Raw genomic sequence first — 111,773 nt, forward strand, 5'->3', positions numbered from 1 at the left:
ACCTGTTCCAAGTTGTAGTCTACACTGCGCAGTCGCAGAAGGTCTCGACCTGTGCAAAATTCTAAGTCAGAACGAGCGACGGACGACTACGCCACACTTAATTTCTTTGTTCGACACCGTGGGCGCAACTGCCTACAAATTTCGCGCACGCAGCGAACGGTGGGTTCGACGGGCCGCTTTGCAGCATCAGTTGGCGACGCTCAAAGACGGCTTTGGGCCGTTAGACGTATCGTGGAAAACGGGGCAGGGGCCAGTGCTGCGTCTGCACGAGGTCCGCAGCAGAGCCCGAAGCAGACACCAGTTCGTGACATCAGACGACCTCAGGTTCAGAGAATTGTTCGCGTGCCGAGATGGTCTGCAAGCTGATCGAATGCCAACCTGATCCTTCGCGCTGTTTGTAACTCAGAGTGTGTGGCCAACCAGATAGGAAACTTGAATGGCTCGTGTTCGGGCAGAACACGCTCCACACCAGGTGTCAGGGCTGCCACATCGTCTGACATAACACTAATGCCGAAACCTTGGCGCACAAGCTCCCATGACACTACCCCGCTCTGCGACCCGATCCGAAAACTCTTGCGGGTTACTTCGATGCCAGCCGGATTGAGAAATCCAATCATCGTGTCGATGTCTCCAAAACCGACGAAATCCAACTTGGCAATTTCTTCTTCATTTCTTGGTCGTCCAACCTGTTCGAGGTACGAACGGGCAGCGTAAAAATGTGCCGTCGCTTCTGCCACGAGCTTTGCAATCAGGTCCGGCTGTGTTGGGCGAACATGCCGAATTGCAATATCTGCCTCGCGCCGCTGATGTCTCGTATGTCATTTGCTGCGACAACGTCGATCTCAAGCCGCGGTGCCGCGAGCCCGATCTGTTTGAGAATAGGATGTCGCTTTTTGCTGGCCTATTTCGGATGGCATTTCCAGACGGTCCGCAGGCTGAGCAGAGTATTAGCACTTTTGTACTTATTGGCATTTTGTTCTTGGCTGTCTCATTCATCACTTGGAAGGCGTATACTGCACCAAGCCAGCCTTAGCAAAATGGCGGCCTTTCCCACCAAGCAGTTCCAGTACCGTGGCCAAGGTCAATTTTGCGTCCTGCGGACGCAGCAGTTTTGCACCTTGCCAATTGGCAGGAATTGGCCGTGTTCGACAGCTCAGTTCTGTACCTTTTCTTCCGTGCTGCGCCGAAGACCAACCTTCCCGCTGTTTTGAAGGGCCTCCATTTCCGCTGGAAGCCACGCATATCTATGGAATGTTAAAGTCGTGTCCCTCCAGACTCTGTTTGAAATCAACCCGAGCCCGCACCTGGAACTTTGAATGTGTTATTCTCGCTGACCGAATTCGATCGCATCGAAAAGTGCGCGGTTGGTCCTTGTCCTGATCCCAAGCGAGCACATACCACACCGGATAGCTGAGCAGCAGATAATGCGGCTCAATTTCCCTTGTCGTTCTTTCTCCTTCTACATCAACGTATTCGATCTCGATCGAGTGGCATGTCAGGAAAGCCTGGTGCAATCTCTCGACACCCGAAGACTCCTGTTGAGCTATGCTGGCCTGCACAAAGAGTGAAGCTGTCTCGCCAATGAGTATACGTGATTTCAATCGGTTGATCTCATGAGATGATTTCGGGGAAAACGACGCCATCAATTTCCTGCGGATCGGTGTTAGGTTTGCCAAGAGGATTGGCGACTGCAAACGCTCTATGACCGCAAGGCTTACTAAGAGATCAACGGCCTCTTGGTAGCTGAGGTTGATCCGCCCGATGCCCCAGCTCCAATGCAGCCGAACACCGCCGCCTCGCCCACGATCCGCTTCAATTGGAAGACCGCGGTCTCTGAGGAGTTCGATGTCGCGCCCAAGAGTTCTTCCACTCACCCCGAGTTCAGCCGCCAATTCACGCACAATTAAGGCGTCGTCTGTTTTTAACCTTGCTGCGAGTAAATCCAGGCGCTGGAGGCGGGAAAATGTGGTCGACTTTTTCACATTATAAAATACGACATATAATGTCATATTTGTCCATAAGACTGTTTTGCGACCTCAAACACAAGGAGAGATTCATGAGTGAGCAAGTGATTGAAATGGCCGAGATCAAACTCGTGGTGGGCAAAACAGAAGCAGACTTGATAGCGGGCGCTGAAAAGATGCGTGAAGAATTTCTTGCTCTGCAGCCTGGCTACGTATCCCACGATCTCGTCCGAACGGGGGGCGGCAAGTACGCGGACATCGTGCGTTGGGAAACCGATCAACATGCACGTGAAGCCATGGGTAAGGCAGAGCAGTCGGCGGTATGCGGAGCGTACTTCACCCTCATGGAGTTCGACCCTGAGAACCCTCATGACGGCGTCTCACATCTCAGCGTTCTATCGGCAGGAAGCAAGTAGCGTAAAACCGAGAAAACTTCATGCCATTCAACCAATAAGGAAACAGAGCTTCCAGAGACTTATCAGCCCACGGCCCGGTCAATGCCGAGCCGTGGATTGCGCTTCTAACCTTTCGTTATGGAGTTGCCACCGTCAGCAGTCATGGCGCTGCCCGTAACGAAAGAGGACTGATCTGAGATCAGGAACATGGCGGCCTTCGCGATTTCCTCTGCTTCCGCCATACGTTTAAGAGCATGAATGCTGGCGACCCACTCGTGCGCCTCGGGATCGTCGCCCGCCATTTCGGTTTTTGTTCCGCCCGGCAAGAGAGCGTTTACACGAATGTTCTCTGCACCATGTTCTACGGCTAGAACCTGTGTCAGCCCAATAAGACCCGCTTTCGAAGCGGCATAAGCCGCCATGCCTGGCAGACCGATTGTGTGCCCAACAAATGTTGAAGTGAGCACGATTGAGCCACCACCCCGCTTGTTCAGTGCCGGAATCTGATGCTTTGCCGCATGAAACGCACTGGTCAGGTTGGTTTCGATGACATTGTCCCAATTGGCGTTTGTCATTTCTGAAATCGGTCCCATGTCTCCTATGACACCGGCGTTATTGAAGGCTGCATCAAGCCCGCCGAATTCAGCTTCCGCCAATTCAACTAACTCTTCCGCGTAGGTATCATCAGCGACATCTCCCGCCAGATAAGCCGCTCTTCCGCCGCTGTCGCGAATCTGGTTGCTGAGGCCAGCCAAACGGTTTTCTCTCCGGGCGCCAAGCACGACATTGGCGCCGTTTGCGGCAAAAAGCGTAGCCGCCGCCTCGCCAATTCCACTGCTCGCACCTGTGATGATCACGGTTTTGTTCTCAAGTAGCATAGTATCTCCAGTTCTGAACTTTCGAGCGAGAGATAACTGTGTGCCAATGTCGGAACGACCCGTTTCATGCGCTTCCGATCCACAGGCCTTCGGGAAGCGCAAGAAACGGGTCGTGAGGCTCGAAGAGCAAACATATCCCTAAGGCAGACGAGGCGAGTTTGACCTGAGACGGAAGCTGGGTCCCAAACACCGCCCCAATCAGAAACTAATGGAGATTTGTCCGATGACGATGCACACATCAGATTTTCCGCAGTCACTTGAATTCGCATTGAGCGATGATGACAGATGGAACGCGGTCAAAGACAACGACGCCACTCTTGACGGTCGTTTTGTCTATGCGGTCCGAACTTCCGGCGTCTATTGCCGCACTTCGTGTCCCTCGAGACTGCCAAAGCGGGAAAACACCACTTTCTTTGATGGGACGGAACAGGCAGAAGCTGCCGGCTTCAGGGCATGCAAGCGCTGCGGTGGTATTCCAGCGCCTCGAAAACCACACGAAGAACTTGTCGGATACGTGATCGAGAAGACCGCAATTGGATACTGCTTGGTTGCAATTGGGCCACGCGCCGTGATGTCGGTTGAGCTCGGAGATAGTCCAGACACCTTGCGCGAAGCGTTCTGTGCCCAGTACATCAATACTGTTGAGTTACAGGCCGACCACGCAGCCATGCGGATCATATCGAACGTGATTGCGATCGTCGAAAACCTGAAATCATCTCATGCAATCCCCTTGGATTTTCAGGGCACGCGTTTCCAGAAGAACGTCTGGAATGCGCTCAGAAGAATTCCTGCTGGCCAGACCGCAACCTATTCCCAGATTGTCAACGCCATAGGGAAGCCGAACGCAGCCCGCGCCGTCGGAGCGGCCTGTGGAGCCAACCGCTTTGCGGTACTGGTGCCGTGCCATCGGGTTGTACGTGCCGACGGTACATCCAAAGGATTCAGGTGGGGATTAGGGCGGAAAGAGCAACTCCTTCAGTTGGAGGCTGCGGCATGAACAAGCACAAAACTCATGAATTGGGCGAACAAATGGTTGGTAGACCGGAACAGCGGGTGGCCCAATACGACTGGGCGGCCATTCACGAGCAGCTTGACCGTGACGGATGCGCCGTACTGACTTCACTGCTCAGTAGAGATGAATGCACGGCGATCGCTAGGCAATACAACGAAGAGGACATCTTTCGCAGCCATATTCACATGAAGCGTCACGGCTTTGGGCAAGGAGAGTACAAGTACTATTCCTACCCGTTGCCTGGTGTCATCAGTCAGCTTCGAAGCAAGCTCTATGCTCGGCTCGCGCCGATCGCCAACACATGGGCTGAGCGAATGGGGACGGGCATTCAGTACCCAGAAATGCACTCCGATTATCTGGATATGTGCCATAGAAGTGGGCAGGAGCGTCCAACCCCCTTGCTACTTCAATATGTGGAAGGCGACTTCAATTGCCTCCATCAAGACCTGTATGGGGACCTGTTCTTTCCTCTTCAAGTCGCTTGCCTGCTTTCGGAGCCCGGGCGTGATTTCAGGGGAGGTGAGTTCGTATTGACAGAACAGCGACCGCGAATGCAGAGCCGCCCGCAGGTTGTCTCACTTGGCCAAGGTGATGCAGTAATTTTTGCGGTGAACACGCGACCAGTCAATGGTGCGCGTGGGGATTATCGCGTCACGATGCGACATGGGGTTTCACGCCTAGAGGAAGGGCATCGCCACACACTTGGCATCATTTTTCACGACGCAAAGTGAACGGAGCATCGTGGTGGGCTGAAGCCATAATCGCGCAGAAAATCGGGCTCTGATTTCAAGGCGGCGATAAATCTCTGATTGCTGGTCAATGTCCGTTTTGGCGAAGCTGCACTGCGGCGTTGCAGGACAAGTCGGATGACCGGTATGGGGCCGGAATGACTATTTTCTAGAATTCCGAATTCGCCGAGGTCATCTAGACCTACAGACAGAGTTTTCAGTGTGTTTGTCAACTCATCCTATACCCAACATTTCTGAGCGTTACGATCCGTTGACCTTCTGCTCCGATTTTGCGCCTTAGGCGGCCAACGTAAACGTCGACGACGTTGGTTAATGGATCTTCGCTCATGCCCCATACGGAGTTGAGGATGCGCTCTCGGGACAGAACCCTACCCACATTGGTCAGAAATAGCAGAAGAAGATCGCGTTCTTTTTTGGACAGTTGCACCTCTTCGCCAGCTACGGATACGTGAAGGGAGCGCCGGTCGAAGCTTAGGGTTCCACATGTTATGACGGACCCCCCAAGATCGCTGGCATAATTGTTGGCACGCCGGTGCAGGGCCTCAACGCGCGCGATGAGTTCGTCGAAATCAAAGGGTTTCGAAAGATAGTCGTCAGCGCCGATTTTCAGCCCTTCGATCCGTTCTTCGGGGCTGTCAAGCGCTGTCAGCATCAGGATTGGGATTTTCGATTTACGGGCACGCAGTTTACGGCAGACATCCTGCCCTTGAATTCCCGGCAGCATCAGATCCAAAAGGATGACATCGTATTCTCCGGTAGCCGCGTATTCCAGTGCATCTTCCCCGCTTGAGGCATGATCGACAGTCCAGCCTTCTGCAGACAAACCACGACGGATGAAATCGGCAACGCGTACCTCGTCTTCCACAAGTAGAATATTCATGTCACCCTCAATTCACTTGGTGCTTCTATCCATCACAATGACAAAAGGAGTATGGCCGCATCGGTTCTGGAAACAGAAATTCAGATATACAAAACAACATCAGCCCGTCTCTCGCCACGTATCAGGTTGCACAACTTTCATCCGTGGGCCTTTGGGCAGTGTTAAGACAATTTTCAAACCACCCTCTCGACGGTCTTGCAGATCAACGGTTCCACCATGGGCTTCGACGATTGACTTAACGACCGGAAGGCCAAGACCGCTGCCCTCGATCCCCTGGCCCGACGCGTTCGAACCTCGGTAGAAACGATTGAATGCCTGGGACTTTTCTGCGGCGCTCAACCCTGGCCCATCATCTTCGACCGTAATCGAGCAGAAGGCGAGGCCTTCATCCAGCTTGGCCTCAATCGCAGGGCCGCCATAGCGTCGGGCGTTCTGCAGCAGCGCAAGCAAGGACTGGCGCAGGCGGACTTCGTCAACGGAGGCGAGAACTTTGTCCGCGGGTGTTACGACCTGAACCGGATCAGGGAACATGGCGACCGCATCGTGCAATATCTTTCGCAGGTCGGTCTTCCTGCGATCAAGGCGAAGCTGGCCCGCCTCGAACCGGGCGACGGTCAGCATATCGTCGACAATCTGATTGGTGTGTTTTGCAGAATCCCGGATACGGGCGAGGGAATCCGAGACCTCTACTGACAGTTTGTCAGATGTCCTTAATGTTACATCGGCCTCTCCAAGTATGATCGCCAACGGTGTGCGCAATTCGTGACTTATATCGGCCATCAGTTGCTTTCGGTTCTCTTCCCCAGTCTCGAGTTTATCAATGAGCTGCTGAAGCTCGGACGTTCTTGCCGCGACAGTTTGCTCGAGCTGTCTTTTTTGTTCCGCGCGGCTGGCTTCGCGCGCAGCCAATCCTTCGGCCATGCCGTTCAGAACCACGCCAAGCTCCCTGAACTCACGGCTGCCACCCAGGTTCACAGGCTCGGAATAATCGGCCCTGCGAAGGTGGCCAATGGCTTCAGCAAGTCGGATCAATGGCTTTCTGATCTGGCGATTAAACGACATAAGGGCGACCAGAAGCACTCCGATTGCAGCCGCGACAATCATGTAGACCAATCGCTTGTTCCATTCCCGGAAAGCTGTGGCCTCGGTCAGAACGTCTTCAACTTCCTCGATTTCCTCGTCGAGCGCGGACTTGATTTTTCGGTCCAGTTCGTCGTCGATATCTCCGTCCAGAAGGGCTGCCAGACGTTCGATGCGAACAAATGTTTCAATCGGGCTGCCTTCTGCTGTGAGACTGGCAATGGCTGCGTTCACAGATTCGATATCGTCCTCAATTTGATCTAGCAGTTCCAGTTCTTCGATTTCCTCGTCACCAACCATTTGGATTTCACGAGCAATGACATCGCGAATGTCTTCAAGAGTTTGCGCGATTTTGACCTGTAGTTCCGCTTCCCGGGCGCCGTCATCCCGATCCCCGATCAGAAGCGCGTCCCCATGCTGTTTGAACAGACGATAAAGGTCTGCTTCTAGCCGGAGATGGAGCCCATAGGACTCCTGGGCCAACAGTATCCGGGCATCCCACCAGCGGGTTTTTTCCAGACTGTAAAGGGTCAACCACGCAAGCCCGCCCAGAAACCCGACAAGTACAGCGGCGTATATTCCGAACAGGGTGGATGAGCGCATATCAATTGACCTTTGAAATCTCATCCATTTTAGAGGGGGCGGAGCCGTCGGCCAATATGATCGTTGCCGAGGAAAGTTTTTGAAACGTTGCAAGCAGTTCAGCCACCTGATGTCGGCAGGCAATCCATCTGATCGAGGCAATCACTACGACTTCGGCCTTGCCCAGTACGGCGCGGGCAAGATCCAGACGCAAAGTCTGATCAGATGTCAACCCGTGACCGTTTTCCGCGACGCGCTGGTCGAGCCCTTCGGTGGCCATAAGCAGGTCGGATAGACCCAATTGCCGCAGTACCTTCGCGATCCTGCGGTCACTGGGGCGTTTCCTGCACATCAAGGTTGCGGATCGGCGCAAACTGCCCTGAAGCCCGATATGAGTGTCTCCGATAAAAGCGAGTTTTGGCGGGACTTGCTGATCACCATAGCGAACTGCGATGCCCTCATGAGTGTCAAATCCCGCGATACATCGCGCGAGCCTGCTGGCATTTGGCCCCCTCATCTCCGAGACGCTGTTCGGTCGGGCGACAAATGTAACAGGCGTTCCGTCAAGCTCTCCGGTGACGTCAATTCCCATGGTATTGGTCTGATTTGCGATTCTTCTTTTTACCGTTGGCTCTGAAAGAAGCCGTTGAGATTTCTCACGCGCGACTTGCCAGGCGCAGTGATAATCCCATGCGCTGGCGAGGTGTTGTAGAGGCAGCGCGATCAACGCCATCACTGCAAGACAAGCTGCAACGGTTGCAGGTGCGATGCCTGTTCCGCCGGCCCGCCAAAGCATCAACAGACCTGCGAACGCCACACCCAATTGCAGGATTATTTGAAGGCCCGCTACAATGCCACGGCGCGCAAGCGCATCGTTGCGAAGCGATACACCCTGCGCGTCGAGCTTTTGCAATTCACGGTTTGTCCGGCCCATAAGATCGAGCTCGGGGGCAATCGCAATCCGCTCGGTCATGGAGATCGCAATGTTGGCCCGGCGGCGGCGCAGTATTCGGTGGCGATACTCAAGATGCCAGGCTATCGCTGCCACTAGCAGCAGCGTCAGACCAAGTACTGTCATTCCACTGACCGCAAGAGCGGGGTGAAGGTAGTACAAAATGGCTGCCGCGCCCGGGATAACGACTGCTGCCGCGCAGACGCTCGGCAAACCGCGCCCAAACCACAGGCGGGCCGCCGAAAGATCACCAACAAACCGTAAAGATAACGCGCCAACCCGGCGTCTCTCGTGGCGTGATTTGGGAAGTTGTGCGATTTGCTGATAGAGCGCGCGCCGCAATGATATTGCATAGCTCTGGCCAAGCGCTTCCGCACGATATCGTGAAAGGAATAGACACACGGCAGCGATCACACCGGAGGCGGCCAATTGCCATAGGATCTCGTGGGCGGGCGCACGACCCGCGTGGATCGCTTCAAACGCGCCCCGTGTTGCGAGGGCGGCCATTGCCAGGGCTATCGCCTGAACGACGCCGCTTGATACCACGAGGACCGCATCGATGATGCGGTCCCGTGTGGCCAACCTGGGGAAGGGGGTCATGCGGCCACGTTCTCTGGTTCATGCCGCATCAGAGGGGCAACATGTTGTGCGATCATTGCAGGCGACCAAAGATCTTCACGCGACAGGATCGGGCACCCGGTGGCTTCAAACGCTTCGGCTGAAGCGAGGGGTGAGCAACTTACCCGCCCGGAAATCGCAAATGGGCTTAGCCCAACCCGTCTCAGCACAGTAATACCGCCCAATGCGCTCAGCGCGTCTGGCGCTGCAAACAGGATGCCATCCAGACGATCCCGAATGCGCGAGGATTTAAGGATTGCGCGTGTTTCCTGTTGGAACACGCCGTCTGCGATTTCTACAACCACCACTTCGGCCCCTCGCGATGCGGCTGTAGCTATAAGCGTGTCAAAGCCCGTTTCGATCTTCTCCAAAGACATCCGATAGGTTGTCGCCATTCCTACATCCGTAAAATCAAGCGCAACCGCGCCTGCATCCTCAAAACTGTTGAAATCGCCGAAGGCGCCGGTGCCTGTGGCTTTTACACCTGCCACAGAATACCCCGCGCGCATCAAGCCATGGCCCAGGCTTGAAGCAGCGGTTGTCTTGCCGGAGTTCATCGATGCCCCAAATACGCCGATTACGGTTACCCGGTCATTGGCGGGCAATTGTGGCAGAGCATAATCCACGATATTGATCACTTGATCTTTGGCGTTGGTCAGAAGCCCGAGGGGCTTCAGCCGCGTTGGTTCTTCCATGCGGATATGCGCGACATCCACCCGGCCCGCTACACCACCACCCGCAACCAGATCAATGAGATCATCGTCGACAACAGCACTGGCAAGGAATTGATCCGGCGCATAGCGATCACCCAGGCACAGTACCACAAAATCGCCTGGATAGCTGGTCGAAACTCGCCGCTCGGCGAGCTGTATTTTCTTGTGGTGCCCGATCTCGACGATCTCGCAGAGGATCAGATCGCCTGCTTTTGCACTGCTCGTCTGAGTGTTGAGGCCGTAAACATCCGACCGAACAACGCGGCGGGTTGTGAATGCCCATTTTGCGATTTCGCAAGCACTTATGGGGATTGGGGAAAACTGTGTCATGCTTTGCTCCGTGGCTGACGTGTCCATGGTTTCATCTTGTCAGCACCGTGTGAGAAAGGTTGCAAAGGTGCATGAAGGGATGTGGTGCGATTGAATGAACAGCAGATGAACGCGTTGTCTGGGCGGGAACTTAGATTCGTAGCGGCCTCAATATTCTGAGCAGGCAGAGATGCTGGGATTGAGCTTAGCACCCAACGACGGCTGGTCGATGATCAGTCGTCATCGCCGTCATCATCCCCATCGTCGTTCCCGTTGTCATCTCCACCGTCATCATCACGGTCGTCACCGCCACCCTTTCCGCCAGAGCCGCCATTGTCGTCGTTTCGCTCCCCTCCTTTCCGATTTCCCCGATCTTCACGTCCGTCTCGATCTTCATTCTTCCTGTCCGAGCTTTGCCGCAATTCCCTGATCGTAATGCGGCTGTCACCATTTCGGTCGATATCGTCAATCAACCTGCGCGCGCCTGCTTCCCCGAAGGCAGCCACAAGTTCATTGAAACTAAGAACGCCGTCAGAGTTTGTATCGATAGATCGAAAGCTCGCTGTCTGTGCAGTGGCCATGTCCGATAGACCAATGCTGACCATCAGGGTAATGGCGAAAATGAACGAACAGAACCTATGGCGGAATGTTCTTTTTCTGCACTTCACCGCCTCGCGTCGATCCAACAACAAAGATATCCCTTTAACCGACGATTGTTCTTTAAGAACCAACGCGTTTCTAACCCAGTAGGACAAGGTAGCGCGCTCAGATGAAGCGCTATTATTTTGCGGATGAACGTCAGATGACAACCTCTAGTATTTTTGCCAGTTGACGTTTGGAGCGAGGTCATGTGTTGGCAATCGACGACATAGAGGGAGTGAGCGTCGTCTAGCTCGAGCTGTTTTCGAGCAGGTTTGGTCTCAATTTGGGTATTGCGATACCAGTAAAGAGTGATGTCTCGCACAAATTTTCGCTTTTAGGGTGCCGTTGCGGCAACCGAAAGACGTTTTCAAGGTCGGCTTTTGGGCTAGTTGAATAGGTAGAGTGAATTGGGGCAGGGGTGTATGCTGTGTCAGGTCCTGGGTCTGCAACGAGCTCAACTTGACCCTGAGCTCCAACGTTTTCCGCTGATGAAACGTCCAATAATATCCATCTCAATATCCACCTGCGTCCTATGTTCCTAGTGGTTTGGAGAAAAATCGAATGGCGACGCGTGGGTATTGTCTGTGTAAAAAAACAAGCTGGGTCTATCGGGGTGATCAAACATGGGCGTGCTATTGCCACTGCGATGACTGCCGTCGGAATTGTGCCGCACCGGTGGTCGCATGGTTCGGTGTGCCGATAGAAAAATTTCAGTGGACCGGTGATAAACCCCGCACTTACGAAATCTCCAAAGGCGTTTTAGGCACTTTTGCGGGACGTGCGGGTCACCCGTTGGATTTGAAGCCGATCACTATCCGGGTGGTATGCACCTTTTTGCTGCGTCGCTCGAAAACCCGGAAGATTTCAAACCGACTTTTCACGTCAACAACCAAAGGAAGTTGCAGTGGCTGCAAATGACTGATGACCTCGACGCGTGTGAAGGCACATTGCTTCTCATCCCTAATGACCCAGACGGATACCAGTAGTTGGGGAAACCATCTGATTTTCCAAATGGCAACTAAGTCCGCTCTTGAGACCATGGCCATCACCAAAGTTTAGCAGGCGAAGTGAACGACAGCTATGTGGGCTGCGGCCGCAGAAACTTGATAGGAGGCCAACGACCTCTGTGGGTGGCTCCCGCATTGCAAGAGTTTTTTGGTGATGTTTGCGGGTATTTTGTCAGTACCTTCGTCTGTCCGGCCTGTTTGCGTGGCGGCATTGTCGCCACTGGCCTTGATGAATTCCGCGAGCGAGGTTCCAATCGGCTTATCGACCTCTGAGGGTCGCTGCCGTTCCCGGAGTGTCCTTGCTCTTGGTTGACTTAATTCCGCATCATCACTTCAACGTCTTGCATCTCCTGGGCAGTCGGCGCGGTTAGAACGCAGGCTGCTGGTATTCCTGTTTCTTCGTGAGCATCGCCCAGATGGCTCGAGCGGCCTTGTTGGCCATGGCGGTTGTTGCCAATCGGAATGGTTTGTCTGCGATAATTCTCGCTGTCCACAGATCGACCTTCTCTGGCGAACGTTTCGCCATCACGGCACGCGATGTCATGCCTACGACCAACAGCTTGCGAATGTAGCGATCACCTTGCTTGGTGATCTTGCCCAGACGTTCCTTGCCACCGCTGGATTTGTTGAGCGGGGTCAGTCCCAACCACGCCGCCAGATCGCGTCCGGTCCGGAACTGTTTTGCATCACCGATCGTTGCGATGATCGCTGACGCCGTGATCGGCCCGATGCCAGGCATGCGCGTTAATCGGCGTGCGTCAGCATTCAGCAGGACTGTTGTTCGATCATCTTCGAATAGCCGTCAATGCGCTCGTTCAGGCCAATGAACTGATAGCACTGTATGCCAAGCATCCCGTTGGCGATCTCCGGCATTTCTGGATGGTCGCCATCATGGTGACGCTTTGCAAAAGCCGTCACTGCTTCGATCCCAATGGGCAAGATATGCCCAAACTCGCGCAGCAAGCTGCGGATCATGTTGGCCAGTTGGGTGCGCTGCCGGACGGCCAGATCTCGAGGCCGGTGGATTGAGAGAATGGCTTGCTGCTCTTCCGTCTTGATCTCGACAAATCGCATGGTTGGTCGACGGACCGCTTCACAGATTGCCTCAGCATCAACGGCGTCGTTCTTGCCGCGCTTCACGTAGGGTTTGACGTATCCGGCCGGCATGAGCTTCACATCGTGCCCCAATTTTCGCAGCTGGCGGCCCCAGTGATGGGACGAACCGCATGCCTCCATGCCGACGACACAGGGCGGAAGCGTCTCAAAGAAGCGGAGCAGCTTCGCTCGCTTGATGGCTTTGTTGAAAATCACGCGGCCGTTCTCTGAAATGCCGTGAATTTGAAAAACATCCTTGGCCAGATCCAGGCCGACGGTCTTTACTGTCATTGGGTGGCTCCTTTCCTAGCAGTCAATCACAACTGCACTTTGGCACATTCGATGCCGGTGGAGCAGGAGCCACCCACCTCATCCGCTTGGGGCCGTCCAAGCCAGGGAGAATGGTGCTAAGGAATGGGCTTTCACCGTGGATCGGGACGTATTAGACCACGCACGGAGCGGCCACCGGATCGAGAACCAGTGTTCTGATGGCGCGACATGCTTCACGCCTGCCCTGAGCGGCGCTAGACTCCGGGCCAAGCAACGCAGAAAGGAGCCGCCCAATGTCCCTCTTCTCTAAACTCTTTGGTCGCGGAGAAAATTCGGAGCCAGAGCTGGTCACTTATAAAGGGTTCGAAATCTTCCCCGACCTGATGCCCGAAGGTGGCAAATACCGCCTTTTGGCCCGCATCGAAAAGACCATCGACGGAGATCGCAAGACCCATACGGTGATCCGGGCAGATGTCTTTGAAACCCGGGATCAGGGCGAAAGCTTCAGTATCGCCAAGGCGAAGCAAGTGATTGACGAGCAGGGCGAGCGCATTTTCGATTAAGTAAACAGGTAGCCTAACGTAAGCGTTGCACCGATACCCCGCTCCCCCATGATTTCCTCAGGTCGCGATATGTAACGCCGCATCGAACGTAGAAAAAAACTGCGTACAGGATCACATCTTTCGGATAATGCGCACCTTTGAAAGGAACCAAAAATCAACCGTCGGCTGGAAAAGAGCCCACGCAGCACAAGTGCTGAAGCTACGAGGGTCAATGGTCAAAAGATTACAACATTTGTAGACGCCCAAAACGCAAGAGGTAACTTGGTCGGTCTTTAGCATCGGTTCGGGTACTGACATGTGTTCGGCCTGTTGCGCGGCCGTTGCACATGCCGCTGGCCCCTATGGTGTTAGCGGATCCGGTCCAATTCAAAACCACGTGCTCGAAGCACTCTGTTGCAAGCTGGTTTTCCCGATCCGGTCTCACGATCCTGATGCCATACCGTCCATTGTCCTCTTCCGTTTTCGCCGCCTCGCGGCCGCAAACGCTTTACGCCTTAGCAGCCGGAGCCCGGTAGACTTCTCCTGTGCTCATCAAAGCCCAAACGATCCTCGCCATCTTGTTCGCAAGGGCCACGCGAACCAGCATTGGCGGCTTGCGTTCGATCATGCGGGCTAGCCAGGGATCCGTTCCCATTCTGGTTCGAGCACGCCACATGACAACGCTGTTGGCGCCGATGATCAATAATCGCCTGAGCGAACGTTCTCCCATTTTTGTTGTCGCCCCGAGGCGCTGTTTTCCCCCTGTCGAATGCTGTCTTGGAACCAGCCCGAGCCAGGTGGCGAAATCCCGACCACGGCGGAATGTTTCCGGCGGCGGGGCCAGGGCAACCAGCGCAGTTGCGACGAGCGGGCCAATTCCAGGCACCGTCATCAAGCGGCGTGCCATCTCGTTTGACCGCGCGCGGCGGGCAATCTCGGCATCCAGTGCTTTGATCTGACCGTCTAGCTGGCCCAGCATGCTGATCAGCCTTTCAAGGCACTCCCGGGCCACATTCGGGATTGCGCTATCGCCAGCGTCCACCAACGCAACCAGCTTGCGAATATTGACCGCGCCTTGCGGGGCCACCTGACTGAGCTCTCCAAGGTGACCTCGCACAGCATTGATCAATTGCGTGCGCTGCCGGACCAACAGCTCGCGAGCCCGAAGAACCATCGCGGACGCCTGGGTCTCTTCGCTCTTCACGGCAACAAAGCGCATCGTTGGTCGGCTTGCAGCTTCACAGATCGCTTCTGCATCGGCCATATCGTTCTTCTGACGTTTGACGAATGGTTTCACGTAGGCCGGATGGATCAACCTGACTTCGTGACCCAAACGACCGATCTCTCGCCCCCAGTAATGCGCACTGGCACAGGCCTCCATTGCAACCACGCAACGCGGCAATTTGGCAAAGGACTCGAGGACCTGGCCTCTGCGCAGTTTCTTACGAACAACAGGGTGACCTGTTCTATCCGCTCCGTGCACCTGGAACACATTCTTCGCCAAATCCAGACCAATCATGCTAATCTCTTCCATAGACGCCTCCATTCAGGTTGTTTGCAAACCCACAATGGCACATTGAGGCCAGCGGGGGCGTCTACACCTTCAGAACCAGTGCGACAAGCTTAGATACAAGCGGCGAATCCGTATCCAGATAATGTTTGGCAGGCTTACGGATTGGAGATGCGTGGCTTAACGCCATTAACGTTGCCCCAAGACCTTCGTGTCTGGCATTCGCCCATCGCCCTCGCAGCAACAGTAATTTTCTGGTTGTGAATCCTGACTCTAATGCCGGCAGAGACTTGTAAAACCCTTGCAGTGTATCCAAAAATTGCCAGAGACTTCGCCGAATTTGTCCATTGCCTCGCGCAGATGGGTTTCCATCGGCAGACGCCGAAGCATTCTGATATTCGACGCACTTATGGAGGTTTGGGATGGCATTAGAATTGCAAGAGATGTGCAGCGGCTTGGGTTTTCCTGAAGGCCCGGTAGCGATGAACGATGGATCGGTTCTGTTCGTCGACATTAAGGAACAGACGCTGGCGCGTCTGTCACCCGATGGTGATGTCAGCGTTGTGGCTGAGATTCCCGGTGGACCCAACGGAGTCGCGATAGGTCCGGACGGAGCAGCCTATGTTTGCAATAATGGCGGCGTCTACAGTTTTGTACCGTTCGGTCCTGACCAAATTACCGTTCCCGCCCCGATCCGGCCCAACTACACAGGCGGGTCTGTGCACCGGGTGGATCTGAAGACCGGGGCTGTGACCCAGTTGTTTGACTCGTATAAAGGCAAGCGGCTGATTGCGCCCGACGATTTGGTGTTCGATAAGTCCGGCGGTTTCTGGTTCACTGACACAGGGATAGAGGACGAGGAGTCTACACGTTATGGTGGTCTCTACTATGCCTCGATAGATGGCGAAACGCTGATCAAAGCCGCCACGATACCCATGCCCAACGGAGTTGGATTGTCGCCGGATGGCGGAACCGTTTACGTCTCCGACACGGTGTTCGGGCGGCTTTGGGCGATGAAAACCACAGGTCCAGGTGAGGTCAAACCCGGCCCTATTCCAGGCATGCCGGGCAATGTTGTTCAAACTTTGCCGGGGTATCAGTGGCTGGACAGCCTTAAGGTTGAACAGGATGGCCGCGTCTGCGTCGGAACTTTGTTCAATGGCGGGATCACAGTGTTCAACCTGAATGGCACGACCGAGCATGTGGAAATACCCGATATGTTTACCACAAATATGTGCTTCGGTGGCAATGACATGCGTGATTTGTGGATCACGGCATCAAGCACCGGAAAAATCTACAAGACCCGATGGCCCCGCCCTGGCCTAAAACTGGAATTCACTGCTTGACGCGCACATGTCTTAGGAAAAGACATACATAGTCTGTGTCCAGTGAGACACTTACACTGCCAATTGAGTGTGCCAAAACACCTTTTCGCCCACAAACTCTGGCGGGGTGGGATCGGGTGTTGTAAACCCTTGCCCACATGGGGGATATGACGGACATACCATCTCGAACGTCTGCTGATCCGGGGCAGCGGCGCCAAGTGTCGGTCCTTTTTGCCGACATGGTCGGCTACACCGCCATCGTTGCTCGTCTGGATGAAGAAAAAGCGCTTGAATTTGTGCGCAAAGTCTACGACATGCTGACCTGCGCGGTCGAAGAAAACGGCGGCACGGTCCGCGATTTTGCTGGCGACAGCATAATGGCATTGTTCGGTATTCCCGACGCGGTGGAGGACCCGGCCTTACGGGCGTGCCGCGCCGCGTTGTCGATCCACGCAGCCTTCACTTCTGCCGGCCCCGAATTTTACAAGCGCTTTGGTGTGAGTCCGGAAATGCGCGTCGGTGTCAGCTCGGGCAATGTTTTGATGGCGACGGTTCAAGGGGAAGCTGGGCCAACGACGGCGGTGGGCAGCACGGTTAATCTGGCCGCACGTCTTGAAAACCTTGCGCCACCCGGGGGCAGCTTGCTTTGCGACACCACCCGCGACCTAGTCGAATGGATTTCTGATCTCAGCTTTTTCGGTGAACACACGATCAAGGGTCTGTCCGCACCGCAAAAGATCTGGCAACTGAAGGCTGTCACCGAAAGCGCAACGCGCTTTAACGCGTCTGTCGCGCAAGGGTTGAGCAATTATGTCGGTCGGAAGGACGAATTGGACGCAATGTCCGCAGCTCTGGTCAATTCAATATCCGGGCGATCGGTCGTTGATCTGGTGGCAGAACCGGGCTCGGGTAAAACGCGCCTTGTCTACGAATTTATTAATCGGGCGCCGACCGACGAAGTCACCACTTTGACGGGAAATTGCTTTGCCGACGGTCAGTTGGTTCCGTTCCTGCCATTTTTGGAAATCGTTCGGAAGTCCTTTCACATCAGCGACAGGAACAATCCGCTGCGCATTCAGGCGAAGCTGGAAATGGGTCTTGAGAATTACGGGCTGTTTACCCAACAAAACCTGGGCCTGATGATGAACCTTCTGGGGCTTAAACCGCCCGAAGGGTCTTTGGATGGTCTCGACGGCGTTCTGATAGGCTTGCACATTCGCGAATTGCTGAAAGCCTTACTGAAGAAGAAATGCGTTACAGATCGGGTCATTTTAGTGATCGAAGATAGCCATTGGATCGATACCTCCTCGGAAGATCTGATAACGATCGTGCTGGAAGACCCGGATATTTCGAACCTTCTGATCATTCAAACCCGACGGCCGGAGTATAAGCCGAAGTGGCTTGGCAAAAGCGGCGTGATGACCGTCGCATTGAAGCCGTTGCCAGTTGCAGACTTTGCGGATCTGGCCCAGAGCCGTCTTGGTGTGGCCGAGTTACCCAAGGGCTTGGCTGAACAGCTGACCGAACGCGCCGGGGGCAATCCGCTGTTTGGCGAAGAGATTCTGAGCTTTTTGCAGGCTCAGGGCGCATTGCGTGTCGACGACGGTGCCGCCTATTTAAGCGGGGATATCAATGACAGCGGATTGCCCCTTACGATGCGCAGTCTGCTAACAACCAGAATTGAACGTCTCGAGACCGAGGATCGAGAAGTCTTACAGGCCGCCGCCGTTATCGGTCGCCGCTTTGATCCCGGCTTGCTGTCCCAAATTGTTGAGAGTGCCAATGAAATTGGAACAACTCTAGAACGACTGCAGGCGCAGGATGTGTTGTATCGCGAGGCGAACTCAACAGACTACATCTTCAAACACGTTCTGCTGCGGGACTCGGTATACCAGAGCCTTATTCTGTCACGCCGTTCCGAGCTACACTTGGCGATCGCCGACGCACTTGTTTTGCGCAATTCAAACCGGTTGCAGGAGGTGGCCGAAACTCTGGCTTTCCACTACAGACAAACAAATCGCACCGATCAGGCGTTCCGTTACAGTGCGATGGCCGGGGACAAAAGCCTAGGTGTTTATTCGTTGGACGAAGCCAACCGGTTCTTTGTCGCGGCGCTGGACCTGTATCAAAGCGATCCGGACTGCGCTTCGAACGAAGAGTTCGCCGCTTTCATGGCTAGCTTTGCTCTGTGTTCAAATATTTCCTTGCGGGTCAAATCGATTATCGAACTGGCCGGTACCGTGCGTCCAATCCTGCAAAGGGTAGGGGACAGTCAGCACCACGCCTTGTTCCTGCACCATTACGTGTCGTGTCTGGTGTGCAATGGCAAATACCACGAAGCTCATTGGGTGCAGCAGGAACTGACCGAGATGGCACAACGTCTGAGGGAGCCGTTCTCAAGCGCTTATGCCATGGTCAATGAACTGTCGGTCTCGATCTATCATTCTCCGATCCCGAGTAAACTGTTTGAGACCAGAAAAAGGGAAATAGAGACTATTCTGGACAAAATCGATGACGCCTATATTCACAATTTCTTTCTAGCCACGGTTGGCTGGAACGAATTGACCCGCGGTCGCGTGGCCCGGGCTCATGAGGCTGCGGATCGGATGATTGTTCTCGGCAGATCCAAAAACGACCCGCGTGCGGTGGGCTATGGAACCGCGATGAAAGCGCTGATTGCAATGGTCACGGATGATCATGAACTGGCGCTGACAATGGCTGAACAGGCGCGGCAGGATTCGCAGGTCGAGTTTGAGCATGCCATAGCCGAGGCCGCCCGGGTCGCCGCCATGATTCCGCTGGAAAAACCCGGTGCAATCGAAACCGCCCAAAATCATATCAGAGATTGCGACGAGAAAGGGTGGGCATTGTTCACCTTCGGGCCTGCAACAATGCTGGGCGTGGCCTATGCACTGAACGGCCAGGTTACCGCCGGTCTGCGTCAGGTCGAATGGGCCATCCAGAAACGTACGGATGAGGGCACTCAGGTTTCCGCCGACTGGGCGCGGTTGTTTTTGTGCGAAATGTATCTGGCCATTCTCACGGGCGAGGGTGGCGGCTCACTCCGCGTATTGATCAAGAATCTCGGCACGATTATCTGGGTCATGCTATTTGGCAGGAAGCGGTTGATTGCAATGATTGAACAGGTACGCAACAACCCACAGTTCGACAAAAAGGGCCACTACATTGCGCGCTGCGACATGATTATCGGGCTGCTCCACAAGGCAATGAAAAGGAAACCACAAGCTAGAGATTACCTGACCAAAGCGCGAGTGGTCGTCGAAACCGCGGGGCAATCACCGATGTTGGCACGTATCGATGCCGCGCTGGCAGAGCTGGCCTAATCCGTCAGGTCTGACAGGTATCTGATCGCGGTCAGGCTGGGCAGGAAGGTGTAAGCGCCGCCGCGCGTTCGGATCAGGCGCGGGAAGCCGTGCAGGCGGATTGCGTCGCCATCCGGCAATGTCATGTCGAACCAGCTGGTTTCCGGCGTGTTTGCACCTAGCAGCGGGTCATTCGCCCCGGTGATCCGCGGATCCTGGAGACCCAAATTGATCCAGTCACACATAACCGCTTCGAACTGCGCGGCGATATTGGCGCCGATGAAACTGCCAAGCAGGCCGCGCTCTTGGGTATCAGGGTTTTGCGGATCGAAATCGGGGCCATAGGACATGCCCCGCCGCACCAACCGCCGCGTGTAATCGGCGATGCGCTGAACGATTGGGCCCCCCCTCGGATTGCCTCGCCGCAAGTGCGATCCCGCCGGGCAGCGGGACCAGTGCGTGTAGTCGAAATTGGTCAGTGAAACCGGTTCCTCCGGCCATTGCGCATCCGGTGACAATTCGTACGGCACGCCATTGCGCCAGCGCCCGCACATCTGCGCGGCGACCACTTCGCGAAGGGCGCCGTGCAGGTCCAGGCCTTTACCGATACGCTCCAGATTGTCGGGGTCTGCCAAGAGGTCGCGCTTGGGATGCTGCATTAGGGTGGTTGCGGCCTGATCCAGATACGCTTCGAACCCGGCCGCATCCTGCGCCAGAATCCGAAACGCGTTGAACGATCCGTTGAACCCAAGCGCATGGGGCGAAGGAACACGGAACCGAACACCCTCCTGTTTGGTTGGATAGCCCAGCAGCGCAGTACCGAGCGGGTCGATGGGCTCATCCACGCCTTCTTGATCGGGGTCGTAGACCTGTTCGAAACGCGGCTGAGAAATTCCGTCGACATAGCCGAAGAACACCTTGCCCTCGGGCAGGTTTCGCCCGTTCCGCACGCCTAGTACGTTAAAGGCTCTGGCGACCTGTTGTTCGACTGTCTCAAGTTGTTCGGGAACATCCGAATGCACAGATGCAATCAGATGTATTCGACCTGGCTGATCAAATGGGGCGGGCCAGTTCTCGGGCCCGCTGCCCCCGAAATCCCCAAGCTTCATGGCCCGCTGGGTCATACCCTGGATGAATTCGGTCGGGAAGGTCTTCAAATGCTCGGACGGCGTGCCCAAAGCCCGCAGACCCGCATAGGTGATGCCGATGTTGAAGCACAAGGGCGGCTTGGACTCCCACAAGAGGCCGCGGGTAATTTCAGGCACCGTGTCGCTGCCACCGTCGACAGCAGTGGCCAGAAACCGACGCGCGGCTGCGCGGTCGGTGACTTCGAGGATCAGATGACGCACCAGTTCGCGGCGATAGCCCCGCAGAATGTTGCCCTGAATGTCAGCGAGATCAAGTTTTGCAGTCACCAGCCCTGTCCGAATTTTTGGCGCACTTGCGCGGCTGAAACCCCGGGATAGGCGCGATAGCCTCCCCCCAGCGAGATATTGGGATTGGCGTGCAACTGCAGAACGAATTCCCGTGGTAGCGACTCCAGCTTGTGCGGTTCGTTTGGCGGCAGGCCCTTGGCCGCATCCTGCAGACCGAACAGGTCGGTGGGGAAATCGGCGGCCTGAAACAGGTCATGCGCGTGCACCCAGTCGATGAATTCTTCGACATTGCGTTCGGTCGGGATCAGGTGTTCAGCACCGTCAACCAGTGAGATGACATCGTTGAAGACACTGCCGATGGTGGTGATGAAATCGCGGATGTAATTGCTGAAATCGCCATCATAGACCGAGATCATACAGATGTTGTTGTCGATCAGCAGGAACCGCGCAAAGTGCACCGTGCCGACATTGTCGAGCCCGGCAAAAATCTCGTCGACATTCTGGGCGATGGCCAGCGTGGCCCGCGCGCGCCCGGCTGGCGACGAGTCCTTTAGCGGCATGATCAGATTCATCATCCGCTGTACGTTTTCGCTGGGCTGGGGCGAAGGGCGCGGACCGCCGGGAAGCTTCGGCTTTGGATCACGCCAGTGCCAGTACGGCACCACGATGTAACGCGACAGGAACTTGAACCATCCGCGTTCGGGCAGGCTGTTGACGTAGCTGTTGAACCAGCTGTTCTGGCTTGTCATGACCTAACTCTCCGAGAATGGGCAGGGCGACCCGCCGCGCCAGTTGCTTGATATCCTGTAGGAGTCTATGCGCACTTTCAGGACCGGATCGTCCGACGCCTCGATCCCATTGGTCAGCAAACCCGGATTAAAGCTGAGCTTTTCGCAGTCTGCGATCTGGTCCTCGGGCACCGTGTCCAGCGTCAGCGTGCCCATCATGATCCGTTTGCGATGCGGTGGCCAAGGGCGGGACGAATTGTTGAAATCGTCACCCACCTCACCAATCATCATCATTAGCGAAAACCGCGCGGGTTCCTTGGCCAGACGGTCCTGCAACTCGGCCCGCAAATAGTCATCGACCGGTGCTTTGTTTGGGTCTGTCGTGAGAACGCCCGCAATAGGCTGCCACGAAAACCGCACCCAGCGACGTGTGTTGTCGGCACCGGTGACGACGAATGTGTGCACAGCATGATATGCCGCTCTGACATAGCTGGTCGGCGCACCGATCTGGGCGGCTTGCATGATACCCAGTTGGGAATAGGCGTTCTGATCCGCGAACTCGATGGCACCGTCATCCGGGCTAATGGTTTCCCCCGGATAGGGATCGCGCTTGGGCAGGATCAGTTGCAGGTAGTTGCAAATCTTACGCCAGGGCGACTCGGCCTCATACATTCTTGGTTTCGCGGCTTCGGCGAAATCCAGAAAGGTCTCGGGTGTCGGGGCGAAAAACTCGGGCAGGGTCATCGCGATCAGATCGGTATCCGTGCCATCACCAAGATGAAACCGCACCGCCATACCGCGCACATCAGACCAGCCGTCATGCACGGCAGCGCTGCCCGATCCGTTCGAGAACCGCACAATCACATCCGCCTTTTCCGCGCAGAAATGGTCAGCGATGCAATAATTGCGGGCAATTGGAGAGGGTTCGAAACTCCCCGTCGCGCTGATACCGATACTGTGCACCGGGCGCAGAGCCGTATCGCCATCCGGGCGCTGCAACACTTCAACCAGTTTCTCGGCAATGCCGGGATCGCTCATACCTCTCCCCTTTTTCAGTCGTTGAAACCCACTGAAAAATTTCGCGTTAACCATAGGCGCCAAGCTTTCAAAGGCAACAGAAACAACGCAATGGCGGCGGCGAAACTGCTGGGCTTTTTCCAATAGTTAGACAAGTCACCACTTTTGCAGCATCTCGACGGCGTTCGCCCAGTATTTGCTTTGCTTGCTGGCGTGGAAAGCCTCCTCCATCAAACTGTAGGACGCGGGTTTGTGCGTCGCCAGACCAACGACCTTGGGAAGCGGTGGATTGATCCGCACCAGCCGGTTCTTCAAAACCATCCGTGCCATCCAGTACTGGTTTTCTGCTGAGGTGGTTAGAAGCAATTCAATCAAGGCACCTTTAGGCGCCCCCGATGTCACACCAAACCATTTCAACAGGCCCCAGTCATCGGGATTCTTGATCATTTCTTCGGAAATGTCCGTCGGTTGCTGTCCTGTGCCGATTGACAGTGCTTCGATATCCGCAACCCCCTTTGCCCGATCTGCGGCGATGGCAACGTTAATCCCGTTCATCACTGGGTTGTTGGCAAAGGTTCCACCATCGGCGAAATAGCCGAAATCGACACCGTCCGCTATGATAAGATGCGGCGGGAAATAAGACGGGGCGGCGGAACTGGCCATTGCGACGTCCAGTAGTTTGACTGCCGTCATATCCAGCCAGGCCTCATGTTCAAGGTCCTGGTTTGTGATTGTGAAAGGTGACCAACCGATCTTGTCGCTGCGATGCAGGCAAACCGTGTTGACCGCCAGAACCAGATCTGACGACAGCGACCCGATGGTTCGATCCCCGACCAGCGAGAGACCAATGCTTTGAAGCCCCGAAGCATGGTATTGCGACGCCGTAATGCCCGGGCCACCCCCAAGCTTGAGCCGACGCATGACAGCATCGAGCACTTTGTCCAGAAAACCGCGTTCGTTCTCCTGAAAAATCTGGTCAGCGTCGCCTCGGTAATGCGCGGCTAACTCACAGACTAAAGCGGCCATATCCTTGCCTTGCGTCCGACCATCCGCCAGTGCCACTGCAATTAGACCGCCGGTTGATGTGCCCGCAAAGCCGTCCGCCTTATCCAGAAATCCGGTTTCTTCGTGTAAGCCCCGCAAGATCAGGCAGGATAGGTATCCCCGTATCCCTCCGCCATCGCAGGAAACCAGCTTAAATACCATTTGACGTGCCTTCGCGTTTTTTTCCTGTAGCCTGGCTCTGGTTAGCACCAGGTGTCTTTTTTGTTCTTTTGACGCTCGCCTTGGGGGAAAACAAGCGTCGCGTAAGAATGTGCCAAACTCGTCGGCCCGGCGTTGGCGACTTTCAGGAGGCGGAAAGCGTCGATGTTATTCTGTTCTCTCCTGAAGAGACAAAATTCCTGACTAGCGCCATTTTCGGCACGTATCGTATCTGGGAAATCGAAAGCCAAGAAATGGTCATGGAATTGACTGGTCCTGATGCTGAGATTGCCGCCACAGCTTTTTCAACTGACGGTGAAGTTCTGGCAACCCTCAGCAGAGAAGGTGTTACAGTTTGGGACGTCAATAGCAATGCTCGGATAGGAGGCTTCAAAATTTGGCAAGCTGACACTCGAACATTCACAAGCGATGGCAAAGAGTTGCTAGTTGCCGATAATGATGCTTTGGCCCGATGGACTAGGACGGCAATAGGCGAAAAACCGGAGCTTATTGCAGAAAAAGTAGCGATCGGCTCCCTTGTTACCCGCAGTATTCAGGAATCGCCCATCTCCTTGTCACTTGACGCTCTCAACAATGCCTGGGACCGGTTGGACGCATTGGACATGCCTTGATCAGGTGAGTTGGAAGCTTTCGGCTTTGTTCACCCTAGGCCAACAGCACATGTGGTGGGGTTCACCACCTGCCGCTTCTGTTAACTGATGTTGTCAGAAGAACACTTCTTGAGGCGGGAAGGGGGTCGCTCATAACTTAGTTATTGTTGCTAAGGGACAGCTTCACTGGCCTACCAGAAACTGGCTCGAATTTGTCTGACAGCATTGTTTGAAGGAGCTGAAGTCCAACCGTTCCTGCCGCAGCGTTGTTCGCGGGTAGTTTTACTTGAATATCGCAATTTGAACGTATCACATGGAAAGCCATTTTTTCCTCCCTTAAAATTATTGGAAGCTTGGGTAAAATAATCTCGTCAAATGGATTGAGTTGGCGTTCAGGAAAGTACGAAGTGCACATTTCGTAATCGCGGCGACGACGATGAACGCCCCACCGCCGTATGCATCACGACAAGCTATCGCGATTTCTGTCACTACATTTAGCTTTTTTGCAAAAATTTGACGGCTCCTTTGGCTGTGCAGAGACCGGAACGAAAATTGTTTACAAAAGTCACTTCGGGTTTTGGTATTTTTTGCAATTTTTTTCGTTCTTGAACATAACGGGGCTTGTCGAGATTTTTTTGGCGGCACCATTAGAGTTGGTGAGCCGATTATCAACCGGCCTGTTGCGCCGCTGCTTTCATCATTCGAAGATAGCTGGAGACACTGGAATGAGCCGAAGCGACCGCTTCATAGTCCTTGGCTTCTAGTGCGGTCGCAACTGCGGCTAATGAAGTGCGGACGGCTCCGATGCCATATGAGACAGCCCCTTGGTTGTCTTTAATGACGATCGCGTTGCCGACAGCAGTATAACCTTTGCCCGTCAGGTCGCACGCGAGCCGCCTGATCAAGTCCCAACCAACACTTTCCAACATCCCTGAAGGTTTGAGTGCCTCCCAAATATCCGCGCGATCCCAGCGCGGTAGGTAAGGAACGGCATCCTTAATAACTTGGATCCTATGTGTCACCTGTGTGAGCCCGCTCGCATCGTAGGCCCGTGCAAACCCACTGTTGCCCGTAACAGGCGGCGCGAACGCGTAAACCGCAATCGTAAGATTGGGCCATCTTGCTCGGATGAGCGACGCGACCAGAAAGGTCATCGCCCCCCCCTTGCTATGGCCCGTAATCACTACTCCCCCCGAGAGTGAAGGGATGCGCGGTGCAAGCTCCCTTTCGATCCATGGCCAAAGGCGCTTAGTGGCGGTCGCAAACCCAGTTTCGGCGTCATCGGCCCCTTGCTCACCAAGGGACCAAGGCTCAGGCTTGGCCTCGGCATCCTGAAGCCAATCTTTGATCCACCCGATAACATCGTTCCGCACCAAATTCGGTGACAACGTGCCGCGAAGTGCAAGCACTGCTCGATCGCCCGCAAGCGCCCCGATGAGAGCGGCGTCGATATCATCCGCCCCGCAGGCTTCAAACTCGGGCGTGTAAGTTTTGCTAGGCACACTGAAACCGGCGGCATCCTGAAAAACAGGCATCACATCATAAACGAGGGCTGTGTCGCCATTACCGCGTGTTTCACTGCGTAGGATTGGCGCCTGTATGCTTGGAGTGGTTCTCGCACGGCGGATTTGGTACGCGCAGATGCAGGCGTTCATTGCGGCTAAGGCTTCGGGCCATGAAAATGGTCGACTCTTCATGAAACCATCACACAAATGCGGCAAAACTCACGCGTCAGCTTTAGTGCGCGGTGGTTGACGGACAGAAATCCCTTTGCATTGTGAGAGAAATAGAAATGTGGCATCAATCGGTCTCTAGTCGGTCAGCGTAAAGCGTGGCTGAGCAGATCCAGCATTGCTGGGAACAAAACGTTTGGGCCGGTATCATCCCGAACTTATCCCGAATACGGCTGTGTCGCAAACATTGAAAACGGTAGTTATCGATCTCCCGCAAGCGCACAAATCCTCCCCGTTGGGCAATTTTTTGAAAGCCGGAATAAGAAGCATCACAGAATTGGCTTTTTTGGATCATTCTCGCAACCTCAATTCCATCAAAGGTTGCGGAGGCAGTTGCGAACGGCTTGAAACCACAAATGTAGCGAACACGGCGCTTTATGAGTCGGTGATCATGTTAAATTATGTAGTTAATATAATTGGAACAGTTTGTTATTACCCATGCATTGCAACCGAACCGCTTCAAATTTTTTTACTTCTCGGATTCCTGCTACACTTTCGCCGCGCCCGCCGTGATGATCTTGTTCAGTGTGAAAATGGCCGTCTAATTAGACCGCGGCGACAAATTGGCTTGTTCAGTCTGTGCAGCCTCGCTTAAATTGCCAAAACGAGCCCCAAAAAACACCTATGATGATCGCCCCTTACACATCTGTTTTCCTGAAAGTGGCGGACCGTCTTCATCGGGCGTCTCTTTGGTTGTGCATCGGGCTTCTGGCGGGTTTGTTCGTCACCCAGTTGGTGGTTGTTGCGCTGCGATATCTGTTCGCTATTGGCTTTGTCGAGCTTCAGGACTTCGTGCTGTATTGCTTCGCCTGGCTGTCGGTTTTTGGCCTGCCGGTCGCGTTGAGGCTGGACATGCATGTGCGGGTAGACATTTTCCGTAGAACCGGGGCCACGCAACTAGCGCGGCGTATTGATCAGGTCGCGTTCATAGTGCTGGTTTTGCCGCTTTGTATCACGACCCTCTACTATGTTGCGCCGCTGGTGAGCTACTCCTGGTCAATCAAAGAGGGCGCGCGTGAAACCGGCGGGCTGGGCGGATATTTCCTGATCATGACGGGCCTTCCGGTTGTGTGCGTGCTGCTAATGGCCCAAATCGTAGCGCTTTTGCTGGATGGTACGATTATCCACGGCAAAGAGAGCGACTAGATGGACGTATCGCAGGTTTGGCTTTTGGTGATGGTTGCCGGCCTGATGGTAGGCATCTTGTCGGGCATTGCCGTTGTCTGGGTGCTGGCCGGGGTTCCGCTGTGCGTGGCGCTGATCGCCGCGCTGTTCGGGCATTTCGATCTGGGGTTTATCGCGGCGTTCCCGCAGCGGGTGTCCGGCATCATGAACAACAGCCTGCTGATCGCCATCCCTCTGTTCGTTCTGATGGGCATTCTGCTTGAGCAATCGCGTCAGGCTGAAAAAATGCTGATGAATATCTCGGCCCTGTTCGGTCAGACCAAATCCAGCCTTGTTCTGGCGGTTCTTTTTGTCAGTACCTTGGTGGCCGCCTCGACCGGGATCATCGGCGCGACGATTGTGATGCTGGGGCTGATCAGCCTGCCCGCATTGCTGAGTGCGGGTGTGCCGAAACGCATGACCAGCGGCCTTCTATGTGCGGTTGGTACATTGGGGCAGATCATCCCGCCTTCGATCGTTTTGATCCTGCTGGGCGATCAGATTTCCAATGCCTATATCGAAGCGCAGCAAACAATAGGCAATTTTGCCCCAGACCCGGTCAGCGTAGGCCATCTGTTTGCCGGAGCGTTGTTGCCGGGTCTGTTGCTGGTAGGTCTGTACTGCCTTTACATGCTGGTTGTCCTTTATGTCTCGGCATCCCCGAGTGACGTACTCGCAATCTCTCCGACCCCTAAGGCCGAGGGGTCCGTCACCGCACTGCTGGTGAACACCCTGCCACCGCTACTTCTGATCGTGGCCGTTTTGGGCTCGATCCTGTTCGGGGTCGCCACGCCTACGGAATCTGCAGCAATCGGTGTTGCCGGAACCATTCTGATTGCAGCCAGCAGCCTTGAAAACGCACCGCACCATCTGTCCCCGCTTTGCCTGCTTACGGTCGTTTTGGTCTTTGCCCTCTTCCTGATGCAGCGCGCCGGGCTGACACGGATCGATTTCACCAGCGGAGAACTGGTGTTCGATACCGGTTCACTAATCGCTGCGGCCATATTGGCGGTGGTCTGCCTGTTTCTGATCTATTTCTGCTACTGGCTGTTTAGGTCTGGCATTGGGCGTGTGGCCTTGAGCAAGACCGTAGAAGTCACCGCGATGGTCTTTGGGATCATCATCGCGGCCAGCATGTTGTCTCTGGTCTTTCGGGGGTTCGAAGGGGATGACTATGTTCATTCGTTCTTCACCGATCTTCCGGGCGGAGTCTGGACGATGCTTGCCGTGACCATGCTGGTGATTTTCCTGCTGGGCTTTGTTCTGGAGTTTGTTGAGATCATCTTTATCGTGATCCCCATCGTGGGGCCGATCCTGTTTCAGGCCGACATTAACCCGGTCTGGTTCGCGATCCTGATTGCGCTGAACATCCAGACTTCGTTCCTGACGCCGCCGTTTGGGTTTTCGCTGTTCTACTTCCGCTCGGTCGCACCACCCAGTATCACAACGACAGACATCTATCTTTCAGTGGCCCCGTTTGTGCTGCTACAGCTTATCGCAATCGGGATCGTCATAGCGGTTCCGGGCATCGCGACCTGGCTGCCGACATTGCTATTCAACTAGGACCACCACTCGACAGGGAGAACACTATGAAAAGACGGAGCTTTATCAAGGCGGCAGCCATTGCCGCACCTGCATCGGCGCTTGCCGCGCCAGCGGTGGCTCAGGGGAATATCGAATGGAAACTGCCAACCTCGTTTCCCGCCAAGGCGCCCGGCGTCGGCACCAATTCGGCCTCGTTTGCACAACGGGTCGCGGATATGTCCGGCGGGCGTCTTACGTTCAAGATATTCTCAAGCGGCGAACTTGTCCCCCCGTTTGGCGTTGAAGACGCGGTGCAGCAGGGAACAGCGGAAATCGGCCACTCGACCCCGTTTTATGCAGCCTCCAAGAACTCGGCCAACCACTTCTTCGGAGCAATCCCCTTTGGCATGATCGGCACTGAGCTAACGGCCTGGCTCCGCTATGGCGGCGGTCAGGAACTTTGGAACGATCTCTATGGACAACGCAATCTGGTGCCTTTCTTCTCTGGCAATTCGGGCGTTCAGTCGGCGGGTTGGTTCAAAAAGCCGGTCACGTCTATCGAAGACCTGTCGGGCCTGAACTTCCGCATCGGCGGCATGGGCGGCGAGGTGATGCGCAAACTGGGCGTGAACGCCGTACTGATGCCACCGCCCGAAATCTTCCCGGCCTTCAACTCGGGCGCTTTAGACGCGGCGGAATGGGTCGGTCCGTTCCTTGATCAGGGTTTTGGGCTGAGCAAGGTTGCCAACTACTGCTACTTCCCCTCGTTTCAGGAACCCAGCGCAGGGCTTGAGATCGTCGTGAACAAAGACGCCTGGGCCGAGCTGCCTGCGGACCTGCAAGCGATCATTGCCAACGCAGCCGAGGCTGTGTCGGTCGAGACGGTCAGCCAGTTCAACTATTTCGATTCTCAGGCCTTTGAGAAGCTGAAAGCCGACGGCGTGATCTTTGCGGAATACCCCGATGACATCGTCCAGGCCCTGAAAGTTGCCGCGGTCGAGGTTATGGATGAAAACGCGGCGGCGAACCCTGATTTTGCGATGGTGCGCGAAAGTTATGACGCATTCCTGTCCAAAGCCAAGGAATTCAACGGCGCTTATCTGGGAGCTACTCTGCGTCAGCGCGCGTAGTTGGTAACATAACGGGGTAGTGTCGCAAAATTCTGGAACGACCAGAGCGAGTGATATGCCAGACGCAGTTATCCTGCGATCTCAGCAAACATCCGAAAGCCGGAAGTCGTATTGCTAGAGAATTGCTGCTTCCGGATCATGTTGGCGACCTCGATGCCGTCCAAAGTCGCGGAAGCGGATTCGAACGACTTAAACCCACATATGTGCCGAACACGCCGCTTTATGAACCGATGATCCTGTTCGATCATGTTGTTCAAAAATTTGGACCTGATCGTCTGTACTTTGGCTAGGCAGCCGAACCGTTTTAGGATCCTGTTCACTTCTCGAATGCCAGCTGCATTTGCGCCACTTTTGTCGATTACGATTTTGTTTGGGATCCCGTTTGACGACAGTGCTTTGGCAAAGAACCTGGTTGCTCCTGGACGATTTCGTCGCTCAGACAGCATGAAATCAAGGGTGTTTCCTGCTTTGTCGACTGCTCGATAAAGATACATCCACTTGCCGCGCACACGGAGATAGGTTTCGTCCATGCGCCAGGAACTCAGCGTTGGTCGCTTCTTCGATTGCGCGCTCGCGGCGATCATCGACGAATACTTAACAACCCACCTGTTGAGAGTAGCGTGGTCCACCTGCACGCCGCGTTCGGCCACGATCTCTTCCAAATCACGGTACGACACTGTGTACCGCAAATAGAAATATACAGCAAAAAGAACTGCATCCTTGGGAAAGTGGCAGCCTTTCAGGGAGATCATACTTTAAACCTGTTCGAAAACTATTCGACGGAAACAGACTGCGAAATCTGAGTGCTCGTCAATCTCAGTTCAAAGTTTGCGACACAACCGCCACAAGTTTTTCGGGGTCAGCATCAGTGGATTTGGTCGGTGATTACCCCGCCGGTTGGGCGACCTGCGGAAACGGGCGATTTCATGGGGTGAAATGACCCTAGTCGGATCTGTCACAATCCACTTCGGGAATAATGGCACCCGGGTGCTGAATGACCTGTGTCGCCAGATCGTGCCCGGCCCGGGCGGCGGAAAGCTCGCTTTGCCCAAGGGCAAGCGCTGCCAGATATCCCGCGTTAAAACTGTCTCCGGCTGCGGTGCTGTCCAGGACGTTCGCGACCCGCGCCAACCCGTCCAGCGTCTTGCCGGACCTTAGGTCCAGCGGGCCTTTCGCGCCGCGTTTCAGGGCCCCACACGTGACACCCGAGGCGCGCAGGCGGTTTACTACCCCCAGAGGCGTGGCGTCCCCAAACAACTCCATTTCATCATCGACCGAAGGCAATGCGATGTGCGCACGTGCCCACATCGCATCATTGATCTGGCGGGCGGTTTCGGCGGAGTCCCACAGGCGGGGGCGATGGTTGCTGTCATAGGCAAATGTGCCGCCATCTTCTCGGAAGACATCCAGCCAATCCATGATCTTGTGCCGGATGTTCTGTTGCAGGATCGCCATCGAGATGCCCGACAGATAGAGCAGATCAAACCGATTCAGGCTGTTCAACTCGACCCGGCACGGGTTTTGGAACTGGCTGCGCGCCAAGTAAACGGCGGTGTTGTAGGTATCGCCCGCCACGCCCAGGGTCGCGGTGTTTGCCGGCCCTGCAATCAGCTCGATCATCACCTCGCCTAGACAGGCGATGGAACGGATCGAGCGCTTGGGCTGGCGCATTTAGTGATCCTTGAAAGCAGAGGCGGCGGGGCACCGGCTAGGGGCGGGTCGAGACCTCTCGGGCCAGGGCAGTGGCGGCACCGCGCAGTTCCGCCAGGCCGCGCAACCGTCCGATGGCAGGGTAACCGGGTGTAGATGCCTGATCCTGATCATGCAGGATACGGTGGCCGTGATCCGGGCGCATCGGGATCTGAACGCCCGTTTCCGCCTCGAGCGCAAGCAACGCCCGGATGACCGCAATCAGATCGGTGTCGCCCGCCAGATGACTGTCTTCGTGGAAATTGCGCGGATCGGTTTCGCGTTTCACGGTGCGCAGATGGGCAAAGTGAATCCGCCCTGCGAAGCTGTCGATCATAGCCAGCAGATCATTGTCGGCGCGCACGCCAAGCGAGCCGGCGCAGAGGGTGAATCCGTTCGCAGGCGACGCGTTGCGCGCCACGATCCAGGCCAGATCGTCCTTGTCCGAGACGATGCGCGGCAGTCCGAACAGATCGCGGGGCGGGTCGTCGGGGTGGATTGAAAGCCGGGCGCCGACCTGTTCGGCCACCGGCAGGACGATGTCCAGAAAGGCCCCCAGCTGAGCGCGCAGATCGGTGTGATCCATGCCGTCATAGGCCGCGATCCGGGCGCGCAACGTGTCGAGGGTATAGCTTTCCTCGGACCCCGGCAGCCCGGCGACGATGGTTTTGGTCAAACGGTCGCGCTGGCCCGCGTCGGAGTGTGCAAGCCAGCGCTCGGCCAGGTTCAGATCCTCGGGCGAGTAGTCCCGGTTCGCGTTCTTGCGCTGCAGGATGAACAGGTCGAACGCGGCATAGGCGGCGTAATCGAAACGCAGGGCCAGTGCGCCGTCGGGCATGGGATAGTTCAGCTCGGTCCGGGTCCAGTCGAGCACCGGCATGAAGTTGTAACAGATGTTGCGGATGCCCTGACGGGCGAGGCGGCGCAGGTTTTCAGCCCAGATTTGCGCATAGCGCTCCCACCCGGGCGCACCGGATTTGATGTCTTCGTGAACGGGGATGCTTTCCACCACCACCCAGTCGAGACCGGCATTCCGGATCATGTCGCGCCGTTCGGCTATTGCGGGCTCGGGCCATTCCGCGCCATTGGGAATATCGTGCAGCGCCGTTACCACGCCCGTCGCCCCCGCCTGCCTGACATAGCTCAGGGGGATGGGGTCTGACGGTCCGAACCAGCGCCAGCTTTCCAGCATGCGTCCCCCTAGCCTGACAGCGCGTTTGAGTAGAGGTAGCCGTCGAAATCCGGGTCACCGACATCTGACAGATCCAACAGCGTCAGCCGGACATTTTCCAGATGTTGCCACATGGCATGACGCGCGCCGTCGGCATTGCGGTGACGCAGCGCCTCGAGAATGGCGGCGTGATCGTCAAGCCATTTGGTCCGGTAGCTGAGGTCGAATATCCGGTCATGCAATTGCGCCCACATCGGGCTGGCCTGCCGTTTGCGCCACAGATCGTCGATCTGGTCGACCAGAACCGCGTTCTGCGTCGCTTCGGCGATCTGCAAGTGGAACTGCCAGTCGGCGCTGTAGTCGTCTTCGGCGCTTTCGATCGACCGGCGCTCAAGCTCGAGCGTTTCGCGCAGGCGCAGGATATCCGCCTTGGTCACGGTGGTGGCGGCAAAGGCCGCGACGCTGCTTTCGAGCAATTGCCGCGCCTGCAACAGTTCGAACGGTCCGAAATCGGCCTGTGCGGTTGCGCCGTCGCGCGGTACGCGCTCCATCACATAGCTGCCAGAGCCTTTGCGCACGTCCAGATAGCCCTCGATTTCCAGCACGATGAAGGCTTCGCGGACCAGTGACCGGCTGATGCCCATCTCGGCCGAGATCTGGCGTTCGGTGGGGAATTTGTCACCGGGCATATAGCCTTCGCGCGCGATCCGGTCGACCAGTTGCGCCGCGACCTGCTGATAGGGGCGTTTGCCGGTGTCGGTCATGCGGTCACCTTTGTCTTCCGGGCATCCGCCTGCATGATCTGGTGATAGTAGTCCGCCAGAATGTGAAAGGCCTGTTTCTTTGTCGTCTTGTCCGAGGCGATCAGGCCTTTGTGGTTATAGCCGTTCTGGAACTTGTTCTGCCGCCGCTCGACCCGGAAATCATAAAGAATCCAGGGCGACATGCCCTTGATGTAATCAAGCGCGCGCAGCGTTTCGATCTGGCGGCGGTATACTTCAGCCATATACTCCTCGCTGAACAGGCCGGTTTTCGGCCCCTTTGAGCCGATCACGCCATCTGCACCGGTTTCCGTGATCACCACCGGCTTGGCGGGGGCAGAGTTGGCGCCGATCCGGGCGAGGTCTTCGAAATCCTCTTCATACCAGCCATAATATTCGTTCAGGCCGATTACGTCGATATGGTCGGCCAGTCTGTCCTCGATCCGATTGCGGCTGTGATTGACCAGACAGGCGGCCGAGGTCAGTCGCGTGGGGTCCAGCGCCCGGGCGGTTTCGGCGAGCCGCCGCATGAAGTCGAGCCGGGCGTCAGTGTCGGGGTTTTCGTTGCCCACCGACCAGATGATGACCGAGGCGCGGTTGCGGTCGCGCAGGATCAGCTCTCGCAGCTGGTTTTCCGCGTCGCGATAGGTGGCCGGGTTGGCGAAATCGATGGCCCAGTAGACCGGAATTTCTTCCCACAGCAGGAACCCGAGCTCATCCGCCAGTTCGGCAGCACGTTCGTGGTGGGGGTAATGCGCGAGACGCAGAAAGTTGCAGCCCAGCTCGCGCGCATGGGCGAAGCGGCGCCGCAGGTCGGCTTCGGAGGTGACCTTGCCGAGCGTCGCGTCATCTTCGTGGACCGCGATTCCACGCAGGAAAACCGGGGTGCCATTCAGCAGGATGTCGGTGCTACGCCGTTCGATCTGGCGAAAGCCGATGCGGTCGGTGATGCGATCCGCGCCAAGGGTGACCGTCACATCATAGAGTTTCGGCGACTCGGGCGACCAGAGGTCCGGGCGCGCCTGAATCACGGCGCTGCCCTTGCCGCCCGTCAATGCAACCTCGTGTTTGATATTCAGCTCCGGGATCTCGATCACGGCGGGGCCGGTGTCCGGCCCATCGATCTCGAGTCCGGCCCGCAGGCTGTCATAATTGCCATCGGGCACCAAATTCAGTGCGAAGCGGCGGATCACCGTGCGGGGGGTCTCGAACAGGGCCACCTCGCGATAGAGCCCGCCATAGTTGAACCAGTCGGTGTTGCGCATGGGCACACGGTCGCGGGTGCGGGTGTTGTTGACGCAGGCCATCAGCCAGTTGCGGCCTGCGCGCAGATAATCGGTCAGTTCAACACAAAACGGCGTCGATGCGCCGTAGTGATTGCCCAGGAACTGCCCGTTCAGGAACAGTTTGCAGTCATACCCCGCCGCGCCGATCCGCAGGAAATAGCGCGTGTCGGGGTCAATATCCGGCATGTCCAGCGGGCGGGTATACCAGGCGCTGCCTTCGAAAAAATACCATTTCTCTTTCAGCATTGCCCAGTTCGATGGCACCGGAACGGTTTCGCCGTCATAGGGGTCATAATCCCAGGGTTCGGTGCGGTCTTCGGGGGCTGCGGGCTGCATGTCGAACCATTTCTGCCGCAGCCCCGTATCCAGCAAGTCGACGCAGAAATTCCAGTCGCCATCCAGAGATCGCGATGCCCGCCCGCCCGTGAACAACAGCGTATCGGCGTTCAGGTTCTGCCTGTTGAAGGGGAGGTCATACTCCTCATCATGCAGGGCCTGCAGCGCGTTTTCCGCCATGTCTGAGCGTTCGAGCATCGGATCGGGCTCCAGACTTAGTTGGCCTTGGACTTGATCCGGTCGATCAGATCGGCCACGACGGGCGATTTCGAGGCGGCCTCTTCATGCATCGGCAGGACCGCTTCGATGAACGGGCCTTTTTCGACCTCAATGAACTTGACGCCAAGCTCGCTCTTGGCCTGTTCGATTGCGGCGTCGCTCATCTCGTTCCACTGATCGCGATGGAAAATCATCGATTCCTTGGCCGCCGTGCGCAGCGCCTCTTGCTGTTCGGGGGTCAGGTCATTCCAGCTTTGGGTCGAAATCATCACCACCGAAGGGATCATGGTGTGGCCGTCGTTTGAATAAACCTTCGACACTTCGCCATGCCGCGCGCTGGTCAGGGCCATCGGGTTGTTCTCGGCCCCGTCGACGACACCTTGCTGAAGGGCGCTGTAAAGCTCGCCCCAGGCGATCGGGGTCGGATTGCCGCCCAGCAGTTCCACCATGCGGATGGCCGACGGGCTGGGCTGTACCCGGATCTTCATGCCCTTCAGGTCTTGGGGCGAATTGATTTCCTTGTTCGCATAGAAAGACCGCGCGCCTTCGACGTAATAGGTCAGGCCGATGAAACCCTTGTCTTCCGAGGCGGCTAGAATGTCGTCGCCGATATCACTGCTGAGTACGTCGAAATAGTGGTCGTCGCTGGTGAAGATATAAGGCAGGTTCAGCGCGCCATAGGATTCCTCGAACGCTTCCAGCTCGCTCGCGTTCGAACGCGCCATGTCGAGCGAACCGTTCTGCATCAGCTCCATCGACTCGCGCTGGGTGCCAAGCTGGGCATTGGCGAAGATGCGAATCTTTAGATCGCCATCGGTCAACTCTTCGACCCGGTCGGCCATGAATTCCATGGACTTGTGCAGCGGGTGATCTTCGGGGTTGTTGTGGTTCAGACGCAGGGTCTTTGCGCTCACGGCAGACGAAAGCGCCAGAACACTTACCGCCGCCGCAGCGGCCAGCACAGTGAATTTCGACATTGATACCTCCCATATGCGCGGGCGCATGGCCAGGGGCCAAAAGGTGCGACTGTGGGCCCGCCCGCAGACCCGCAACTTCGGATGTGATGGACCAATTCCGCGAATAAATCAACCAATTTCCCGATATTGGTTGACCAATTTGAGAAATTCGGGCATCAGCGGAGGCACCGGGCCAGTCTGAGCCAAAGGCCGGGGCCGGAACAAGGGAGGAGCGAAGATGAAGCAGGTGACCGCCCTGGTCGATGCCGTCTTGCGCGTGATCATCATCGCCGCGTTCGCCGTGCTGGTGGCCTGCGTGATCTGGCAGGTGTTTTCACGCTATGTGCTTGGCACGCCCAGCACTGTGACGGATGAGATGGCCCGGTTCCTTTTCATCTGGGTGGCGCTTCTGGGCGGGGCCTACACGTTGGGGCAGCGGCGGCATCTGGCCATCGACCTGCTGCCCAACATCACCCACGGGCAGGTGCGGTTCATGGTCAATGCGGCGATCATTCTGGCGGTGGCGCTGTTTGCCACCGTGGTGATGATCTATGGCGGGGTCAGCTTGGTCTCGCGCACGCTGGAAACCGGTCAGGTCTCGCCGGCGCTGCGGTTGCCGATGGGTGCGGTCTATGTGGCCATTCCGGTCGCGGGGCTCGGCATCCTGTTCTACACCATCGGGTTCCTGCTGGACCTGATCCGCAAGGGGCAGGGACCGAATGAGCGCTACGGGCCGGTCACGCCCGGCGGTCCGCTGAGCTGAGGCGCGCATGGATATCCAGTCGGTCGCCACCCTGTTCGGAACCTTTGCGCTGCTGATGGTGCTGGGCGTTCCCATCGCCTTTTCCATCGGCCTGGCCGCGCTGGCCACTTTTCTGCTGTTCATGTCCTTCGACCAGTCGGTCTATATTGTGGCGCAGCAGGTCGCCTCGGGTCTGGACAGTTTCACCCTGCTGGCAATCCCGTTTTTCATTCTGGCGGGCAACATCATGAACCGGGGCGGGATCGCCCTGCGGCTGATCGAGTTCGCCAAGGTTCTGGGCGGACGGCTGCCCGGCGCGCTGGCCCATTGCAACGTCATAGCCAACATGATGTTCGGTTCGATCTCGGGCTCTGCCGTGGCCTCGGCGGCGGCGGTGGGCGGTGTCATGTCGCCGCTGCAACGGAAAGAGGGCTACGATCCGGCCTATTCGACGGCGGTCAATGTCGCCTCGTGCCCGACGGGCCTGCTGATCCCGCCCAGTTCCACATTCATCGTCTATTCGCTGATCACCAATGGCACCTCGGTCGCGGCGCTGTTTGTGGCGGGCTATATCCCCGGCATTCTGATGGGTGTCTGCCTGATGCTGGTGGCGGGCATCATCGCAAAGCGGCGCGGCTATCCCGTGGGCGAGCGGCCGTCGTTGGGCGAAGTAACCGAGAAGGCGCTGAATGCGATGTTGCCGCTGGGTCTGATCTTCATCGTGATGGGGGGCATTGTCGGTGGCGTGTTTACCGCGACCGAAGCCTCGGCGGTGGCGGTGGTCTACACGCTGTTTCTGGCGCTGATCTGGTATCGTGAGATTTCGCTGCGCGATCTGCCGGGGATCATTCTGGAAAGCGCGGTGACAACGTCGATCGTATTGCTGATGATCGGCTGCTCGATTGCGATGTCCAAGGCGATGGCCTTTGCCGATATTCCCTATTCGATCTCGGATGCATTGCTGGGACTGTCCGAGAACCCGCTGGTGCTGTTGCTGATCATCAACATCGCGCTGCTGGTAGTGGGGACCTTCATGGATATGACACCGGCCCTGCTGATCTTCACCCCGATCTTTCTGCCGGTGGTCAGCGATCTGGGCATGGACCCGGTGCATTTCGGCGTGGTGATGACGTTCAATCTATGCATCGGCATCTGCACGCCACCGGTGGGGTCGGCGCTGTTTGTGGGCTGTTCGGTGGGCGATGTGAGGATCGGGCAGGTGATCAAGCCGATGCTGCCGTTCTATGCGGTGCTCGTCGGGTTGCTGCTGGTTGTCACCTATGTGCCGTCGCTGAGCCTGTTCCTGCCCAGGCTGTTGCTGGGATATTGAGGCGGCGCGATGAAAACCCTGCGGAACTGGCGGATCGAAGAACAGGGGCCCGGCGGGTTCACGCTGAAGGTCGAGGACCGGCACCTTTTGCGCGTCGAAGTGCTGGACCACGATTTGGTGCGGGTCCGGCTGCTGAAAGACGGTGTCTGGCGGCTGGACCGCAGCTGGAGTGTCGCGCCGGACGGAGACGTCCCATGGGAAGGCCGTGCCCGCGACGATCTGAGCGGGTTTGCCTGCCCCAGGGTCCGGGTCGATGGTGCGCTGCTGGAAACCGACCATCTGCGCCTGACAGTCTTGTCGCCTCTGGCCTTGCGGTGGGAATGCCGCGCAGAACCGGATGCGCCGTGGCAGCCTCTGGCAGAAGACCGCACCACCGGGGCCTATATGTTGGGCCGGCGGGACAATCGGGTGTCTCATTTCATGCACCGGTTTCCGGGCGAGCGCTATTTCGGGCTTGGCGAAAAGGCGGGGCCGCTGGACCGTGGCGGTCAACGCTATGAGATGCGCAATCTCGATGCGATGGGATATGATGCGCGCCGTACCGATCCGCTTTACAAACACATCCCCTTCACCCTGACCGAGCGGCCCGGGGTAGGCGCGTTGGGGGTGTTTTATGACAACCTGTCGACCTGCTGGTTCGATCTGGGCAACGAGCTTGACAACTATCACGCCCCGTTTCGAAGCTGGCGCGCCGAGGATGGGGATCTGGACCTTTACATCAGCTGGGCCCCGGATCCGCGGGGTGTGATCAAACGTCAGGCCTGGCTAACCGGCGGCACCGCCCTCATGCCGCGCTGGGGATTGGGCTATTCGGCGTCTTCGATGGCCTATACGGATGCACCGGATGCGCAGGACCAGATGCGGGGGTTTCTGGCCTGTCTGCGGACCGAGGATATCCCCTGCGACAGCTTTCAGATGTCTTCCGGCTACACCTCGATCGACGGCAAGCGCTATGTGTTCAACTGGAACACCGGCAAGTTCCCAGACATGCCGGGGCTGGCGGCGGAATTTGCCGCCCAAGGCGTCGAACTGATCGCCAATATCAAGCCGGTGATGCTGAACGATCATCCCAAATACGCGCAGGCCGCCGAGCAGGGCCTGTTCCTGCCCGACAGCGAAACCGGACGACCCGAGGTCTCGGCCTTTTGGGAAGGGCAGGGGAGTCATCTGGATTTCACCAACCCGGACACCCTGCGCTGGTGGCAGAACAACGTGACTACGGCGCTGTTGCATCAGGGCATCCACAGCACCTGGAACGACAACAACGAATACGAGGTCTGGGACGACGCCACCCCAGCCAACGGGTTCGGCGCGCCCATCGAAATCGGCCGGATCCGGCCCTTGATGAGCGTGCTGATGACCCGCGCCTCGCACGAGGCGCAACTGGCCCACGCCCCGGACAAACGCCCCTATCTGATTTCGCGCTGCGCCGCTCCGGGCACCCAGCGCTATGCGCAGACCTGGACCGGCGACAACCGCACCAACTGGGAAACGCTGCGCTGGAACATCCCGATGGGTCTGGGGCTGAGCCTGTCGGGGTTCTACAATATCGGCCACGATGTCGGCGGGTTTGCCGGGCCCCGGCCCGAGCCGGAACTGTTCCTGCGCTGGGTGCAGAACGGTATTTTCCACCCCCGCTTCACCATTCATTCGTGGAACGATGACCACACCGCCAACGAGCCATGGATGTATCCCGCGATGACGCCGCTGGTCCGCGAGGCCATCCGCCTGCGTTATCGCCTGCTGCCCTATCTCTATACCCAGCTTTATCGCGCGGCGAGCGAACATGAGCCGATCCTGCGCCCGCTGTTTCTGGATTTCCCCGACGATCCCGCTTGCCGCGATGCGCAGTTCGAGTTTCTGCTGGGCCCCGATCTGCTGGTCGCTTCGGTGATCGAACCGGCTGCCGCGACCCGGCAGGTTTATCTGCCCGACTGGCCCGGCGGCTGGTGGCATTTCGAAAGTGGCATCTGGTATACCGGGTGTCAGACGCTGGACCTGCCGGTGACGCTGGAGAGCATTCCCGTTTTCATTCGGGGCGGGGCGGTTCTGCCGCTGTCCGAGGACACGGCCCGCGCGGCGCCGGACCGGGAAGGCGCGCGTGTTTTGCTGGCCTGTCCGGCGAACGGCGCGGGTGGCATGACAACCTCGTGGATCTATGATGACGATGGCGCGGCGCGGGATGCGCTGGCGGGCAATCACTGCCTTGCCAAAGTCACCCTGACAAATGGCGATAGTCCGCCCGCGCTGGACTGGAGCCTGAGCGGCCACCACCTGCCCGGTTTTCGAGAGGTTGAAATCAGAACCATGGATGCAAAACCGCTGCTGATCCGGGGGCAGGAAAGCGCCTCGGGGCAGATGCATGCCTACGGATTGGCGTCGGGGGCAGGCAGATGACCGCGCAGCAGCCGTTGGTGCAGGCCACATATGACCGCGCGGCCCTGAAGACCCGTATGTTGCATATCGGTTTCGGAGCTTTCGCGCGGGCGCATCCGATCCTTTATACCGAGCTGGCAAATGAAGCCTGCGGCGGCGACTGGGGCATTGCAGTGGCGCGGCTGAACTCTGGCGCGGAGCTGCTGTCCGAGCTGGATAGGGCACGGCATCTCTATACCGTTGCGGAAACTTACGATGCGGGGCTGACGGCGCGGCGTGTTGCCTGTGTCACCCAAACGATGCATCCGCTGCGCGACAGCCCTGATGCTATTCCCGATCTGATGGCGTCGCCGGACCTTTGCATCGTTTCCCTGACCATCACCGAAAAAGGCTATTGCCTGGCTGGCGAGGCGTTTGACCCGGACCACCCCCTGATACAGCAAGACCTGGCCGCGCCTGCACTGCCGCGGACCGCCATCGGCACACTTGTCGAAGGCCTGCACCGGCGCCACAACGCGGGGCAGGGCGGGCTGACGGTGCTGAGTTGCGACAACCTGCCGTCCAACGGGACCATGTGCAAAAACGCGGTGCTGGGCCTGGCGCATGCGCGTGATCCGGTGCTGGCGGACTGGGTTGCGCGGACCTGCCGGTTCCCGTCGACGATGGTGGACCGGATCGTGCCCGCCGTGGACGACGCGGCCCGCGCGACGCTGCGCGGTGTTCTGGGCCATGACGATCCCAACGGCATCCTGTGCGAACCGTTCCGGCAATGGGTGATCGAGGACGATTTCGCCTGCGGCCGCCCCGACTGGTCAGCGGTAGGGGCCGAGATGGTTTCGGATGTCGCGCCTTACGAGGACATGAAACTGCGCATGCTCAATGGGGCGCATTCGTTCCTCGCCTATCTCGGGGCGTTGCACGGGCATGCAACCATCGCCGATTGCATGGCGGATGAGGTGTTCCGCGAGGCCGCATACCGGCTGATGCTGAGCGAACAGGCCCCGACGCTGTCGATGCCGGACACGGTCGATCTGGCGGGTTATGCCGCGCAGCTGATCACGCGGTTCGGCAATTCGAGATTGCATCACAGAACCACGCAGATTGCCATGGATGGCAGCCAGAAACTGCCGCAACGGCTACTGTCGCCCTGTGCCGTCAATCTGGATCAGGGCCGGGGCTGGCCATTGACCGCTTTGGCGATTGCCGGCTGGATGCGCTACATCCGGGGTACGGATGAGGTGGGCAGGCCGGTGCCGGTTCAGGATCCGCTGGCCGGAGATTTCGAACGGCTGGCTGCAGCACAGGATGGCGCGGCCTATGTCGGCGCTCTGCTGGATCTGGATCAGATCTTCGATCCCGCGCTGGCTGCGCGCCCCGGTTTCCGTGCGGGCGTTCTGGCGGCCCATGACCGGATCGCGACCCTTGGCGCGCGCGGTGCGCTGATGGAAAACCTTGCACAGGGGGCGGGCACAGCATGACCGGATTTCTTGGCGATAACTTCCTGCTCGACACGCCACAGGCCGAGCGTCTGTATCATGAAACGGCGGCAGCGCTGCCGATCGTCGACTACCATAACCATCTTGATCCACACGCCATTCTCGAGGATCGCAATTGGGCGTCGCTGGGCGAGATCTGGCTTGAGGGCGACCACTACAAATGGCGCGCCATGCGCTGGAACGGGATTGGCGAAGACCGCATCACCGGCGCGGCGGGGTATCATGACAAGTTCCTGGCCTTCGCGGAAACGATGCCGCATTGCCTGGGCAATCCGCTGTATCACTGGAGCCATCTTGAGCTGCGCTGCTATTTCGGCTGGGCCGGTGTGTTCGGACCCGACACCGCCGACGAAGTCTGGCGGGCCGCCAATGAAAAGCTGGCCGAACCAAGCCATTCCGCACGGGGCCTGCTGCGGCAGATGAATGTGCGCTTTGTGGGCACCACGGATGATCCCTGCGACGATCTTTCTGCGCATCGGGCTTTGGCGAAAGAGGCTGATCCGGGTTTTACCGTTGCCCCCAGTTTCCGCCCGGACGCGGCTTTCAAAATCGCCAACGCGGGATTTGCGGTCTATATCGACCGGCTGTCAGAGGTCTCGGGCGTCGACATATCCGGCTTCGACACGCTGATTGAGGCGCTTGTCCGAAGATTGGACCATTTCGTCGCCAACGGCTGTCTGGCCAGCGATCACGGGTTGGACAGGCTGGTGCCGTTTGCCTCGCGCCCGGTCGCTGATCTGGACCGTGTGCTGGATGGCGCGCGCCGCGGAGACCCCGTAGGCACACAGGACACCGCCGATTTTCAGGGCGCGGTGCTGACCCGCCTGGGCGCGGCCTATGCCAGGCGCGATCTGGTCATGCAGCTCCACATCGGGGCGCTGCGCAACAGTAACTTGCGGCTCTACAATCGGCTTGGGCCGGATATCGGGTGCGACTCGGTTTCGGATGCGCCCATCGCGGGGCCGCTGAACGCTCTGCTGGATGCCATCGAACAAACCGGCGGGCTGCCGAGGACGATCCTTTATGGTCTCGACCCCAGCCGAAACGAGGTTATCGCCACCACCGCAGGAAATTTTCAGGATGGCAGCTTGCCAGGAAAGATACAGGCGGGCACGGCATGGTGGTTCAACGACCAGCTTGACGGGATGGAGCGGCAGATGACGCAGCTTGCCCAGATGGGGCTGCTCTCGCACTTTCTGGGCATGCTGACGGATTCCCGTTCGTTTCTCTCCTTTCCACGTCACGAGTATTTCCGGCGGCTGCTCTGTCAGATGATCGGGCGCTGGATGGTGGATGGGCATATGCCGGATGATCTTCAGATTGCAGGCGACCTTGTCCGCCGGGTCGGTCACGACAACGCGGCGAACTGGTTTTTGAAGCCTAAATTTCGGCACCAATAGCCCTTGAGAAGCGCGGCTGTTCCGTTGCGAAGTTTCTAAGGATCCAAAATTAAACCCACCCGTACAGCGAACGCGTCTTTTTAGGCCTCTTTCAGCCTCTGCATCGACCAGCGGACAACCCCGCCAACCCAGATGAACCCAAGCAAACCGCCAAGGTAGACATTCATTGTACTGCCCGGTGCAATGAACCCGGAATGCCCGAAAACCGTGATGGTTTCGATGGCCTGTTCGACACCGAATACGATGCTGAGCCAGGTTAGCCAGGGGGGAATAATCCTGTGCTCGCCAAATCCCAGCATGGCAATAGCGCCGGCCATGGCGGTGGTTGAGGCGTTCACGACCGGCCCCCAGAAGGCGGCGATGGCAAAGATCACCTGCGCTGCCCCGGCGGACAGGCCGCTGGGATCATAAGCTAGGCCTGCCCAAATCCAGGCCTGAACCTGCGCCGTCAGGGCGAACCCAAAGACCCCCGCAAAAAACACATAGCGATGGGGAGCCGGAAGAAGGGCCGAGACCTGGCCGGCGAAAATCATCAGGCCCAGTGATACGAAAGTCGAAGCCCAGGCATAGGTCCGGGCCTGACCGCCATTTTCCGAGAACCAGGAAAGAACCTCTGCCCCGGTGGATTCAATTGTCGGGACTGTGCCGCCAAGGGCAACAAAGCTGAACACGTAAAATGCACAGGTCAGAAGAATGTTTATGAGCAAGAAATGTCCGGCAGTCATGCGCATCGGTCGTCCTCTCATCTGTTAATTGGATATCGGCAGGGTATTGGCTGGCATGTCAAAAATACGAAATCGAAATTGGTACCTCTCATTTAGCCGGATCGACGACAACCGGATAAAGGGCTTGTGGAAAGCTCCGGTTTTCCGGAGCTTTCGCCGTTATGTTTGCAACTATGCCTAGTCGGCGAAGGTGTATTCACCGAGATCACACAGGTTCAGCGCGTAATCTTCGGCTTCGGACCCATCGGCAAAGACGCCACGGATATCGTAGACACAGGTGGTCAGCCCGTCTGCGATATCCACGCCAATTTCATATCCGGGGGCGAGGTAGCCACCGGCCAAAAGATTATCTTCCCAATCGTTGGATGATGCCGGGGAGATGTTGAATTCTACCAAGTCCTCACTGCTGTCGTTGTAAAGCAGGAATTCCAAATCCTCCGCCTGAGCCGGTGAGTGAACGGCCAACGCCGCCAGGGCCAGTGCTGCGGAGATTAGTGGTTTCATCATGGTGATCCTTCTGTTTGATCGGTAAGTTGTTTGCGGGCCACGTTTGCGCGTGAGTGGTGATGTGGGAGCGGTGCGATCACCGGATGTATCGCAGCCGCGCCCACTTGGGTGTCACTGAAGCCCCGGCCCGTGATGGGCAAAAATTGCCGACAATTCCACCGCTATTTCACCAGTCCTTTTTCCTGATAATATTTCAGCGCGCCCGGATGGATTGGCGCTGAAAGACCCGCCGTGACCATCTCTTCTTTGGTCAGGTTGGCGAAGGCCGGGTGGAAGGTTCGGAAATCGTCGAAATTCTCGAAGATGGATGACACCAAGGCATAGACCGCCTCGTCAGATACAATTGCCGATGTGACAAGCGTGGCACCAACCCCGAAGGTTTCGACGTCGCTATCGGTGCCGCGATACATGCCGCCGGGAATTGTGGCCGAGCGGTAATAGGCGTTGTTGTCGATCAGACCCGTCACGGCCTCGCCGGTCACGGGCACCAGCTTGGTGTCGCAGGTGGTGGCCGCTTCGGTCAGATTGCCCGAGGGATGACCGGCGGTGATAATGAACGCGTCGATCTGGTTGTCGCACAATGCGCTGGATTGTTCCGCCGATTTCAGTTCGGCCGCAAGGGCGAAGGTGTCTTTGGTCCAGCCCTTGGCGTCCATAAGCACCTCCATGGTGCCGCGCTGGCCCGAGCCGGGATTGCCGATATTGACCCGCTTGCCCGCCAGATCGTCAAAATGCGCGATCCCCGAGTCTGCGCGCACCATCACGTTGAATGGTTCCGCGTGCACGGAAAACACCGCGCGCAGGTCTTCGAATGGCCCGGCTTCTTCGAATTTCGATGTGCCATTGAGGGCGTGGAACTGCCAGTCGGATTGGGCGACGCCAAATTCCAACTCACCCTCGCGGATGGTATTGATGTTATAGACCGAACCGCCGGTGGATTCGACCGTGCAGCGTACACCGGTTTCCTTGCGGTTCTTGTTCATCAGGCGGCAGATTGATCCGCCGGTGGGGTAGTAAACGCCCGTCACACCGCCTGTGCCGATTGTCACGAACTCTTCCGCCTGCGCTGCCACCGCTCCTAGCGACAGTGCGAGGGTTGTTGCCAAAATCCTGTTCTTTCTCATCTTTTCCTCCTTATGTTGGTGTATTTCTTTGATTTGTTTTGGATGGTGTCAGAACACCGGATAAATTCAGATCGATCCAAACTTTTCCTGGTATCCGAACAGCGCCGGCAACCCTCCGGTATGGAGCAGGACGACCTTTTGGCCCTTGCGGATCACGCCCTCGTCCAGCAGTCCGATCAGACCGGCAAAGGTCTTGGCGGAATAAACCGGGTCCAGAAAGATGCCTTCGGTACGCGCCATCAGGGTCAGGGCGTCACGAGTGCTGTCCCCGACCTGCCCATATCCGGGTGCGAGCGCGCCATCCCAGGCGTTGATGCCGTTCAGGACGATCGCCGGGTCGAAATCCATCAGGGCGGCCAGTTTGCTCAGGACTTTTTCCATGCGCGCGCGCTGCTGATCCTGATCGCGGCGCACACAGATGCCATAGACGGGCGCTTGCGCCCCGGACAGCCGCAGCCCTGTCAGAAACCCGCCATGGGTCGAGCCGCTGCCCGAAGGCACGACCGCGGCATCAAAATCGCCGATCTGCGCGCCCAGTTCCGCGCCGCCCTGCACATAGCCCAATGCCCCCAATGGCGGGTGGTCGATCCCGAGGTGGATCACATAGGGCCGGTGGCCTTTGGCAATCAGCTGATCCGCCCGTTCATGCAGGGCATTGTCCGCGCCGACCTCATCTTCACCCACTGGAAACCGCATATGTTCCGCGCCTAGTAATTTGGCCAGCAGAACATTGCCCGATCGGTAATATTGCTGTCCCATCCCAGGCACCCGTTCTTCCAGTTGCAGAACGGATTTCATCCCCAGACGGGCGGCGGCAGCGGCTGCCGTTCGCACAAAGTTGGACTGTACGGCCCCGGTTATCAGAACGGTGTCGGCCCGCTGTTGCAGCGCTTCGCCAAAATAGAACTCCAGCTGGCGGGTCTTGTTGCCGCCAAAGCTGAGACCGGTCAGGTCGTCGCGCTTCAGCCAGAGGTCTATGCCAAGGCGGTCCGACAGGCGATCCAGCCTTTCGACCGGAGTGACCTCGGTCATCAGACGCGCGCGGGGAAACTGGGACAGTTTCAGGTCGATATTCGTGTTCGCAGTTATCATGTGTCATCCAACCAGATAGGCACGGCGGAACAGGGCCGCGCAGGCGAGGATCGAGATCAACCGAATGGCGTGGGTAATGGCCTGCTGTGGCAGCAGCGGGCCGATCACGCGGCCAAGCAGACTGCCCGCAATCGTGGCCGCGACAAAGGGCCAAAGCCACGGAGCTCCGGCAAAGGTTGCCCAGTCTGACAGGCAGTGCAACGCAAAGGCGGCCCCATATGCGATCAGCGCCACGGGCTGCACCAGCCGACGCGCTTCGTGCGGTTTGCGACCCGAGGCCAGAAAACCCAGAATCATCAAAGGTCCGGGGGTCGCGGCCCAAACGGTGGCCAGGCCGGACAGGCCCGAGATGGCCTGAAATCCCCGCTGGCCAACCCTGTTTTCCTGCGGCAGCAACGAGGTGGCAATGCCGACAAGTAAAAGAACACCCGTAAGGACCAACACCATGCGTTCCGACAGATAGGGGTAAATCAACAGACCCAGGGCTATGCCCGCAAGGCAGCCGATCACCGCATTCCGGATCAGTGCCTTGTTCTTTGTCCACACAAGCCTGTCCGACGCGACAAGCGACACGAGCGTGTTCAACATCAGCAATACCGGAACAGCCGTGGCCGTGCCCAGCAACACCATCATCACCGGCGCTGCGACGATGCTGAACCCGATCCCGACCCCAACCTGAATCGCGGCGCCTGTTACAATGGCAAGCAACAAGATCAGCAGGTCAGCGGGCACGGTTCGATCCATTGTTTCGAAGTTCATGCACCGAACGGTAACGCCCGCCGATCTTAATCAAAAATCATCTTATTGTATTTGTTGATACGTAGATGTTATCAAGTCGGCATGCGTATTACGGCCCGACAGATTGAGCTTTTCCAGATGGCCTATCGGCACCGGTCCACGCGAAAGGCGGCGGAAGCGCTGTATATCTCTCAGCCCGCTATAAGCCGTGTCGTCGCTGAGCTTGAGGCAGAAATGGGCGTGCCCCTGTTCGACCGGTCGGGGCGCAAGTTCGAACCGACCTCTGCGGCACATAGTTTGCAGCAGGCGGTTCAAAAACACTATCAGGGTCTGGGACGTATCCGTGAGGCCGCAATCCAGATCGCCTCGGGCACCGGAGGGCATTTGCGTGTGGCAACGGTCCCGGCGGTGGCCGAAACCCGCGTTGTGGTGGCGGCCGGCAGGCTCATGGCGGAGCTTTCGGCCCTGAGGGTGGATGTCGATGTTCTGGACGAAAAGGCCGGGATGGCCGCGTTACGCGAAGGCCGGGTGGATTGCGCAATTGTCTCCTCGGACCCCGGCGACCCAAATCTGGCCTGCACCCGTCTGGCCGACCTGCAACCCGTGGCGATTGTTCCCCGCGATGATCCGCTGGCCGGGGCGCGCAGAGTCTCGGCTGCCGAACTTGCGCAGGTCCCTCAGATCATGCTGGCATCCCGCAGCCCGTTCCGCCGTGCCGTCGAGATCATGTTCGACAGTTGCGAGGTTTCATTTCAGGTTAGAGCCGAGGTTCAGACACAATCCGCCCTGGTCCGCATGGTCGCGCAGGGGGCAGGTCGTGCAATCGTCGACAAAGATATTCTGGGCATGTCGAAGGGTGATGATGTCTGTGCCGTGCCTTTGACATCAGAGCTCAGCTGGCCGGTCCGGATGATCACCTTTTCCGCGTCGCATGACATTCCGGGTTTGCAAAGATTTACGACTGCGCTGAAAGCGCATCAGGGGCAGACCGGTTGATTTCGGGAATATGGCTTGCGACGTTGTCTAACGGGCGAGCAATTTAGCGACCTCTTTTGGCGGGCCGTCCTCGGTTTTGGTATCGCCTGACCGACGTAAGTACCACCGGGGCCGCAAGTCAAACTGCGGCCCCAATGTAGCGGGTTTCTAGTTCTGGTTTGGCACCACAAGCGTCGGGATGGTTGATCTGCGCAGGACCCGCTTCACCACCGTACCCACAAATGTATGCGAGGTTCCATGTTCGTGCGAACCCATGACGATGAGATCGCAGTTCAGGTCTTTGGCACGCTTCAAAACCGCTTCCGCCGGATGTCCGTCGACAAGCTCGACCGAAGATACAGAGGAATACGTCTCCTGGTCCTCGGGTTTGAGCGACTTCAGGAAGGCCTGTTGATTCAGCTTGAGCATTTTCTTCACTGCATCATGCCGCTCTTTGATCGCGTGCTGGCGCGATTTGTCATCCTGAATGAATATGTTCAGGGTGACGATCGCATCCTGCGACAAAGGTTCGGTGACATGTAACACATGTATTTTTGCTTCATGTGCAATTGCGAGGCCGAGCGCGTGTCGTAGCGCATTGTCTGCATTTTCGGACAGATCCGTTGCGACCAGGATATTATCGATATTTGGTAGCATTGTCTTTTTCCTCAGAGTCGCGGATCAATAACCAAAGAACCTTGGAAGCCAAAGCGCGATTTCAGGCACAAAGGCGATTATGAAGATCGCCACTGTGTTGATGAAAGCGAACGGCAAGGCTGCCACCGAAATACGCTCGATCGAGATGTTCGAGATACCTGACGCGATAAACAGGTTCTCACCCAACGGCGGTGTCTGAAACCCGATTCCTAGCGTACACACCATGACAACACCGAAGTGAACCGGATCAATCCCCATGCTGTAGGCCACCGGCAACATCACCGGAACAAGGATCAGGATCGTCGCCAGCGTTTCCATGAACATCCCGACAAACAGCAGGAACAGGATGACCAGCGTCCAAATGATATAGATATTGTCAGTGATCGACAGCATACCATCCGCGATGACGGCGGGGATCTGGTTCTCCACCAGCAACCGGCCAAAAACCGTCGCCGTGAACATGATGAGCAGAACCCGCCCGGTCAGCCATGTTGTGGTCTCAAGCGAGGTGAACAGCTTTTCCCAGGACAGTTCACGATAGATGAACGCGCCCACGACCAATGTGTAGAAGATGGCCACGATCGCCGCTTCGGTGGGTGTGAAGAAACCCGAGTAGATGCCACCCAGAATAACCAGCGGTGCCATGAGGGCCCAGAAACCACGGTACAGTTCGCACCAGATCTGACGCGCCGACCAGCCTTCGGTCGTGCCGCTGTAGCCACGCTTTTTGGCCAGGAAATAGTTCATCAGCAACAGGCTACCGGCGATCAGGAATGCCGGGAGGAAGCCCGCGATGAACAGTTTCGGAATCGACACGGTTTGGAAGGTGCCGTGTTCAGCGACCGCCTCCGGTGGGGGCGGCATACCCAGCGCCGCGATGCCGAAGATAATCAGCGGAATCGATGGCGGGATCACGATCCCCAACCCGCCCGATGAGGCGGTGATGGCCGAGGCGTAATCGCGGCTGTAGTTTCTTTTGATCATTGCCGGGATCATCAACATGCCCACGGCTGCTGTGGTCGCGGGGCCCGAGCCCGAGATCGCACCAAAGAACAGGCAGGCAAAGACCGCTGCTGCGGACATCCCGCCGGTGAACGGACCAGCAAAGCTTTCGGCCACGTTGATCAACCTGCGCGACAGCCCTGAGGCTTCCATCAGCGCACCGGCCAGAATGAATGCGGGCAGTGCCATCAGGGGGAAAGACCCCACGGATGTAAACGCGATCTGCACGAATTTGATCGGGTTTTCATCCAACACGAGGAACGTGATCATCGTAGACACGCCCAGGGCAACCGTGATCGGCGCGCCGATGAACAGCAACAGGAGGAAACCGCCAAACAGGATATAGATAATCTCGGTGCCCATTACTTGTTCCCTTCTTCGCCGAGCTCTGCACGGACCTCTTCAAGGTCAACCTTGTCGGGATCACGTAATTCTTCGTTCAGAACGATCTTTTTGTAATTCACCTGAATGATGCGGAAGGTCATCAGGGCGAAGGCAATGGGAAGAACGATGTAAACCCAGCTGAGGTGGAACCCGAGCGTCTGGGAGGACTGGAATCGGTTCATCCTGTTGAAGATGAAGTCCAGCGCAAGATAGACGAAGTATAGGTTGAAGCCGACCCAGAATATGTCGGCGAACGCCTCGATATACTTAATCGCGCCATCCGGCAGGAATTTGAACTGGAATGTCACCCGGTTGTGGGCCCCCATCTTGGCCGCATAGCTCGCGCCGAAAAACACGAACCAAACGAACATGTAGACGGACAGCTCTTCTACCCATGAGAATGAGAAATTGAATACTGTTCGAACAACAACCTGTAGAAACAACAAACAAACAAATGTCGCCAGCAGAAACCGGCAAAGATAGCTTTCTATGTTGTTGAGGATCCCCAAAAAGGTTTTCATGTGCCCCTCCCTAGAAGTGGGAGAGCGCCTTGTCGGCGCTCTCTTAGTCTTTTTCTAATATTATTGAGAGACGGGCTCGCGGCCGATAGCGGCGAGCACGGCGTTGAGTTTTTCAACCCCGCCGATGCTTTCATAGAACTTAGGCCAGACTGCAGTGGTGGCCAGTTCGATGAACTCTGCTTCGTCGTTTTCGGGAACATGGATTTCCATGCCCTTTTCAACCAGCAGCGCTTTGATTTCGGCTTCTTTGTCGCGCAGAAACTGTGCGGATGCCAGTGTTGCGGCCTTACCAGCTTCCAGAACGGTTGCCTGATCCTCGGCGGACAGGTCCTGGAAGACCTGCTCGGAAATGATCAGGGGTTCGATTGAGAAGATGTATCGAATTTCGGTAACGTAGTCCTGTACTTCGTAGAACTTCATTGCGTTAATGGTGGTGTAAGGATTGTCCTGACCGTCAACAACTTTGGTCTGCAGACCGGCAAATGTTTCCGACCATGCCATCGGTGTCGGGCTGATACCCCACGCCTTGTAGGTGTCGATCATGATCTCGTTTTTGGGAACGCGAATAACCAGACCTTCCAGGTCAGCCACCGATTTCACCGGTTTTTTCGAGTTGGTCAGAACCCGGAACCCGGTATACGTCCACGCGATGATGCGAACACCGGCGTCGTTGATGGTGTTTTCGGTCAACTCCTGGCCAATCGGACCCTGTGTTAGAGTCTCTGCATCTTCCAGGCTGAGGATCACGTAAGGCAGCGTGAATACGCCAACGGTCGGTGAGAACGGCGTGACGTTGTTGATTGCCAGAAGCGACATGTCCAGCGTGCCGATTGCGGCATCGTTCACAGTGTCCTGTTCCGAGCCAAGTTGCCCGTTCAGGAACAGCGTCGCGGTGTGCTTGCCACCGGACAATTCTTCCAGCTTTTCTTTGAACGCAAGCCCGGTTGCTTCCTGGCTGGAGCCACCGCTGTCACCGACTGCAATTTTAAAGTTCTTTGCGCTTGCGGGCGCTGCCAGCGCGAGCGCGCCAATTGATGCAACGGCTGCAAGCGTCCTGATGTTATTGAGCAGAGTCATGAAACCTCCTCCTGCACATTGGTTCTTTGAAAGTGTTCCAACATGAACAAGCGCCCATTAGATCCACTTCGCACGAACACTAAATTGATCGGCGTGTGTAGCTAAGGTAAAGTAGTTGACGTAAACGTGCAGAAAAGCACACATGAATCATGCCGAAGAAAAAAGCGATTACCAGCATATCTGATGTCGACCTGAGACTGCTTCAGGTCTTTCGCACAGTCGTCTCATGTGGGGGATTTACTGCTGCTGAGTTTGAGTTGAACATCAGCCGCTCCACAATCAGCAAACATATTGCCGATCTAGAAACGCGTTTGGGGTCAAAGCTCTGCCATCGCGGCGCTGCCGGTTTTTCGCTGACTTCGGATGGCCAGTATGTGCTAGAATCTTCAACCGAATTGTTTCTGGCAATTGAAAAATTCCAGAATGGGTTCGGAGATGTCCGATCCGAACTGACTGGCAAATTGCGCATAGCGTTGCATGATCATTCCTCTTCCAACGAGGAGTCCAGCCTTGATGAGACGATCAAAAGGTTCATCGACGAGGCTCCAGGCGTTACGCTAGATATTTCTATGGAACCACCAAACATTATTGAAGAAGGCGTGATAAACGGGCGTTTCAACCTAGGCATCGTACCATTGCACCGGCAGTCTCCGATGTTGTCCTATACCAATCTTTATGTGGAAAAGATGCGCTTGTTCTGCGGCCGAGACCACGAATTGTTCCCGTCTGCGTCGGACGACATACCGCTTAGCGAACTGCGGAAATACAACTACGCCGGATTAAGTTTCAACTCGCCCAACATGGCGGTTCATCAGAAGCTCATGCTCAGAAAGTCCGCGTTTGTTCAAAATGAAGAGGCGTTGATTTTATTGATTCTTTCAGGCCGGTATCTGGGATTTGTGCCGACGCATAAAGCCCGGGCGTTGGTCAGAGACGGATATCTCAGACAGATCAATTGCCCGGAAACAGAGTTTTCTTCGACAATGGCCGCAATTGTCCGGAAAAGCGCATCCAAGGGGCGTCGCTTAAACCTGTTTCTGAACATTTTGCGAAAGGCTCATGGAAGTTAACAGCGACCCTCTGATGTCTCGCAAGCGAGCTTCTTCCGAAATCAGGGGCCAGCATAACGGCAATCACCTAAAGCAGAAATGTCGGCGTAGCAGGGGTCAGGGCGTCAGAGGTCTGCGCCCGTCCTTCTCCAGAATCCAGCAGTATGTGCCCTTGAACACGGCCGCGGTCAGTGCGTGGCCGTAACCAGCGCCGGTGTCGATGTTGATGCGGTTGCCGTGATGCTCCGGCGCCGAGACATGGGTGTGGCCGTGAACCACCAGCCAGGGGTGTTGGGTCTTGTCGTCCAGAAACTCGTTGCGAATCCAGATCATGTCGTCGGGGTCCTGCTGTTCCAGCGGCACGCCGGGCTGGATGCCCGCATGCACGAACAGCAGATCGCCCTCCTGATGATAGGGCTTTAGCCCCTGCAGAAAGTCGATATGGGCCTGCGGCACCGCCGCCTTGGCGCGGGCGTGGACCAGAAAGGTGCGGTCGCCTTCGGCCACGTCGACGCCATAGGATTTCAGCGTTTCGACCCCGCCGATGCGCGGGTGCAGCCAGTGATACCCCAGCAGCAGCCGCGCGTCGTTGCGGGGGTAATCCTCCAGAAACATCGCGCACATCTGGTCGTGATTGCCGCGCAGGAAGATCCAGTTCCGGCCCTCGGCCTGCCCCTGTATCAGCAGGTCCAGAACCGCGGGGCTGTCCGCGCCGCGATCCGTATAGTCGCCGATAAAGACAACCTTGGCGTCCGGGCCGCCATCCCGTTCGATCCGCGCCAGCGCGTCCTGCAGCATGGCCAGCTGCCCGTGGATATCGCCGATGGCATAAATAGGGTCTGACATGGAGGTCTTTCCGGTTTACTCGGCCCAGTCGATCTTGAACTCTTCGCGAAAGGCGAAGCGAACCAGATGCGCCTCGATCACCTGCTGCCAGCGGGCCAGATCGCCGCGCGGGCCGGTTTCTGCAGTGATCTTCAGACTGTCTGCGCTGGCGGTCATCTGCACCCGGTCGCCGTCGGGAAAGGCCACGTTGCCCAGATCGGCATCGAATGAGACCTCGGCCTTGTGCGACCAGTGCTTGCAGAGCTGTTGCAGGTACTTGCTGGCAGCCTTGGTCCGGGCGGTGCCCGAAACGCTTTGATCCGGCAACAGCGACAGCGACTTGTCCGCCGCCGCGCGCATGGTCTTGGCAAACAGCACCACGTCGATATCGGTGGCCAGAAAGGTGACGCCCAGATCCAGGCATTTGCGCTGCAACGCCGGGTCCATGGTCAGGATGCCGGCCGCCTTGCCTGCGGCCACGATGCGGGTCAGCGCGTCCAGAACGGTGGCCTCGACCTCGGGGTGGGCGGCATTGCCGATATGGCCCATATCGGCGGCCAGATCGGAGGGGCCGATAAAGACGCCATCCACATCGGTCGCCAGAATGTCATCCAGCGCCTCGATCCCGGCGCGGTTTTCCACCTGCAGCAGCAGGCAGATCTGATCGTCCGCGGTTTTCAGATAATCGGGGATCGCCGCAAAGCGCGAGGCCCGCGCCAGCGCCGAGCCGACACCGCGTACCCCGTGCGGCGGGTATTGCACCGCGCGCACCAGATCGCGCGCCTGATCGCCGCTTTCGACCATCGGCACCAGAATGTTCTGAACGCCCGCATCCAGATATTGCTTGATCATCCATGCCTCGCCAATCGGCAGGCGCGCGACCGTTTGACTGCCCGAGCCTTCGATCACTCGCACCTGATCCAGAATCGAGCGCAGATCGTTCGGCGCATGCTCGCCATCCACCAGCAGCCAGTCGAAGCGCGAGGTAGAGGCAATCTCGGCGGCATAGGCGTTGGCCATGCCGACCCAGCACCCGATCTGAGGCTGACCGGCTGCCAGTGCGGCCTTGAACGCGTTATGAGGGGCAGGCATCAGACGCTCCTTCAGGCAAAGTTGATGTCGACCGACCCGAACGGGCCGAAATCGGCGTGGATTTCCGTGCCCGGGGGGCATTCGACGGGGCGGATGAAGCTGCCGGACAGGATCACCTGACCGGGTTCGATGCTCTGGCCGTATTGCGCCATACGGCGGGCCAGCCAGACCACGCTTTCGACCGGGTCGTTCAGCACGCCCGCGCCCAAACCGGTTTCCTCGATCTCGCCGTTGCGGAAGGTCAGCGCGCCGACCCAGCGCAGATCGAACGCATCGACCGCGTGGCGCTGCGGCCCCATCACGATGCCCGCATTGGCGGCATTGTCGCTGATCGTGTCGAACACGGTGCGCGCCTTGCCGGTGTCCGGGTCCACCCGCTGAATCCGCGTGTCGAGGATTTCGATCGAGGGGGTCACGTAATCGGTGGCCGCGATGATGTCGTCGCGGGTGACGTTTTGGCCGCCCACGGCGGATTTCATGACAAAGGCGATCTCGGCCTCGATCCGGGGCTGGATGAAGCGGCCCGCAGGCACGGTGCCGCCGTGATCGAAGGCCATGTCATCGAACAGGATGCCGCTGTCGGGAATGTCGATGTTCAGCGCATATTGCATCGCCTTCGAGGTCAGCCCGATCTTCCAGCCGATCACCTTGCGGCCCTCGGCCAGTTTCTGGCGATAGATGGCGTTCTGTACCTCATAGGCGTCGTCCATGCCCATTTCGGGATGGCGCAGGGTCAGCAGGCCGATCTGGCCGCGCGAGGCTTCGGCCTGCAGCAGATCGGCAGCAGCGCGGGCGTGATCTTCGGGGGTCATACCTGCTCGTCCTCGATACCATTGCTCAGGGTGCCGATGCCCTCGACTGTGACTTCGACCACGTCGCCCGGTGCAAGATATTTGGGCGGATCGAACCGTGCGCCCGCTCCGGTGGGGGTGCCGGTCACGATCATGTCGCCGGGCTGCAGGGTCATGAAGGTCGAGATATATTCGATCTCGCGCCGGATCGGGAACATCATGCGGTTCAGCGTGTCGTCCTGACGCACTTCGCCGTTCACGGTGGTGACGATCCGGGCGTCATCCAGCTGTGCCGCATCGGTAAAGGGCACCAGCCACGGGCCGATGGCGCCGGTGTTGTCCCAGTTCTTGCCCTGGGTTACGTTGAATTTGGCGTGACGGACCCAGTCGCGGATGGTGCCTTCGTTGCAGAGCGTCAGCGCCGCAATGTGGTCATAGGCGTCTTCCTGGCTGATCCGGCGGCCTTCCTTGCCGATCACGATCACCACCTCGCCTTCATAATCCAGCGTATGGTTTTCCGGCGGGCGGACCAAATTGCGGCCATGCCCGGTAAAGCCGGTTGCGAAGCGGGGGAACAGCGACATGTATTTCGGCTGCGCGCTGCCATCCTTGTATTCGGCGTTGCGGTCGGGGAAGTTCACGCCGACACACAGGATGCGGCGGGCATCCGGCATCACCATTTCAAACTCATATTCGGTATGGGTGACGGGCTTGCCTTGGGCGGCGGCGGACAGTTGATCGAACTTTCCTGCGGCGATCACCTCAAACAGGCTGGAGTGATCGGGAAAGGCGTCATCCAGGGCAATCGCACCGTCATCGGTGATTGCCCCAAAGAGGGTTTCGCCATCGGCGGTGTAGGTTGCAAAGCGCATCAGGTCTCCTTGGCGGCGTCGGTGCCACCCACGCATTGGTTGTTCTTTTCTAGGTGGCGCGAGCCTTCGCGGCCCGGCCCCGGACATCTTGACCCCGCCAGAGGGCGCATCATTGGCCGGGATCAGACCGAAAAGCTGATATTGGCCTGACCCGTTCCGGAGCTTCCGAAATACGGGGTGTAGATATCGATTTCACCCTTGTAGCTGCCCCAGCCGAGCGCACCAAACAGCAGGGCGGTGTCGTTCATGGCGCATTCACCGGCGCATTTCTTGGCGTAGTCGGGCAGAAGTTCAAGGAATTCTTCAAACCGACCCTGTTCCCATAGTTCCAGCACGCGCATGTCCATCTGGCGGTTGAACTCGCCATTGACCGAGTTCAGCCCGTCCTGCGACCGTTCGTTGGGCGAAAAATCATGGCTGAATGAGCCCGAGGCCAAGATCGAGACATTGCGGTCCGACCGGCGGATGGCTTCGGCGATGGCCTCGCCCCAGACGCGGTTTTCGGCAATGGACGAGAATTGGTTCACCGCCACCGGCAGCACCCGCGCGTTGATGCCTTCGTTGATAAAAAACATCGGCAGCAGCGTGCCGTATTCCATGCCCATGTCGGGGTGGGAATGGCCCAGGGCGCGTTCGCCACGTTCGCGCAAAACGTCAAGGATGGTTTCGCCCAGCTCATGATCGCCGCGATAGTCGAACTCCATATCCGCCAGCATGTGCGGCAGCTCGTGGCTGATGAACCGGCCCTTGTGGTGTTCTTTCGTGTTCAGGTGAAAGCCCTGATTGGTGATCCAGTGCGTGTCAAAGATGATGAATGTATCGACGCCCCGGTCGATCGCGTCCTGCCGCAGGCGCGCATAGCCGTCAATGGCAGGTTGCCGGATGCCTTTGTATTTCGGCATTGTGTGGGACATCCAAATACTTGGCACATGCGTGATTTTCGCGGCCTGAACAATCTTTCCCATAATCCTCTCCACTCCAAATTAGCGATGCGCGCCGGTCAGACCGTTCAGGTGACCGGGAAGATAACATTCGTTTGCCCGGTTCCCGATGACGGGAAATACTCGGTGACGACCTCGCATTTCGCGTCGTACGAGTCCCAACCCAGCGCGCCATACAGCATTGCTGTGTCATGCATCGACCCTTCGCCACAGCAGAAATTCGCGTATTCGCCAAGCATTTTCAGGAATGTCGCGTGATCTCCGGCCTGCCACATGTCCAGAACGTGACGGTCAACCTGGCGATTGAATTCCGAACTGATGGTGAATGTACCATTATTTGCGGCATAATCCTTGTTTGGCCAGATTTTATGGCTGAGCGAACCTGACGCCACCAGCAGCACTTTTTTGTCGCTGGCCTCGACCGCCTCGCGGATCGCCTCGCCGACCAGGCGGCTTTCGTCATGGCTGTGGACCGTGCACCAGGCGGCAATCGAGACCACCTTGAAATCGGCCTCGCGGCTCATGAAACGCATCGGCACAAGGGTTCCGTATTCCAGTCCCAGACTGTCCACCTGATGGCTGAGCGTATGCACGCCTTTCTTTTCGGCAATCTCGGCGATCGCATCGCCAAGGGCAGCGTCGCCGTCATATTCATAGGGCAGATCCTTGATGAATTGCGGGAATTCATTCGAGGTGAACATGCCTTCGAAATGATGGTTGGCGTTGATGTGAAAGCCAGCATTGACGACCCAATGCGTGTCGCAGATCACTACCGTATCCGCGCCCAGTTCCTTTGCGCGCCGCGCGATTTCCCGGTGCCCGTCAATCGCGTTTTGACGGGCGCCTTTGACAGGGCCTTCCTGCTCGGACATGAGCATGGTCGGCACATGGGTCATTTTGGCAGCGAGAACGATTTCTCCCATTGTCTCCTCCTGGAGGTTGAGGTAAGCGCGCGTTTCCAGGTTCGGTTGTGCCGGCCCCGTGTCAGGGCCGGCGATGCAGAGGGTTACTTGCCCAGTTGCATGATCTTGTGCTTACCGGTGGCAAAGCCGATATGCTTTTGCTCCATGTAGAACTCGAAGGACCAGTCGCCGCCGTCGCGGCCGATGCCGGATGCCTTGACGCCACCGAAGGGTGTCGGCAGGTGGCGAACGTTTTCCGAGTTCACCCAGATCATCCCGGCTTCGAGCTTGTCGGTAAAGCGCAGGGCGCGGGTCAGGTCGTTGGTCCAGACATAGCCGGTCAAGCCGTAAGGCGTGTCATTCGCGATTTCCAGCGCCTCTTCCTCGGTCGAGAAGGGGATGGCGGTCAGAACCGGGCCAAAGATTTCTTCACGGGCGATGCGCATCTGGTTGTTGGCATTTGTGAATAGGGTCGGGCGGACGAAATAGCCCTCGTCGCCAACTTTCACACCGCCGGCGGCCACGGTCGCGCCGTCCTCTTTGGCGATATCGAAATAGCTGGTAACCTTGTTGTAATGTTCTTCGGTGACCAGCGGGCCGATCTCGGTCGCGGGGTCCAGCGGGTGGCCGACCTTGATGTTGTTCACACGCTCGATCAGTCTGGCTTCGAACTCGTCCTTGATCGTGTCCTGGATCAGCAGGCGCGAGGATGAGGTGCAGCGTTCGCCGTTGACCGAATAGATCATGAAGATGACCGCATCCAGCGCGCGATCCAGATCGGCATCTTCAAAGACGGTGACTGGGTTCTTGCCGCCCAGTTCCAGATGCATCCGCTTGAGCGTATCGGCACCCTGTTTGGTGATGATGGCGCCAGTTCGGCTTTCGCCGACAAAGGCGATGGCCTTGATCAGGGGGTGTTCTGTCAGCGCTTTGCCCGCGTCGGGGCCAAAGCCGTTGACAGTGTTCAGCACGCCCTTGGGCAGACCGGCCTCTTCCGCGATCTCGACCAGCAGGCGGGCCGAGAGGGGGCTGTCTTCGGCCGGTTTGTGAACCACGGTGCAGCCTGCGGCCAGCGCCGGGGCAATCTTCCAGGTCGACAGCATGAACGGCGTGTTCCAGGGGGTGATCACGCCCACCGGGCCGATCGGAACACGGGTGGTGACGTTCATCAGTGTCGGCGATTTCAGGTGCTGGCCGTCGCGGGCCTGGACCACCTGATCGGCAAAAAAGCGGAAGTTCTCGGCCCCGCGCAGCGCCGCCTTGGACATGAAGCGCATGGTCTGGCCGGTGTCCCAGCATTCGCACAGCGCGATTTCATCCGCGCGGGCTTCGATGGCGTCGGCCACGTTCAGCAGGATGCGGCGACGCTCGGTCGCGGGCTTGTCGCGCCATTCGAGATAGGCGGAGTGGGCTGCCTTGGCGGCGGCGTCAACGTCGTCGGCGGTGCCGTGCGCCACGTCGCAGATCACCGATTTGTCGACCGGCGAGGTGGACTGGAAAACACCCGCGCCGCCGTCGCGGTCTTCGCCCGCGATGCGGTTCTTGATGCCGGTTTCTTTGAAACGGGCCAGAAATCCAGTCAGTTTTTCTATATTTGTGTCCAGAGCGCTCATGCGTCAGGCCTCCTGCGTGGTCGCCAAGTGATCCCGGATATTTCCAATCTTGGGTGAAAGGTCCGGGTCGATATCGCGCATCTCAAGTGAGAGCGCGATAGAATGGTGTGAGAAGGCCGGGGCCAGATACGCCTTGACCGCATCAAAGATGCGCGCGGTGGCGTCCTTTTTGACACCGTCGGGCCGCCCGCCGCGCAGGCGGATCGAGATGTCGATGAACCCATGCTCGGTGTCACCATCGGCGATGGCATAATAATCGACCCGCGTGGCCCGGACACGGATGCCCGGCATGGGAAAGGTGTCGATCCCCGCCGCCGTTGCTCGGATGCATTCGCACAAGCCACCCATGTCGACCGTGTCTTCCAGATTACCGGAGTAATCGACGTGAAAATGTGGCATGTTTCCTCCTTTTGGTAGTTAACATGTTTATCATTATGTTGGACACCGGTCAATAGCTTGCTTTGTTAACCTTTGCAATTCTTACAGCGACGTTCTATGAGGCAGCATGAGCATAAAAACCTATAAACAAGCCACATCCCGTTCTCTTCCGATTGCGTTGTTGCGCGCGCGTGAGACGGTGATGGCGCCGATCCGCGATATGTTGCAGGACATCAATCTGACCGAACAGAAGTGGCGCATCCTGCGCGTTTTGGATGAGCTGGGTGAAGTTGAACAAACCACCATCGCCAAGGAAGCTTGCCTGTTGTTGCCCAGCCTGACACGCATCTTGCGAACAATGCATGCCGAGGGCCAGATCACCCGCCGGCCGGACAACCGGGACAGGCGCCGGACCATGGTGAAGATTACCGACGATGGGCGATGCATTCTGGCCAACAACCTTGCAACATCGCAAGCAATCGTCGACAGCATCGAGGCACAGATGGGCCGTGAAAAACTGGATAACCTACTGGAATTGCTGGAAGAACTGCAGGGCGTTCGGGTCTGACACTTCCCCTAGCCGCGCATCTGCGCGGCGGAACCGGGGTGGCGGGTAACGCTTATGGCGCGGAGGCCAGAAGACTCAGTCTGGGGCCGACCCGCTCGAACTCTTCCCGCAGAAAGAACTGCAGGCTGCGCGCCCAGTCCGGCTGGGGTGGAGCGTCAACCTCAAGCCGTGGCCAATCTCGCGTTCTCGCAAGGTGTTTTGCGGCTTCGACCAGATGACGGGCAACGCCGCCTGAGCGATATTCGCGCCGCACAAACAACTCGGAAATCTCACCGAACCTGCCGCCCGCATAGATCGCGGCGCGTTCGTTCAGCAGGATGACGCCAGCCGGGATGTCGTCGACCACCGCCAGACAACCGAACACGCTGTCCAGACGCAGAACCCGATCCGCAATGGTTGCCATTTCAGCCCTGTCCGGGCCCTGACCGGAGGTCAGTTCGTTCAGCAGCAGGAACACCAACCCGGCGACGGATTCGGCGTCGGCAGGCGTCACGGGCGATATCTGAACGGGATGCAAAGCGTGGGCTCAAAGGGGTGCCGGTGGACTGGCCGCGCTGGATCTGCGCGGCCAGAGAGGGGCTTAGAGGCTGGCCAGACCGGTATCCAGCGCCGACAGGATCTTGGCCACATCGTCCGATGTGATGACCAGCGGCGGCGACAGGATGATGTTGTTGCCCGACACGCGGACCATAACGCCATCCTCATAAGCGGTCTTCTGGACCTGCAGCGGCAGGTGCTTGGCAATCGGCGCCTTGGTGGTGCGGTCCGAGACCAGTTCCAGCGCACACATCAGGCCTTCGCCCCCGCGCACATCCCCGATCACGTTGTGTTTTTCGGCCAGTTTTTTCAGACCGGCAAACAGCTCATCCCCGCGTGCGGCGGCGTTTTCACAGACGTTCAGGCGTTTGATTTCCGACAAAGCAGCCAGTGCTGCCGCAGCCCCGACGGGGTGGCCGGAATAGGTATAGCCCTGATCGACCGAAGCCTTGCCAGTGGTGTCGCTTTCGAACACTTCGGCCACCGCGCCTGAGATCATGGCCGCGCCAAACGGGAAGTAGCCGTTGGTGATGGCCTTGGCCGTGGTCATGATGTCGGGCTGCACGCCCCAATGGCGCGATCCGCTTTCGCTGCCGGTGCGGCCAAAGGCGGTGATGATCTCGTCCGAGATCAGCAGCACGCCATGTTTCGAGCAGACCTCGCGCACCATCGGCATGAAGGATTTATGCGGCGGGATCACGCCGCCTGCGCCCAGAACCGGCTCCATGATAAAGGCTGCCACGGTGTTGGCGCCCTGGAAGGCAATCTCGGCTTCCAACGCCTTGACGCAGAGCTGCGCCAGACGCTCGGGGTCGGTTTCGTCAAACGGGTTGCGATAGGTCCAGGGGGCGGGGATGTGGAAACAGCCCGGCAGCATCGGCTCGTACGCCGCACGGAATTTCTGGTTGCCGTTGACCGAGGCGGCGGCGAAATGGGTGCCGTGATAGCCCTGTTTCAGGCTGATGAACTTGGTACGGCCCGCCTCGCCACGCACTTTGTGATACTGGCGCGCCATTTTCAGCGCGATTTCTACCGAGTCCGAACCGCCCGAAGTATAAAACGCGCGGGTCAGCCCGTCGGGGGCAAAGAACTCGGCCAACTCATAGGACAGCTCGATCGCCTTGTCGTTGCTGGTGCCGCGGAAGGTCGAATAATAGGGTAGGGCGTTCAGCTGGTCGGTGATCGCCTGTTTCACCGGGTCGCAGGAATAGCCTAGGTTCACGTTCCACAAACCACCCACGGCATCGATGGCTTTGTGACCGTCGATATCGACGATGCTGACCCCTTCGCCACCGGTCAGGATGGTGGGCGGGTTCTTCTGGCTGTCGGCGGGATGCGCCATCGGATGCCAGAAGTAGCGGGCATTGTTTTCTTTCAGAAAGTTGGAGTCTTTCATATCGCGTGTCTCCGCAGTTTGTTTCCACCCATTCGGTTAGGGCAAGAACTCGGTTGGAAAGCTCTCGGGTGTCTGGCCGCCGAAATTTGCGGTAAGGTTCCGCGAGAGTGTGTGCAGTACTTTTAGAATCAGAGGTAACCGCGCGGCGGTGGCGCGAATCTCGGGCACAGCGACGGAAATGGTCCCGACGGCGAATTGATCGATGCCGAAGATGGGTGCGGCAAAGCCGGAAACGCCATCTTCATAGCTGCCATTGCTGTTGGCCCAACCGGCCTGCTTAATCTGTGCGACACGGGCGCGAATCATTTCCGGGTCGGTGAGCGTGGTTTTTGTAAAACGTTTTTGGGTTTCATCGTCCAGTCGTTTCAAGAGAAAATCTGGACCGAAGCTCAGCATACACAGGCCAGAAGCAGTGGCATTTACCGGAATGATTTCGCTTGGATCGAGGCTTACGCGCACGCTATGCTTTGTTGTTTCGACAACCAGCGCCGTCTGAAGGACGTTTTTTTCCAGCAAAGTCATGTGCAAGCTTTCGCCGACTTCCTGCATCGCGGCGCGCATGTGTATGCGGGCACTTTCCAGCCCGGGCATTGCGATCTCACGCAGCGCAGCCAGCCGTAACGCAGCGGGTCCGATCATGTAGGATTTGGACATCTGATCCTGTTCTATCAGGCCAAATTCCTCCAGAGCGCGCAGATGCCTTAGGGCGGTAGCCTTGTTGGTGCCGGAAAGCCGCGCGAACTGACTCAGTCCGATCTCTGGTCGTGAGTTGGAAAAGTATTCCAGCATTTTCAGAGCGTTGAGCGCGGTTCCCATTGTTATGCCCTCCTCCGGTGCACCATATACTTGACAGATAGAATTTAACAAAGCAAGATAAATATCGCTAACACGGTTCATTTAATGAACCAAACACTGGGAGGTGTAAATGAAGAAGTTTCTTGCGGCCGCTTTGGTGGCAGCCTCTGCGACAGCAGCACTGGCCGAATATCCCGAAAAGCCTGTTTCCTTTGTGGTTCCATGGCCTCCGGGTGATCTGGAGGATGTTCTAACCCGCATGATCGCCGATGAGTTCCAGGCGATGTACGGCGTTCCAGCCGCCGTCGTGAACAAACCCGGCGGTGGCGGTGGTCCGTTCCCTGGCGCGGTGGAAGTCGCGACTGCCCCGGCAGATGGATACACAATCGGCTCATTTGTCATTGGTGTTCCTGTAATCGGTCCGGAAATCGGGATTCCCGAACTCAACCCAAATCCCTTTGATCCAATTGGCATCTTTCTGACCTATCCGTTTGTGATAGCAGCCAGCAAAGACGCGCCGTTCTCGAACTGGGACGAACTTGTCGAGCATGGCAAAGAAAACGATGTGGCCCTTGGACATTTCGGTTCTGTTTTGCCACCCACTCAAGTGACCTTTGCGGCGGCCGTCAGCAGCGGATTCGATTTTGCCAGTGAAGCCGCTTTTGATGCGCTGGATTGCAACACGCTGGCCTCGGGTGACGTGGATGTGATCAACACGACGCTGCAGCTCGTGCTGCCGTGTCTCGATCAGGTGAATGTTCTGGCCAGCATCGGGGGCGACCGAATTTCGCTGGTTCCGGAAACACCCACTGTCGTCGAACTAAATCCGGACCTGCCATTGGCCCTTTGGAATGGACTGTTCGTCCATAAAGACACACCCGCCGATGCGCGCGAGAAAATATCTGCTGCTGCGCAAAAGGCGCTTCAGTCAGATAAGGCGAAAGAGCTGGCAGCGGAAACCGGAGCGCTGATCTATTGGCAAGATCCGGATGCATCCAATGCGCAGATAGAACAGGACAAAGCTTCTTTCGCAAAAATTGAAGAAATCCTGGGTGAGTAAGCGCCATACAGGGGCGCGGGAACCACTTTCCGCGCCTTTTTCATGGGAGGAGGCCACGATGATTGCCAAGACACTTCAGGACATGTTCAAAAGATACCGCCGACCGGGCGATGTCGTTTTTGCCGTTTTGTTTCTGGCTTTTGCGGTGTTCCTCCTGTCCCAGCTTGGTGAGCAGACCAAAGTCGTCAAACGCACCAAATGGTTTGCGCAGCCGGGCCTGTGGCCGACGATTGCGGTTTGGTGTATGGTTGTATTCGGTTTTCTGCATTGGCTCAGTTCGGCCATGTCCGACCGGATCAGTGGCCGCTGGGCCGAGGTCGGGTTCTGGGTCCGGTCATTTGAGTATGTTGCCTATTTCCTGATCTACGTCCTACTGGTGCCGCAGCTTGGCTATTTGTCTTCCACGATGCTGTTCGCGGTCTTCCTGACCCTGCGCGCTGGCTTCCGAGGATCGGGCGCCGTCGGTGTTGCTGCCCTGTTCGGTTTTGTCGTCACCATCGTTTTCCGCGCCTTCCTGCAGGTGAAAATCCCTGCCGGGGCTGTCTACGAATACCTTCCTGATTCCGTACGCGCCTTTGCGCTGACCTATCTGTAAGGGGGCCACCATGGAAACGCTTCTGTCCGGTGTTTCGATCCTGTTGCAATGGCAGGTGATCGTCGCCCTGCTGATCGGTTCGATCGGTGGTGTCATCATTGGCGCGCTGCCCGGCGTTGGCGCGGCTGTCGCCATCGCCATCCTGTTGCCCGCCACCTTTGCGTTCGAGCCCATAGTGGGCCTGACCTTGCTGTTGGGCATCTATGGCTCGTCGATGTATGGCGGCGCCATCCCGGCCATTCTGATCAACACGCCCGGCACCGCGGTCAACGCGCTGACCACCTATGACGGCTACCCGATGACGAAACGCGGGCAGGGGCATCGCGCGCTGGCGCTGGCCTATTCGGCTTCGTTCTTTGGCGGTGTCTTCGCGATCATCTGCCTGATGGTGCTGTCGCCGGTGCTGGCCCTTGTTGCTCCGCATTTCGGTAGCCGCGAGATTTTCCTGGCAGCCCTGCTGGGCATCGTTCTGGTCGTACTGGCGCATCGGGGGCAGATCTTTGCCGCCGGGATGCTGGCCGCTTTCGGTATCTTCCTGAACACGATCGGGCTTGAGCCGGTCAAATACACCAAGCGCTTCACCTTTGACCAAAGCTGGCTGTCCTCGGGCGTCGACCTGATCGTGGTCGTCCTGGGCCTCTTTGCGATCAGCCAGTCCTTCCTGCTGCTTCTGGAAAAGAACCACGCCCCGGGCGATACCCATGTCAGCGGCAACATGTTTGCCGGCCTCAAGGAATTGCTGGGCATCAAACGCATCGCCACGGTGTCCTCGAGCATCGGCGTTTTCATGGGCATGGTGCCGGGCACGGGCGAATTCACCTCGCAGTTCCTGTCCTACACCTATGCCCAGAAGACCTCGAAAGAGCCCGAGAAATTCGGCGACGGCTCGCCCGAGGGTCTGGTGGCGTCCGAAGCAGCGAATAACGCCGTGCCCGGCGCGGCGATGATCCCGCTGCTGGCATTGGGTATTCCGGGCGAGGCGCTGACGGCGATGATGCTGTCGGTGTTCTATGTCCACAACGTGATCCCCGGCCCGCAACTGTTCGAAAACCAAATGGATTTCGTCATGGCGCTCTATATGGCGCTGATCCTGCTGAACGTGATCGTTCTGGTGTTCCTGCTGTTCTCGACCAACCTGCTGCTCAAGATCATCCAGATCCCGACCCGGTTCCTTGGCGTGATGATCCTGATCCTGGCCTTTGTGGGGGTCTATTCCCTGCGCAACTCGATCACCGACTGCGCTATTGCCGTAGGGTTCGGGGTGTTCGGCCTGATCCTCAAACGGTTGGACCTGCCGATTGTGCCGATCATCCTGGGCATGGTTCTGGGCGGCATCATGGAGACCAAGCTGCGCAGCGCCATGGCGCGCGTGAAAACGCCGCTGGATTTCATCGACCGACCGATTGCGGCTATCCTGTTTGGCCTGATCGTGCTGATCCTGATCCTGCATTGCCGCACGCTGTTTTTCGAGTTCAAGAACAAACTCAAACCGGAACCCAGCATGCCTGCGGTGGATTCCGACCATCCAAATCAGCAAGGATAAGGGACCCATGGATCAACTGGCCATCGACGCTTTGCGCAATCAACCCGTATCTGCCCGCGCCCATCTGATCGACGGGCGATGGGAGGCATCGGCCGATGGCGCGCAACTGGATGTCATCTCGCCCATCGATGGTGGGGTGCTGACCCGGATCGCCGCCGGAACGCCCGAGGATATGGAGCGCGCCATCGCCGCCGCCCGCGCGGCATTCGAGGACGGGCGCTGGTCGCGTCAGGCCCCGGCAGCGCGCAAGAAGGTTCTGATCAAGCTGGCCGAACTGATCGAAAAACATGCGCTGGAACTGGCGGTTCTGGGCGTGCGCGACAACGGCACCGAGATCAACATGGCCATGAAGGCCGAGCCGATGTCGGCGGCAGGAACCTTCCGCTATTACGGCGAGGCGATTGACAAGGTCTATGGCCAGATCGCGCCCACGGCGGAAAACGTTCTGGGCCTTGTGCATCACGCGCCGGTCGGCGTGGTGGGGGCCATTGTGCCGTGGAACATGCCGATGATGATCGGGGCGTGGAAAATCGCGCCCGCGCTGGCGGCGGGGAACTCGGTGGTTCTGAAACCGGCGGAATCGGCCTCACTATCGCTGCTGCGGCTGGCCGAGCTGGCGCTGGAGGCCGGTGTACCCGACGGCGTGCTGAACGTCGTGACCGGCAAGGGCAGCGTGGTGGGTGAGGCGCTGGCGCTGTCGATGGATGTGGACATCATGGTGTTCACCGGGTCGGGCGCGACGGGGCGGCGGCTTTTGGAATATTCCGCGCGGTCGAACCTGAAACGCTGCTATCTGGAACTGGGCGGCAAGTCGCCCAACATCGTGTTCAACGACGCCCCCGATCTGGCACAGTCGGCCAAGGTCTCGGCGGGTGGTATCTTCCGCAATTCGGGCCAGATCTGCATCGCCGGTTCGCGCCTGCTGGTGCAAGAGGATATCCACGAGGATTTCGTGGCCGAGATTGTGAAACAGGCCGAAGCGTACTGCGTCGGCAATCCGCTGGACCTGACCAGCCAGATCGGCGCGGTGCATTCGCTGCCCGAGCTGGAAAGCAATTTGGATTTCGTCACCAAGGCCGAGGCCGAAGGCGCCGAGCGGCGCACCGGCGGCGACCGCGTCCTGTCTGAGACCGGTGGCTATTACATGGCCCCCACCGTGATGAATGACGTCAAACCCACCGACAACCTGTTCCGCAACGAGGTGTTCGGCCCGGTTCTGGCCGTCACCCCGTTTAAGGACGAGGAAGAGGCCCTGCGTCTGGCCAATGACAGCGTCTATGGTCTGGCCGCGGCGGTGTGGACCGCGAACCTCAGCCGCGCGCACCGGATGGTGGCGGGCCTTCGCGCCGGGGTGGTGCATGTCAACACCTATGGCGGGGCGGATGGCACCGTGCCTTTGGGCGGGGTCAAGCAATCGGGCAACGGGCACGACAAGTCGCTGCATGCGATGGAGAAATATTTCGATCTGAAAACAGCGTGGATTCAGCTGTAAAAGGATCACGAGGGAGGAGACACAATGGGCGACAAGAGAATTCTGCTGATCGGCACCTATGACACCAAAGACCCCGAGATGCGCTATATCGAAGAGTGCATCATCGCGCAGGGGGGCAAGGTGCTGACCATGGATGTCTCGGTTCTGGGCGATCCTGCCCGGCCCACCGACATCTCGAAACATGACGTGGCCGCTGCGGGCGGCATGACCATCGACGAGGTGATCGCCCAGGGGGATGAAAACAAGGCGTTCCGCGTGATGTCGCGCGGGGCGGCCTCGGTCGTGGCGCAGGCCTATGCCGAGGGCCGGTTCGACGCGCTGCTGGCCACCGGCGGCACCATGGGCACCGATCTGGCGCTGGACTGCGCGCAGGCGTTGCCGTTGGGGGTGCCGAAATACATCGTCTCGACGGTCAGCTTTTCACCGCTGATCCCGCCGCACCGTCTGGCCCCGGACATTCAGATGATCCTGTGGGCCGGGGGGCTTTATGGCATGAACTCGGTCTGCCGCTCATCGCTGAGCCAGGCGGCCGGTGCGGTTCTGGGCGCGGCGCGCGCGGTCGATGCGCCCCGGCGCGACCGGCCGATGATCGGGATGACCTCGCTGGGCTCGTCCTGCCTGCGTTATATGAAAACGCTGAAACCGGCACTGGAAGAGCGCGGCTATGAGGTGGCGGTGTTCCATTCGACCGGCATGGGCGGCATGGCGTTCGAGAAACTGGCGGGCGAGGGCGCGTTCTGCTGCGTGATGGATTTCTGCATGCAGGAGTTTGCAAATATGCTGGCCGGTTCGCTGGTGTCGTCCGGGCAGGACCGGCTGACCAATGCCGGGCGCGCGGGCGTGCCCCAACTGGTCGCGCCCGGGGCGCTGGACCTGCTGGATTTCGCGGGCTGGCAGGACGTACCCGCGCAATACATCGACCGCCCCTTCCACGAACACAATCGCCTGATCAAAAGTGCGGTGTTCAACGCCGAAGAACGCCGGGCGGCCATTGGCGAAATGGCGAGCCGGCTGAAAACGGCAACCGGGCCGGTGCACTTCTTCCTGCCCACCGGGGGCATCGAGGAATGGGACCGCGAAGGGCAAGAGGCGCATGACCCGGAAGGTCTGGCCGCAACGGTTGACGCCGCGCACGAGATCATACCGACCGTTTCTCCGATGACCGTGGTCGACGCCCATATCAACGACGCCGAATTCAGCGAGGCCGTGCTGAAGGTTTTCGACGATTGGGTGGCAGAGGGGGTCGTTACGGGTGGTTCAGGCTGAGTGCCGTCATCCCGGCCCGGCACCTGCCGCAGTGTCTGAAACGGGCGCGCCCAGCTCCTCCTGAATGCGTTCACGCGTGTTAAGAAGGAAGGCGAGTGTGCGTTCGGTCTGACGGATTTTGGTCTCGATCACGTTCATTGCGATTCCGGGCGTGTGGGTGCCATCAAACGCGTCGCACATGGATCTGAGTTCACCCACTGACAGACCCGCTTCGCGTGCCTGAACAAAAAAATCCTGTTCAAGCAACAGATGTTCCGGATAGTCGCGATAGGTGTTTTTCTTTTCTTGCCCGGGAAGCGACTTGATCAGGCCAGCCCGTTCAAAAAAATCGTATCGCATCGCGGGTATACCCGGTACTGTTTGAAAGTTCGCCGGTTCTTGGTCATACGGATTGTATTGCTCATGGTGTGTCCATGTAGTTTTGCTCCCTAAATGGTTCCCATTCCAGCCCCAGCCGGCAAATAGGACAGAAAATCGCGCTCGCGCAGCCGGTTAAGGAAACGCAACTTTCAGTTCATCGGTCCGGGCCACGCTCTGACAGGTCAGAATCTCTCCGTTCGCGACCTGCTGATCATCCAGCGCCATTTGCGCCCGCATGTGCACGCTCCCTTCCTTCAACCGCGCACGGCAGCTACCGCAAACGCCTGACTGGCAACTGTAATCCGGGTGCAGCCCGGCAGCGAGGGCAGCTTCGAGCACGGTCTGACCGGCGGCGATGTCGACGGAATGGGTTTTGCCATCCAGCGTGACCGAGGCCGTAGCCGCGATACCTTCGACGCTGTTGTCCTGCTCGACCGCGCCGCCGAAGGTTTCATAGTGAATACGGTCCGAAGGCACGTCCATGCCCTGCAAGGCAGTCCGCACGGCCATGTTCATCCCGCCGGGGCCGCAGATCCAATAGTGCACATCCTGCGCAACCGGCGGGGTTTCCGCGATCGCTGCGGCAATCGCTTCGGCATCCACGCGCCCGGACCGCCAGGGGGAAAACCAGCTCCACATCGATGGCGAGGACAGCACATGCCGCACCGTGAACCGATCCGGATGTGCGGCGACCAGCGCGTCCAGTTCATCCTTGAAGATGATGCTGTCCGCGCTTTTGTTGGCATATATCAGATGCGCCACGGAATGCGGCTCGTGTGCCAGCACCGTATTGATCATCGAGAACAGCGGTGTGATGCCGCTACCGCCGCCCAGAAAATAATGCGTGCGCCGTTTCAGCGCGCCCGGCTGCAATGCGAAATGACCGGACGGGGGGTTGGCCTCGACCCGGTCACCGGGTTTCAGATCGTCGCCGATATGGTTCGAGATCACGCCGTCCCTGACCCGTTTTACCGTGATCCGCATCGGCGCGTCCGGTGGGTTGGAAATGGTGTAACAGCGGCGGTGTTCCTGCCCGTCGAAAAAGAACCGCAGGGGCAGATGTTGCCCGGCCTGCCACTGGAACTGGTTCTCGTGCCCGGCGGGTTTGTCAAATGTGACCGTCATGGCGGTCCCGTCGATTTCCCGGCGCAGGTCGGCAACGGTCAGAGTGAAGAATTCATGCGTCATATCAGTTTCCTAAAATCACCAGAGGCAGCACAGTCCACAGGCCCGCGAGTATGGCCAGAATGGCACCCCAGACCCAGGCCGGGGGCATGTAGCCGGTCATCCACGTCACCGCGTAGTCACTGCAGAACCACGCAAGCAACCATGCGCCCCACAGGCCCCAGCCGGCACCGGAGATGACAAGCCAGGCAAAGCTGCCCAGAAAAAACAGGTTTGTCAGCAAAAACAGAAACATGGGACACTCATCGATAGTCGAATTCGGTGGTCAGCGACCGAATGACCGGGCGGTTCAGCTGGGTCACGATTTCGAACGTGTCGGTTTGTTTCATGCTGCCGCTGAAATTGTCCCAGACATAATCGACACGGGTAATGGCGGTGACTGTCGTCGCCTCCTCGCCCGGTTTCACAGTGATCTCGGGCTTGGATCTTGCGGTTTCGGTGTAGCCTTTCATGGCCTCGCGCACCTGCGGATCCTCGGTCCAGTCCGGCAGGTTTGCCCAATCGGCCGCGCGGTAGCTGAAATCCCAGTCCGGCTGGCCCAGGCCGATGCGGACCTTGATTTTATGTTCGGCTTCCGGATGCCAGCTTTTCCATGTGGATGCCATATCCTCGACCGAGGCGGCTGCCAGAACGCGGTTGGCCAGGTCTTCGGGGCTATCAGATGGCGCGGCGATGGCCAGCGTGGCGGCCAGTACGATGCCGATGGCTGTTGCGGCGATGGGCTTCATTAGAGTTCTCCGATATGTTGATACGCAGCGTGGCAGGTCTGGCGGTATAGCAGGGGCAAGGCCCCGGTTATCCGCCAGACGCGCAACGCGGCTTAGGTGTCTGCGGCTTTCTGCGCGTCCATAAAGTTCAGAACCGCCTTCTGGTGGTTGGTGATCGGGCTTTCGCCTTTGGCGGCGGGGCCGATTTCCAGATACGGGCTGTCCAGCGATTTCTGCTGCTGTTCGCAGGCATAGATATCTTCTTTGGTGAAATCGCCCGATGCCATGGGATCGTCTTCGTCCGTGGCATCGTCGCCTTCGTATTTCGCACCGCCGAGGGTCTTCCAGAAGCCCCAGCTGTTCCACTGCTGTTTCTGGAATTCCCATTCCGAGACATTGGCAAGTTTGGTGCGGTTTTCGATCCGCGTCAGGTTCGGGGCCAGCGGGGTGATGATGAACAGGTTCCAGCTGTCTTCGCTGGCGCCCAGCCCGATGCCGGGGAACAGCATGGGCACCCAGGCGCCGTCATGCGGTTCGGGGATGACGCGGGGGCTGGGAAGGTTCTTTTCCAGATTTTTGGCGTAATCCGGTGCTGGGGGCTCCCAGAAATGGTAGTGCGGGCCTTTCCAGCCATACTCTGCCTTGCCGTGGTCATACATGTGCAGCGTGTTGGAGTGCAGATGGCTCAGGTGATAGACGTCGATGTAGTTTTCGACGACGATCTTCCAGTTCGCCCTGATCTCGTAGGAATTGCGCGCATCCGCGTATTCAACCAGTTCCTCGGGCTTGTGCGGGCCCAGATGCGGATCGACCTCGCCAAACCATGCCGCAAGCGAGGGCGCATCGGGTTCGGGATGGACAAACAGCATGCCGCGCCAGATATCGACGCTGGCCGGTTTCAGACCCAGACAGGTCTTGTCGACGCCATTGGGGTACTCGGTGGCTTCATCGGGCACCGAAATCAGGTTGCCCTCAAGGTCATAGGTCCAGTCGTGATAGGGGCAGGTCAGCGCCTTTTGGGTCTTGCCGACCGCGCGGATCAGCTGGGTGCCGCGATGGCGGCAGATATTGTGAAACGCGCGCAGGCGCCGGTCGCGGCCCATGACGATGAACAGATTGTTCAGCCCGGCCTGAACCGAGATATAGTGACCCGGTTCGGGCACATCCTCGGCCAGCCCTGCAAAGCGCCAGGTGCGCGAGAATATTAGTTTCTGTTCGCGATCAAACCAGTCTTGCGATGTATACGCCTCGACCGGCAGGTTATGGTACATTCGAGTCATGCTCTGTCTCCTCAGACAAGCCAGGTTGCGAATTGGGGGAAAATGCTGACGGCGATCATGCTGACGCCGAACACCGCCCAGAGAAGGGCCACCAGCCAGAACAGGATCGGGTCCTCGGCTCGTTCGATTTCAGCCACCAGAAACACGCGTCCGGACTGCATGGATGGTACGATCCACCACAGAAACACCATGCCCCAGATCCAGTACAGCCCCAGGACCGAGGCCATGAGCAGTACGGGAAAGGCAATGTAATTGATGGTGCGGGCCCGGGTCATTCGGTGGTCTCCAAAGTGCTGACCAGCAAGGTGGCCGAAAGTTTCAGTTCAGCGTGCCAGCTGGCTGGCGGGGAAAGTTGCGATATGGCATCAAGCCCCTGAAACGACGCCGAAATACCCTGGGCAACGGCGCGGACCCGGTTCGGGTCGGCCCGGGGTGACAGACGTTGCAGCGTGGCCTGCAAAACGCCGACAAACCGCGACAGGCTGGACAGCAGATTTGCTGTCAGGCCGGGGTAATCGCTGGCCGATGCGGACAAAGCCTGCCAGGCCAGCATCAGTCGCGAGTCGACCTTTTGATCCTTGTCGAACAGGATATCGATAAGCTCGCCTGTCGTTTCCGTGTTTGACAGGACCAGCTCAAGCTGCGCGGTCAGGGCGTCGAAGAACCCGGCCACATGACCGTTCAGGGCGGTTATCATCTGGTCGCGATTGCCCAGATAGTTCCGCAGCAAAGGCCGTTTGACCCCTGCTTCGGCAGCAATCCGTTCCTGCGTCGCGCCCTCTAATCCGTAGCGGGCGACGCAGGTCATGTAGGCTTCCAGAATCTCTTCGGTGCGTTGTCTTTTGAGGCTCGGGCGCGACATCACGTTTCCATTGTTGTCAATAATGACAAATAACCAGTCTGCGTATATTGTCAATAATGAAAAACAACTTTTTTTGCCGATTGCCCGATTGATGATTGCATCAGAAAAAACAGGGCGAAACAGCCATTTACGTTGTGGCGCGCCTGTTGAAGCGTTATGAATTATAATGCTTGATCACCGCCACAGGGATGGGTTTTGACCCCGGTATTCAGGCGACAAGCAGGAACACAGCACAGGAGCCGGTTATGATTGACGACCCCGTTCTTGCCTCAAAGGACGTGATGCTGCGCCACGTCAGTGCATTGAACTCACGAGACCTCGCCGCGATCGCCGAGACGCTTCGATTTCCGCACTTCCGACTGTCGGGCGAGAACGTGAAAACCTGGAAAACGCCAGACAGCTATCTCAGTGATTTTCATGCGAGCGTATGTCTGACCAGCGTCGCGCCGAACCAGTCGCGCCGGGACCCAGCTCTGCACGGCCGCCAAAAGGGGATACAGAGCAAAGATGCTGAACGCCTATATCTATGACGGTATCCGCAGCCCGTTCGGGCGTCACAGCGGAGCGCTGGCATCGATCCGCCCGGACGATCTGGCGGCGCAGGTGATTGAGGCCCTGATGGCGCGCAGTCCGTTCGACGCCGAAAACATTGAGGACGTGGTACTGGGCAATGTCTGCCAGTCCGGCGAAGACAGCCGCAACGTGGCCCGCTACGCGGCGTTGCTGGCGAGGCTTCCGGTCTCGGTCGCAGGCCAGACCGTCAACCGCCTGTGCGGTTCGAGCATGGCGGCGGCACTGGACGCGGCGCGGTCCGTGACGGTGGGTGAAGCGCCTTTGTACATCGCAGGCGGGGTGGAAAGCATGACCCGCGCGCCCTTTATCGTCGGCAAATCGGAAATCCCGTTTGCGCGCAATGCGCAGATCTTCGACAGTTCCATCGGGGCGCGCTTCCCCAACCCGCGCATTGCCGAGACACATGGCGAGTTTCCGATGCCGCAAACCGCCGACGCTCTGGCCCGGGACTATGAGATCACGCGCGAGGCTTCGGATCAGTTCGCATTTGCCTCGCAACAGCGCTACGAGGCCGCGCGCGCGCGGGGTTTCTTTGACGCCGAAATTACGCCGATCACCTTCGCGGGGCGCAAGGGCGCATCCCATACGGTCACGGCAGATGAACATCCCCGTCCAGATGTCCGGCTGGACAAGATGGCGGCATTGCGGACCCTTTTCCCCGAAGGTGTCACCACTGCCGCAAACGCGTCGGGGGTGAATGACGGGGCGGCGATGCTGATGATCGGCACCGGAATGGATCGGGCTGCCCCTCGTGCCCGGATCGTGTCCGGCGCAGTTGCAGGCGTGCCGCCCCGCATTATGGGAATTGGCCCCGCCTATGCAGTGCCCAAGGCGCTGGAACGCGCCGGGTTGTCGATGGCGGATATGGACCTGATTGAAATCAATGAGGCCTTTGCCGCGCAGGTGCTGGCCTGCTGCAAACATCTGGAGCTTGACCCCAATGATAGCCGGATCAACCCCAATGGGGGTGCCATCGCCCTGGGCCATCCGCTGGGCGCATCCGGCGCACGGATCATATTGACGGCCCTGCGCCATCTTGAGAAAACCAACGGGCGGTATGCCTGCCTGTCGATGTGTATCGGTGTCGGGCAAGGGATCGCCATGATCATGGAGCGTGTGAAATGAATGGAATCGCGCCCGTCAAACGCGTCCGCCGCATTGATCCGGATGCTCAAAGGTTGGAACTTCGGTAAGTAACTGGTGCGGGTACGATCGCCGCGCCAGCCGAACAAGGGGAACTCAAAATGCGCGGCAAGACGGTCGCAATGGCCCGCGAGGTTTCAAAAGATTGGATCGACTATAACGGACATATGGGCGATTGGGCGTATATCTATGCCTTTGGCGAAGCGATCGACAAGGATATGGAGAGCTTTGGGCTGGATCACCCGTATCGCGAACGGACTGGGTGCACCATGTATACGATGTCATCCCTGATCCAATACCGGCGTGAGATCAAGCTGGGCGATCCGATCACGATCACCAGCTACTTCGCTGATCTGGACCGCAAGCGTGTGCATTTCGGGCTCGAGATGTTCGACGCGCAGGACCAGCTTGTCGCAATGTACGAGGCACTGGTGATGCATGTCCGGCAAACCCCCGACAGCGTTACCGCCGCTGATTTCCCCGAGGACATGTTTTCCGAACTCGAGGCGCGCTTTGCTCGCGACCAGACCCTGCCCAAACCGGCACTGCTGGGTGCCGGGGTCGGCATCCGGCGCAAGGACTGAACCTATTCGGGCGCGGCTTCGGCACAAAAGCTGTCGACGGTGACGGCCAAATACTCGGCAATCAGCCGTGCCGCCTCGGCACCGTCGTTTTTGCGGCAGGCGGCCAGTATGTCCCGATGGCTGTCCAGCGTATCCTTCATCCCGCCGTGCGGCAGGGCAAAGACTGCGCGGGTATAGCGTTCGGCGGTGTAGCGCAGGGTCATCAGCTTTTCATGCAACCGGACCCGCCCTGAGACGGAATAGATGATCTCGTGAAACCTGCGGTCACAGGCGATGAAGGCAAGGATATCGTTTGCAGAGATCGCCGCCTCCATCTCGGTCAGGCAGCGGGCCAGTTCATTGCACTGGGCCGGCGTCATGTTTTCGGCCCCCAGCCGGTGGGCCAACTGTTCGAGCCCGACACGGGCCAGGTAAATCTCTTCGTATTCCTCGGCAGACAGCTCGGTCACGCGCGCGCCGCGATAGGCGTCGCGTTGCAGCAGCCCCTCGGCGGCAAGCTGCTCGAACGCCTCGCGCACCGGGGTCATGCTGACCCCCATGCCTTCGCTGACGTCCTTGAGGTTCAGTTTCTGCCCGGGTCCCAGATCGCCTGATGCAATCTGTTCGCGCAGCCGATTGGTGACTTCCAGCTTGGCGGTGGTGCGTTTGATCTGTCCTGATTTCATGGTGCCTGTCATTTTTCGTCCGGGGCGTCGCCAGTCAACGGGTCTCATGGCATGTGTCAATTGACGGGGATAAAAGGGTTTTTTTTGTCACGGAGATGCATTGGAGTGGGTTTCGGATCACTCTATGGTTATAAAATATAATATCAAAAACCAAGATGGAACAACACATTAGGATGCATCTCAGCCAAGCACTGTCCAACTATCCGAATTCCGGACTTTTTATTGGAGGCCAAACCGTTGCAGCGACCGATACCAACGTCTTGAAGCTTTGAATCCGGCAAAATGGCCAAGCCTTGGGGCCTTTCTGATCGCCACGCGGGCCGATCTGGATACCGCGCTAAAGAGTGCGGAACAGGCTTCGCGTCCTGGAGCGCACCGCCCCCCAACAAGCGCAGCCATTTTCAGTCGAAAACCGCCGATCTGCCGGCCGCGCTGGTGACGCTGGATTTTGGCAAGCCATTGCGCGAATCCCTGGCCGAGGCGGAACTGTTGGTCGAGATGTTCCGCTGGGCGGCCGGCGAGGCGCAGCGCCTGTACGGGCTACAGATCCCCTCGCGGCAGCGCAATAGCTGGCATCTGACCTATCTCGAACCCGTCAGGCCTGTGGCCGCGTTTTCATCCTGGAACCTACCGCTGAACACTCCGGCACGCAAACTGTCGGGCACGCTGGCCGCCGGGTGCAGCGTGAACCTTAGATCCGCCGAGGAAACGCCCTCGGGCCCGGTCGAAACGGCCCGCATTCTGGTCGAAGCTGATGTGCCGCCTGAGGCGTTTTCAATTGTGTTTGGCGATCCGCAGTTGAATTCCGATACGCTGCTGCAATCGCCCGTCATTCAGGCCGTGTCGTTCACCGGCTCTACCGGGATCGAGCGTCAATTGTCGGCGCGGAGTAAATGAAGCCGTATGTGCCGGCCTGGCATGACCGCTTTGCCAACCCGCTGTTCAATGGGCACGACCCATTCGGCTTTCCTTTCTCAGGAGCGCATGTTTGCGCCGTTGGCGTCGTAAGCGGGGGAACCCAGCACTTCCGCGTCGTAGAACTCGCCCAGGATTTCCACCTGCAGCTTGGTTCCCGGTGCCGCGCTGTGCGAGGCGACATAGCCCATCGCCATCGACTTGCCGACGCGGTGGCCATAGCCACCGGACGAGACGTAGCCGACTGCTTGGCCGTCTTTCAAGATCGCCTCGTCGTTCGTAACATCGATGCCGTCCACGTCGATGGTCATGGTGACGAGCTTGCGGGTAACACCGTCTGCCTTGAACTTCTCGGTCGCTTCCTTTCCGACAAAGTCGTTCTTCCAGTTGATGAAGGCATCCATGCCGGATTCGACCGCGTTGAAATCGGGGCGGAAATCGGTGGTCCAGACGCCCCAACCCTTTTCCAGTCGCAGCGACAGCAGGGCACGTGCACCATACCAGCGATAACCCAGATCGGCACCGGCCTCTTCAATCGCCTCGGCCAGACGCAGCAGGTATATCGGCTTGCAGTAGACCTCAAAGCCCAGCTCGCCCGAGAACGAGATGCGGTTCAGGATCACCGGCACGCCGCCCACGAAGGTCTGGCGCAGATCGCGGAATTTCAACGCATCGGCGCTGACATCGTCGCGGGTAATGCGGGCTAGCAGCTCGCGCGATTTGGGGCCCGACAGGGCGATCCCGTGCCAGTCGCCCGAGACGTTGGCATAGCTCACATCCGCAGGCAGGTCCTTTTCGAACCAGCGGCGGTGGGCGTCCTGCATCGCGCCCGAACCGAACAGCATGAAGTGATCATCTGCCAGACAGGCTACCGTCAGGTCGCCATACAGGCGACCCTTTTCGGTCAGCATCGGGGTCAGCGCCAGACGTCCCGGTTCCGGGATGTGGCCGGCCAGAGTGCGGTTCAGATAGTCCCTTGCACCGGTGCCCTTGAATGCGTGCTTGGCAAAGTTGGCGATCTCGATGCCGCCCACGGCCTCTTGCACGGCTTTCACCTCGCGCGCGACATAGTCGTGGCTGCGGTTGCGCTCGAAGGTCGGGGTTTCATTTGCGTCTTCGGCATTGTTGGCAAACCACAACGCGTTTTCCAGACCAAAGCCCTGACCCATCACGGCCCCCTTGGCGATCAGACGATCATAAAGCGCGGTGGTCTTCTGCATCCGGCCCCTTGGCAGGGTTTCGTTCGGGAAAGTCATGACAAAGCGGCGCTCGTAGTTTTCCGAGGATTTGATGGTGCCCCAGTCCGGTGTCGCGAACTCGCCGAACCGTGCCACGTCCATCGCCCAGACATCGATCGAAGGCTCGCCGTCGATCATCCACTCGGCCATGGTCAGACCGACGCCGCCGCCCTGACAGAAACCCGCCATGACGCCCACGGCGACCCAATAGTTCTTCATGCCCGGAACCGGACCGATCATCGGATTGCCATCGGGACCGAATGTGAACGGGCCGTTGATAGTGTCCTTGATGCCGGACTCGCCAATGGCGGGTATGCGCTCGAACGACATTTCCAGACGATCGGCGATGCGGTCCAGATCGGGCTGCAGCAGCTCGTGGCCGAAATCCCAGGGCGTGCCGTTCACTTTCCACGGGGTCGATTTTGGCTCATATGTGCCCAGCAGCATGCCGTGGCGTTCCTGACGGAAATAGATGTTGGCCTCATAATCGATGCCCGCGGGCAGACGACCGGCTTCGCCCATGCTCTCCATGCGGTCCCTGATCAGCGGGATCGTATCGGTGATCAGATAGTGGTGCTCCATCGGCTGCACCGGCAGGTGGATGCCCGACATCTGGCCCACTTCGCGCGCCCACAGGCCACCGCAGTTCACCACCTGCTCGGCGTTGATGACGCCTTTGGAGGTGGTCAGGTCCCAGCTGCCGTCGGGGCGCTGGCTCATCGCGGTCACGCCGCAATGGGTAAAATATTGCGCGCCGTGGTGGCGGGCGGATTTGGCGAATGCATAGGTCGCGCCCGAGGGGTCCACATCGCCGTCCTGCTCATCCCAGAGCGCCGCGTGATAGTGTTTGGAGTCGATCAGCGGGTGACGCTCGGCCAGTTCCTGCGGGCTGATGAATTCCTGATGCAGACCCATATAGCGCGCTTTCGAGCGTTCGCGCTTGAGGTAGTCGTACCACTCCTTGGTCGAGGCCGCGTAGAAACCGCCGGTGATGTGCATGCCCACGGAATGGCCCGAGGTCTCCTCGATCTCCTTATACAGATCAATGGTATAGCTCTGCAGGCGCGAGATATTGGGGTCCGAGCTGATCGTGTGGATCTGACCCGCCGCGTGCCAGCTTGAGCCGGAGGTCAATTCGTCACGCTCCAGCAGCACGACGTCTTTCCAGCCGAACTTGGCCAGGTGGAACAGGATCGAACAGCCCACAACACCGCCGCCGATGACGACGACCTTGGCGTGGGAGGGAAGCTTTTTGCCACCTGTGCTTTCTTCTTTTTGAATCTCGGGCATGAGAGGGTCCTGTGTCTTTTGTGGGGTTAGGGGAAGGGGGCTGTCTGCCCCCACTTGAGCCTGCGGCTCAATTCACCCCCCGATGATATTTACTGCCAGATGAAGCGATCCCGGTTTTAGTACCAGGCGTCCGGGATTTCTTCTTTGCGTTTGGTGACGTAGGCGGCCAGTTCTTCCTTCTTGGCCTCGTCCATCGCGGGGGGCTGATATTCGTTCAGCATCTGAATCCAGCGCTCATAGGCGCGGCGGCGCATGTCCTTGGAGCCGCCTTCCTCCCAGCTTTCGACATTCTCGCTGTCGCTGAGCTTCGGCTCATAGAAAGCAGTCTGATAGTTGCGCACGGTGTGACCACAGCCCAGGAAATGGCCCCCTGCCTCGACCTCGTCATAGGCATCGCGGGCAAAGGCGTCTTCGCTGGTGCCCAGACCCTGGCTGAGCACCTTCTGGTACGAGCCCAGACGGTCCGCATCCATGATCAGCTTCTCGAAACCAGTGCACAGGCCGCCTTCAAGCCAGCCCGCTGAGTGCAGAACGAAGTTGGCCCCCGCCAGCATGGTCGAATGCATCGAGTCCGCAGATTCATAAGCCGCCTGCGCGTCTTCGATCTTGGATGCGGTCAGCGAGCCGCCGCAGCGCAGCGGCAGACCGGCGCGGCGCGCCAGTTGGCCGATGGCGTAATTCGAGATCACAGGCTCGGGCATCCCAAATGTCGGCGCGCCGGACTTCAGCGACATGGATGACAGGAAATTGCCCAGAACAAACGGCGCGCCGGGGCGCAGCAGTTGCACATAGGCGCAGACCATCATCGCCTCGGCCATGGCTTGCGCGACGCTGGCGGCGGTGCTGACCGGACCCATCGCGCCCGACAGGATGAACGGCACAACAATCATGCCCTGGCCACGCGTCGAATAGACCCGCGCGGCTTCGGTGACCACCCGGTCCACAAGCAGCGGAGAGTTCGTGTTCACATTGCCCATGATGACGCAGTTTTCTGCCATGACATCCGCGCCAAAGACGATCTCGGCCATGTCGACACTGTCCTGCGCACGGCTCAACTCGGTGATCGCGCCCAGATGCGGTTTGTCGCTGAGGGTCATATGGGCGAACATCATGTCCAGATGCCGCTTGCTGACCGGAACGTCGCAGGGCTCACAGGTCACGAAGCCGCCGTGATGTAGGTTGGGGTGCATGTAGGTCAGTTTGACCAGTTTCCGGAACGACTCGATGTCGCCATACCGGCGCCCGCCTTCCAGATCGCGCACGAAAGGCGCGCCATAGACCGGGGCAAAGACCTGATTGCCGTCACCGATGACCACCGAACGGTCGGGATTGCGGGCGATCTGCCTGAAGCTTTTGGGTGCCTTGGCGCACAGGCTGCGAATCCACTGGGCGTCTGCGCGCACGATGTCGCCTTCGATCCGCGCGCCTTCGCGGCGCCACAGGTCCAGCGCTTTGGGGTCGTCGCGAAAGGCGAGGCCCACATCTTCAAAAATCCAGTCAACCTGAGCTTCAAGGCGGGAGAGATCCTCTTCATTCAGGGGGTCAAAGAACGCCAGACGGCGCTGGATATAGGGGGATGCCGGGACCGAACCGGCCCCGGAAGCACGGGAACGGGATTGACGTGCGCGCCGAGCCATAATGAGCACTCCATTTTTTTGCGGCATACTATCTGCAAGGGAAACGCCTGTGACGCTTGAAAATTTGAATGAATTGCATAAACACAGTTTATGCAAGAACTTTGGAAACAGCTTGGGTCGCCCCGCAATCTTGTCGTCTTCGAGGCGGCCGCGCGGTTGCAATCCTTCACGCGCGCCGCGCAGGAGCTGAACGTGCAGCAACCTGCGGTCAGCGTATCCATTCGACGTCTTGAAGAAGGGCTGGGCACGCCCTTGTTCACCCGCAGCCACCGTAAGGTCATCCTGACCGGTGCCGGAGAGCGTCTTCTGGCGGATGTCTCGCGCGCGTTCGAGCAGTTGGCCTTGTCGGTTGAATCCATCCAGCAAACAAAACGGGCCGGCTATGTCACACTCAGCGCGTCAACCGCTTTCAACAATTACTGGATCATGCCGCGCCTTGCCGATTTGCAGAGCCAGCATCCAAAGATCGACCTGCGCCTGCAATCCAGTGACCGGGAACCCGATATTGACGCCGAAAACATAAGTCTGGCGGTGCGTCAGGGGGATGGAAACTGGGCCGGGTGCGAAAGTGCCCTGATCGCCGAAGAAGTGATTTATCCCGTCGCCTCGCCACGTGTTATGGCGGCGGCGGTGGATTTGCGCAGTTTGCCGAACATGTTGAACCAGCGGCTGATTCATCTTGAAGAGCCGATCCGTCAACGACCCAGCTGGAGCGACTGGTTCGCGCATTTCTCAATCAGGAACGCTGTCCCCAATACGGGTCTGCGTCTGAACGACTACGCCCTTGTGCTGCAGGCCGCCATGGCGGGTGAGGGCTTTGCCTTTGGCTGGAAACACCTGACCGACGGTTTGATAGATCAGGGTCTTCTTGCCGGCAGACCCAACTGGCAATGGGCGACCGGCAAGGGGTTCTACTTGGTCTGGTCCAAAAAGACGCCACTCTCGGACGATGCGATAAAAGTACGAGATTGGGTTTTGCACACCGCGAGCAATGCGGGAAACTAGTGCCGGATCGGGCCTGCGTTGGACCTTGAGATTTCCGCGCTGTGTTTCCAATCGCTCCGGGAACCGGTTCACCGGAATTTTTGACCATCAGGTGCGGGCTTTTTCGAAGGCGGTCCAGGCGGCTTCGAAGGCGGCGAAGTCGAAGCCCTTGGCGCGGGCGGGCTCCAGCACCAGCTTTTCGGTCTCAAGCAGCTTGCGGATCGCATTGGCCAGTTTGGGAATGTCACCTGCCGGGATGACCAAAGCGCCGTGCCGGTCGGCGTGGATCAGATCGCCGTCTTCAACCTGCATGCCAAACACGGTGACAGGCGTTCCGATCTCGCGCACATGGACAAAGGCGTGGCTGGGGCCGACGGATCCGGCGATGACCGGGAACCCCTCGGGCAGGTCGCCAAGATCGCGCATCACGCCGTTGGTCAGCGCTCCGGACAGGCCAAAGCCCTTGTGGACGGTCGTGTTGATCTCACCCCAATAGGCGCCGATAGCATTCTCGCCGTCGACATCTTCGACCACCGCGATACCGGGGCGGGGGCCTTTGGACATGTGGCGGTAATAGTCCATGCGGCGGGCCTTGATCACATCCGCCGGTTCTGTCGGCGATTCGACCGCAGCGATCTTTGCAGTTCTGGCATAGCCGACGATGGCCCCGACATCCGGGTCGCTGCACAGCACCGTTCCGCGCGTGAACCGGTCAAAGCCGCGCCCGCCCTGAGCGACTTCGATGGCGTTGCAGACGGTGGGAGTGTCGACCGATTTCAACAGGGTCAGCAGGTCTTCATTCATTGTCAATTTCCTTGAGCCAGTGGCGCAGCGCCTGAGTGGTTTCTACGGGCTTTTCAAGGGTTGGCAGATGCCCGGCCCCGTCGATGATCACAAGTTCCGAGCGGGGCAACAGATCATGCATCAGCTCGTGCCGAGATATCGGGCACAGCTTGTCCTCGCGCCCGCACAAGGCCAGCGCCGGATTGCCGAACCGGCGCAGGTTGTCGGTCTGATCCGGCCTGTCGCGCAGGGCAATGGATTGCTGGCAAAACACCTCGGGGCCCAGGCTCAGCGCCATGTCCATGCACAGGTCCAGGATCTCGGCCCGATTTTCCGTGTCGCCAAGGTAGTTGGGCTTCATCTCGTCGCGCATCACGCTGTCCAGTTCTCCGCGGCTTGCGCGTTCCATCTGAGGGGCACGGCGGGCCTGTAAGTCGGGCAGTTCCGCCAGCGGGTTCGTGTCGAGCAGGGCCAGTCCAGCCACACGGTTGGGGGCTTGCCGGGCAATCTCCATCGCAACGATCCCGCCCATCGAGAGCCCGCCCAAAGCGAACCGTTCCGGCGCGCTGGCCAGAATCTGTGCCGCCAACCCGCCCATGGTCTCTCTGCCCGACAGCTTTGGCACCGAGACGGATCGTCCCGCTGAAAATGCCTCGATCTGAGGTGCAAACAGTCTGGCATCGCACATCATCCCCGGCAGCAATATCAGGGGGGTCATCTAACCCTCCGACACGGATGCGGCCCCGTCAGACAGCGCCGCGAGCTTGGCATAGGCAATCGAGGGGTCCACAGCCCCGAACCCGGCGAAAGTGCCAAAACCGCAATCGCTGCCTGCGATCACGCGTTCGTTGCCAACGATGTCGGTAAAGCGCGCGATGCGCTGTGCCACCAGATCGGGGTGTTCGACGAAATTGGTGGTCGTGTCGACGACGCCGGGTACCAGAACCTTGTCGTCGGGGATATCCGATTTGCGGTCGCGGAAGACGGTCCATTCATGCCCGTGGCGGGGGTTCGATGTTTCGAACAGCACATAGCGCGATTTGGTGGCCATCAGCGTGTCGAACATCTTGGCCATGGGGATGTCGCACAGATGTGGGCCTTCGTAATTGCCCCAGCAGATATGCACCCGCACCCGGTCCTGCGGCACATCCGACAATGCGTGGTTCAAAGCGTCCACATGCATCTGAGCGACCTTGATGAATTCCTCATCCGACAGGTCGGTGAACAGCATGTGGCGCGACAGGGCGAGGTCGGGGCAGTCCAGTTGCACGTCCAGACCGGCGGCCACGATGGTTTCGTATTCTTCCTTCATCGCGTCGGCCAGTGCGGCCAGATACGCCTCGCGCGATGTGTAGTAATCGTTTTGCAGGAACAGAGAGATCACGCCGGGGCTGGCGGCGTTCATGAAGCCGCGCGCGACCCCGTGTTCCTTCATTGCCGCTTTCAGGTTGGCGATGTCCTTTTGCAACTCGTCCTGCCCTTTGGACCGGACCTCACCCGTGCACATGGGGCGCGCGTATTGCGGCGTGCCGCCCGCATCTGCCAGACGTTGCAGAAAGCTGGGGAACATCTTCAGATCGGCAGGCGCATTGCGGGGGCTGTCGCCGGAAAACCCGGTGTAGCGATCCTTGACATAGGTCGCATAGCTGATCTTCGAGGTCTCGCCATCCGAGACGATGTCGATGCCAGCGTCTTTTTGCTGTCTGACGGTTTCTGAAACCGCTGCGGTCATGCAGGCATCGAAAGCAGCCTCGTCAAAGAGTTCCTCGCGCTCGCGGGCAAAGATGAAGTCCACCACCTCTTGCGTGCGGGGCAGGCTGCCCACATGGGTCGTTTGAACTCGGGTCATCCTTGTCTCCTTGGTCTTTTTCTGACGGCGGCCGGGGTCTGCCCCGGCCATCGCCGGTTTGATCAATCGCCGGTCCAGGTCGCGCCCGCAGGGTCGTCAGTGGCGGTGATCCGATAGAGGCCGGCCTGACCGGTCATCGATGGTGCCACGCTGTAGTGTTCGCCGGGCAGAACCAATGCGGTGTCGCCGATGGACAGGGTGACCACCACGTCGTTGATGGCGATGCGCCAATAGCCGCTGGCCGGCATCAGAACCACGGGTTTGGCCGCTTGGATTGGGGCATCCACGCTGGAGCCGCGCGTAAGGAAATCGACCTCGAACCCCGGTTTGTCCCTGATCATGCCGTTTTCGCCGATCACCACAGCGGGCTTGTTGGCGGCCAGCGCCATCAGGTCCCAATATCGGGCGACATATTTGCCGACCACATCCTCGACCGGAACTTCGGGATAGGCTTTCAGCTCGTCTTCGGTCAATAGGGGCATGGGTTGCACGTTGTGGGGCAGTTCCTCGCCCTTCTTGCTGTCGTAGAGCACGCCGTTGTTGCCCAGCATCAAACCATGGGCCTGCGCATCCTCGATCACTTGCGGTGCCCATGTGACACCGCCGCCCGCATCGTCGCCGCCGAGGATCGACATGATCATGCCGTAGTCCTGACCGACATTTTCAAAGCCACGGAAGATGCCGGTGGGAATGTTGAAGATGTCGCCTTCCTCGGCGATGAACTCACCTGCGGTGCCATACCGGCCCCAGAAGAACCGCCAGCGGCCCTTGGCGACAAAAAACACCTCGGCTGTGGTGTGGCTGTGCAAAGAGTTGCGGCATTTCGGCGGTTGCCCCGCCGCGCCGATGTTGAAGCCGATCTTGTCGGTGATGTGGACATGCTGATCGGGGCTTTCCGACACGCCGCCGCCGATGATGGTAAAGTTCTCCTTCTGGTCGGAACCAGGCGTGTGGGCATCGATAAAGGCGGTTTTGCAGGGCCGAAGCTCGCCATAGCGAACGATGCGGTCTTGGATGGTGCTCATGTTACGGTCTCCTTTGGGGTTTGGGGGATTGGTTTAAACCCCGGCCCCGGGAGGGCGGTTGTTCAGCCGCCGTGCCCGCAGGCTGGCGCGATGCGCGTGAAAGCGCCGCGCCGCCTGACTGGCATCCAGATATGAAACCCGTTGCGTCATTCAGACGTCCCCGGTTTGCAGCAGAATCTGTTTCCAGATCGCCACCTCGTCATACAAGCTGAATTCACGGCGCAGCCCCCACGGGCCGAACTCGGCATGGGACATTCCCATCACGTGCACCTTAGCCCCGGTCGGTCTTCCGAAGGCCCCCCATCCGTCATGGGTCCCATCCAGCGACCAACGGACCGAGGCGCGCGGGGACATCATTTCGCCGTCATTGCCTACCTGATGGTGGATCTTGAGGTCCGCGCTCGGGAACGAGGACCGCAAACCGATCCAGAAATTACTGACCTCTTCGCGCCCGATCGCCTGTTTCGAACCGGCATATTCACCAATGACCGCGCGATCATAGTCCGCCAGAATATGGTTGAAATCCTTGTTCATGATCCGCGTCAGCGTGTCGGCGTAACGCGCACCCCATTCATTGTCGTTGCCGGTGCCGTGATAGCCGCCATCAACATCGATCTCGGGGGTGAAGGGGCGCGCTGCCTTGTCCGGGCCACCTTCTGAGGCGATCAGATCGCGGGTGAAATCCTCGGGCTCATGGCCCAGTTGGCGGACCAGCCCGCCATAGTCGCGGACCAGCCATTCGTCATAGATCGTCTCGCCCCTGGCGGCACAATCGGCGATCACGCGGACCACCCATTTCTTGCCGCTGGCCTTGCCGAACTGCCCGTCCTGCAGATGCGTCGCCGTGGTCAGCAAGCGGTGAGATGACAGGTGGCCATGCGCATCCGAATAGGACCAGATCACATCCTCGCCAAAAAGCTGACGGTCGGGGAATTCATGGCAGGTAGCCATGGTTGCGGCGATCACGCCCTGATTGCCATGGCTGACCCCCATCGGCGTACGCACCGGAATCTGCGGCGCATAATAACGGTTGAGCGTCTCGGTGCCGCGATCCTCCCAGATCTCTTTGGTGATCCCGAGGATATAATCGGGAAAGTCTTTCCACTTTTCGGCGTAAGTCATGGAGTGAAGCCTTTTGGTTTTCGCGCCGACCCCCGCATTTTCAAGGGGCCGGGGATGAGAATACTTTCCGAGGCCGCGCCATCCTCGATGCGGGACAAGAGGACATCGACGGTGGCGGCGACCATCTTGTTGATCGGCTGTCTGATGGTCGTCAGGTCATAGACAGGCCAGGCGGCAATTGGCACATCGTCATACCCCACGATGCTGACATCGTCGGGAACGGACAGGCCCAGTTCGAACCTGAGCGTGTCCATCACGGCAAAGGCCATGTGATCGTTGCCGACAAAGATCGCATCGGGCCGGTCCGAGGAACTGCACAGCGCGCGCGCAATGGCCGATGCGGTTTCCTGATTGTACATCCCGTCTTCGATGGCGACGGGTTCCAGCCCGTGATCCTTCAGACCATCGACAAACCCGCTCATCCGGTCCAGACCTGTCGAAGACCCCTGCCAGCCCGAGATATGGGCGATTTTCCTGTGGCCGCTTCTGGCAAGGAAATGGGCAACCGTGCGACCGCCCTGAACGTTGTCCGATGTCACCCGCGCCAGATTGCCGGTTTCCTGGCCCCGGTTGAACATGACCACCGGTATGCCCGCATCTTCGCACCGTTTGGCAATATCGCCCGACATCGCGACCGAGGCGGTGATGATCCCGTCCACTTGAAACGACATCAACTCTTCGACGATCTGGTCGACCCCATCGTCGTCCTTCGCCATGAACAGGAGAATATGATAGCCGCGCTCTTTCAAAGCCCGGTCCAGATACTCCAGCGCCATCGGGTAGAACTGGTTTTCCAGATAGGCCACGACCAAGCCGATGATCCGGCTTCTGCCGGTGATCATTGCCCGGGCCAGAGTGTTGGGGCGATAGCCCAGATCTTCCGCTGCTTTCCTGACCTTCTTGCGCGTCGCGGCCGAGGCCGATGCGCCCGGCGTGAACACCCGGCTGACCGCCGACTGGCTGACCCCGGCAAGGCGGGCAACGTCGAAGGATGTGACTTTTTCCGCCATCAGTCTGCCGTCCATCCGCCATCGACCAGCAGCGATGTGCCGGTGACAAGGCTTGCCGCGTCCGAGGCCAGAAAGACCGCAGCTCCCGTGATGTCTTCCAACTCGCCCACGCGGCCCAGCTTGATTTTATCTTCGATCCAGGCGCGCCGTTCGGGGATCGCCAGCGTCTGTTCGGCCAGGGGCGTGCGGATGAAAGTTGGCGCAAGCGCGTTCACCCGGATGCCATGCGGCCCCCATTCGATCGCCATCGACTTGGTAAAGCCTTCGACTGCGTGTTTCGTGCCGCAATAGACGGCCCGGTCGATGCCGCCAACCTGACCCATCTGGCTGGTAATGTTGATCAGGCTGCCGGGCTTTTCGGCCGCAATCAAACCGCGCGCCACGGCGCGGGTCAGGAAATAGGCGCCTTTGAAGTTCAGATCGCTGACCGCGTCGAAATCGGTCTCGGTGGTGTCCAGTGCCGGGCTGTGACGGGCCAGACCCGCCGAGTTGATCAGAATGTCGAACGGGCCGGCGGCATCGACCGCAGCCTCGGTTGCGGCGATATCGGCCACGTCCAGCACAAGCTGCGTGGCTGTCCAACCCTGCTCCGCAAAGGCGCCCACCACCTCGGCCAGCTTGTCTGCCCGTCGCGCCGCCACGGTCACCTGCGCCCCATGGCTGGCCAGCGCGGTGGCACAGGCCAGCCCGATGCCAGAGGACGCGCCGGTCACAAGCGCGCGTTTGCCGCTTAAGCTGAACGAGGGGGCAGGGGGCAGCTTCATTAGGGATCTCCTACGGGGAAAGGCACACGGCCCGGAACGCGGGCCTTGTTGAATTCCCTCAGCCGGGCAAAAACGTCAACGCCAAGCTGCCGGTATGCATCCAGAAGATCAACCAGAACCCAGTTTTCGCGGATCTTGCCATCCTCGAGCCGCCAGAAATCAAGACTGAGCATGGTGATCCGCTTGCCCGAGGGCGCGATGCCCATCCAGCCGTCATCGGTGACCGTCTGGATCATGTTGGGCCATCCGGTGACAGCGGCATAATCGCCATCGCCGAAGAAATGATAGGTGATCTCATCCACATACTGCCCGCGATCCGGCATGCCGCTCAGAAACGGAATCTGGTGCCAGTTGCGAAAACCCGCGATCCCGCGCCCGGTGCCGATCCCCGAGGGGCCGTACCAGTTCATGCGCGGATGCCAGAACCGCTCCATCTCCATCACCTCGGGGCCACCTTCGGACGGGTGCTTTTTCAGATGGTCCAGCATGTCGACGATGTGCTGACAACTCGCCCGTCCCCTAGCCGCATCATAGGGCCCCGGCACAAAACCGTCCTGCGTCGCCGGACCCGGCACATGCCATTCGCGGCCAAGGCTGGGGGCCATCGGCCAGGCATTGGCCTGCATCATCACTTCGGGGATGTCCCACAGCGCCTGCATCTCGACCACTTTGCCGTTTTCGAACCGAAAGAACTCATGGAACCGCATGGTCACCTGATGCCCGGTTGGCGGGATATCCAACCACGGCCCGCAGAAAGTGCCGGTGTAATACCCGCCGCAGCCCACCCAATCTGCGCCCTGTCCGTCCGGCCCGGCCATGACGATGTAGTCGCGGCGTTCCAGATCGGGCCACGCGGACAGCAGACCCCTATATGCCGTTTCGAAAAAAGCATCGCCGCCGACGCTGTCCCCAAAGGGATGGCACAGCCGGAACAGCGCATCGGGGATGCTGACCTCAGCCAGCGCCTTACGCACGTCCCCCTCGTCGAAATCATACATTGCCGCGCGCAGCGGCGAAATCGCGGCCTTGTTCCGGGTATGCGTATCAGTCTTCATCTTTTTCCAAATACTCTGGGGGAGGCTGAAAGCCGGGGGCAAAGCCCCCTATTCGGCAGCGTCCCGATAAGGTGCGGGGGCACCATAGGGGACGTTAATGCCGCCATACCGACGCACACGAACGTTGCACTGCTCGGCATGGCCCACAAAACCTTCCAGCAGGCACAGGCGCGAGCCATATTCGCCGATCAGCGTCGCGGCCTCATCGGTCAAAACCTTCTGATAGCTGTGCGTTTTCAGGTATTTGCCAACCCAAAGCCCGCCGGTATACCGCCCCGCCTTTTTCGTTGGCAGCGTGTGGTTGGTGCCGATCACCTTGTCCCCGTTCGAAACATTGGTGCGCGGCCCCAGGAACAGCGCGCCGTAGCAGGTCATGTTCTCAAGGAACCAGTCATCGCGGTCGGTCATGACCTGCACATGCTCGGATGCGATGTCATCGGCCACCTGCAGCATCTCGTCATAGGTGTCGCAGACGATCACCTCGCCATATTCGTCCCAGGATACTTTCGCGGTGCCCGCAGTCGGCAGGATGCCCAGCAGACGGTCGACCTCGGACAGGGTTTCCTCGGCCAGTTTGTGCGAGTTGGTCAGCAATACGCAGGGGCTGTTGTAACCATGCTCGGCCTGACCCAGCAGATCGGTGGCGCACAGCTCGGCATCAGCGGCGGTTTCATCGGCGATCACCATCGTCTCGGTGGGACCGGCGAACAGGTCGATGCCGACACGGCCAAAGAGCTGACGCTTGGCCTCGGCCACAAAGGCGTTGCCGGGGCCGACCAGCATATGCACGGGGTCGATGGTCTCGGTCCCCAGTGCCATTGCGCCGATGGCTTGAATGCCGCCCATCACATAGATCTCATGCGCACCGCCCAGATGCATGGCCGCGATCACAGCCGGGTTGGGCTTACCCTGAAACGGAGGGGTACAGGCGATGATCCGCGGCACACCGGCGACCGAGGCCGTGGCCACGGACATATGCGCCGACGCCACCATCGGGAACTTGCCGCCCGGCACATAGCACCCGACGGACTGCACGGGGATGTTCTTGTGGCCCAGAATCACGCCGGGCAGGGTTTCAACCTCGATATCCAGCATCGAGTCCCGCTGCGCCTGCGCAAAGTTGCGGACCTGGGCCTGAGCGAACTTGATGTCCGCCAGTTCGCGCTCGGTCAGCTGGCTCATCAGATCGTCGATCTCGGCCTGCGACAGGCGGAATGAGGCGGGCGAGTAACTGTCGAACTTCTCGCTCAGCTCGCGCACGGCGGCATCGCCGCGGGTTTCGATATCTTTCAGCGTGGCTTCCACCACGGCGCGGGTCTTGGCGTCGTCCTCAGCCCGGTCCGCGTCAGATTTACCGCGTTTCAGATATTGGATCGACATGTTCGTCTCCTAACGATCGGAAGTTGGTTGCGTTGCCAAGTGATCATTCCCAGCCTTTCCCTTGAAAGACGTCGCCACCCAGTTGCTTCACAACATTTGCAAAATCGACGCGCACGATGTTCTCGGCTATTTTCGAGCCTTCGATGCGCCAGAAATCGATATATGGAATACGGATGGGCTGCCCCTTGGCGGGTATGCCCATGAAGTCCTGTTCCAGCGTCGCGTGACAGGCGCCAAAGCAGGCAGCCCAGTCGCCGTCCTGCATGAAATGTTCGGTCCTGAAGTCATGGTTGCCGAAGTATTGGCGGAAGGGCAGATACCAGCCGTTCTCGAATTCGGTCAGACCGTGTTTCAAGCCACAGCCATAATTCGCATCCCAGACGAAGTCGGGGTGGAAATAGTCTGAAACATCCACTTCGATGCGCTGCAGCGCGGCCTCCATCGCCTGGACGACGTCCAGCGGCCTGGCGGTCGCGCCCTGGCCCGCCTGACCGCGCCACAGGCGCTCCACGGGCGGATCAAGCCGGTCCCAGCCGTGCCCGTCAAACACATCCCAGCCGAGCTGCGCGGCAACGCTCGCCAGATCGACATCCACCTTGTTGTAGGCAATGCGACCGTCCCGGACCTGCCAGAAATCCACATAAGGGATGCTCAGCGGACGGTCCGTCGTCGCAAGACCCATGAAATCGCCGGAATGGGTGGCGTGACAGGTGCCGATACAGGCTGCCCAGTCGCCATCTTCAAGCCATAACTGTGTGTCAAAGCGACGATCCCCGAATGCCGCGCGGAAGGGTTTCTGCCAACCGGTCCGGAACTCTTGCAGTCCGGATTTGCGGCCACATCCGGCATTGCCATCCCACACAAAATCCTCGTGAAACCAGCGCGACATGTCGGTTTCGGATCGCCCGAGTGCATTTTCCATGTCTTTCACCAAGTCCAGAACGGCGGCCATTACACGCCTCCGCCGGGCATTGGCGGTGTCGCCTCGCCCCGGTCGTAGGTTTCCCAGCCTTTGCCGCCGAACACATCGTGGCCCAGCTGCGCCAGCACATGCGGGAAATCGACCATCACCCAATTGTCCACGATCTTGCCGTCGACAACTTTCCAGAAGTCCATGTATCGGATATCGACGCGCTTGCCAGTCGGGGCGATGCCCATGAATTCGCCCGAATGCGTTGCCTCCTGCCGACCAAAGGCTGCGGCCCATTCGCCCATGTAAAGGCGGGCTTCATCAACGCAGACCTTGTCGGAAAACGCCGCCTGAAACGGGCGTTGCCAGTTGTCCTGAAACTCTTGCAGCCCGGTCTTGGTGCCGCATCCGGTGTTGCCCATCCAACGGAAACCTTCCGAGAAGAACTCACCGATATCGCTGATGCGGTGATCGTTCAGGCCATCGACCATGCCTTCGATGACGGCCTGTGTCTCGGCGGTCTTGCTCAGATCCGTGTCGCGGCTGAGAACCGCTTGTTCAGGACGAGACCCTTTCATGGCAATCCTTTCTTCATGCCTTCGGTAAATGCATATTTCGATCGCAAGGGCGACTTGCGATGCGCTGACGTCAGTCCAGCCGTTCGCCGGTTTTGGCGTCAAACAGGTGGCAGACGGACGAGGGGATATCGACCGCCACCCGCGTCCCGATCTCGGCCCGGTACTCTTTGCCCGCGCGGACCGAGGCAATGGTGCCGCCCAGTTTCAGAGTAACGATCGTTGCGTCGCCAAGCAGTTCAAGCGAATAGAGCGGGGCCGCAGAAGAGCCCTCTGGGCTGATGCTCGCGTCCTCGGCGCGGAACCCGAGGGTCACAGCGCCCTGATGCGAGGTCTGAAGGCCTTCGATTCGAACGTTTTCGCCGGTGAACACGCCGCCGGACACTTCGCCCTCCAGCAGGTTCATCGCGGGGCTTCCGATGAAGCTGGCAACAAAGGTATTCGCTGGCGTGTCATAGATATCTGTCGGTGTCCCGACCTGCTGCACCACGCCCTTGCTCATCACGACGACCCGGTCGGCCAGTGTCATCGCCTCGATCTGGTCATGGGTCACGTAGATCGTCGTGACCTGCAATTCATGGCTGAGGTTCTTGATCTGATGGCGCGTCGAAACCCGCAGCTTGGCATCGAGGTTTGACAGGGGCTCATCCATCAGGAACACATTGGGCTCGCGCACGATGGCGCGCGCCAGAGCGACGCGCTGACGCTGACCCCCTGACAATTCCGCGGGACGGCGGTGCATGAATTCGGTCAGCTCAACCATTTCAGCCGCACGTCTGACACGCTCGTCATGGGTTGCAGGATCGGTTTTGCGCACCTTCAGGGGGAAGCGGATATTCTCGTAGACATCCAGATTCGGATAGAGCGCATAGCTTTGAAACACCATCGCGACATCGCGATCCTTGGGGTCCAGATCATTCACGACCTGGCCGTCAATTGTGATCTCACCTTCGCTGATATCCTCCAGCCCGGCGATCATCCGCATCGTCGTCGTCTTGCCGCAGCCGGAGGGGCCGAGCAGAACCAGAAACTCTTTATCCGCGATTGTCAGATCAAAGTTGTGCACGCCCACAAAGGACCCCCACCGCTTTGAAATGTTCTTGAGCTGAATCTCCGCCATGGATACCCCACAGTTTGCATGCGTTCGCAAAAAACATGCAAAAGATTCGGCTGAATAGCAAGCGGAAGTTGCGGGGTTCATGTGATTCACGCCCGTGAAATAGGCCGTATTAAGCCATGAACTGCGTAATATTAAGAAAAATCAACACCAATAAGGATTAGCTTGTCATGTGGAGATAAATTGGCATAATGATGAATGCGAATGCATAAATGGCGAAGCGACGCCGAAAAAACAAAGGACTTAGCAGGTTGGCACCTGCTCAGTTACCAACCGGAGGATCCCTAACGATGAATCTAGTTAAAAACTTCGCTGCCGGTGCGGTTGCGGCTCTGATGGCCACTGCCGCCTATGCCGAGTGCGAGATTGCCAGCGGCAACGTCAACGTGCTGGCCAATGACTTCCCGGCACTCAAGGCGATCACGTCCACGGCGGCTGAATGCACTGGCGGCGTGACGGTTGCAGCCAACCACAACAAGGATTTCCGCAACATCACCGTTCAGGCGCTGACGGCGAACCCGGCTGAATATACCTCGGTCATTGTTGCGAACTCTTCGATCGTGCCGCTGCTGAACGAAGGTCTGATCCGCCCGCTGGATGATCTGGTCGCCAAACACGGTCAGGCGCTTGGCAAGAACCAGCTGATCACCATCGACGGCAAGATCATGGCCATCGCCTTCATGGCAAACGCGCAGCACCTGTTCGTGCGTCAGGACATTCTGGATCAGGTCGGCAAGCCCGTGCCTGCGACCTGGGAAGAGGTGGTCGAAACCGGCAAGGCGATCAAGGATGCCGGTCTCATGGATCATCCCTTTGCGTTCCTCAGCATGTCTGACTGGAACCTGGGCGAAGAGTTCGTGAACATGTATCTGGGCCACGGGGGCGAGTTTTTCAAACCCGGCACGGCGGAACCGGCGATCAACAACGAAACGGGTGTTGCGACGCTGAACATGATGAAAGACCTGGTGTCGCTGTCGAACCCGGACTTCCTGACCTACAACACCGCGACCGTGGTGCCGATCTGGAAATCGGGCGATCTGGCGATTGCGCAGCTTTGGGGCTCGAGCGGTGGTGAACTGCTGGGCGGTGAAGGCGCGGCGGAAGGTGTTGCGGAAAACACCGTTCTGGCCGGTGCGCCGACCGTTGCGGGTGGCGACACCCCTTCCTCCACCCTTTGGTGGGACGGTTTCACCATCTCCAAGAACATCTCGGACGAAGATGCCGAGGCGACCTTTATTGCCATGATGAATGGCATTTCGCCCCAGATGGTCGAATCGAACAACGACGCGGCGGTCTGGCTGATGGATTCGTACAAGCCGGGCCCGGCGGCGGTTGGCGTGGCTGAAACCGCAACAGGCGGGGCCGAGCCATACCCGATGCTGCCCTATATGGGCCTGCTGCATCAGGCGTTTTTCGAAGAACTGCCGGACTTCCTGCAGGGCAACGAAAGCGCTGAGCAGACGCTGGCGGATATCGAAGCGGCATATATCGCAGCGGCAAAAGAAGCCGGTTACCTCTGAGGATTGCCTCTGAAGAACACCCGGGGCGGTCAGGTCCGCCCCGGGTCACCCAATCGCGAAGCTGACACAGGTGTTGGTCTATGAAACATCGCACGTTCTTCTGGTTCATACTGCCATCGCTGGCCGCAATGATCCTGTTTATTGCGCTGCCTACCGTGTCGGTTGCTATCCAGTCTTTGTTTGTCGAACACGAACAGATCATGGTCGAGGTGGAAAATTGCGGACCGTTCAAATGCGAAACGGTTCTGCAGGTTGATACTGAGGCAACGGCAGCCCTGCAGGAAGAAGCCCCCTTAGGCCGGTTCAACGGTCTGCGCACGTATACGAACCGCAAACACCTTGCCTTTGAACAAGTGGGCGTGGCCTGGGCGGAAACGGACTCCTTTGGCGCGTTCTTCTCAGAGCTGTTGAACCTGCCGTTCTACAAAGCACTCATCTTTACGTTGACCTACACGTTTGTTGTCACACCCCTGGTGGTCTTGTTCGGGCTGGGTGTAGCGCTTGCGGTCAACAGGGTCCCCAGCTTGTTGAAGGGACCGACTATTTTCGTATCTCTGCTGCCCATGATCGTGACGCCGCTGGTGGGGGCGCTGATCATTTTCTGGATGGTGGATGCCGACGGTATCATCGGCGCGACGCTGCAGTGGATGTTCAGTGACCCGAACCTTTCGCTAAAGGCCTCGGCACCGCTGACATGGATCATGTTGATCGTCTACGGAATCTGGAGTTCGACCCCGTTCAGCTTCATTGTCTTTTACGCCGGGTTGCAGACCGTCCCGAAGGAAACGCTTGAGGCCGCGAAAATTGATGGCGCCACCCGCTGGCAGGCCATCCGCTTTGTGGTTGTGCCGTACATGATGCCTCTGGTCGTGTTCATCACGTTGATGCAGTTGATGGACAACTTCCGGATGCTTGAACCCATTCTGGCGTTCCAGGCTTCGGCCAAAGCGACCTCATTGTCGTACATCATCTACAACGACTTGCGCGGCGGCGACATTCCGCAATTCGGATCTGCCGGTGCCTCATCGATCATGACGATCATAGGCGTCGCTATCCTTCTGACACCCGTGCTGATCCGCACATGGCGCGACTTTAACCGGAAAAGGGCCTGATCATGACAACATCCGTCGCAGACAGACGCTCCAAAGGTTTGATCTGGTTCACCACAAGCTTTGTGGTCTTGTGGATATTCATTGCCGCCGGCCCGTTCATCTGGACACTTTGGGGGTCGTTCAAAGTTCAGCCTGACTTCTTTTCCAAGACAGACTGGACCAACGCGATCTATGGCGTGATGACCAAGGCCGAAACCGGCAGCGCCTTTACCAGTGCGGGTTACCAGGGGGCCTGGGTCGAACAGGAGTTCTGGCGCAACAGCATCAACACCGCGATAGTCGTGTTCTTCACCGTGGTAATTTCGCTGACACTTGGAACGCTCGGTGGCTATGCGTTGGCCCGGTCCGGCTATCGCTATGCATTCTGGCTGCTGATGCTGGCGCTTGTCTTCCGGGCAATGCCGCACATGACTTTGGTTTCAGGCTATCTGCTGCCATTTTTTGAGTGGAACATCTGGGGCAGGCTCAGTACCACCATCATCGTTCTGGTGGCGATCAACCAGCCGTTTACCCTGTGGATGCTGCATTCGTTCTTTCTGAACATCCCCAAGGACATGGATGAAAGCGCCATGGTCGACGGCTGTACCCGGTTTCAGGCGTTTCGCCATGTCATCATCCCGGTGATGTGGCCGGGGGTGATCACCACGGGGCTGTTCAGCTTCCTTCTGGCCTATAATGATTTCGCTATCGGTGCGGTTTTGCTGAGTTCGGAAAACCAGACGATGGTCCCAAAAATCAACAGCTTCCTTGGCACAGTGCGCGAAACCGGAGACGTGATGTTCGCTGTTGCAGCGGCGGTCAGTGCGTTGGTTCCACTGTTCTTCCTGATCCTGTTCTTCCAGCGCCAGATCGTCAGCGGCCTGACCGCTGGTGCCGTAAAGGGCTGATCTCAGCCAATCGGAATCCGGCCTTACGGGCCGGATTCTTTTCTGCCTTCCCGAATGACACTATCCAGCGTGCGCCCCATGTCCGATCTTCAATCCGCCAAATCGCTTGTTCGCGATTACTACTCAGCCATCGACGCAAATCCGGTGGAAGCCCTCAAGAAATATTGCGCGCCAGACGCGCTGTGGCGGGGATACCATCCGTTCAACGAAATTCACGATCCGGTTGAAGTCGCGAACCGGTTCTGGGTGCCGCTGAAAACCTCGGTGACGCGCATGCAGCGACGGCTCGACCTGTTCATGGCGGGCGAAAACGGGCTGGACGATGGCGGTACCTGGGTGGCCTCGATGGGGCATCTGATGGGCCTGTTCGATCACCCCTGGCTGGACATTCCCCCGACGAACAAGATTGCCATGCTTCGCTACGCCGAGTTCATGCGCGTGGAGGGTGACAAGATCACCGACACAGCGATGTTCTTCGATATTCCCCATCTGATGATGCAGGCGGGGCTTAACCCGTTCCCGCCGCAAACCGGCGCGCAGCTGGTTCAGCCGGGGCCGATGACCCATGATGGCGTGATGTTCGACCCGCAGGACCCGACCGAAGGGCAAAAGACCCTGGACGCCATCGAATTTATGATCAACGACATCCGCGACTGGAAGGGCCGCGAAGAGCAGGGGCTGATGACCGAACTGCCGCGCAGCTGGAACGACGACATGATCTGGTGGGGTCCAACGGGGATCGGTGCGACCTATACCATCGAGCGATACGCCAAACAGCATGCCGGACCGTTCCGCGAGGGGTTTGGTGACCGCATCTTCAACGGACACATCGCACGGATTGCCGAGGGCAGTTTCGGCGGCTTTTTCGGCTGGCCCAACCTGACCCTCACACCCACAGGCGGTTTCATGGGCATGCCGGCCACCGGCAAACCGGCCGACATGCGCGTGATCGACATGTATCGCCGTTCGGGTGACAAGCTGACCGAGAACTGGATTTTCATCGACCTGCTGCATTTCTGGAAACAACAGGGTTTGGACGTTCTGGCGCGCCTGCCCCATATGCGGGGATAGGCGCAAAAACGCACCCCAAATGGGGTGCGGCTTGCCCTCTGGTGGAATCGTCAGTCGCCCAGAATCTGCATCAGAATGCCGAACTCGTTGAACACGGTCCATTCCTTCAGGACTTTGTTGTCCTTGATCTGCCACTGGGTGATGCCCCAGACATGCGCCTCTTTCCCGGTGGGCTCGCCATAGGCCCCATTGCCCCGATGCGCGCCAACGCCACCCCAGCGAACCGAGACCAGATAGCCGTCTTCGGCATTGCCCATCCAATAGATATCATCGACCGAAATCCGGATATTCGGGAACATCGCGATCATCGACATAATATGGGACCGCAATTGCCCGACGCCGCGATAGACCCGGCTGGTCGAGCCTTCAAAGACGACATCAGGTGCGTAAACCCGATCCATGGCGCTAAAGTCGCGGCGGTTCCAGATGCTTTCGAACGCCGCATGCACGAATTCGCGCACGTTCCCATCGACCACATCGGGGATTGAAGGGCGCTTGGGGAAGCCTTGACCGTCCATGCGATTGGGGTCGCTTGCCGCATAGTTCGGCGCAAACGGCCCATGGGCGCGTTGCGAGGCGATGCGGCGTGCGGTTTCGCCGACATCCAGCCCCATCTGCTGGATCAGCGCGGCGGTGTCATAGGCGACATGCTCGTCATAAATCTCGTTATCGCGGGCAACGCAATTGGCAATGCACAGCAGGCGCAAGGGGCGGTTTGTCGGAGGGGCGAACCGCGAATACCCGGTATTGGTGCCAAGGATCATCGTCCGATGCGAGGTGTGAAAGCTGACATCGTCGTTACCGGCCCAGATCACTTCATCCGCGACCAGCCGAACATCCGGGATCGCATTGTTGGTGTGAACGGTATCTGCAACGATCTTGTCGCGACCATATTGCAGGCCGATATCGTCCCACACCCGGCAATCATGGCTGTAGGTGTCATAGATGTATCCGATATCCTTCTCCTCCCAGATCTGGTGGGTGATCCGGACGATGTAATCGACGATGTTCCTGAACCGCGGCTCGAACCCGCGCATGGACTGGGTGACCGCGTGATCGGGCTCTTTGTCCAGGAACTCGCGCGTGCCGCCGCGGCGGTAGTTTTCAAGCGAAACCGAAAAGTCCGAGGGCATATGTTCGTCCCCCAGCGGGCGAAACCGGATATGCGTGTTCTTGGACTGCGTGCCCACAGGGTTTGCCACGGGCTTTACGGGAACCTCTGTCTTTTTTGCCATTGTGAACCTCGAATCGGTAGATCGAATACGTATGCTAAATTATCAGGAAATGGAGTTATTTTATACAGCTATAGAGTGCGCCAGTAACCAATGTAATTTTGACTTTTTTGGATTTAGGGGATTAGTATGCATGCGTTTTCAATGATGGAACTGCGAAATGCCAGTGAAGTGCAGAGCGCCGAACAACTGGTTCGGGATTTCCATGCTGAGCTTGATGCGGCAACAGAACCTCCGCGCGGACCACCATGGCACTCTGGTTATCCCGGACATCAAGGGACGAACCGGGCGATATTGCCTTGTGCCGGTTCGGCTGGTATTCTATTGGAGCACCATCGGAGAATTGCCATGACTGTTCAAAAGCAATCCGTCAGTTTCACCGAAGCGGCCTATGCCTTTGCCAAGGAACTGGTCGAGGCGGGTGAATACCCCAATGTCAGCGCGGCGGTATCCGGTGAGTTGACCAAGGCGAAGACGGCACGCGAGCGGGAGAATTCGCTGCTGGAGGCAGAGCTTGAGCGCCGCCTGTCGCTGCCGACCGGGAAATGGGAGCCGGTCGGGGATGTTTCCGACATCTCGGCCGGGGCACGGGCCTATCTGACCTCGCTCAATTCAGGAACCTGATGCGTCTGGTTCGCCACCCGTTTGTCGAACGGGATCTGATCGGGATCGCTGATCATATTGTCGATGTGACCGACGGCGATATCGCTGCCGCACAACGCCGACTGGACGAGGTGGATGCGCTGGTGCGATCGATCCTGGCGAACCCGCAGTCGGGGATGCGGCTGCAGGGGCGGCTTTCGGGGTGGCTGGTCCGTGATGGCGGTGTGGGCAATCGCCTGACCATCGTGTTCCGCCCCGAACCTGAGACGGACACGCTCTATATCGCCCTGATCGCATTCGGCGGGCGCAACTGGACCGATATTGCCGCGAAGCGACGGACCGTTCCTGTTTCAGGTTAGGACGCCATCGTCCGGTTGCCATCTGCAAAGCGGACTTGTCGTGATATCCAGTCAAACACCTTTCGGGGCCCCTGGCCCAGATTGGTCTGCCCCCAGGACATCACATACCCGGCGTCGCTGACTACGACGTCCTCGGTCACTTGAACCAGCGCCCCGGATTGAATCAGACCGTCGACCAGCCCCAGCCAGCCAAGGGCCACGCCGTCTCCGGCGATCGCAGATTGCGTGACCATGTCGTAATTGTTGAAACTGACATAGTTCTTTTTGCGCTCGCCGCTGATGCTCAGCTTCTCGAACCAGCCCTGCCAGGTCTGCCATTCTGCCGAGGGCGGCTTAGACAGGCTCAGAAGCTGGACGTTCAATAAATCGGCAGAAGATTGGATTGGCCCCGTTGTGGCTAATAGCTGAGGGCTGGCGACGGCGGCCACTTTTTCCTCGATCAGAAGCACATCGCCGGGCTTCATCCGGTCATAATGGGCGACATGGATTTGAATGTCGCAATCGTCGGCCCCTGCAACGGGCGGGGTCGGGGATGCGAGTATCTGGATCTCGATCTCATCCCCGATCTCTTCGCGCAGGACCGACAGGCGCGGCAGCAGCCAGAAGGTGGAAAACGCGAAGTCCGCCGATATGCGCACCCTCGGTTTTGACTTTCTATTCAACAAGGAACCGACGGCGAGGCCCATCTGGACCATGGCTGGCCGGACCTCGTTCAACAGCCGCACTCCTTCGATTGTCAGCGACACGCCCCGGTGTTCGCGGGTGAACAGCGTGACCCCAAGTTCGGTTTCCAGCGCCTTGATCCGCTGCGAGATCGAGGACTGCGTCAGCCCGAGCGCCTCAGCCGCGCTGGTGAAATTCTCGTGGCGCGCGACCTCGTCAAAGGCGTGCAGTGCGACCAGGTTCCGGCTGAGGCTGCGATTAATTTTGCTAATGTCATCCATAAAAATTCAACTACTGCAAATTTAATCGAATCTGTATCAAAACTTAGGCAAACGGGTACAATAAGCCCGCAAGGCCAGATTTTGGGGAGATATAAATGACGAGTCTGAGCAATTCGCAGCAGGTCCATCCTGCGGTTCACATGCATGTGGAAGAAGTTGAGAGCGGTAAGTTAAGCCGCCGGGAGTTTCTGACCCGTGCAACGGCGCTGGGTGTTTCGGCATCCGCTGCCTATTCGATGATCGGTCTGGCGCAGCCTGCGCGGGCCGCCGGAAATATCCAGCCGGGCGGGACGATCCGCATCCAGCAGGTCGTGCGCGCGCAGCTTGACCCGCCGCTTTACAACTGGCCACAGCTTGGCAACGTGGTGCGCGGTTTTCTGGAATACCTGGTCCAGTACAACGCGGACGGAACGTTCGAGCCGCGCTTGCTGGAAAGCTGGGAGGTCAATGACGACGCCACCCAATACACGCTGCGCATTCGTCCCGGTGTGAACTGGAACGACGGGCGCGGCACGCTGACGGCGCAGGACGTTGCCTATAATTTCGGGCGCTGGTGCGATGGCACCTGGGAAGGCAACTCGATGGCTGCGCGCATGGGTTCGCTGCAGAATGAGGCCGGGGATGGCCCGGCAGAAGGTTCTTTGGAAGTTGTCGACGATCTGACGCTGAGGCTGAACCTGACGCGGCCCGATATCACGATCATTCCGGCGGTCACCGAATATCCGGCTGCGATTGTGCCGGATGGCTGGTCGGGCGATCCGGCCAATGATCCTGTTGGCACCGGCCCTTATAAGCTGGTCGAATATGCGGTCGGCGAAAAGGTCGTGCTGGAAAAGAACACCGATCACGAATGGTGGGGCGAAGGCGCCTATCTGGACCGGATCGAGTTCATCGACTACGGCACCGACGGCGCGGCCCACCTGGCGGCGGCAGAGGCGGAAGAGATCGACATGACCTATGAAACGGTCGGCGAATTTGTCGAAATTTTCGAAGGTATTGGCTGGAACCAGAGCGAATCCGTCTCGGCCAATACGCTGGTGCTGCGCACCAACCGTGATGCCGAGGTGGATGGCGTTGCGCCTTATGCCGACGCAAAGGTCCGCCGGGCGCTGGCGATGGCCTGCGACAACAATGTGTTGCTGGAATTGGGCTATGCCAACCGCGGCACGATTGCGGAAAACCACCACGTTTGCCCGATCCACCCGGAATACGCCGATATCGGCGCGCCGGAACTGGATCCTGAAGGCGCGCGCGCGCTATTGGAAGAGGCGGGCATGCTGGATTTCGAGCATGAGATCATCTCGATCGACGACGACTGGCGCCGGAACACGACTGACGCTTTGGCGGCGCAGCTTCGCGACGCAGGGATCAAGGTGCGCCGGACCGTACTGCCGGGCAACACGTTCTGGAATGACTGGAACAAATACCCGTTCAGCTCGACCGACTGGGGGCACCGCCCGCTGGGCGTTCAGGTGCTGACGCTGGCCTACAAGAAAGGCGTGGCCTGGAACGAAACTGGTCTGGCCAGCGATGAGTTCGATGCGATGCTGGATGCGGCCTCGGCCATCGCCGATGCGGATACGCGGCGCGGGCATATGGAGAAGATCGAGACCTTCCTGCGCGAAGACGGCACGGTCATCCAGCCCTATTGGCGGTCGCTGTACCGGCACTCGCGCCCGGGGATCGTTGGCGCGGACAGCCATCCGATCAACGAGATCCATGTGCACAAGCTGGGTCTGGAAGGCTAAGCACCCGATTGAAATCGAAGACGGCGCGCCCCAGGGGCGCGCCGTTTTTGCGTTGTTCCTGGGGGGGTCGGTCAGCCCCGGATATTCTGCATGTCCTCTTTGCTGAGAACGATTGGAAACTCCGCGCGCACCTGAGCATCGGCAGCGCCGAAATGGTTCGGGAAATGGCTGCCCAGAATGGCATTTGCCCTTTCATGCGCCCGTTCCAGCAGATCGAGCTTGCCCTCATTTTCCCACGTGTCGGTACGGGCGCGGTCCATCAACTGGGGATAGACGAATTCGGAATTCATAAAGCCCAGCGTGTGCGGGTTGCCCAGAAAATGGCCGGGGTCGATGGCGCAGTTGTGGATGACATCCACCGCCAGCGTCTCATCCGTGACCTCGATGCCGCGCAAGGACCGCAGGATCATCCCGCCGGCCTCATTGTCGATGACCATGCTTTCGAAGCTGCAGCCCATCAGGCTGCCCAGCATGCCGCCAAACTCGCATACCCGGTTGGCCCCGGCGTGGGCGGCCAGCGAGAAGGTCAGAGCCTTTTCCAGCCCGTATTGCGCATCGGGCAGCTTGGCGTCGGTCATTCCAGCGCCGACTGAGGTCGGCAGGCCGTAGAACTGCCCCATCTGCACGGCAGCGGCCCCGATCAGGGCTTGTTCGCCACTGCCGCCCGTGAAGGACCCGCTGCGCAGATCGGTGATGAAAGGCCATGCGGAAAAGCTGACCGGGCAGCCCGGTTTGATCAGGTTGGCGATGGCGATGCAGGCCAGCGTTTCCGCCACCGCCTGCACCAGAGTTCCGGCCAGCGTTGCAGGCGCGGTTGCGCCCGCCTGCGGCGGCACGGCCAGATCGACGGTCAGGCCCAGCTTTGCGGTGTCGATCAGGATCTCCATATTCTCGCGCCCGATGCGCAGGGGCGAGACAATGGGACAGCCGCCAAACACGACCGACGGCTTTTTCAGAAACGACCCTTCGCCACCCGAAGCCAGATCGAACATGCGGATGGCAGGCGGGATATGCCTGCGGTCGCGAAACGCCATGCAGGCCGGTTTCTGGCTGGCCGACAGCATGGCGTAGACCATGTTCATGTCATGGGTGAAATCGTCGGGCACATCGGTGGCCAAAACGGTTGCGCCCAGCATGTGGATATTGTCCAGCCGGTCCACCAGCCGGGTGAAATCGTAGATGTCACGCAGCTCCGAGGGGCGGTAGGACTTTGTTTTGGCGTCAAAAGTCGTGACCGCCGTGCCCGAATTGGCGAAATAGACGCTTTGCGCGGTGCAGTGCATATCGTCCTTGCCCGCGCGGTCGCCCCGCGCGTGGACATAGTATTCACGCGCGGCACCGGCCAGCAGGTCCTCGGTTAGCGCGCGGGGAAAGCACAGGCGGTTGTGCGCGTTCAGCACCGCGCCCCTCGGCAAAACCAGATCCAGCAGTTCGGGGAAGTGATCGGCAAGGCCGGTCTGGTCCAGCACGGTCAGGGCGGCGTTGTGGATGGCCTCCATATCCGTTTGCGACAGCGGGCGATAGCGGCCACCGGCGATGCCGCCATGCACGGCCTCGTTGCCGGTCGTGGCCTGCTGCAGCGCAATGCGCGCCGCGCGGCCGCCACCGCGGCGACGGGATGTGTTTACGATGGCGTCGGTCATGTCGTCTCCTCCCGCAGATCGGTGATTTCCCGGCGGAACCAGTCCTGCTCCGCTTCCTGTTTCGGGCGCTCGAAATCGCGCGCGGCGCGGTGCCCGTCGAAGACCGCATCGGCGATCAGGCCGGGTGAGGCGGCGTCGCCGATCAACCCCAGCGTTTTTAACCCTTTGCCCTGCAACGCGTCATAGAGCGACGTGTTGCGCTGCCGTTCCGTGACCAGAACGACCGAGGCGCAATCGATCTGACTGTGCCGCCCGGAATAGGTGCAGGCCATGGTCGCATGATCCGGCGCGACGCTATGCAGCACCTGATTGCAGCGGATCTCCACGCCCAGTTCGATCAGCCGCGCCTGAATGCGGTGCTGTTCCAGCGTGTAGGCGGAAAAGGCCGATACCGTGCTGTCCGGGGTCACGAAGGTTACATCACAGCCCATTTGCGCCAGCTTTTCGGCAATCACTCCAGCCAGATAGATGTGGTCGTCATCATAGACCAGCACCGAGCCTTCGGGCTCGGACCCGGCCATGATCTCGTCAGGTGTGTAGATAAAGGCGGCCGGGTCGATCAAGGGCGGGGTACGGCGGGTGTTGCGTCCGATCCCGTCCGCCTGCCAGCGTGCGCCCGTGGCCAGAAACACGTGGTCGATGCCCAGTTCCAGCACCTGATCGGCGTCCAGCGTACTGTCGGTGAACATCTGCACATTGGCGCGCTGGCGCAGGTCGTTCAGACGGTAATCCGCGACCCGGCCCCAGGCGGTCAGCCCCGGCAGGTGGCTTTCGCGCAGGACCCGCCCGCCAAAATCCATTTCGCCTTCAGTTAAGGTCACGTCATACCCGCGCCGGGCCAGTTGCATGGCACACTCCAGACCGGCGGGGCCGCTGCCGACGACCAGTGTTTGCTGTGCCTGCCCACGAGACGCAATGCGCTCGGGGTGCCAGCCGCGCCGCCATTCTTCGCCAATCGTGGGGTTCTGGGTACAGCGGATCGGAATGCCCAGCCCGTCGGAGGCGGCGCAGATGTTGCAGCCGATGCATTCGCGGATTTCGTCAATCCGCCCCTCTTCGATCTTGCGCGGGATGAACGGGTCGGCGATCGAAGGGCGCGCGGCCCCGATCAGATCGACCACCCCCTTGCGCAACATCGACAGCATCAGATCGGGCGAGGTCAGACGCCCGACGCCCACCACCGGCTTGTTCGTAACCTGTTTGACATAGGCCAGATAGTCGTTCTGATACCCGTCCTGCGGCTGAAACCGCGTGGTGGCCGAATCGTTCGACCAGTCCGAGACATTCACGTCCCAGATATCCGGCAGGTCGGCCAGCAATTCGACCACGGCGCGGCCTTCCTCGGCGGCCTGCATGCCGTCGGGGCCGAGCATTTCGTCAATTCCAAAGCGAAAAGCCACGGCGCAGGTGTCGCCCACGGCCTCGCGGGTGTCTTCCAGCAACTCGCGGGTCAGGCGCACGCGGTTTTCCAGTGAACCGCCATATTCATCCATGCGGGTGTTCAGATGCGGCAGCAGGAAATGCTGGGCCAGAGTCATCCCGTGGCCCGCATAGACATAGATGATGTCGAACCCGGCCTCTTTCGCGCGCAGCGCGGCGTCGCGATGCCATTGCCGCAGGGCGCGGATATCTGCCTTGTCCATCGCGCGGCCCTGTTTCGGCTGTGCCGCAGTGATCGCCATCTCCGACGGGGCCAGCACCGGGGCGCGGGACAAAAGGTTGGTCGCGTGACTGCCGTTGTGGACCAGTTGCACTGCTGCCAGCGCGCCGTGTTCATGCACTGCATTGGTCATCAAGCACAGGGCCGGGATGTCGCGGGCATCCCACAGGCGACCCTCGGCAAAGGGGGCCAGGTCCGAGGTCGGGTGAATCTCGGTTTCCTGCGTGGACACCACGCCCCAGCCGCCTTCGGCCTTCATGCCGCGCAGGGCGGCTTCGGCGCGGGGGCGGACATGGCCAAGGCCGGTGCAATGAGGGACCTGATAGAAACGGTTCTTCGCAGTGACGGGACCAAGGTGGATGGGCTGGAACAGCGGTGCATAAACCTGTGCGTCGGACATGGCGCGGCCCTTCCTTAAGTTGATCCGTTGCGGTTCCTTTGAGTTTGGTCTTGTCGGCGAATTGACTGTCAGGCGGGTTTGGGATGGGGTCGCCATCGGACAGTCCAATGACATCTATCCGCCCGACATGAAGCCCACCCCGGCGGAAAGATTAAGAAAACGGCCCCAAGCCTTAATGTTTCATTCAGGGTGCGACGGGGTGTCTTCGTATTGGGACCGCCGCAGATCGTTGATCATCGCCTTGGCCAGCGACACGCACATCAGCAGCAACACCAGGCTGAAGGGCAGGGCGCCGATGATCATCGAGTTGGTCAGCGCCTCGAGCCCGCCGCCGCCCGCGATCAAAAGCGTCCCGATCACCAGTGTCAGCAGGCCGCCCCACAGGATGCGATGCGTGACGCTGGTATCTTCGGTGCCGCCGGACATGATCGTGTTCATCACCAGAATGCCCGAGTCCGCCGAGGTGACAAGGAATGTCATGGTCAGAACCACGCACATGAAGCTGATGATGGTCAGCAGATGGCCCGAGATCATCTGTTCCAGCGTCACAAACAGCGTCGCCGTGGTCGAGGCCGCAAGGATCGCCCCGTTGGCATCTCCGTTCAGTTCAAGGTCGATGGCCGAGCCGCCCAGAATGGTCATCCATGCGAAACAGACCAGCGACGGGGCGACCACCGCGCCGAAAATGAACTCGCGCACCGTGCGCCCGCGCGAGATGCGGGCCAGGAACAGGCCGACAAACGGGGAAAACGCGATCCACCACGCCCAATAGAAGGTGGTCCAGCCCGATTGCCAGTCGAACAACCGCCCCGGCGTTCCGGCATCGTAGGCGGCGGTTTTCGTGGCGTCTGACAGCGCGGCAGCTTCCCCGCTCAGGGCGGCAAGGAAACTGTCCCTGGTGCCCCAGGCATCGGTTGCGCCGGGGAACAGCTCGGCCACGAAAGGGGCGGCTTCGGGCGGCAGGGCCGATGCGAATTCGGCCTGTGTCATCGGGGTATGGGCCTGCAGGCTGAGCGGGATGAAGTTAATGATGTAATCCAGCAGGGCCTGCCCATAGGTCGTCATGGCAAAGGCAAAGGAGCCGAACAGGATAAACACGGTCAGCAGGATCAGCGACAGCACCAGATTGAGGTTCGACAGGTATTTGACCCCACGCCCGACGCCTGAAACGGCGGACAGGGTCGACATCAGCATCACCAGCGCCAGGGCCGAAATCAGGCCAGCGGTGGATGGTTTCATCGCGCTGTCTGCAGCCTCCATCAGCCAGTGCCCGCCGGTGATCAGAAAGGCCCCGTCGACAAGCTGCGATACCCCGTAGCCGATGGTCACGGCGACGCCCAGTATCGTTGCCACAACGCCCAGAATATCGATCACATGCCCCGCAATGCCGTTGGAATATTTGCCCAGCAAGGGCGTCAGGGCGGACCGGATCGTCAGCGGCATGCCGCGGGTGTAAGCGTAGTAAGCCAGGCTGAGCCCCGTCACCACGTAGATGGCCCAGGCGTGAAACCCGGTGTGCAGAAAGGTATAGCGGTAAGCGCCCTGGATTGCGTCCTCGCTTTTTGAGGCAACCTCGCCCGAGACGGTCAGGGGATTGGTCTCCCACAATCCCAGCGGCTCGGCGGTGGCGTAAACCATCAGACCGACGCCCAGCCCTGCGCCGAACATCATGGAAAACCATGAGAAATTGGAAAACTCGGGCCGTTCAACCTCGGCCCCCAGCCGCATCCGCCCGGTGGCGGGAATGACGGCGACGAGGAACAGAAAAAACGCAAACACCGCGACGGAGATGTCGTAAAAGACGTTGAACTCGGCCAGCAGGCCGGATTTCCAGGACCGCAGCGTGTCGTTGGCCGAAAGCGGCCAGACCAGCGCCCACAGAACCAGAAGTGAGACCGTGATTTTACTGACCAGAGCGATCGGCAGGCTGTAGCCTTTGTAAAACCCGGTCGACTGCCTTTCGATTTTCAGGTCTGTAAATGGCTCTTCCAGCGACATATTTCTTCCGGCCCAGCTCGGTTCCTGCGTCTTTTGCCCCAACGCCGAGCATCCGGGAAACGCCGCGCAACTGCAACCGTTTTCAGCGTGGCTCGCGTTCACTTGGGCACCGTTCCGGCTTGTCAGACGGGCCGGTTCCGGGGTTTGCTAGAGCCAGGCGCAAACAGAAAAGACGGCGGGTCATGAAACTGGAATTCCACCATATCAACTATGTGTCTGATGACGTCGAGCGGCTGCATGACTTCTATACGAATGTTCTGGGGCTGCAAGATATTCCGATTGAGAATTTCCCCCGGCCCGAGGCAACGGATGAAACGGGTTACAGCGGCAAAATCCGCTTTGCCACCGACGGGGCGATGCAGATGCATCTGGCCGAGAGGGACCTGGATGTGGCCTTTAAACACTGTGAGGCCATCAACCCGGTAGAACGCGGCCATATCGCTTTTCGGACCGACGACATCGAGGCCTTCAAGACACTGCTGGACGACAAGGGCGTGCGCTATTCGGATTACGGAACCGCCTTTGCGAAAGAATGGCACCAGATCTTCTTTCATGACCCCGAGGGCAATATCATTGAAGTTCATCAGGCCGTCTGACCCTGCAGCCGGTTCGCCAGAATAAAGGGGGGAGACATGAAACAGGCCGTGCTGGTCGTGGACGTTCAGCCCAGTTTCGACCCGCCGCACTGGCTGGTAGAACGCTGTCAGGCGCTGGCCTCGGGTATGCCGTCGGTCGCGACCGTCCACCGGTACGATGAGCAGAAGGTGCCGTTTTATCGCCAGATCGAATGGACGCCGCGCTCGGTCGATGACGGGCTGGTCGGCACGGATCACGTTGTCTACAAATTCGGATACAGGCCACCCGAGGATGTGATCTCGGTTCTTCAAAGCTGGGGCGCGGATCGCGTTCTTGTCTGTGGCATTCAGGCCGAGTGTTGCGTGCTGGCTGCGGGCTTTGCTCTGTTTGATTCCG

General features: G+C 58.7%; 106 protein-coding genes and 3 pseudogenes (1 of these 109 running past the window's edge). 40 read left to right on the forward strand and 69 right to left on the reverse strand.

The annotated features are described in order from the left end of the window. Nucleotides 1-326 precede the first annotated feature (326 nt). Nucleotides 327-788 (reverse strand): LysR substrate-binding domain-containing protein, encoded by a 462-nt coding sequence (locus ACR0EZ_RS03965; protein WP_480611801.1) that lies wholly within the window; start codon nt 786-788, stop codon nt 327-329. 456 nt (nt 789-1,244) lie between these two features. Beyond that, on the reverse strand, nt 1,245-1,982 hold the full coding sequence (locus ACR0EZ_RS03970) for a helix-turn-helix transcriptional regulator (RefSeq protein WP_480611174.1): 738 nt from the start codon (nt 1,980-1,982) through the stop codon (nt 1,245-1,247). A 74-nt stretch (nt 1,983-2,056) separates the two neighbouring features. Between ACR0EZ_RS03970 and ACR0EZ_RS03975 the strand changes: the two genes are divergently transcribed. Beyond that, entirely contained in the window at nt 2,057-2,380 is a 324-nt protein-coding gene (locus tag ACR0EZ_RS03975; protein ID WP_480611177.1) for an antibiotic biosynthesis monooxygenase family protein, read from the forward strand. A 104-nt stretch (nt 2,381-2,484) separates the two neighbouring features. Here ACR0EZ_RS03975 and ACR0EZ_RS03980 read toward each other — a convergent pair whose 3' ends face one another. Beyond that, the gene (locus ACR0EZ_RS03980; protein WP_480611179.1) at nt 2,485-3,237 is read right to left on the reverse strand and encodes an SDR family oxidoreductase; all 753 of its coding nucleotides are present in this window, start codon (nt 3,235-3,237) and stop codon (nt 2,485-2,487) included. A 223-nt stretch (nt 3,238-3,460) separates the two neighbouring features. Between ACR0EZ_RS03980 and ACR0EZ_RS03985 the strand changes: the two genes are divergently transcribed. Further along, nucleotides 3,461-4,234 carry a methylated-DNA--[protein]-cysteine S-methyltransferase gene (locus ACR0EZ_RS03985; protein ID WP_480611181.1) on the forward strand — a complete coding sequence of 258 codons (774 nt, stop codon included), beginning with the start codon at nt 3,461-3,463 and terminating at the stop codon, nt 4,232-4,234. Further along, nucleotides 4,231-4,980 carry a 2OG-Fe(II) oxygenase gene (locus tag ACR0EZ_RS03990; protein WP_480611184.1) on the forward strand — a complete coding sequence of 250 codons (750 nt, stop codon included), beginning with the start codon at nt 4,231-4,233 and terminating at the stop codon, nt 4,978-4,980. The genes ACR0EZ_RS03985 and ACR0EZ_RS03990 overlap by 4 nt, the downstream gene beginning before the upstream one ends. A gap of 226 nt (nt 4,981-5,206) precedes the next feature. Here the strand turns inward: ACR0EZ_RS03990 and ACR0EZ_RS03995 are convergent, their stop codons facing one another. From ACR0EZ_RS03995 to ACR0EZ_RS04015, 5 genes are all read right to left on the reverse strand, one after another. After that, nucleotides 5,207-5,878: a response regulator transcription factor gene (locus tag ACR0EZ_RS03995; protein ID WP_480611187.1), complete on the reverse strand. Its 672-nt coding sequence runs from the start codon at nt 5,876-5,878 to the stop codon at nt 5,207-5,209. A gap of 99 nt (nt 5,879-5,977) precedes the next feature. Further along, nucleotides 5,978-7,561 (reverse strand): sensor histidine kinase, encoded by a 1,584-nt coding sequence (locus ACR0EZ_RS04000; protein WP_480611190.1) that lies wholly within the window; start codon nt 7,559-7,561, stop codon nt 5,978-5,980. 1 nt (nt 7,562) lies between these two features. Further along, nucleotides 7,563-9,092, reverse strand: a complete 1,530-nt coding sequence (locus ACR0EZ_RS04005) for an ABC transporter transmembrane domain-containing protein (protein ID WP_480611192.1) — start codon at nt 9,090-9,092, stop codon at nt 7,563-7,565. Beyond that, entirely contained in the window at nt 9,089-10,153 is a 1,065-nt protein-coding gene (locus tag ACR0EZ_RS04010; RefSeq protein ID WP_480611195.1) for a P-loop NTPase family protein, read from the reverse strand. The genes ACR0EZ_RS04005 and ACR0EZ_RS04010 overlap by 4 nt, the downstream gene beginning before the upstream one ends. Before the next feature lie 212 nt (nt 10,154-10,365). Beyond that, nucleotides 10,366-10,941: an EF-hand domain-containing protein gene (locus ACR0EZ_RS04015; protein ID WP_480611198.1), complete on the reverse strand. Its 576-nt coding sequence runs from the start codon at nt 10,939-10,941 to the stop codon at nt 10,366-10,368. 394 nt (nt 10,942-11,335) lie between these two features. Between ACR0EZ_RS04015 and ACR0EZ_RS04020 the strand changes: the two genes are divergently transcribed. Next, nucleotides 11,336-11,692 (forward strand): GFA family protein, encoded by a 357-nt coding sequence (locus ACR0EZ_RS04020; protein ID WP_480611200.1) that lies wholly within the window; start codon nt 11,336-11,338, stop codon nt 11,690-11,692. 456 nt (nt 11,693-12,148) lie between these two features. On the opposite strand, the pseudogene ACR0EZ_RS04025 reads toward ACR0EZ_RS04020, so the two are convergent. Beyond that, nucleotides 12,149-13,167 (reverse strand): annotated as a pseudogene (locus tag ACR0EZ_RS04025) (IS110 family RNA-guided transposase). Nucleotides 13,168-13,439: 272 nt separating this feature from the next. Between ACR0EZ_RS04025 and ACR0EZ_RS04030 the strand changes: the two are divergent. Next, nucleotides 13,440-13,709, forward strand: coding sequence for an HlyU family transcriptional regulator (locus ACR0EZ_RS04030; protein WP_480611203.1), 270 nt, complete (start codon nt 13,440-13,442; stop codon nt 13,707-13,709). A gap of 32 nt (nt 13,710-13,741) precedes the next feature. On the opposite strand, the pseudogene ACR0EZ_RS04035 reads toward ACR0EZ_RS04030, so the two are convergent. Beyond that, nucleotides 13,742-13,860: pseudogene (locus ACR0EZ_RS04035) on the reverse strand (IS6 family transposase); the annotation flags it as partial. Between the two features lie 336 nt (nt 13,861-14,196). After that, complete coding sequence (locus tag ACR0EZ_RS04040) at nt 14,197-15,222, reverse strand: IS110 family RNA-guided transposase (RefSeq protein ID WP_480611205.1); 1,026 nt, start codon at nt 15,220-15,222, stop codon at nt 14,197-14,199. Nucleotides 15,223-15,304: 82 nt separating this feature from the next. Between ACR0EZ_RS04040 and ACR0EZ_RS04045 the strand changes: the two are divergent. The 3 genes and pseudogenes from ACR0EZ_RS04045 to ACR0EZ_RS04055 form a co-directional block, all read left to right on the forward strand. Beyond that, nucleotides 15,305-15,462: pseudogene (locus tag ACR0EZ_RS04045) on the forward strand (IS5/IS1182 family transposase); the annotation flags it as partial. A gap of 158 nt (nt 15,463-15,620) precedes the next feature. Continuing rightward, nucleotides 15,621-16,544, forward strand: coding sequence for an SMP-30/gluconolactonase/LRE family protein (locus ACR0EZ_RS04050; RefSeq protein ID WP_480611208.1), 924 nt, complete (start codon nt 15,621-15,623; stop codon nt 16,542-16,544). Nucleotides 16,545-16,690: 146 nt separating this feature from the next. Next, on the forward strand, nt 16,691-19,867 hold the full coding sequence (locus ACR0EZ_RS04055) for an ATP-binding protein (RefSeq protein ID WP_480611802.1): 3,177 nt from the start codon (nt 16,691-16,693) through the stop codon (nt 19,865-19,867). On the opposite strand, the gene ACR0EZ_RS04060 is transcribed toward ACR0EZ_RS04055, so the two are convergent. The 4 genes from ACR0EZ_RS04060 to ACR0EZ_RS04075 form a co-directional block, all read right to left on the reverse strand. Next, complete coding sequence (locus tag ACR0EZ_RS04060) at nt 19,864-21,261, reverse strand: Dyp-type peroxidase (protein ID WP_480611211.1); 1,398 nt, start codon at nt 21,259-21,261, stop codon at nt 19,864-19,866. The two genes, ACR0EZ_RS04055 and ACR0EZ_RS04060, sit on opposite strands and share 4 nt — an antisense overlap. Continuing rightward, nucleotides 21,258-21,971: a hypothetical protein gene (locus ACR0EZ_RS04065; protein ID WP_480611214.1), complete on the reverse strand. Its 714-nt coding sequence runs from the start codon at nt 21,969-21,971 to the stop codon at nt 21,258-21,260. The genes ACR0EZ_RS04060 and ACR0EZ_RS04065 overlap by 4 nt, the downstream gene beginning before the upstream one ends. Before the next feature lie 3 nt (nt 21,972-21,974). Then, nucleotides 21,975-22,988 (reverse strand): catalase, encoded by a 1,014-nt coding sequence (locus ACR0EZ_RS04070; protein ID WP_480611217.1) that lies wholly within the window; start codon nt 22,986-22,988, stop codon nt 21,975-21,977. A gap of 135 nt (nt 22,989-23,123) precedes the next feature. Beyond that, a complete protein-coding gene (locus ACR0EZ_RS04075) occupies nt 23,124-24,173 on the reverse strand; it encodes a patatin-like phospholipase family protein (protein WP_480611220.1) in 1,050 nt (349 codons plus the stop codon). Nucleotides 24,174-24,178: 5 nt separating this feature from the next. Between ACR0EZ_RS04075 and ACR0EZ_RS04080 the strand changes: the two genes are divergently transcribed. Next, nucleotides 24,179-24,802, forward strand: coding sequence for a WD40 repeat domain-containing protein (locus tag ACR0EZ_RS04080; protein WP_480611223.1), 624 nt, complete (start codon nt 24,179-24,181; stop codon nt 24,800-24,802). A gap of 647 nt (nt 24,803-25,449) precedes the next feature. On the opposite strand, the gene ACR0EZ_RS04085 is transcribed toward ACR0EZ_RS04080, so the two are convergent. After that, nucleotides 25,450-26,436 (reverse strand): lipase family protein, encoded by a 987-nt coding sequence (locus tag ACR0EZ_RS04085; protein WP_480611226.1) that lies wholly within the window; start codon nt 26,434-26,436, stop codon nt 25,450-25,452. Between the two features lie 705 nt (nt 26,437-27,141). Between ACR0EZ_RS04085 and ACR0EZ_RS04090 the strand changes: the two genes are divergently transcribed. From ACR0EZ_RS04090 to ACR0EZ_RS04100, 3 genes are read left to right on the forward strand one after another with little or no spacing between them, the layout of a single operon-like run. Then, on the forward strand, nt 27,142-27,660 hold the full coding sequence (locus ACR0EZ_RS04090; RefSeq protein ID WP_480611229.1) for a TRAP transporter small permease subunit: 519 nt from the start codon (nt 27,142-27,144) through the stop codon (nt 27,658-27,660). Continuing rightward, nucleotides 27,661-29,241, forward strand: coding sequence for a TRAP transporter large permease (locus ACR0EZ_RS04095; protein WP_480611232.1), 1,581 nt, complete (start codon nt 27,661-27,663; stop codon nt 29,239-29,241). It abuts the gene before it with no gap. Nucleotides 29,242-29,267: 26 nt separating this feature from the next. Then, nucleotides 29,268-30,332 (forward strand): TRAP transporter substrate-binding protein, encoded by a 1,065-nt coding sequence (locus ACR0EZ_RS04100; RefSeq protein ID WP_480611235.1) that lies wholly within the window; start codon nt 29,268-29,270, stop codon nt 30,330-30,332. Nucleotides 30,333-30,400: 68 nt separating this feature from the next. Here the strand turns inward: ACR0EZ_RS04100 and ACR0EZ_RS04105 are convergent, their stop codons facing one another. From ACR0EZ_RS04105 to ACR0EZ_RS04130, 6 genes are all read right to left on the reverse strand, one after another. Continuing rightward, on the reverse strand, nt 30,401-31,084 hold the full coding sequence (locus ACR0EZ_RS04105) for an IS6 family transposase (RefSeq protein ID WP_480611238.1): 684 nt from the start codon (nt 31,082-31,084) through the stop codon (nt 30,401-30,403). 190 nt (nt 31,085-31,274) lie between these two features. Beyond that, nucleotides 31,275-32,003, reverse strand: a complete 729-nt coding sequence (locus ACR0EZ_RS04110; protein WP_480611241.1) for a PfkB family carbohydrate kinase — start codon at nt 32,001-32,003, stop codon at nt 31,275-31,277. A gap of 37 nt (nt 32,004-32,040) precedes the next feature. Then, a complete protein-coding gene (gene uxuA, locus ACR0EZ_RS04115) occupies nt 32,041-33,213 on the reverse strand; it encodes a mannonate dehydratase (RefSeq protein ID WP_480611243.1) in 1,173 nt (390 codons plus the stop codon). Nucleotides 33,214-33,221: 8 nt separating this feature from the next. Beyond that, complete coding sequence (locus ACR0EZ_RS04120) at nt 33,222-33,956, reverse strand: FCD domain-containing protein (protein ID WP_480611246.1); 735 nt, start codon at nt 33,954-33,956, stop codon at nt 33,222-33,224. After that, nucleotides 33,953-35,773, reverse strand: coding sequence for a glycoside hydrolase family 2 protein (locus ACR0EZ_RS04125; protein WP_480611249.1), 1,821 nt, complete (start codon nt 35,771-35,773; stop codon nt 33,953-33,955). The genes ACR0EZ_RS04120 and ACR0EZ_RS04125 overlap by 4 nt, the downstream gene beginning before the upstream one ends. A 17-nt stretch (nt 35,774-35,790) precedes the next feature. Next, nucleotides 35,791-36,771: a TRAP transporter substrate-binding protein gene (locus tag ACR0EZ_RS04130; RefSeq protein WP_480611250.1), complete on the reverse strand. Its 981-nt coding sequence runs from the start codon at nt 36,769-36,771 to the stop codon at nt 35,791-35,793. Nucleotides 36,772-36,988: 217 nt separating this feature from the next. Here ACR0EZ_RS04130 and ACR0EZ_RS04135 point away from each other — a divergent pair, with 217 nt between their 5' ends. The 5 genes from ACR0EZ_RS04135 to uxaC are packed head-to-tail and all read left to right on the forward strand — an operon-like array spanning nt 36,989 to nt 44,094. After that, a complete protein-coding gene (locus tag ACR0EZ_RS04135; protein WP_480611253.1) occupies nt 36,989-37,513 on the forward strand; it encodes a TRAP transporter small permease in 525 nt (174 codons plus the stop codon). Between the two features lie 7 nt (nt 37,514-37,520). Beyond that, nucleotides 37,521-38,822 (forward strand): TRAP transporter large permease, encoded by a 1,302-nt coding sequence (locus ACR0EZ_RS04140; protein WP_480611255.1) that lies wholly within the window; start codon nt 37,521-37,523, stop codon nt 38,820-38,822. Between the two features lie 9 nt (nt 38,823-38,831). Next, the gene (locus tag ACR0EZ_RS04145; protein ID WP_480611257.1) at nt 38,832-41,219 is read left to right on the forward strand and encodes a glycoside hydrolase family 31 protein; all 2,388 of its coding nucleotides are present in this window, start codon (nt 38,832-38,834) and stop codon (nt 41,217-41,219) included. Next, nucleotides 41,216-42,676 (forward strand): mannitol dehydrogenase family protein, encoded by a 1,461-nt coding sequence (locus ACR0EZ_RS04150; RefSeq protein ID WP_480611260.1) that lies wholly within the window; start codon nt 41,216-41,218, stop codon nt 42,674-42,676. Before ACR0EZ_RS04145 ends, ACR0EZ_RS04150 begins: the two co-directional genes overlap by 4 nt. Continuing rightward, nucleotides 42,673-44,094 carry a glucuronate isomerase gene (gene uxaC / locus ACR0EZ_RS04155; protein ID WP_480611263.1) on the forward strand — a complete coding sequence of 474 codons (1,422 nt, stop codon included), beginning with the start codon at nt 42,673-42,675 and terminating at the stop codon, nt 44,092-44,094. Before ACR0EZ_RS04150 ends, uxaC begins: the two co-directional genes overlap by 4 nt. Nucleotides 44,095-44,174: 80 nt before the next feature. On the opposite strand, the gene ACR0EZ_RS04160 is transcribed toward uxaC, so the two are convergent. From ACR0EZ_RS04160 to ACR0EZ_RS04180, 5 genes are all read right to left on the reverse strand, one after another. Next, nucleotides 44,175-44,825 (reverse strand): hypothetical protein, encoded by a 651-nt coding sequence (locus tag ACR0EZ_RS04160; RefSeq protein ID WP_480611265.1) that lies wholly within the window; start codon nt 44,823-44,825, stop codon nt 44,175-44,177. A 171-nt stretch (nt 44,826-44,996) separates the two neighbouring features. Further along, complete coding sequence (locus ACR0EZ_RS04165; protein ID WP_480611268.1) at nt 44,997-45,323, reverse strand: hypothetical protein; 327 nt, start codon at nt 45,321-45,323, stop codon at nt 44,997-44,999. Nucleotides 45,324-45,487: 164 nt separating this feature from the next. Then, complete coding sequence (locus tag ACR0EZ_RS04170; RefSeq protein WP_480611271.1) at nt 45,488-46,450, reverse strand: TAXI family TRAP transporter solute-binding subunit; 963 nt, start codon at nt 46,448-46,450, stop codon at nt 45,488-45,490. A gap of 66 nt (nt 46,451-46,516) precedes the next feature. Then, nucleotides 46,517-47,542 (reverse strand): D-cysteine desulfhydrase family protein, encoded by a 1,026-nt coding sequence (locus tag ACR0EZ_RS04175; protein ID WP_480611274.1) that lies wholly within the window; start codon nt 47,540-47,542, stop codon nt 46,517-46,519. A 3-nt stretch (nt 47,543-47,545) separates the two neighbouring features. Then, nucleotides 47,546-48,301, reverse strand: coding sequence for a TSUP family transporter (locus ACR0EZ_RS04180; protein WP_480611277.1), 756 nt, complete (start codon nt 48,299-48,301; stop codon nt 47,546-47,548). 81 nt (nt 48,302-48,382) lie between these two features. On the opposite strand from ACR0EZ_RS04180, the gene ACR0EZ_RS04185 reads away from it, so the two are divergent. Then, nucleotides 48,383-49,276: a LysR family transcriptional regulator gene (locus ACR0EZ_RS04185; protein WP_480611279.1), complete on the forward strand. Its 894-nt coding sequence runs from the start codon at nt 48,383-48,385 to the stop codon at nt 49,274-49,276. Between the two features lie 147 nt (nt 49,277-49,423). Here the strand turns inward: ACR0EZ_RS04185 and ACR0EZ_RS04190 are convergent, their stop codons facing one another. From ACR0EZ_RS04190 to ACR0EZ_RS04205, 4 genes are read right to left on the reverse strand one after another with little or no spacing between them, the layout of a single operon-like run. Continuing rightward, nucleotides 49,424-49,912 carry a universal stress protein gene (locus tag ACR0EZ_RS04190; protein ID WP_480611282.1) on the reverse strand — a complete coding sequence of 163 codons (489 nt, stop codon included), beginning with the start codon at nt 49,910-49,912 and terminating at the stop codon, nt 49,424-49,426. Between the two features lie 24 nt (nt 49,913-49,936). Continuing rightward, a complete protein-coding gene (locus tag ACR0EZ_RS04195) occupies nt 49,937-51,277 on the reverse strand; it encodes a TRAP transporter large permease (protein WP_480611285.1) in 1,341 nt (446 codons plus the stop codon). Then, nucleotides 51,277-51,819 (reverse strand): TRAP transporter small permease, encoded by a 543-nt coding sequence (locus ACR0EZ_RS04200; RefSeq protein ID WP_480611288.1) that lies wholly within the window; start codon nt 51,817-51,819, stop codon nt 51,277-51,279. Before ACR0EZ_RS04200 ends, ACR0EZ_RS04195 begins: the two co-directional genes overlap by 1 nt. Nucleotides 51,820-51,879: 60 nt before the next feature. Next, nucleotides 51,880-52,896: a TRAP transporter substrate-binding protein gene (locus tag ACR0EZ_RS04205; RefSeq protein ID WP_480611291.1), complete on the reverse strand. Its 1,017-nt coding sequence runs from the start codon at nt 52,894-52,896 to the stop codon at nt 51,880-51,882. 149 nt (nt 52,897-53,045) lie between these two features. Between ACR0EZ_RS04205 and ACR0EZ_RS04210 the strand changes: the two genes are divergently transcribed. Then, a complete protein-coding gene (locus ACR0EZ_RS04210) occupies nt 53,046-53,966 on the forward strand; it encodes a LysR family transcriptional regulator (RefSeq protein WP_480611294.1) in 921 nt (306 codons plus the stop codon). 96 nt (nt 53,967-54,062) lie between these two features. On the opposite strand, the gene ACR0EZ_RS04215 is transcribed toward ACR0EZ_RS04210, so the two are convergent. The 8 genes from ACR0EZ_RS04215 to ACR0EZ_RS04250 all read right to left on the reverse strand — a co-directional run bounded on the left by ACR0EZ_RS04215 (nt 54,063) and on the right by ACR0EZ_RS04250 (nt 61,380). Beyond that, the gene (locus ACR0EZ_RS04215) at nt 54,063-54,791 is read right to left on the reverse strand and encodes a metallophosphoesterase family protein (RefSeq protein ID WP_480611296.1); all 729 of its coding nucleotides are present in this window, start codon (nt 54,789-54,791) and stop codon (nt 54,063-54,065) included. A gap of 15 nt (nt 54,792-54,806) precedes the next feature. Next, nucleotides 54,807-55,862, reverse strand: a complete 1,056-nt coding sequence (locus tag ACR0EZ_RS04220; protein WP_480611299.1) for an aldolase/citrate lyase family protein — start codon at nt 55,860-55,862, stop codon at nt 54,807-54,809. Between the two features lie 11 nt (nt 55,863-55,873). Next, nucleotides 55,874-56,674 (reverse strand): 2-oxo-hept-4-ene-1,7-dioate hydratase, encoded by an 801-nt coding sequence (gene hpaH, locus ACR0EZ_RS04225; RefSeq protein ID WP_480611302.1) that lies wholly within the window; start codon nt 56,672-56,674, stop codon nt 55,874-55,876. Beyond that, entirely contained in the window at nt 56,671-57,525 is an 855-nt protein-coding gene (locus ACR0EZ_RS04230) for a fumarylacetoacetate hydrolase family protein (RefSeq protein ID WP_480611305.1), read from the reverse strand. The genes hpaH and ACR0EZ_RS04230 overlap by 4 nt, the downstream gene beginning before the upstream one ends. A 122-nt stretch (nt 57,526-57,647) precedes the next feature. After that, entirely contained in the window at nt 57,648-58,490 is an 843-nt protein-coding gene (gene hpaD / locus ACR0EZ_RS04235) for a 3,4-dihydroxyphenylacetate 2,3-dioxygenase (RefSeq protein WP_480611308.1), read from the reverse strand. Between the two features lie 44 nt (nt 58,491-58,534). Then, nucleotides 58,535-59,389, reverse strand: a complete 855-nt coding sequence (gene hpaD, locus ACR0EZ_RS04240) for a 3,4-dihydroxyphenylacetate 2,3-dioxygenase (protein ID WP_480611311.1) — start codon at nt 59,387-59,389, stop codon at nt 58,535-58,537. Between the two features lie 83 nt (nt 59,390-59,472). Further along, nucleotides 59,473-60,981 carry a 5-carboxymethyl-2-hydroxymuconate semialdehyde dehydrogenase gene (gene hpaE / locus ACR0EZ_RS04245; RefSeq protein WP_480611314.1) on the reverse strand — a complete coding sequence of 503 codons (1,509 nt, stop codon included), beginning with the start codon at nt 60,979-60,981 and terminating at the stop codon, nt 59,473-59,475. A gap of 3 nt (nt 60,982-60,984) precedes the next feature. After that, a complete protein-coding gene (locus ACR0EZ_RS04250) occupies nt 60,985-61,380 on the reverse strand; it encodes a 5-carboxymethyl-2-hydroxymuconate Delta-isomerase (RefSeq protein WP_480611316.1) in 396 nt (131 codons plus the stop codon). A 106-nt stretch (nt 61,381-61,486) separates the two neighbouring features. Between ACR0EZ_RS04250 and hpaR the strand changes: the two genes are divergently transcribed. Further along, nucleotides 61,487-61,927 (forward strand): homoprotocatechuate degradation operon regulator HpaR, encoded by a 441-nt coding sequence (gene hpaR, locus ACR0EZ_RS04255; protein WP_480611319.1) that lies wholly within the window; start codon nt 61,487-61,489, stop codon nt 61,925-61,927. A gap of 52 nt (nt 61,928-61,979) precedes the next feature. Here the strand turns inward: hpaR and ACR0EZ_RS04260 are convergent, their stop codons facing one another. From ACR0EZ_RS04260 to ACR0EZ_RS04270, 3 genes are all read right to left on the reverse strand, one after another. Continuing rightward, nucleotides 61,980-62,420: a GNAT family N-acetyltransferase gene (locus tag ACR0EZ_RS04260; protein WP_480611321.1), complete on the reverse strand. Its 441-nt coding sequence runs from the start codon at nt 62,418-62,420 to the stop codon at nt 61,980-61,982. A gap of 87 nt (nt 62,421-62,507) precedes the next feature. Beyond that, nucleotides 62,508-63,860, reverse strand: a complete 1,353-nt coding sequence (locus tag ACR0EZ_RS04265; protein ID WP_480611323.1) for an aminotransferase class III-fold pyridoxal phosphate-dependent enzyme — start codon at nt 63,858-63,860, stop codon at nt 62,508-62,510. Between the two features lie 36 nt (nt 63,861-63,896). Further along, nucleotides 63,897-64,676: an IclR family transcriptional regulator gene (locus tag ACR0EZ_RS04270; protein ID WP_480611326.1), complete on the reverse strand. Its 780-nt coding sequence runs from the start codon at nt 64,674-64,676 to the stop codon at nt 63,897-63,899. 109 nt (nt 64,677-64,785) lie between these two features. Here ACR0EZ_RS04270 and ACR0EZ_RS04275 point away from each other — a divergent pair, with 109 nt between their 5' ends. From ACR0EZ_RS04275 to ACR0EZ_RS04295, 5 genes are read left to right on the forward strand one after another with little or no spacing between them, the layout of a single operon-like run. After that, nucleotides 64,786-65,715 (forward strand): tripartite tricarboxylate transporter substrate binding protein, encoded by a 930-nt coding sequence (locus ACR0EZ_RS04275; protein WP_480611328.1) that lies wholly within the window; start codon nt 64,786-64,788, stop codon nt 65,713-65,715. 58 nt (nt 65,716-65,773) lie between these two features. Beyond that, nucleotides 65,774-66,310: a tripartite tricarboxylate transporter TctB family protein gene (locus tag ACR0EZ_RS04280; RefSeq protein WP_480611330.1), complete on the forward strand. Its 537-nt coding sequence runs from the start codon at nt 65,774-65,776 to the stop codon at nt 66,308-66,310. A 10-nt stretch (nt 66,311-66,320) separates the two neighbouring features. Further along, nucleotides 66,321-67,853: a tripartite tricarboxylate transporter permease gene (locus ACR0EZ_RS04285; RefSeq protein ID WP_480611332.1), complete on the forward strand. Its 1,533-nt coding sequence runs from the start codon at nt 66,321-66,323 to the stop codon at nt 67,851-67,853. Between the two features lie 7 nt (nt 67,854-67,860). Beyond that, nucleotides 67,861-69,345: an aldehyde dehydrogenase family protein gene (locus ACR0EZ_RS04290; protein ID WP_480611334.1), complete on the forward strand. Its 1,485-nt coding sequence runs from the start codon at nt 67,861-67,863 to the stop codon at nt 69,343-69,345. A gap of 24 nt (nt 69,346-69,369) precedes the next feature. Next, entirely contained in the window at nt 69,370-70,611 is a 1,242-nt protein-coding gene (locus ACR0EZ_RS04295) for a Tm-1-like ATP-binding domain-containing protein (RefSeq protein ID WP_480611336.1), read from the forward strand. 6 nt (nt 70,612-70,617) lie between these two features. On the opposite strand, the gene ACR0EZ_RS04300 is transcribed toward ACR0EZ_RS04295, so the two are convergent. From ACR0EZ_RS04300 to ACR0EZ_RS04330, 7 genes are all read right to left on the reverse strand, one after another. Next, nucleotides 70,618-70,950, reverse strand: a complete 333-nt coding sequence (locus ACR0EZ_RS04300; RefSeq protein WP_480611338.1) for a MerR family transcriptional regulator — start codon at nt 70,948-70,950, stop codon at nt 70,618-70,620. 153 nt (nt 70,951-71,103) lie between these two features. After that, a complete protein-coding gene (locus ACR0EZ_RS04305; RefSeq protein ID WP_480611340.1) occupies nt 71,104-72,159 on the reverse strand; it encodes a 2Fe-2S iron-sulfur cluster-binding protein in 1,056 nt (351 codons plus the stop codon). Between the two features lies 1 nt (nt 72,160). Beyond that, a complete protein-coding gene (locus tag ACR0EZ_RS04310) occupies nt 72,161-72,391 on the reverse strand; it encodes a hypothetical protein (protein ID WP_480611341.1) in 231 nt (76 codons plus the stop codon). Between the two features lie 7 nt (nt 72,392-72,398). Next, entirely contained in the window at nt 72,399-72,884 is a 486-nt protein-coding gene (locus tag ACR0EZ_RS04315; RefSeq protein ID WP_480611343.1) for a hypothetical protein, read from the reverse strand. Nucleotides 72,885-72,976: 92 nt separating this feature from the next. Next, a complete protein-coding gene (locus ACR0EZ_RS04320; RefSeq protein ID WP_480611344.1) occupies nt 72,977-74,143 on the reverse strand; it encodes an aromatic ring-hydroxylating oxygenase subunit alpha in 1,167 nt (388 codons plus the stop codon). A gap of 11 nt (nt 74,144-74,154) precedes the next feature. Further along, nucleotides 74,155-74,418, reverse strand: coding sequence for a hypothetical protein (locus ACR0EZ_RS04325; protein ID WP_480611346.1), 264 nt, complete (start codon nt 74,416-74,418; stop codon nt 74,155-74,157). Continuing rightward, complete coding sequence (locus ACR0EZ_RS04330; RefSeq protein WP_480611348.1) at nt 74,415-75,005, reverse strand: TetR/AcrR family transcriptional regulator; 591 nt, start codon at nt 75,003-75,005, stop codon at nt 74,415-74,417. The genes ACR0EZ_RS04325 and ACR0EZ_RS04330 overlap by 4 nt, the downstream gene beginning before the upstream one ends. 22 nt (nt 75,006-75,027) lie before the next feature. Between ACR0EZ_RS04330 and ACR0EZ_RS04335 the strand changes: the two genes are divergently transcribed. The 4 genes from ACR0EZ_RS04335 (at nt 75,028) to ACR0EZ_RS04350 (ending at nt 77,305) form a co-directional block, all read left to right on the forward strand. Then, complete coding sequence (locus ACR0EZ_RS04335; RefSeq protein ID WP_480611350.1) at nt 75,028-75,165, forward strand: hypothetical protein; 138 nt, start codon at nt 75,028-75,030, stop codon at nt 75,163-75,165. A gap of 85 nt (nt 75,166-75,250) precedes the next feature. Beyond that, on the forward strand, nt 75,251-75,535 hold the full coding sequence (locus ACR0EZ_RS04340) for a hypothetical protein (protein ID WP_480611352.1): 285 nt from the start codon (nt 75,251-75,253) through the stop codon (nt 75,533-75,535). Beyond that, nucleotides 75,513-76,703, forward strand: coding sequence for an acetyl-CoA C-acyltransferase (locus tag ACR0EZ_RS04345; protein WP_480611354.1), 1,191 nt, complete (start codon nt 75,513-75,515; stop codon nt 76,701-76,703). Before ACR0EZ_RS04340 ends, ACR0EZ_RS04345 begins: the two co-directional genes overlap by 23 nt. Nucleotides 76,704-76,822: 119 nt before the next feature. Beyond that, a complete protein-coding gene (locus ACR0EZ_RS04350) occupies nt 76,823-77,305 on the forward strand; it encodes a thioesterase family protein (protein ID WP_480611355.1) in 483 nt (160 codons plus the stop codon). A gap of 2 nt (nt 77,306-77,307) precedes the next feature. On the opposite strand, the gene ACR0EZ_RS04355 is transcribed toward ACR0EZ_RS04350, so the two are convergent. Beyond that, complete coding sequence (locus tag ACR0EZ_RS04355; RefSeq protein WP_480611357.1) at nt 77,308-77,982, reverse strand: GntR family transcriptional regulator; 675 nt, start codon at nt 77,980-77,982, stop codon at nt 77,308-77,310. 270 nt (nt 77,983-78,252) lie between these two features. Between ACR0EZ_RS04355 and ACR0EZ_RS04360 the strand changes: the two genes are divergently transcribed. Continuing rightward, nucleotides 78,253-78,867 carry an aldehyde dehydrogenase family protein gene (locus ACR0EZ_RS04360; protein WP_480611359.1) on the forward strand — a complete coding sequence of 205 codons (615 nt, stop codon included), beginning with the start codon at nt 78,253-78,255 and terminating at the stop codon, nt 78,865-78,867. 77 nt (nt 78,868-78,944) lie between these two features. Here the strand turns inward: ACR0EZ_RS04360 and ACR0EZ_RS04365 are convergent, their stop codons facing one another. Both ACR0EZ_RS04365 and ACR0EZ_RS04370 read right to left on the reverse strand, forming a co-directional pair. Then, entirely contained in the window at nt 78,945-81,413 is a 2,469-nt protein-coding gene (locus ACR0EZ_RS04365; protein ID WP_480611360.1) for a GcvT family protein, read from the reverse strand. A 116-nt stretch (nt 81,414-81,529) separates the two neighbouring features. Beyond that, nucleotides 81,530-83,050 carry a trimethylamine methyltransferase family protein gene (locus tag ACR0EZ_RS04370; protein WP_480611362.1) on the reverse strand — a complete coding sequence of 507 codons (1,521 nt, stop codon included), beginning with the start codon at nt 83,048-83,050 and terminating at the stop codon, nt 81,530-81,532. A gap of 90 nt (nt 83,051-83,140) precedes the next feature. Here ACR0EZ_RS04370 and ACR0EZ_RS04375 point away from each other — a divergent pair, with 90 nt between their 5' ends. Further along, entirely contained in the window at nt 83,141-84,055 is a 915-nt protein-coding gene (locus ACR0EZ_RS04375; RefSeq protein WP_480611364.1) for a LysR substrate-binding domain-containing protein, read from the forward strand. Nucleotides 84,056-84,142: 87 nt separating this feature from the next. On the opposite strand, the gene ACR0EZ_RS04380 is transcribed toward ACR0EZ_RS04375, so the two are convergent. The 12 genes from ACR0EZ_RS04380 to ACR0EZ_RS04435 form a co-directional block, all read right to left on the reverse strand. Further along, nucleotides 84,143-84,838: an RraA family protein gene (locus ACR0EZ_RS04380; protein ID WP_480611366.1), complete on the reverse strand. Its 696-nt coding sequence runs from the start codon at nt 84,836-84,838 to the stop codon at nt 84,143-84,145. Then, entirely contained in the window at nt 84,831-85,535 is a 705-nt protein-coding gene (locus ACR0EZ_RS04385) for an alpha/beta fold hydrolase (protein ID WP_480611368.1), read from the reverse strand. Before ACR0EZ_RS04385 ends, ACR0EZ_RS04380 begins: the two co-directional genes overlap by 8 nt. Continuing rightward, entirely contained in the window at nt 85,536-86,666 is a 1,131-nt protein-coding gene (locus ACR0EZ_RS04390) for a cobalamin-independent methionine synthase II family protein (RefSeq protein WP_480611369.1), read from the reverse strand. It abuts the gene before it with no gap. A 62-nt stretch (nt 86,667-86,728) separates the two neighbouring features. Then, a complete protein-coding gene (locus ACR0EZ_RS04395; RefSeq protein ID WP_480611371.1) occupies nt 86,729-87,691 on the reverse strand; it encodes a cupin domain-containing protein in 963 nt (320 codons plus the stop codon). Between the two features lie 150 nt (nt 87,692-87,841). Then, nucleotides 87,842-88,813, reverse strand: a complete 972-nt coding sequence (locus tag ACR0EZ_RS04400; protein WP_480611373.1) for a nuclear transport factor 2 family protein — start codon at nt 88,811-88,813, stop codon at nt 87,842-87,844. Continuing rightward, the gene (locus ACR0EZ_RS04405) at nt 88,810-89,838 is read right to left on the reverse strand and encodes a LacI family DNA-binding transcriptional regulator (RefSeq protein ID WP_480611375.1); all 1,029 of its coding nucleotides are present in this window, start codon (nt 89,836-89,838) and stop codon (nt 88,810-88,812) included. The genes ACR0EZ_RS04400 and ACR0EZ_RS04405 overlap by 4 nt, the downstream gene beginning before the upstream one ends. Further along, nucleotides 89,823-90,587 (reverse strand): SDR family NAD(P)-dependent oxidoreductase, encoded by a 765-nt coding sequence (locus ACR0EZ_RS04410; RefSeq protein ID WP_480611377.1) that lies wholly within the window; start codon nt 90,585-90,587, stop codon nt 89,823-89,825. The genes ACR0EZ_RS04405 and ACR0EZ_RS04410 overlap by 16 nt, the downstream gene beginning before the upstream one ends. After that, the gene (locus tag ACR0EZ_RS04415) at nt 90,587-91,642 is read right to left on the reverse strand and encodes an ester cyclase (protein WP_480611379.1); all 1,056 of its coding nucleotides are present in this window, start codon (nt 91,640-91,642) and stop codon (nt 90,587-90,589) included. Before ACR0EZ_RS04415 ends, ACR0EZ_RS04410 begins: the two co-directional genes overlap by 1 nt. Before the next feature lie 48 nt (nt 91,643-91,690). Next, complete coding sequence (gene hisD / locus ACR0EZ_RS04420) at nt 91,691-93,022, reverse strand: histidinol dehydrogenase (RefSeq protein WP_480611381.1); 1,332 nt, start codon at nt 93,020-93,022, stop codon at nt 91,691-91,693. A gap of 43 nt (nt 93,023-93,065) precedes the next feature. Next, nucleotides 93,066-93,974 carry an ester cyclase gene (locus ACR0EZ_RS04425; RefSeq protein ID WP_480611383.1) on the reverse strand — a complete coding sequence of 303 codons (909 nt, stop codon included), beginning with the start codon at nt 93,972-93,974 and terminating at the stop codon, nt 93,066-93,068. Beyond that, nucleotides 93,974-94,510 (reverse strand): ester cyclase, encoded by a 537-nt coding sequence (locus ACR0EZ_RS04430; protein WP_480611385.1) that lies wholly within the window; start codon nt 94,508-94,510, stop codon nt 93,974-93,976. Before ACR0EZ_RS04430 ends, ACR0EZ_RS04425 begins: the two co-directional genes overlap by 1 nt. A gap of 70 nt (nt 94,511-94,580) precedes the next feature. Beyond that, complete coding sequence (locus ACR0EZ_RS04435; RefSeq protein WP_480611387.1) at nt 94,581-95,627, reverse strand: ABC transporter ATP-binding protein; 1,047 nt, start codon at nt 95,625-95,627, stop codon at nt 94,581-94,583. A gap of 287 nt (nt 95,628-95,914) precedes the next feature. Between ACR0EZ_RS04435 and ACR0EZ_RS04440 the strand changes: the two genes are divergently transcribed. The 4 genes from ACR0EZ_RS04440 (at nt 95,915) to ACR0EZ_RS04455 (ending at nt 100,214) form a co-directional block, all read left to right on the forward strand. Then, nucleotides 95,915-97,144, forward strand: coding sequence for an ABC transporter substrate-binding protein (locus ACR0EZ_RS04440; RefSeq protein ID WP_480611389.1), 1,230 nt, complete (start codon nt 95,915-95,917; stop codon nt 97,142-97,144). An 80-nt stretch (nt 97,145-97,224) separates the two neighbouring features. Beyond that, nucleotides 97,225-98,256: a carbohydrate ABC transporter permease gene (locus ACR0EZ_RS04445; protein ID WP_480611391.1), complete on the forward strand. Its 1,032-nt coding sequence runs from the start codon at nt 97,225-97,227 to the stop codon at nt 98,254-98,256. A gap of 2 nt (nt 98,257-98,258) precedes the next feature. Then, nucleotides 98,259-99,143 (forward strand): carbohydrate ABC transporter permease, encoded by an 885-nt coding sequence (locus ACR0EZ_RS04450; protein WP_480611393.1) that lies wholly within the window; start codon nt 98,259-98,261, stop codon nt 99,141-99,143. 78 nt (nt 99,144-99,221) lie between these two features. Beyond that, complete coding sequence (locus ACR0EZ_RS04455) at nt 99,222-100,214, forward strand: nuclear transport factor 2 family protein (RefSeq protein WP_480611395.1); 993 nt, start codon at nt 99,222-99,224, stop codon at nt 100,212-100,214. A 50-nt stretch (nt 100,215-100,264) separates the two neighbouring features. Here the strand turns inward: ACR0EZ_RS04455 and ACR0EZ_RS04460 are convergent, their stop codons facing one another. Beyond that, nucleotides 100,265-101,449 (reverse strand): nuclear transport factor 2 family protein, encoded by a 1,185-nt coding sequence (locus ACR0EZ_RS04460; protein ID WP_480611397.1) that lies wholly within the window; start codon nt 101,447-101,449, stop codon nt 100,265-100,267. Nucleotides 101,450-101,794: 345 nt separating this feature from the next. Here ACR0EZ_RS04460 and ACR0EZ_RS04465 point away from each other — a divergent pair, with 345 nt between their 5' ends. Then, the gene (locus ACR0EZ_RS04465) at nt 101,795-102,070 is read left to right on the forward strand and encodes a hypothetical protein (protein ID WP_480611399.1); all 276 of its coding nucleotides are present in this window, start codon (nt 101,795-101,797) and stop codon (nt 102,068-102,070) included. After that, nucleotides 102,070-102,408, forward strand: coding sequence for a type II toxin-antitoxin system RelE/ParE family toxin (locus ACR0EZ_RS04470; RefSeq protein ID WP_480611401.1), 339 nt, complete (start codon nt 102,070-102,072; stop codon nt 102,406-102,408). The genes ACR0EZ_RS04465 and ACR0EZ_RS04470 overlap by 1 nt, the downstream gene beginning before the upstream one ends. On the opposite strand, the gene ACR0EZ_RS04475 is transcribed toward ACR0EZ_RS04470, so the two are convergent. Further along, entirely contained in the window at nt 102,405-103,352 is a 948-nt protein-coding gene (locus ACR0EZ_RS04475; RefSeq protein ID WP_480611403.1) for a LysR family transcriptional regulator, read from the reverse strand. The genes ACR0EZ_RS04470 and ACR0EZ_RS04475 overlap by 4 nt on opposite strands. Before the next feature lie 95 nt (nt 103,353-103,447). Between ACR0EZ_RS04475 and ACR0EZ_RS04480 the strand changes: the two genes are divergently transcribed. Then, nucleotides 103,448-105,100 carry an ABC transporter substrate-binding protein gene (locus ACR0EZ_RS04480; RefSeq protein ID WP_480611405.1) on the forward strand — a complete coding sequence of 551 codons (1,653 nt, stop codon included), beginning with the start codon at nt 103,448-103,450 and terminating at the stop codon, nt 105,098-105,100. Nucleotides 105,101-105,171: 71 nt separating this feature from the next. On the opposite strand, the gene ACR0EZ_RS04485 is transcribed toward ACR0EZ_RS04480, so the two are convergent. The 3 genes from ACR0EZ_RS04485 to ACR0EZ_RS04495 all read right to left on the reverse strand — a co-directional run bounded on the left by ACR0EZ_RS04485 (nt 105,172) and on the right by ACR0EZ_RS04495 (nt 110,801). After that, a complete protein-coding gene (locus ACR0EZ_RS04485; RefSeq protein ID WP_480611406.1) occupies nt 105,172-106,743 on the reverse strand; it encodes a trimethylamine methyltransferase family protein in 1,572 nt (523 codons plus the stop codon). Beyond that, on the reverse strand, nt 106,740-108,803 hold the full coding sequence (locus ACR0EZ_RS04490; protein WP_480611408.1) for an oxidoreductase: 2,064 nt from the start codon (nt 108,801-108,803) through the stop codon (nt 106,740-106,742). Before ACR0EZ_RS04490 ends, ACR0EZ_RS04485 begins: the two co-directional genes overlap by 4 nt. 180 nt (nt 108,804-108,983) lie before the next feature. Further along, nucleotides 108,984-110,801 carry a BCCT family transporter gene (locus ACR0EZ_RS04495; protein ID WP_480611410.1) on the reverse strand — a complete coding sequence of 606 codons (1,818 nt, stop codon included), beginning with the start codon at nt 110,799-110,801 and terminating at the stop codon, nt 108,984-108,986. Between the two features lie 182 nt (nt 110,802-110,983). Here ACR0EZ_RS04495 and ACR0EZ_RS04500 point away from each other — a divergent pair, with 182 nt between their 5' ends. Both ACR0EZ_RS04500 and ACR0EZ_RS04505 read left to right on the forward strand, forming a co-directional pair. Next, entirely contained in the window at nt 110,984-111,397 is a 414-nt protein-coding gene (locus tag ACR0EZ_RS04500) for a VOC family protein (protein WP_480611412.1), read from the forward strand. Nucleotides 111,398-111,433: 36 nt separating this feature from the next. Beyond that, a protein-coding gene (locus ACR0EZ_RS04505) for a cysteine hydrolase family protein (RefSeq protein ID WP_480611414.1) crosses the window boundary here: on the forward strand, nt 111,434-111,773 show its 5' portion. 128 nt of this gene lie beyond the right edge of the window; 340 of the gene's 468 nt are visible here — the first part of the coding sequence; the start codon lies at nt 111,434-111,436; the stop codon falls past the right edge of the window.

Source organism: Ruegeria sp. AK4 (assembly GCF_056541025.1).

Coding starts and splice junctions, on each gene's coding strand:
- ACR0EZ_RS04100 (WP_480611235.1), top strand. CDS start 29,268: ATGAAAAGACGGAGCTTTATCAAGGCGGCAGCCATTGCCGCACCTGCA.
- ACR0EZ_RS04415 (WP_480611379.1), bottom strand. CDS start 91,642: ATGAAGACTGATACGCATACCCGGAACAAGGCCGCGATTTCGCCGCTG.
- ACR0EZ_RS04405 (WP_480611375.1), bottom strand. CDS start 89,838: ATGGACGGCAGACTGATGGCGGAAAAAGTCACATCCTTCGACGTTGCC.
- ACR0EZ_RS04065 (WP_480611214.1), bottom strand. CDS start 21,971: ATGACAAGCCAGAACAGCTGGTTCAACAGCTACGTCAACAGCCTGCCC.
- ACR0EZ_RS04150 (WP_480611260.1), top strand. CDS start 41,216: ATGACCGCGCAGCAGCCGTTGGTGCAGGCCACATATGACCGCGCGGCC.
- hpaD (WP_480611311.1), bottom strand. CDS start 59,389: ATGGGAGAAATCGTTCTCGCTGCCAAAATGACCCATGTGCCGACCATG.
- ACR0EZ_RS04350 (WP_480611355.1), top strand. CDS start 76,823: ATGCGCGGCAAGACGGTCGCAATGGCCCGCGAGGTTTCAAAAGATTGG.
- ACR0EZ_RS04310 (WP_480611341.1), bottom strand. CDS start 72,391: ATGTTTCTGTTTTTGCTGACAAACCTGTTTTTTCTGGGCAGCTTTGCC.
- ACR0EZ_RS04020 (WP_480611200.1), top strand. CDS start 11,336: ATGGCGACGCGTGGGTATTGTCTGTGTAAAAAAACAAGCTGGGTCTAT.
- ACR0EZ_RS04130 (WP_480611250.1), bottom strand. CDS start 36,771: ATGTCGAAATTCACTGTGCTGGCCGCTGCGGCGGCGGTAAGTGTTCTG.
- ACR0EZ_RS04400 (WP_480611373.1), bottom strand. CDS start 88,813: ATGACTTACGCCGAAAAGTGGAAAGACTTTCCCGATTATATCCTCGGG.
- ACR0EZ_RS04355 (WP_480611357.1), bottom strand. CDS start 77,982: ATGACAGGCACCATGAAATCAGGACAGATCAAACGCACCACCGCCAAG.
- ACR0EZ_RS03980 (WP_480611179.1), bottom strand. CDS start 3,237: ATGCTACTTGAGAACAAAACCGTGATCATCACAGGTGCGAGCAGTGGA.
- ACR0EZ_RS03975 (WP_480611177.1), top strand. CDS start 2,057: ATGAGTGAGCAAGTGATTGAAATGGCCGAGATCAAACTCGTGGTGGGC.
- ACR0EZ_RS04305 (WP_480611340.1), bottom strand. CDS start 72,159: ATGACGCATGAATTCTTCACTCTGACCGTTGCCGACCTGCGCCGGGAA.
- ACR0EZ_RS04495 (WP_480611410.1), bottom strand. CDS start 110,801: ATGTCGCTGGAAGAGCCATTTACAGACCTGAAAATCGAAAGGCAGTCG.
- ACR0EZ_RS04010 (WP_480611195.1), bottom strand. CDS start 10,153: ATGACACAGTTTTCCCCAATCCCCATAAGTGCTTGCGAAATCGCAAAA.
- ACR0EZ_RS04170 (WP_480611271.1), bottom strand. CDS start 46,450: ATGAGAAAGAACAGGATTTTGGCAACAACCCTCGCACTGTCGCTAGGA.
- ACR0EZ_RS04195 (WP_480611285.1), bottom strand. CDS start 51,277: ATGGGCACCGAGATTATCTATATCCTGTTTGGCGGTTTCCTCCTGTTG.
- ACR0EZ_RS04390 (WP_480611369.1), bottom strand. CDS start 86,666: ATGACCCGAGTTCAAACGACCCATGTGGGCAGCCTGCCCCGCACGCAA.
- ACR0EZ_RS04135 (WP_480611253.1), top strand. CDS start 36,989: ATGAAGCAGGTGACCGCCCTGGTCGATGCCGTCTTGCGCGTGATCATC.
- ACR0EZ_RS04435 (WP_480611387.1), bottom strand. CDS start 95,627: ATGGCGGAGATTCAGCTCAAGAACATTTCAAAGCGGTGGGGGTCCTTT.
- uxaC (WP_480611263.1), top strand. CDS start 42,673: ATGACCGGATTTCTTGGCGATAACTTCCTGCTCGACACGCCACAGGCC.
- ACR0EZ_RS04360 (WP_480611359.1), top strand. CDS start 78,253: ATGGCCAAGCCTTGGGGCCTTTCTGATCGCCACGCGGGCCGATCTGGA.
- hpaR (WP_480611319.1), top strand. CDS start 61,487: ATGAGCATAAAAACCTATAAACAAGCCACATCCCGTTCTCTTCCGATT.
- ACR0EZ_RS04300 (WP_480611338.1), bottom strand. CDS start 70,950: ATGCGATACGATTTTTTTGAACGGGCTGGCCTGATCAAGTCGCTTCCC.
- ACR0EZ_RS04075 (WP_480611220.1), bottom strand. CDS start 24,173: ATGGTATTTAAGCTGGTTTCCTGCGATGGCGGAGGGATACGGGGATAC.
- ACR0EZ_RS04295 (WP_480611336.1), top strand. CDS start 69,370: ATGGGCGACAAGAGAATTCTGCTGATCGGCACCTATGACACCAAAGAC.
- ACR0EZ_RS04085 (WP_480611226.1), bottom strand. CDS start 26,436: ATGAACGCCTGCATCTGCGCGTACCAAATCCGCCGTGCGAGAACCACT.
- ACR0EZ_RS04220 (WP_480611299.1), bottom strand. CDS start 55,862: ATGCCTGCCCCTCATAACGCGTTCAAGGCCGCACTGGCAGCCGGTCAG.
- ACR0EZ_RS03985 (WP_480611181.1), top strand. CDS start 3,461: ATGACGATGCACACATCAGATTTTCCGCAGTCACTTGAATTCGCATTG.
- ACR0EZ_RS04050 (WP_480611208.1), top strand. CDS start 15,621: ATGGCATTAGAATTGCAAGAGATGTGCAGCGGCTTGGGTTTTCCTGAA.
- ACR0EZ_RS04335 (WP_480611350.1), top strand. CDS start 75,028: ATGACAAATAACCAGTCTGCGTATATTGTCAATAATGAAAAACAACTT.
- ACR0EZ_RS04275 (WP_480611328.1), top strand. CDS start 64,786: ATGAAGAAGTTTCTTGCGGCCGCTTTGGTGGCAGCCTCTGCGACAGCA.
- ACR0EZ_RS04460 (WP_480611397.1), bottom strand. CDS start 101,449: ATGGCAAAAAAGACAGAGGTTCCCGTAAAGCCCGTGGCAAACCCTGTG.
- ACR0EZ_RS04270 (WP_480611326.1), bottom strand. CDS start 64,676: ATGGGAACCGCGCTCAACGCTCTGAAAATGCTGGAATACTTTTCCAAC.
- ACR0EZ_RS04340 (WP_480611352.1), top strand. CDS start 75,251: ATGATTGACGACCCCGTTCTTGCCTCAAAGGACGTGATGCTGCGCCAC.
- ACR0EZ_RS04000 (WP_480611190.1), bottom strand. CDS start 7,561: ATGCGCTCATCCACCCTGTTCGGAATATACGCCGCTGTACTTGTCGGG.
- ACR0EZ_RS04465 (WP_480611399.1), top strand. CDS start 101,795: ATGACTGTTCAAAAGCAATCCGTCAGTTTCACCGAAGCGGCCTATGCC.
- hpaD (WP_480611308.1), bottom strand. CDS start 58,490: ATGGGAAAGATTGTTCAGGCCGCGAAAATCACGCATGTGCCAAGTATT.
- ACR0EZ_RS03995 (WP_480611187.1), bottom strand. CDS start 5,878: ATGAATATTCTACTTGTGGAAGACGAGGTACGCGTTGCCGATTTCATC.
- ACR0EZ_RS04005 (WP_480611192.1), bottom strand. CDS start 9,092: ATGACCCCCTTCCCCAGGTTGGCCACACGGGACCGCATCATCGATGCG.
- ACR0EZ_RS04120 (WP_480611246.1), bottom strand. CDS start 33,956: ATGACCGACACCGGCAAACGCCCCTATCAGCAGGTCGCGGCGCAACTG.
- ACR0EZ_RS04030 (WP_480611203.1), top strand. CDS start 13,440: ATGTCCCTCTTCTCTAAACTCTTTGGTCGCGGAGAAAATTCGGAGCCA.
- ACR0EZ_RS04395 (WP_480611371.1), bottom strand. CDS start 87,691: ATGAGCACCATCCAAGACCGCATCGTTCGCTATGGCGAGCTTCGGCCC.
- ACR0EZ_RS04485 (WP_480611406.1), bottom strand. CDS start 106,743: ATGACCGACGCCATCGTAAACACATCCCGTCGCCGCGGTGGCGGCCGC.
- ACR0EZ_RS04325 (WP_480611346.1), bottom strand. CDS start 74,418: ATGACCCGGGCCCGCACCATCAATTACATTGCCTTTCCCGTACTGCTC.
- ACR0EZ_RS04110 (WP_480611241.1), bottom strand. CDS start 32,003: ATGCGCCAGCCCAAGCGCTCGATCCGTTCCATCGCCTGTCTAGGCGAG.
- ACR0EZ_RS04145 (WP_480611257.1), top strand. CDS start 38,832: ATGAAAACCCTGCGGAACTGGCGGATCGAAGAACAGGGGCCCGGCGGG.
- ACR0EZ_RS04470 (WP_480611401.1), top strand. CDS start 102,070: ATGCGTCTGGTTCGCCACCCGTTTGTCGAACGGGATCTGATCGGGATC.
- ACR0EZ_RS04365 (WP_480611360.1), bottom strand. CDS start 81,413: ATGCCCGAGATTCAAAAAGAAGAAAGCACAGGTGGCAAAAAGCTTCCC.
- ACR0EZ_RS04175 (WP_480611274.1), bottom strand. CDS start 47,542: ATGATAACTGCGAACACGAATATCGACCTGAAACTGTCCCAGTTTCCC.
- ACR0EZ_RS04475 (WP_480611403.1), bottom strand. CDS start 103,352: ATGGATGACATTAGCAAAATTAATCGCAGCCTCAGCCGGAACCTGGTC.
- ACR0EZ_RS04380 (WP_480611366.1), bottom strand. CDS start 84,838: ATGAATGAAGACCTGCTGACCCTGTTGAAATCGGTCGACACTCCCACC.
- ACR0EZ_RS03990 (WP_480611184.1), top strand. CDS start 4,231: ATGAACAAGCACAAAACTCATGAATTGGGCGAACAAATGGTTGGTAGA.
- ACR0EZ_RS04265 (WP_480611323.1), bottom strand. CDS start 63,860: ATGAAAGACTCCAACTTTCTGAAAGAAAACAATGCCCGCTACTTCTGG.
- hisD (WP_480611381.1), bottom strand. CDS start 93,022: ATGTCGATCCAATATCTGAAACGCGGTAAATCTGACGCGGACCGGGCT.
- ACR0EZ_RS04140 (WP_480611255.1), top strand. CDS start 37,521: ATGGATATCCAGTCGGTCGCCACCCTGTTCGGAACCTTTGCGCTGCTG.
- ACR0EZ_RS04285 (WP_480611332.1), top strand. CDS start 66,321: ATGGAAACGCTTCTGTCCGGTGTTTCGATCCTGTTGCAATGGCAGGTG.
- ACR0EZ_RS04430 (WP_480611385.1), bottom strand. CDS start 94,510: ATGAAAGGGTCTCGTCCTGAACAAGCGGTTCTCAGCCGCGACACGGAT.
- ACR0EZ_RS04160 (WP_480611265.1), bottom strand. CDS start 44,825: ATGCGCATGACTGCCGGACATTTCTTGCTCATAAACATTCTTCTGACC.
- ACR0EZ_RS04180 (WP_480611277.1), bottom strand. CDS start 48,301: ATGAACTTCGAAACAATGGATCGAACCGTGCCCGCTGACCTGCTGATC.
- ACR0EZ_RS04105 (WP_480611238.1), bottom strand. CDS start 31,084: ATGATCTCCCTGAAAGGCTGCCACTTTCCCAAGGATGCAGTTCTTTTT.
- ACR0EZ_RS04210 (WP_480611294.1), top strand. CDS start 53,046: ATGCCGAAGAAAAAAGCGATTACCAGCATATCTGATGTCGACCTGAGA.
- ACR0EZ_RS04290 (WP_480611334.1), top strand. CDS start 67,861: ATGGATCAACTGGCCATCGACGCTTTGCGCAATCAACCCGTATCTGCC.
- ACR0EZ_RS04455 (WP_480611395.1), top strand. CDS start 99,222: ATGTCCGATCTTCAATCCGCCAAATCGCTTGTTCGCGATTACTACTCA.
- ACR0EZ_RS04125 (WP_480611249.1), bottom strand. CDS start 35,773: ATGCTCGAACGCTCAGACATGGCGGAAAACGCGCTGCAGGCCCTGCAT.
- ACR0EZ_RS04370 (WP_480611362.1), bottom strand. CDS start 83,050: ATGGCTCGGCGCGCACGTCAATCCCGTTCCCGTGCTTCCGGGGCCGGT.
- ACR0EZ_RS04375 (WP_480611364.1), top strand. CDS start 83,141: ATGCAAGAACTTTGGAAACAGCTTGGGTCGCCCCGCAATCTTGTCGTC.
- ACR0EZ_RS04090 (WP_480611229.1), top strand. CDS start 27,142: ATGATCGCCCCTTACACATCTGTTTTCCTGAAAGTGGCGGACCGTCTT.
- ACR0EZ_RS04440 (WP_480611389.1), top strand. CDS start 95,915: ATGAATCTAGTTAAAAACTTCGCTGCCGGTGCGGTTGCGGCTCTGATG.
- ACR0EZ_RS04445 (WP_480611391.1), top strand. CDS start 97,225: ATGAAACATCGCACGTTCTTCTGGTTCATACTGCCATCGCTGGCCGCA.
- ACR0EZ_RS04480 (WP_480611405.1), top strand. CDS start 103,448: ATGACGAGTCTGAGCAATTCGCAGCAGGTCCATCCTGCGGTTCACATG.
- ACR0EZ_RS04345 (WP_480611354.1), top strand. CDS start 75,513: ATGCTGAACGCCTATATCTATGACGGTATCCGCAGCCCGTTCGGGCGT.
- ACR0EZ_RS04230 (WP_480611305.1), bottom strand. CDS start 57,525: ATGCGCTTTGCAACCTACACCGCCGATGGCGAAACCCTCTTTGGGGCA.
- ACR0EZ_RS04500 (WP_480611412.1), top strand. CDS start 110,984: ATGAAACTGGAATTCCACCATATCAACTATGTGTCTGATGACGTCGAG.
- ACR0EZ_RS04490 (WP_480611408.1), bottom strand. CDS start 108,803: ATGTCCGACGCACAGGTTTATGCACCGCTGTTCCAGCCCATCCACCTT.
- ACR0EZ_RS04425 (WP_480611383.1), bottom strand. CDS start 93,974: ATGGCCGCCGTTCTGGACTTGGTGAAAGACATGGAAAATGCACTCGGG.
- ACR0EZ_RS04410 (WP_480611377.1), bottom strand. CDS start 90,587: ATGAAGCTGCCCCCTGCCCCCTCGTTCAGCTTAAGCGGCAAACGCGCG.
- ACR0EZ_RS04165 (WP_480611268.1), bottom strand. CDS start 45,323: ATGAAACCACTAATCTCCGCAGCACTGGCCCTGGCGGCGTTGGCCGTT.
- hpaH (WP_480611302.1), bottom strand. CDS start 56,674: ATGACCCCCGAAGATCACGCCCGCGCTGCTGCCGATCTGCTGCAGGCC.
- ACR0EZ_RS04280 (WP_480611330.1), top strand. CDS start 65,774: ATGATTGCCAAGACACTTCAGGACATGTTCAAAAGATACCGCCGACCG.
- ACR0EZ_RS04070 (WP_480611217.1), bottom strand. CDS start 22,988: ATGAGCGATCCCGGCATTGCCGAGAAACTGGTTGAAGTGTTGCAGCGC.
- ACR0EZ_RS04215 (WP_480611296.1), bottom strand. CDS start 54,791: ATGTCAGACCCTATTTATGCCATCGGCGATATCCACGGGCAGCTGGCC.
- ACR0EZ_RS04330 (WP_480611348.1), bottom strand. CDS start 75,005: ATGTCGCGCCCGAGCCTCAAAAGACAACGCACCGAAGAGATTCTGGAA.
- hpaE (WP_480611314.1), bottom strand. CDS start 60,981: ATGAGCGCTCTGGACACAAATATAGAAAAACTGACTGGATTTCTGGCC.
- uxuA (WP_480611243.1), bottom strand. CDS start 33,213: ATGCTGGAAAGCTGGCGCTGGTTCGGACCGTCAGACCCCATCCCCCTG.
- ACR0EZ_RS04190 (WP_480611282.1), bottom strand. CDS start 49,912: ATGCTACCAAATATCGATAATATCCTGGTCGCAACGGATCTGTCCGAA.
- ACR0EZ_RS04320 (WP_480611344.1), bottom strand. CDS start 74,143: ATGACTCGAATGTACCATAACCTGCCGGTCGAGGCGTATACATCGCAA.
- ACR0EZ_RS04200 (WP_480611288.1), bottom strand. CDS start 51,819: ATGAAAACCTTTTTGGGGATCCTCAACAACATAGAAAGCTATCTTTGC.
- ACR0EZ_RS04055 (WP_480611802.1), top strand. CDS start 16,691: ATGACGGACATACCATCTCGAACGTCTGCTGATCCGGGGCAGCGGCGC.
- ACR0EZ_RS04385 (WP_480611368.1), bottom strand. CDS start 85,535: ATGACCCCCCTGATATTGCTGCCGGGGATGATGTGCGATGCCAGACTG.
- ACR0EZ_RS04095 (WP_480611232.1), top strand. CDS start 27,661: ATGGACGTATCGCAGGTTTGGCTTTTGGTGATGGTTGCCGGCCTGATG.
- ACR0EZ_RS04185 (WP_480611279.1), top strand. CDS start 48,383: ATGCGTATTACGGCCCGACAGATTGAGCTTTTCCAGATGGCCTATCGG.
- ACR0EZ_RS04205 (WP_480611291.1), bottom strand. CDS start 52,896: ATGACTCTGCTCAATAACATCAGGACGCTTGCAGCCGTTGCATCAATT.
- ACR0EZ_RS04315 (WP_480611343.1), bottom strand. CDS start 72,884: ATGAAGCCCATCGCCGCAACAGCCATCGGCATCGTACTGGCCGCCACG.
- ACR0EZ_RS04450 (WP_480611393.1), top strand. CDS start 98,259: ATGACAACATCCGTCGCAGACAGACGCTCCAAAGGTTTGATCTGGTTC.
- ACR0EZ_RS04250 (WP_480611316.1), bottom strand. CDS start 61,380: ATGCCACATTTTCACGTCGATTACTCCGGTAATCTGGAAGACACGGTC.
- ACR0EZ_RS04040 (WP_480611205.1), bottom strand. CDS start 15,222: ATGGAAGAGATTAGCATGATTGGTCTGGATTTGGCGAAGAATGTGTTC.